Source organism: Segatella bryantii (assembly GCF_022024215.1).
In the GTDB taxonomy this organism is placed as follows: Bacteria; Bacteroidota; Bacteroidia; order Bacteroidales; family Bacteroidaceae; genus Prevotella; species Prevotella bryantii.
The window spans coordinates 1,315,858-1,431,200 of the sequence record NZ_CP091798.1 but is presented as its reverse complement, the minus strand read 5'-3'; the positions used below and the strand labels follow the sequence as shown (position 1 = coordinate 1,431,200).

Annotated in this window: 94 protein-coding genes and 1 pseudogene (2 of these 95 only partly in view); 28 read left to right on the top strand and 67 right to left on the bottom strand. The window is 36.3% G+C overall.

Features of this window, described 5'->3' with window-relative positions:
- The 13 genes from L6471_RS10070 to L6471_RS10010 all read right to left on the bottom strand — a co-directional run.
- Positions 1-358, bottom strand: the 5' portion of a protein-coding gene (locus L6471_RS10070; RefSeq protein WP_006283150.1) for a xylulokinase. Its footprint begins 1,241 nt before the window's first position; 358 of the gene's 1,599 nt are visible here — the first part of the coding sequence; its start codon is at positions 356-358; its stop codon lies off the left edge, out of view.
- A gap of 77 nt (positions 359-435) precedes the next feature.
- A complete protein-coding gene (araA, locus tag L6471_RS10065) occupies positions 436-1,980 on the bottom strand; it encodes an L-arabinose isomerase (protein WP_006283151.1) in 1,545 nt (514 codons plus the stop codon).
- Between the two features lie 32 nt (positions 1,981-2,012).
- A complete protein-coding gene (locus tag L6471_RS10060; RefSeq protein WP_006283152.1) occupies positions 2,013-2,717 on the bottom strand; it encodes an L-ribulose-5-phosphate 4-epimerase in 705 nt (234 codons plus the stop codon).
- A gap of 6 nt (positions 2,718-2,723) precedes the next feature.
- Entirely contained in the window at positions 2,724-3,401 is a 678-nt protein-coding gene (locus tag L6471_RS10055; protein ID WP_006283153.1) for an NUDIX hydrolase, read from the bottom strand.
- 81 nt (positions 3,402-3,482) lie between these two features.
- Positions 3,483-5,447 carry a sodium:solute symporter family transporter gene (locus L6471_RS10050; RefSeq protein WP_006283154.1) on the bottom strand — a complete coding sequence of 655 codons (1,965 nt, stop codon included), beginning with the start codon at positions 5,445-5,447 and terminating at the stop codon, positions 3,483-3,485.
- Positions 5,448-5,464: 17 nt separating this feature from the next.
- Positions 5,465-6,658, bottom strand: a complete 1,194-nt coding sequence (locus L6471_RS10045) for an aldose epimerase family protein (protein WP_006283155.1) — start codon at positions 6,656-6,658, stop codon at positions 5,465-5,467.
- Between the two features lie 178 nt (positions 6,659-6,836).
- Entirely contained in the window at positions 6,837-7,997 is a 1,161-nt protein-coding gene (gene galK, locus L6471_RS10040; protein ID WP_006283156.1) for a galactokinase, read from the bottom strand.
- Positions 7,998-8,042: 45 nt separating this feature from the next.
- Positions 8,043-9,368, bottom strand: coding sequence for an MFS transporter (locus tag L6471_RS10035; RefSeq protein ID WP_006283157.1), 1,326 nt, complete (start codon positions 9,366-9,368; stop codon positions 8,043-8,045).
- Between the two features lie 109 nt (positions 9,369-9,477).
- Positions 9,478-10,566, bottom strand: a complete 1,089-nt coding sequence (locus L6471_RS10030) for an aldose epimerase family protein (protein WP_006283158.1) — start codon at positions 10,564-10,566, stop codon at positions 9,478-9,480.
- Positions 10,567-10,730: 164 nt separating this feature from the next.
- Complete coding sequence (locus L6471_RS10025) at positions 10,731-12,026, bottom strand: bifunctional folylpolyglutamate synthase/dihydrofolate synthase (protein WP_237797284.1); 1,296 nt, start codon at positions 12,024-12,026, stop codon at positions 10,731-10,733.
- Between the two features lie 57 nt (positions 12,027-12,083).
- Positions 12,084-13,232, bottom strand: a complete 1,149-nt coding sequence (gene dnaJ, locus L6471_RS10020) for a molecular chaperone DnaJ (RefSeq protein ID WP_006283160.1) — start codon at positions 13,230-13,232, stop codon at positions 12,084-12,086.
- A 30-nt stretch (positions 13,233-13,262) separates the two neighbouring features.
- Positions 13,263-13,880 (bottom strand): nucleotide exchange factor GrpE, encoded by a 618-nt coding sequence (locus L6471_RS10015; RefSeq protein WP_371262731.1) that lies wholly within the window; start codon positions 13,878-13,880, stop codon positions 13,263-13,265.
- Between the two features lie 43 nt (positions 13,881-13,923).
- Entirely contained in the window at positions 13,924-15,540 is a 1,617-nt protein-coding gene (locus L6471_RS10010; protein ID WP_006283162.1) for an ABC-F family ATP-binding cassette domain-containing protein, read from the bottom strand.
- Between the two features lie 72 nt (positions 15,541-15,612).
- Here L6471_RS10010 and L6471_RS10005 point away from each other — a divergent pair, with 72 nt between their 5' ends.
- Entirely contained in the window at positions 15,613-16,509 is an 897-nt protein-coding gene (locus tag L6471_RS10005) for an RluA family pseudouridine synthase (protein ID WP_006283163.1), read from the top strand.
- A 1,022-nt stretch (positions 16,510-17,531) separates the two neighbouring features.
- Here L6471_RS10005 and L6471_RS10000 read toward each other — a convergent pair.
- From L6471_RS10000 to thrA, 4 genes are all read right to left on the bottom strand, one after another.
- Positions 17,532-20,480: a two-component regulator propeller domain-containing protein gene (locus L6471_RS10000; RefSeq protein WP_039870948.1), complete on the bottom strand. Its 2,949-nt coding sequence runs from the start codon at positions 20,478-20,480 to the stop codon at positions 17,532-17,534.
- 142 nt (positions 20,481-20,622) lie between these two features.
- Positions 20,623-21,939, bottom strand: coding sequence for a threonine synthase (gene thrC, locus L6471_RS09995; protein WP_074613760.1), 1,317 nt, complete (start codon positions 21,937-21,939; stop codon positions 20,623-20,625).
- 4 nt (positions 21,940-21,943) lie between these two features.
- Positions 21,944-23,218: a cofactor-independent phosphoglycerate mutase gene (locus tag L6471_RS09990; protein WP_237797283.1), complete on the bottom strand. Its 1,275-nt coding sequence runs from the start codon at positions 23,216-23,218 to the stop codon at positions 21,944-21,946.
- A gap of 12 nt (positions 23,219-23,230) precedes the next feature.
- Entirely contained in the window at positions 23,231-25,666 is a 2,436-nt protein-coding gene (gene thrA / locus L6471_RS09985) for a bifunctional aspartate kinase/homoserine dehydrogenase I (protein WP_027452871.1), read from the bottom strand.
- A 501-nt stretch (positions 25,667-26,167) separates the two neighbouring features.
- On the opposite strand from thrA, the gene L6471_RS09980 reads away from it, so the two are divergent.
- The 4 genes from L6471_RS09980 to L6471_RS09965 all read left to right on the top strand — a co-directional run bounded on the left by L6471_RS09980 (position 26,168) and on the right by L6471_RS09965 (position 31,927).
- Positions 26,168-27,748 carry an NAD(P)/FAD-dependent oxidoreductase gene (locus L6471_RS09980; RefSeq protein ID WP_006283169.1) on the top strand — a complete coding sequence of 527 codons (1,581 nt, stop codon included), beginning with the start codon at positions 26,168-26,170 and terminating at the stop codon, positions 27,746-27,748.
- Positions 27,749-27,919: 171 nt separating this feature from the next.
- Positions 27,920-28,540 (top strand): cytidylate kinase-like family protein, encoded by a 621-nt coding sequence (locus L6471_RS09975; protein ID WP_027452870.1) that lies wholly within the window; start codon positions 27,920-27,922, stop codon positions 28,538-28,540.
- Positions 28,541-28,683: 143 nt separating this feature from the next.
- Positions 28,684-31,152: a phenylalanine--tRNA ligase subunit beta gene (gene pheT, locus L6471_RS09970; protein WP_237797282.1), complete on the top strand. Its 2,469-nt coding sequence runs from the start codon at positions 28,684-28,686 to the stop codon at positions 31,150-31,152.
- Between the two features lie 37 nt (positions 31,153-31,189).
- Positions 31,190-31,927 carry a YebC/PmpR family DNA-binding transcriptional regulator gene (locus L6471_RS09965; protein ID WP_027452868.1) on the top strand — a complete coding sequence of 246 codons (738 nt, stop codon included), beginning with the start codon at positions 31,190-31,192 and terminating at the stop codon, positions 31,925-31,927.
- A 91-nt stretch (positions 31,928-32,018) separates the two neighbouring features.
- Here the strand turns inward: L6471_RS09965 and L6471_RS09960 are convergent, their stop codons facing one another.
- The gene (locus L6471_RS09960) at positions 32,019-32,621 is read right to left on the bottom strand and encodes a Crp/Fnr family transcriptional regulator (RefSeq protein WP_006283175.1); all 603 of its coding nucleotides are present in this window, start codon (positions 32,619-32,621) and stop codon (positions 32,019-32,021) included.
- Positions 32,622-32,676: 55 nt separating this feature from the next.
- A complete protein-coding gene (gene lepA / locus L6471_RS09955) occupies positions 32,677-34,473 on the bottom strand; it encodes a translation elongation factor 4 (protein WP_006283176.1) in 1,797 nt (598 codons plus the stop codon).
- 100 nt (positions 34,474-34,573) lie between these two features.
- Here lepA and L6471_RS09950 point away from each other — a divergent pair, with 100 nt between their 5' ends.
- Complete coding sequence (locus L6471_RS09950; RefSeq protein WP_050787950.1) at positions 34,574-34,993, top strand: hypothetical protein; 420 nt, start codon at positions 34,574-34,576, stop codon at positions 34,991-34,993.
- 59 nt (positions 34,994-35,052) lie between these two features.
- Here the strand turns inward: L6471_RS09950 and L6471_RS09945 are convergent, their stop codons facing one another.
- The 10 genes from L6471_RS09945 to L6471_RS09900 all read right to left on the bottom strand — a co-directional run bounded on the left by L6471_RS09945 (position 35,053) and on the right by L6471_RS09900 (position 47,088).
- Complete coding sequence (locus tag L6471_RS09945) at positions 35,053-36,723, bottom strand: AMP-binding protein (protein ID WP_027452865.1); 1,671 nt, start codon at positions 36,721-36,723, stop codon at positions 35,053-35,055.
- Positions 36,724-36,769: 46 nt separating this feature from the next.
- Entirely contained in the window at positions 36,770-38,437 is a 1,668-nt protein-coding gene (locus L6471_RS09940; protein WP_094448062.1) for an AMP-binding protein, read from the bottom strand.
- Positions 38,438-38,592: 155 nt separating this feature from the next.
- Positions 38,593-39,846, bottom strand: coding sequence for an ABC transporter permease (locus L6471_RS09935; protein ID WP_027452863.1), 1,254 nt, complete (start codon positions 39,844-39,846; stop codon positions 38,593-38,595).
- Between the two features lie 22 nt (positions 39,847-39,868).
- The gene (locus tag L6471_RS09930) at positions 39,869-41,071 is read right to left on the bottom strand and encodes a pyridoxal phosphate-dependent aminotransferase (protein ID WP_006283181.1); all 1,203 of its coding nucleotides are present in this window, start codon (positions 41,069-41,071) and stop codon (positions 39,869-39,871) included.
- Positions 41,072-41,211: 140 nt separating this feature from the next.
- Positions 41,212-41,886: a YggS family pyridoxal phosphate-dependent enzyme gene (locus tag L6471_RS09925; protein ID WP_027452861.1), complete on the bottom strand. Its 675-nt coding sequence runs from the start codon at positions 41,884-41,886 to the stop codon at positions 41,212-41,214.
- Between the two features lie 8 nt (positions 41,887-41,894).
- Positions 41,895-42,413 carry a DUF4494 domain-containing protein gene (locus tag L6471_RS09920; protein WP_027452860.1) on the bottom strand — a complete coding sequence of 173 codons (519 nt, stop codon included), beginning with the start codon at positions 42,411-42,413 and terminating at the stop codon, positions 41,895-41,897.
- 14 nt (positions 42,414-42,427) lie between these two features.
- Positions 42,428-44,158 carry a M6 family metalloprotease domain-containing protein gene (locus tag L6471_RS09915; RefSeq protein WP_027452859.1) on the bottom strand — a complete coding sequence of 577 codons (1,731 nt, stop codon included), beginning with the start codon at positions 44,156-44,158 and terminating at the stop codon, positions 42,428-42,430.
- 16 nt (positions 44,159-44,174) lie between these two features.
- Positions 44,175-44,987: an EFR1 family ferrodoxin gene (locus L6471_RS09910; RefSeq protein WP_237797281.1), complete on the bottom strand. Its 813-nt coding sequence runs from the start codon at positions 44,985-44,987 to the stop codon at positions 44,175-44,177.
- Between the two features lie 442 nt (positions 44,988-45,429).
- Positions 45,430-45,813 (bottom strand): DUF1573 domain-containing protein, encoded by a 384-nt coding sequence (locus L6471_RS09905; protein ID WP_027452857.1) that lies wholly within the window; start codon positions 45,811-45,813, stop codon positions 45,430-45,432.
- A 147-nt stretch (positions 45,814-45,960) separates the two neighbouring features.
- A complete protein-coding gene (locus tag L6471_RS09900; RefSeq protein WP_237797280.1) occupies positions 45,961-47,088 on the bottom strand; it encodes a glycoside hydrolase family 88/105 protein in 1,128 nt (375 codons plus the stop codon).
- A gap of 238 nt (positions 47,089-47,326) precedes the next feature.
- Between L6471_RS09900 and aspS the strand changes: the two genes are divergently transcribed.
- From aspS to L6471_RS09870, 6 genes are all read left to right on the top strand, one after another.
- Entirely contained in the window at positions 47,327-49,087 is a 1,761-nt protein-coding gene (gene aspS / locus L6471_RS09895) for an aspartate--tRNA ligase (protein WP_006283188.1), read from the top strand.
- A 158-nt stretch (positions 49,088-49,245) separates the two neighbouring features.
- On the top strand, positions 49,246-49,515 hold the full coding sequence (locus tag L6471_RS09890; RefSeq protein WP_006283189.1) for a winged helix-turn-helix domain-containing protein: 270 nt from the start codon (positions 49,246-49,248) through the stop codon (positions 49,513-49,515).
- A 65-nt stretch (positions 49,516-49,580) separates the two neighbouring features.
- Positions 49,581-49,922: a hypothetical protein gene (locus tag L6471_RS09885; protein WP_006283190.1), complete on the top strand. Its 342-nt coding sequence runs from the start codon at positions 49,581-49,583 to the stop codon at positions 49,920-49,922.
- 728 nt (positions 49,923-50,650) lie between these two features.
- Positions 50,651-51,568: a DMT family transporter gene (locus L6471_RS09880; protein ID WP_237797279.1), complete on the top strand. Its 918-nt coding sequence runs from the start codon at positions 50,651-50,653 to the stop codon at positions 51,566-51,568.
- A 19-nt stretch (positions 51,569-51,587) separates the two neighbouring features.
- A complete protein-coding gene (locus tag L6471_RS09875) occupies positions 51,588-53,078 on the top strand; it encodes an ABC transporter substrate-binding protein/permease (protein WP_027452854.1) in 1,491 nt (496 codons plus the stop codon).
- A complete protein-coding gene (locus L6471_RS09870) occupies positions 53,065-53,811 on the top strand; it encodes an amino acid ABC transporter ATP-binding protein (protein WP_006283193.1) in 747 nt (248 codons plus the stop codon). Before L6471_RS09875 ends, L6471_RS09870 begins: the two co-directional genes overlap by 14 nt.
- 184 nt (positions 53,812-53,995) lie before the next feature.
- Here the strand turns inward: L6471_RS09870 and rpsA are convergent, their stop codons facing one another.
- The gene (rpsA, locus tag L6471_RS09865) at positions 53,996-55,777 is read right to left on the bottom strand and encodes a 30S ribosomal protein S1 (protein ID WP_006283194.1); all 1,782 of its coding nucleotides are present in this window, start codon (positions 55,775-55,777) and stop codon (positions 53,996-53,998) included.
- A 155-nt stretch (positions 55,778-55,932) separates the two neighbouring features.
- Here rpsA and L6471_RS09860 point away from each other — a divergent pair, with 155 nt between their 5' ends.
- Positions 55,933-56,304 (top strand): cupin domain-containing protein, encoded by a 372-nt coding sequence (locus tag L6471_RS09860; protein ID WP_143067163.1) that lies wholly within the window; start codon positions 55,933-55,935, stop codon positions 56,302-56,304.
- Between the two features lie 46 nt (positions 56,305-56,350).
- Here the strand turns inward: L6471_RS09860 and L6471_RS09855 are convergent, their stop codons facing one another.
- Genes L6471_RS09855 through dnaN form a run of 6 tightly spaced genes read right to left on the bottom strand, consistent with a single transcriptional unit; the run spans position 56,351 to position 63,814 of the window.
- A complete protein-coding gene (locus tag L6471_RS09855; protein ID WP_094448732.1) occupies positions 56,351-58,024 on the bottom strand; it encodes a tetratricopeptide repeat protein in 1,674 nt (557 codons plus the stop codon).
- Positions 58,025-58,039: 15 nt separating this feature from the next.
- Positions 58,040-59,713, bottom strand: a complete 1,674-nt coding sequence (gene recN / locus L6471_RS09850; protein ID WP_027452851.1) for a DNA repair protein RecN — start codon at positions 59,711-59,713, stop codon at positions 58,040-58,042.
- A 1-nt stretch (position 59,714) separates the two neighbouring features.
- Positions 59,715-60,620, bottom strand: a complete 906-nt coding sequence (gene porD / locus L6471_RS09845; protein ID WP_027452850.1) for a type IX secretion system protein PorD — start codon at positions 60,618-60,620, stop codon at positions 59,715-59,717.
- Positions 60,621-60,624: 4 nt separating this feature from the next.
- Positions 60,625-61,824: a bifunctional phosphopantothenoylcysteine decarboxylase/phosphopantothenate--cysteine ligase CoaBC gene (gene coaBC, locus L6471_RS09840; RefSeq protein ID WP_006283199.1), complete on the bottom strand. Its 1,200-nt coding sequence runs from the start codon at positions 61,822-61,824 to the stop codon at positions 60,625-60,627.
- 5 nt (positions 61,825-61,829) lie between these two features.
- Entirely contained in the window at positions 61,830-62,669 is an 840-nt protein-coding gene (locus L6471_RS09835) for a 3'-5' exonuclease (protein WP_006283200.1), read from the bottom strand.
- A 20-nt stretch (positions 62,670-62,689) separates the two neighbouring features.
- A complete protein-coding gene (gene dnaN / locus L6471_RS09830) occupies positions 62,690-63,814 on the bottom strand; it encodes a DNA polymerase III subunit beta (protein WP_006283201.1) in 1,125 nt (374 codons plus the stop codon).
- A 158-nt stretch (positions 63,815-63,972) separates the two neighbouring features.
- Here dnaN and L6471_RS09825 point away from each other — a divergent pair, with 158 nt between their 5' ends.
- On the top strand, positions 63,973-64,368 hold the full coding sequence (locus L6471_RS09825) for a DUF3127 domain-containing protein (protein ID WP_006283202.1): 396 nt from the start codon (positions 63,973-63,975) through the stop codon (positions 64,366-64,368).
- Between the two features lie 79 nt (positions 64,369-64,447).
- Here the strand turns inward: L6471_RS09825 and hisC are convergent, their stop codons facing one another.
- The 3 genes from hisC to hisG are packed head-to-tail and all read right to left on the bottom strand — an operon-like array spanning position 64,448 to position 67,652.
- Complete coding sequence (hisC, locus tag L6471_RS09820; protein WP_006283203.1) at positions 64,448-65,485, bottom strand: histidinol-phosphate transaminase; 1,038 nt, start codon at positions 65,483-65,485, stop codon at positions 64,448-64,450.
- A 4-nt stretch (positions 65,486-65,489) separates the two neighbouring features.
- On the bottom strand, positions 65,490-66,776 hold the full coding sequence (gene hisD, locus L6471_RS09815; protein ID WP_027452846.1) for a histidinol dehydrogenase: 1,287 nt from the start codon (positions 66,774-66,776) through the stop codon (positions 65,490-65,492).
- A 24-nt stretch (positions 66,777-66,800) separates the two neighbouring features.
- A complete protein-coding gene (hisG, locus tag L6471_RS09810) occupies positions 66,801-67,652 on the bottom strand; it encodes an ATP phosphoribosyltransferase (RefSeq protein WP_006283205.1) in 852 nt (283 codons plus the stop codon).
- Between the two features lie 162 nt (positions 67,653-67,814).
- Between hisG and L6471_RS09805 the strand changes: the two genes are divergently transcribed.
- On the top strand, positions 67,815-68,981 hold the full coding sequence (locus tag L6471_RS09805) for an MltF family protein (protein WP_006283206.1): 1,167 nt from the start codon (positions 67,815-67,817) through the stop codon (positions 68,979-68,981).
- Between the two features lie 22 nt (positions 68,982-69,003).
- Here the strand turns inward: L6471_RS09805 and L6471_RS09800 are convergent, their stop codons facing one another.
- The 5 genes from L6471_RS09800 to L6471_RS09780 form a co-directional block, all read right to left on the bottom strand.
- Entirely contained in the window at positions 69,004-69,630 is a 627-nt protein-coding gene (locus tag L6471_RS09800; RefSeq protein WP_237797278.1) for a hypothetical protein, read from the bottom strand.
- Between the two features lie 79 nt (positions 69,631-69,709).
- Positions 69,710-71,863, bottom strand: coding sequence for a YgiQ family radical SAM protein (locus tag L6471_RS09795; protein ID WP_006283208.1), 2,154 nt, complete (start codon positions 71,861-71,863; stop codon positions 69,710-69,712).
- A gap of 96 nt (positions 71,864-71,959) precedes the next feature.
- Positions 71,960-72,298 carry a hypothetical protein gene (locus tag L6471_RS09790; RefSeq protein WP_237797277.1) on the bottom strand — a complete coding sequence of 113 codons (339 nt, stop codon included), beginning with the start codon at positions 72,296-72,298 and terminating at the stop codon, positions 71,960-71,962.
- A 22-nt stretch (positions 72,299-72,320) separates the two neighbouring features.
- Positions 72,321-75,449, bottom strand: a complete 3,129-nt coding sequence (locus L6471_RS09785) for a golvesin C-terminal-like domain-containing protein (protein WP_237797276.1) — start codon at positions 75,447-75,449, stop codon at positions 72,321-72,323.
- Entirely contained in the window at positions 75,449-75,724 is a 276-nt protein-coding gene (locus L6471_RS09780; RefSeq protein WP_006283211.1) for a hypothetical protein, read from the bottom strand. Before L6471_RS09780 ends, L6471_RS09785 begins: the two co-directional genes overlap by 1 nt.
- 355 nt (positions 75,725-76,079) lie before the next feature.
- Between L6471_RS09780 and L6471_RS09775 the strand changes: the two genes are divergently transcribed.
- Entirely contained in the window at positions 76,080-76,979 is a 900-nt protein-coding gene (locus L6471_RS09775; RefSeq protein ID WP_094448735.1) for a glycoside hydrolase family 25 protein, read from the top strand.
- Here L6471_RS09775 and L6471_RS09770 read toward each other — a convergent pair.
- Genes L6471_RS09770 through L6471_RS09755 form a run of 4 tightly spaced genes read right to left on the bottom strand, consistent with a single transcriptional unit; the run spans position 76,976 to position 82,266 of the window.
- Positions 76,976-77,539, bottom strand: a complete 564-nt coding sequence (locus L6471_RS09770) for a Maf-like protein (RefSeq protein WP_006283213.1) — start codon at positions 77,537-77,539, stop codon at positions 76,976-76,978. The two genes, L6471_RS09775 and L6471_RS09770, sit on opposite strands and share 4 nt — an antisense overlap.
- A gap of 5 nt (positions 77,540-77,544) precedes the next feature.
- Entirely contained in the window at positions 77,545-79,059 is a 1,515-nt protein-coding gene (locus tag L6471_RS09765) for a DUF5687 family protein (RefSeq protein ID WP_074548746.1), read from the bottom strand.
- 9 nt (positions 79,060-79,068) lie between these two features.
- Positions 79,069-79,677, bottom strand: coding sequence for a LolA-like putative outer membrane lipoprotein chaperone (locus L6471_RS09760; RefSeq protein WP_027452841.1), 609 nt, complete (start codon positions 79,675-79,677; stop codon positions 79,069-79,071).
- A 33-nt stretch (positions 79,678-79,710) separates the two neighbouring features.
- Complete coding sequence (locus L6471_RS09755) at positions 79,711-82,266, bottom strand: FtsK/SpoIIIE family DNA translocase (protein ID WP_237797275.1); 2,556 nt, start codon at positions 82,264-82,266, stop codon at positions 79,711-79,713.
- 170 nt (positions 82,267-82,436) lie between these two features.
- On the opposite strand from L6471_RS09755, the gene L6471_RS09750 reads away from it, so the two are divergent.
- The 3 genes from L6471_RS09750 to L6471_RS09740 are packed head-to-tail and all read left to right on the top strand — an operon-like array spanning position 82,437 to position 85,059.
- Positions 82,437-83,126 carry a 3'-5' exonuclease gene (locus tag L6471_RS09750; protein ID WP_006283218.1) on the top strand — a complete coding sequence of 230 codons (690 nt, stop codon included), beginning with the start codon at positions 82,437-82,439 and terminating at the stop codon, positions 83,124-83,126.
- Positions 83,113-84,300 carry a class I SAM-dependent rRNA methyltransferase gene (locus tag L6471_RS09745; RefSeq protein WP_006283219.1) on the top strand — a complete coding sequence of 396 codons (1,188 nt, stop codon included), beginning with the start codon at positions 83,113-83,115 and terminating at the stop codon, positions 84,298-84,300. The genes L6471_RS09750 and L6471_RS09745 overlap by 14 nt, the downstream gene beginning before the upstream one ends.
- 15 nt (positions 84,301-84,315) lie before the next feature.
- A complete protein-coding gene (locus L6471_RS09740; RefSeq protein WP_027452838.1) occupies positions 84,316-85,059 on the top strand; it encodes a peptidylprolyl isomerase in 744 nt (247 codons plus the stop codon).
- Positions 85,060-85,215: 156 nt separating this feature from the next.
- On the opposite strand, the gene tilS is transcribed toward L6471_RS09740, so the two are convergent.
- Complete coding sequence (gene tilS / locus L6471_RS09735; RefSeq protein ID WP_237797274.1) at positions 85,216-86,574, bottom strand: tRNA lysidine(34) synthetase TilS; 1,359 nt, start codon at positions 86,572-86,574, stop codon at positions 85,216-85,218.
- On the bottom strand, positions 86,571-87,314 hold the full coding sequence (gene kdsB / locus L6471_RS09730) for a 3-deoxy-manno-octulosonate cytidylyltransferase (RefSeq protein ID WP_006283222.1): 744 nt from the start codon (positions 87,312-87,314) through the stop codon (positions 86,571-86,573). The genes tilS and kdsB overlap by 4 nt, the downstream gene beginning before the upstream one ends.
- Positions 87,315-87,447: 133 nt before the next feature.
- Between kdsB and L6471_RS09725 the strand changes: the two genes are divergently transcribed.
- From L6471_RS09725 to L6471_RS09705, 5 genes are all read left to right on the top strand, one after another.
- Complete coding sequence (locus L6471_RS09725) at positions 87,448-88,572, top strand: MORN repeat-containing protein (protein ID WP_027452836.1); 1,125 nt, start codon at positions 87,448-87,450, stop codon at positions 88,570-88,572.
- A 42-nt stretch (positions 88,573-88,614) separates the two neighbouring features.
- The gene (locus tag L6471_RS09720; protein WP_006283224.1) at positions 88,615-89,058 is read left to right on the top strand and encodes a YhcH/YjgK/YiaL family protein; all 444 of its coding nucleotides are present in this window, start codon (positions 88,615-88,617) and stop codon (positions 89,056-89,058) included.
- A 56-nt stretch (positions 89,059-89,114) separates the two neighbouring features.
- Positions 89,115-91,166: an alpha amylase C-terminal domain-containing protein gene (locus tag L6471_RS09715; RefSeq protein WP_237797273.1), complete on the top strand. Its 2,052-nt coding sequence runs from the start codon at positions 89,115-89,117 to the stop codon at positions 91,164-91,166.
- Between the two features lie 9 nt (positions 91,167-91,175).
- Entirely contained in the window at positions 91,176-92,318 is a 1,143-nt protein-coding gene (locus tag L6471_RS09710; protein WP_006283226.1) for a DUF6057 family protein, read from the top strand.
- A gap of 281 nt (positions 92,319-92,599) precedes the next feature.
- The gene (locus L6471_RS09705; RefSeq protein WP_006283227.1) at positions 92,600-93,148 is read left to right on the top strand and encodes a porin family protein; all 549 of its coding nucleotides are present in this window, start codon (positions 92,600-92,602) and stop codon (positions 93,146-93,148) included.
- A 487-nt stretch (positions 93,149-93,635) separates the two neighbouring features.
- Here L6471_RS09705 and L6471_RS09700 read toward each other — a convergent pair whose 3' ends face one another.
- The 5 genes and pseudogenes from L6471_RS09700 to L6471_RS09680 form a co-directional block, all read right to left on the bottom strand.
- Positions 93,636-95,120: an ATP-binding cassette domain-containing protein gene (locus L6471_RS09700; protein WP_006283228.1), complete on the bottom strand. Its 1,485-nt coding sequence runs from the start codon at positions 95,118-95,120 to the stop codon at positions 93,636-93,638.
- A 169-nt stretch (positions 95,121-95,289) separates the two neighbouring features.
- Positions 95,290-95,868, bottom strand: a pseudogene (ruvC, locus tag L6471_RS09695) (crossover junction endodeoxyribonuclease RuvC); the annotation flags it as partial.
- Between the two features lie 5 nt (positions 95,869-95,873).
- Complete coding sequence (locus L6471_RS09690) at positions 95,874-96,518, bottom strand: MBL fold metallo-hydrolase (RefSeq protein ID WP_094448741.1); 645 nt, start codon at positions 96,516-96,518, stop codon at positions 95,874-95,876.
- A 12-nt stretch (positions 96,519-96,530) separates the two neighbouring features.
- Entirely contained in the window at positions 96,531-97,157 is a 627-nt protein-coding gene (gene rsmG, locus L6471_RS09685; RefSeq protein ID WP_027452832.1) for a 16S rRNA (guanine(527)-N(7))-methyltransferase RsmG, read from the bottom strand.
- Positions 97,158-97,190: 33 nt separating this feature from the next.
- A complete protein-coding gene (locus L6471_RS09680) occupies positions 97,191-98,009 on the bottom strand; it encodes an RsiV family protein (RefSeq protein ID WP_237797272.1) in 819 nt (272 codons plus the stop codon).
- A 90-nt stretch (positions 98,010-98,099) separates the two neighbouring features.
- Between L6471_RS09680 and L6471_RS09675 the strand changes: the two genes are divergently transcribed.
- The 3 genes from L6471_RS09675 to L6471_RS09665 all read left to right on the top strand — a co-directional run bounded on the left by L6471_RS09675 (position 98,100) and on the right by L6471_RS09665 (position 100,812).
- Complete coding sequence (locus L6471_RS09675; protein ID WP_094448743.1) at positions 98,100-98,753, top strand: HAD family hydrolase; 654 nt, start codon at positions 98,100-98,102, stop codon at positions 98,751-98,753.
- Positions 98,754-98,817: 64 nt separating this feature from the next.
- Positions 98,818-99,636 carry a 3-methyl-2-oxobutanoate hydroxymethyltransferase gene (gene panB / locus L6471_RS09670; protein WP_006281114.1) on the top strand — a complete coding sequence of 273 codons (819 nt, stop codon included), beginning with the start codon at positions 98,818-98,820 and terminating at the stop codon, positions 99,634-99,636.
- A 3-nt stretch (positions 99,637-99,639) separates the two neighbouring features.
- Entirely contained in the window at positions 99,640-100,812 is a 1,173-nt protein-coding gene (locus tag L6471_RS09665; RefSeq protein WP_006281112.1) for an MFS transporter, read from the top strand.
- Positions 100,813-100,856: 44 nt separating this feature from the next.
- Here the strand turns inward: L6471_RS09665 and L6471_RS09660 are convergent, their stop codons facing one another.
- From L6471_RS09660 to uxuA, 4 genes are all read right to left on the bottom strand, one after another.
- The gene (locus L6471_RS09660) at positions 100,857-101,435 is read right to left on the bottom strand and encodes a YhcH/YjgK/YiaL family protein (RefSeq protein WP_223918741.1); all 579 of its coding nucleotides are present in this window, start codon (positions 101,433-101,435) and stop codon (positions 100,857-100,859) included.
- Between the two features lie 241 nt (positions 101,436-101,676).
- Positions 101,677-103,158 carry a tagaturonate reductase gene (locus tag L6471_RS09655; RefSeq protein WP_006281110.1) on the bottom strand — a complete coding sequence of 494 codons (1,482 nt, stop codon included), beginning with the start codon at positions 103,156-103,158 and terminating at the stop codon, positions 101,677-101,679.
- Positions 103,159-103,373: 215 nt separating this feature from the next.
- On the bottom strand, positions 103,374-104,186 hold the full coding sequence (locus L6471_RS09650) for an SDR family oxidoreductase (protein ID WP_006281109.1): 813 nt from the start codon (positions 104,184-104,186) through the stop codon (positions 103,374-103,376).
- A gap of 49 nt (positions 104,187-104,235) precedes the next feature.
- The gene (uxuA, locus tag L6471_RS09645) at positions 104,236-105,501 is read right to left on the bottom strand and encodes a mannonate dehydratase (RefSeq protein WP_237797271.1); all 1,266 of its coding nucleotides are present in this window, start codon (positions 105,499-105,501) and stop codon (positions 104,236-104,238) included.
- Between the two features lie 186 nt (positions 105,502-105,687).
- Between uxuA and L6471_RS09640 the strand changes: the two genes are divergently transcribed.
- Positions 105,688-106,164: a hypothetical protein gene (locus L6471_RS09640; protein WP_094448745.1), complete on the top strand. Its 477-nt coding sequence runs from the start codon at positions 105,688-105,690 to the stop codon at positions 106,162-106,164.
- 124 nt (positions 106,165-106,288) lie between these two features.
- Here the strand turns inward: L6471_RS09640 and L6471_RS09635 are convergent, their stop codons facing one another.
- The 8 genes from L6471_RS09635 to L6471_RS09600 form a co-directional block, all read right to left on the bottom strand.
- Positions 106,289-106,795 (bottom strand): NUDIX hydrolase, encoded by a 507-nt coding sequence (locus tag L6471_RS09635; protein ID WP_237797270.1) that lies wholly within the window; start codon positions 106,793-106,795, stop codon positions 106,289-106,291.
- 34 nt (positions 106,796-106,829) lie between these two features.
- The gene (gene ispE, locus L6471_RS09630) at positions 106,830-107,675 is read right to left on the bottom strand and encodes a 4-(cytidine 5'-diphospho)-2-C-methyl-D-erythritol kinase (RefSeq protein WP_027452824.1); all 846 of its coding nucleotides are present in this window, start codon (positions 107,673-107,675) and stop codon (positions 106,830-106,832) included.
- 213 nt (positions 107,676-107,888) lie between these two features.
- Complete coding sequence (locus L6471_RS09625) at positions 107,889-109,064, bottom strand: FprA family A-type flavoprotein (RefSeq protein ID WP_006281103.1); 1,176 nt, start codon at positions 109,062-109,064, stop codon at positions 107,889-107,891.
- Between the two features lie 137 nt (positions 109,065-109,201).
- Entirely contained in the window at positions 109,202-109,894 is a 693-nt protein-coding gene (locus L6471_RS09620) for a DUF554 domain-containing protein (protein WP_094448746.1), read from the bottom strand.
- Between the two features lie 127 nt (positions 109,895-110,021).
- On the bottom strand, positions 110,022-111,485 hold the full coding sequence (locus L6471_RS09615) for a DUF3843 family protein (protein WP_074548717.1): 1,464 nt from the start codon (positions 111,483-111,485) through the stop codon (positions 110,022-110,024).
- Between the two features lie 233 nt (positions 111,486-111,718).
- Positions 111,719-113,776 (bottom strand): molecular chaperone HtpG, encoded by a 2,058-nt coding sequence (gene htpG / locus L6471_RS09610; RefSeq protein ID WP_006281100.1) that lies wholly within the window; start codon positions 113,774-113,776, stop codon positions 111,719-111,721.
- A gap of 267 nt (positions 113,777-114,043) precedes the next feature.
- On the bottom strand, positions 114,044-114,421 hold the full coding sequence (locus tag L6471_RS09605) for a hypothetical protein (protein ID WP_006281099.1): 378 nt from the start codon (positions 114,419-114,421) through the stop codon (positions 114,044-114,046).
- 87 nt (positions 114,422-114,508) lie between these two features.
- Positions 114,509-115,343, bottom strand: partial view of an aminoacyl-histidine dipeptidase gene (locus L6471_RS09600; protein ID WP_074548715.1) — the 3' portion only. The gene runs 623 nt beyond the window's last position; the window shows 835 of its 1,458 coding nt (coding positions 624-1,458); the start codon falls outside the window, past its right edge — the gene reads right to left on this strand; its stop codon occupies positions 114,509-114,511.

Genomic DNA, 115,343 nt, shown 5'->3' with positions numbered 1-115,343 from the left:
CTTGACTTGTATTTGTATTTCTCCATGTACGGAAAGGTACTAGTATTTCTTCTTTAGCATTAAATGCCATATAGCCGTGCATCATAGCACTGAAACCGATTGCGCCTAATTTCTTGATTTCTACACCATATTTTGTGTTGACATCAGAACGAAGGTTAGCATAGCAATCTTGTAGACCATTCCATATGGTATCAATACTATAGGTCCAAAGGCCATCTACTAGCTGATTTTCCCAGGTATGGCTACCTTGAGCAATTGGGGTATTATCTTCATCGATCAGAATAGCCTTGATGCGAGTAGATCCAAACTCAATACCCAAAATGGCTTTTCCTGATTCGATAGTTGATTTAGCGTCCATATTATATAAGGTATATGAATAGTTTATAATGATTTAATAGATATCTCTCAGTAATGAGAGATATCTATCATATATATTTAACGAAGAGCTTTATTCAGCATGTAATACATCTCGTTCCAACGTAGTTCTTTGCGGAACTGTTCATAGTCGGTATCCTTATTAATGATACATGCTTCCATGTCAGCAATTTCAGCAAAATCACGCCAATATTCATCTGTTAGTGAGAAGCTAAAACATGAGTGATGTGTACCGCCGGCATTCATCCAGCATCCAACACCAACCTCGAAACTTGGTTCTGGAATCCAAAGAGCACTTGCTACAGGAAGTTTTGGAAGTGGCTTACTCTTAATCAAGTTAACATCATTGGCAATGAGTCTAAATCGGTTACCCATATCTACTACAGTCGCAGTAATACCGTGACCCTGTTTTGTTGTAAATACAAGACGAGCTGTTTGTGTATGGCGGTATCCGATAGCTAGATGGTGAACTTCAAGACGTGGCTTCTCCTCAGAAATATCTGGGCAAACTTCAAGCATGTGAGATTCCAAAACAGATGAGTTCTCACCATCAAAATTCAAGGTATAATCTTCTAGGAATGATGTTCCACCTTCGAGTCCTTGGCTCATAAACCATGTTGTGCGATATAAACATGCATCCTTCCAGTCTCCCTCAGCACCAAAACCATAGCCATCATGCATCAAACGCTGTGATGCTAAACCAGGAATTTGATCGAATCCTTTGCCTGTCTCTTCTACATTGTAGTCGCCGAGGTCATCAAAGTTTGTGGTGAAACCTTTGGCTCCGTATGCTTCGAGTACAGCACGGAGAGTAAGTTCTGCTTTGGCAGCATTCCAAATTTTCTTGTAGCCTTCAGAAGCGGTATCTTTAAGTTCGTCAGCAACTACATATTCCTTGAAATATACGTCATGAACTAATGCTGTTACATCTTCATCTTTAATCTTATCAAAGAAAGGCATAACGCTTGAGAACGGACAGTAATCTACATGATATCCCAATACTTGTTCGAAAGCAACTTTATCACCATCTGTAACTGCAACATTGTTCATCTGGTCGCCAAAACGAAGTATTAAACAGTCTTGGGCATCAGCGACACCAGCACAGACACGCTCCCAAACTGCAATGTGGTTCACAGTCTTCTCGTCTTTCCAGTAACCGATGACAGTTTTGCGAGGCTTACGTAGGCGTGATAGAATATGAGCAAATTCACGATCTCCATGTGCACTCTGATTCAAATTCATGAAATCCATGTCCATAGTGTCGTACGGAATGGTCTTATTATATTGTGTATGAAGATGAAGTAGAGGTTTACGAAGAATTTGCATACCTTTAATCCACATCTTAGCAGGAGAGAATGTATGCATCCAACAGATAACACCAACGCATTTTTCATCCACGTTAGCGCGACTCATAATGTCTGCAACTTCTTTTGAACTATTTGCTGTGCCTTTATATACAACTTTGATTGGAAGAATACCAGTGCTGTTAAGTCCTTCTACCATTTCTTTAGAGTGACTGTCGACCTGTACAACAGCATCGCCTCCGTAAAGAAGCTGAGCACCTGTTACAAACCAAACTTCGAAATTCTCAAATGCTTTAATCATTTTTTTTGTTTTAAGTATTGTTGATTGTTTAATTATTTTTGTTTTTTAATTTGACCATAATAGGCATTTGGTCCATGTTTACGGCTGAAATGTTTTTCTACCAATAATGGATTCATTGTTGTTTTTGGGTTCACCATAAATGAAATAGAAGCCATTTTTGCTACCTGTTCTGTAACAACAGCATGATATACAGCTTCATCTGCATCTTTACCCCATGTAAAAGGACCATGATTCTTTACCAAAACCGCTGGAGTATGAACAGGGTTGATATTGTCTTTCTTGAATTTGTTTACTATAACAACACCGGTGTTATATTCATATTCATCCATCATGTCCTTTGTCATATCGTCAGTACAAGGTATGCAATCGTGGAAATAGTCTGCATGAGTTGTACCAATGTTAGGAAGGGCTATACCAGCTTGAGCCCAAGCGGTAGCATACGTAGAATGTGTATGTACAACACCTCCTATCTCTGGGAAGTTGCGATATAAAACCAAGTGGGTAGGCGTATCAGAAGAAGGATTTAAATCACCTTCAACGACATTTCCCGTTTTAAGGTCTACAACGACCATATCAGAAGCTTTCATTTTATCGTAACTTACGCCTGAAGGCTTAATAACAACTAATCCTTTTTCGCGATCAATGCCTGATACATTTCCCCAAGTAAAGATAACTAAGTTATGTTTTACCAGGTCAAGATTGGCTTTAAAAACTTTTTCTTTTAATTCTTCTAGCATGATGATTTATAGTTTAAAGTTAGGGTCGTCCTCATATACTCTTTTATTAAAGCGGTACAAGGCGGCACCTCGCTTTGATGTAATTTTATCTATTAATTCGGTCTTCTCTATGAAGTCGATTTCTTTTATTTTCTTTCTGAAATTGCGCTTATCTATCTCTTTCCCTAAAACGGCTTCATATACATGTTGGAGTTGCGTTAGAGTAAAGAGTTCTGGAAGAAGATTAAAGCTCAAAGGTTCTGTATTGATTCTGCGTCTGCAGAGCTTCAGAGCATCTCTTACCATTTCTTTATGGTCAGAATATAAGGAAGGCATATCTTGTATACTTACCCATTCCAAACCATGTTGTTCTCGCAAGTCATCGTCATAGTCTTTTACATTAATTAGAGCGCAATATGCAATAGAGATAACTCGCTCTCCTGGGTCGCGATCGATTTTGCCGTAGGCCCCGACTTGTTTCATATAGAGTTTTTTTAGTCCTGTAAGTGAAAAGAGCACTCGGTTTGCTGCTTCATCCAAACTTTCATTAGGTCCAACAAAACCTCCATAGAGTGACCATTCTCCTCTTCCTGGGTCCATAAGTCTTTTTCCAATCAGAACTTTAAGCTTGTCTTCTTCAAATCCGAAAACAATACAGTCTACGCTGACTAGGACTTTGGCGTGCTCGCTATAATAGTTTGTCATTTTTTTTGTTTTATGTTTAACATGATTATATAATTCTAGAGCGCCACTGTCGTGTGCGCTCTAGAACAGAATAGATGTAGATTACCAGAGTAAAGCATAAAGTAGGAATGTGATAGCTACAATGCCGATAGTTCCATAAGTATAACTACGTGAAGTAGCAAATAAGCTCAGATTAACATCCAATGCCTTTACATCTTTAACTTTGTCTTTAGCATTACTGTTAAGCCATATTGCACATTGGCCAACTAATACACCAAAGAAGAAGAATGCCTGGAAGCCAATGTCATTGAGATAAGCGAGGAGGTTGTTGTTTGGATCTGCATTAGGATTAAGAGCTCCACCGATTGTTACAATTGCTGCAGCGATAATCATTAATAAACCAATGCCACCGAGAACTTTTGCCCACATTTTCATCTTTGCTTGATCATCTTCGCTTGGAAGTTCTACACTGACATACTTATTATCAAAGTATGATACAAGGAAGAAGAAGGTAACCAAAATCATGAAAACATAACCCGCGCGAAGTTGAAATGCTACTTGAGGAAGGGTAACTTTAAAGAGAACACCCATAGGGATTGTTAACACGGCTGTCCAAATAGCGGCTTTAGATGAAGCACGTTTCCAAAGTAGACCAAGTCCAAATACGGTGATAATACCAGGATAGATGAAACCGGAATATTCCTGAATATATTGGAAGGCTTGATCTAATCCTCCAAGAAGTGGTTTTACAGCAACGGCTGCAATAACGAGTGCACAAATAGAAACTGTACGACCTACGTTTACGAGAGTCTTATCACTTGCTTCTTTATTGATATATTTTTTGTAAATATCCATAGTGAATAGGGTAGATGTCGAGTTAAACATAGAAGCAAGAGAAGATATGATAGCAGCTGCTAATGCGGCAAAGCTAAGACCCTTAATACCTGTTGGAGTAAAGTTTCTAATCAACCATGGGTAAGCGTCATCAGAAACATTAACTTTTCCATGTAGACTCATGGCTGTAAATGCATCAGGGTTACCCTTAAGGATATAGTATGCGCATATACCAGGTATAACTACAATGAATGGAATCAAAATTTTGAGAAATCCTGCAAAAACCAAGCCTTTCTTAGCCTCTTCGATATTCTTAGCAGCAAGTCCTTTCTGAATAATGTACTGATTGAATCCCCAGTAACCTAAGTTAGTCAACCACACACCACCGACTACTGCTGCGATACCAGGTACATTCGCAAATGCTGAGCCGTTATGGCTTTCTTGAATTATAAGATGGAAGTGTGTATCATTGATGTGTGTACCTGTTGTAAGATCATGGTACATTTGTGAGAATGCGCTCAAAGTATCTGTACCAAGAGCAATACCCATTTCCTTTAATGCTATATATGCGGTAATGAGACCACCACCAACGAGGAATGTTACCTGCATAACGTCTGTCCATGCAACGGATGCAAGACCTCCATAGATAGAATAGACTCCAGCGATGATAAAGAGAAATAGAATAATGATCATACGAACGGAAATAGTCATGCCCATGACTTCTACAGAAATTCCCTGAAGACCTAAAATCTGTTCTATTGCTAATGCTCCTAACCATGCAACAGAGGTGAGATTCACGAAAACATAGAGGAATAGCCAAAGAATAGAGAATGCTAAACCTACGCCGTCATTATAACGTTCACGAAGGAATTGAGGAATGGTAAAGATCTTTCGATCTAACATTACTGGTAATAGAAATTTTCCGATTACTACCAATGTTACGGCTGCCATTACCTCGTATGCTGCAATTGCAATACCATCAGCATAGCCAGTTCCAGACATGCCAATAAACTGTTCTGCAGAAATATTTGCGGCAATAAGTGATGCACCAACGGCCCACCAAGTTAAAGTGTTACCTGCAAGAAAGTAATCGTTTGCAGTTTTTTCTTTTCCGTCTTTGTTGCGGCTTAAAAATAATCCTAAGCCTACAAGAAGACATAAGTAGATGACCAAGATTATAAAATCAATCGGTTTAAATCCAGATGAAGCTAATGCTTCTGAAATGTTATTCATTTGTTTTTTCTTTTAGGTTATTTATTGACAGAGAATTTATAAATTAAGTGTGACTCATATTTTTGACCAGGTTTTAAGAATGGATTTGAAATTTCCCATCCTGGTGTTTTGTTAACAATCTTGGTAGGAGAATCAGGATACTTTTGACTTTCAAAGCATACACTTACGTGTTTTGGATATTTAATACCTTTCTTGCAAGTAATTCCTGTTCCTTGGAAGTTGCCGGTGTATACTTGAATACCTGGTTCATTTGTGAATACTTCTAGCTTAATACCAGTAATAGGGGAGTATAAGCTGGCTGCAACTTCTTTTAAGTTGCCTTTGCCATTCTTAAATGTATTCAAACACCAGTTATGATCGTATCCTGTAGCATTTTTTATCTGATCGTAGGTGGTGTCCACTATTGTTTCGCTAATGGCGTGTGCCTTACGGAAATCCATAGGGGTACCTGTTACATCCTTGATTTCACCTGTTGGGATATATAGGCTATCTGAAGGGGTAAATTTATCTGCATTAATGTACATCACTTGGTTTGTGCCTTCTTTAGAAGGATCACCATTAAGATTGAAGTAGTTGTGATTTGTCATATTAATCACAGTTTCTTTGTCGGTAGTTGCTTTAAAAGTGATGTCAAGGGAGTTATTATTTCTGACAATATAAGTGGCTGTTGCTTTTACAGTTCCTGGGAAACCATTATCTCCATCTGGTGATGTAATAGCAAATGTAACTGAAGAGTCAGTTTTCTCAACGATGTCATATACTTTATTGATCCAGCCAGTGTTTCCTCCGCCATGAAGACAATTTCCATTATCATTCGGGCGTAATTTATATTCTTTGCCTGATACAATAATTTTTGCATCTTTGATACGGTTTGCATATCTACCGACCGAACTTCCATAATCTGATGGAGAGTTTAGTGTGTCTGCGAATTGATGTATATTGTCATAACAACAAACAACATCTGTTGGATCACCATTTTTGTCAGGGACGGTGATGCTAACAACTCGTCCACCATAATTGGTAAGACAAACTTCCATGCCGCTGTGATTGGCTAATTGAATAAGTTGTGTACGTTTACCGTTAATGGTTGAATCGAAATCTTCGGGATTAAGGCCAGATGCAGTTATGCTTCCTGGTCTGGTACCAGTACATGACAACAATACTAATGAGGTCATTCCGATACCCATGATTTTTTTATTCAAGTTTTTCATATTCCTTAATGGGTTATTAGGTGTTATTATAAATTATGGGTGTAAAATTAGCACTTTTGTGGCTAAGTTGTATCTGTTCTAGTCTATTATTTTATTTACGAAGTGTCTTTTTAACACTTTTAAGCAAAAAAGCCCGCAATCAAATAGACTGCAGGCTTTGTATGTTTAGATATATGATTTAGCAAACTTTGTGTGAACCTTCGGAGATGATAACATCGATGACAGCTGGCTCGTGTCCATATTTCTCGTTGAATCGTTTCTTCGCATCAGCAATGAAAGTATCATAGATATCATCTTTAACGAGATTGATGGTACAACCACCAAATCCTCCACCCATGATACGGCTTCCTGTTACACCATTTTCTTTTGCAATATCATTTAAGAAGTCTAGTTCTTCACAACTAACTTCATACTCTTTGCTAAGTCCATAATGTGTTTCAAACATTTTTTGTCCTACTGTTTCGTAATCACCCTTTTCAAGAGCATCACATACAGCTAAAACACGGTCTTTTTCGCCTAGAACGAAGTGTGCTCTTGTGTAATCCTCTTCACCTACTTCTTGACGAACTTCCTCAAGTTGTTCCCAAGTACAGTCACGAAGGGTTTCAAATTTAGCTTCAGGATGTTTAGCTGCTATATGTTTTACTACATTTTCGCAACTGTTACGTCGATCATTATATGGAGAACCTTTTAGTTCGTGTTTTACTTTAGAGTCAAGTAAAACAAGTTTATAGCCTTGAGGATTGAAAGGATAATATGCATATTCTCTGCTTCTACAATCCAAGCGGATTAATTTGCCTTCTTGACCAAATACACTTGCAAACTGATCCATGATACCGCAGTTTACACCAATATATTTATGCTCTGTAGCCTGACCGGCAAGTGCTAAGTCCCATTTAGAGATTTTACCGCCAGCGAAAAGGTCACTTAATGCAAAAGCGAAACAACTCTCTAATGCTGCTGACGAACTCATACCAGCTCCGAGAGGTACATCACCATAAAAGGCAGCGTTAAATCCTTTAACATCAACGCCTAACTTCTTCATTTCCTGTACAATACCATAAATATATCGTGCCCATGTAGCTTTTGGACCTTCAGGATCATTTACTTTAAATTCTACTCGATCTTTCAAATCTATAGAATAGAGCATTACTGTATCTGTATCATTTGGTCTGACCTCAGCCATGATACCTTTATCTACTGCGCCAGGAAATACGAAACCACCATTATAATCGGTGTGTTCACCAATAAGGTTGATACGACCTGGACTCATATAAATGTTACCAGTTTTTCCGTCAAAGTGTTTGATGAAACGACTTCTTACAATTTCTATATCCATAGTTTTTAGGTTAAATTTGTATTTTTATTTTCTTATTGACTAGTTTTAATCTACAGGAATATTTTTATTTACATTTTTGCAACCAACAAGTGCATAGTAGAACATATAAGCTACTGCTGCAAGATATACAAAGTAACTTGGCATGTATCCAATTTTATCAGCAAAGAAATTCTGAATTACTGGGATAACACCACCACCAACAACCATCATCATGAAGATGCCAGATGCTTGTGCTGTGTATTTTCCAAGTCCTTCAGTAGCTAGATTAAAAATTGAGGCCCACATAACAGAAGTGCAAAGACCTACCAAGACCAAAAGAAGTGCGCTCATAGGTACCATGACGAAGTTGAGTTCACTTTTCATGATATCGAAGATAGGCATATTTACAGTAATTGATTTTGGAGTAAAAATTGCAGCAAGAATAAGAACCATAGCTGTAGCAGTAGTGCAAAGCATCAATGTGCGAGAAGAAACTTTACCTGCGATGAAACCTGCAATAAAACGTCCAATAAGCATGAGTAGCCAATACATTGCAGCAACAGCTCCTCCAATTGTGGCTGCATTAGTTACTGATTCGGGATTTACCCAAGCACCATTTACAGTTTGATCACTGAGATAAAAGTTAAGGCCACCTGGTATACCAACTTCAACTCCCACGTAAACGAAAATTGCAATAACACCCAAAGTACAGTGACGGAAACTCCATGGTGAGTGTTCGAATTTTGTTTCGGCTGTAACTTTACCCATTTCTGGATCTTGAATAGGTATAAAGAGAAGGATAATGAATGCACATGCAAAAACAGTCATGGCTATATACATTACAAGGTTAACATCTGCCATTTTGGTGGCTGATGTTACAGTTCCAATAAGTGCACCAACAAGCATAGGTGTCATGGTTCCTGATAATGAGTTTAGAGTACCGCCAATCAGGTTCAATTGGTTTCCACGGTTACCGCCACCACCAAGTAAGTTAAGCATTGGATTTACAACTGTATTGAGAATGCATACAGAAAAACCAGATACAAAGGCTCCAAAAAGGTAAATACAAAAGCCTGGAATACCAGAACTAAGTCCTGAGCAGAATTGGATAAGAACACCAATGAATCCTACGGCTATACCAATAAGTGCAGAACGCTTGTAGCCTAGATTTGTAAGCATTTTACCAGCAGGTATACCCATAAAGAGATAAGCAAAAAAGTTCATGAAGTTGCCCATGATACCTAATACGTTGCTACCTCCAATTTCAGGTTGATTTTTCCAAATGACGCCAATAGGAGCACCGAGATTGGTTACAAAGGATATCATTGCATAAAGGAAGAACATTGTTATGATGGCAATGATACTTCCGTTCTTTTGTTGTGAGTTTGACATTATAATTAATTTTATTTTTATTATTGGTAGTAATTAGGTCTTCTACAAGACAATGTTAACCCCTCTCCATTTATATTAATGGTGGGGGGCTATCATGGTTTTAGGATATTTATTCTACAACACCAAATTTATAGATTGTTTTTTGTTTGTATCTTTCACCAGGTTTAAGTACTACAGATGGGAAATATGGTCTATTTGGAGTATCTGGGAAATGTTGAGCTTCAAGGCAAACAGCAGATCGGCGTGGGAAGGTTGCACCATGTTGCCCTTTAATGCCTGCCAAGAAATTACCAGTGTAGAGCTGCAAGCCTGGTTCTGTAGTATATACTTCCATGGTTCTTCCACTTCCTGGATCTGTAATTCTAGCTGCGAAACTTAATTCGCCTTCTTCTTTTTTGTTAAGCACATAGTTGTGGTCGAAACCGCTGCCGTTTTTTATTTGCTCATTATCAGCATTAATGTCTACACCAAAGGCTTTTGGTGTACGGAAATCGAATGGTGTTCCTTCTACTTTTCTAATTTCTCCAGTAGGAATGCTTGTGTTGTCAATTGGAAGATAAAAATCCGCATTAATTTCACAAAGCTGATTATCAATAGTAGGTGTAGGATTAGCGATTCCTTGAAGTGAGAAGAAACCATGATTGGTTAAGTTGATGATGGTCTTCTTGTTAGTTGTTGCTAAATACTCGATAATGAGTTCGTCATTGTCTGTGAATGTGTATTCTACTGTGATTTTAACTTCACCAGTAAAACCTTCTTCTCCATATGCACTTACAAGGTTAAGAGCTACACTTTGTTCACCCATAGGATGTGCATCCCATACACGTACATTATAACCTTTGTTACCTCCATGAAGATGATTAGGGCCATCATTAGTTGCAAGTTGATATTCTTTGCCATTTAATGTGAATTTTCCCTTACATATACGATTACCGAAGCGGCCGATAAGTCTTGAAAGATAACCTTCTGGTGAATTTACGACATCTTGTATGTTGTCGTGACCTTGAATAACATTAGCTAGGTTACCATTTCTATCAGGGACCATAATTGCAACGATGGCACCGCCGAAGTTTGTAACTGCAACAGCATGGCCTTTGCTGTTTTTCAAGATATAAAGATCTGTTTTTTTGCCATGAATAGTGGTCTGGAAGTCTTGGTACTTCAGACCACAGATTGTTTCATTTTCTGTAATGCTCATAATATTTATAAGTTTTTAGTCGCTATAATTAAGTTTGTTAGACTCTATTAAATTGATTGTTTCTTGCAAAGTAACGAAAAAATAGTGGTTCTTCCAAATTTTTAGTGATAAAAAATGAATACCAATTGATTCAAAGTTTTAAAAAGAATCAATTGGTATTCACCTTATTTTTTCTGTTGTAAGTAACAGAGTAAGTCAGCAACTACGTAGCTACTACCGCCTATGAAAATGAAATCTTCGTTATCAGCATCTTCTAGGACTGAGTTATATGCTTGTACTACACTAGAGTAGCATTTACCTGATAAATGGTGAGTTTTAGCTATATCTGCTAGCTTTTCTACAGGAATAGCTCGGTGTGAGCTGCATTGAGTCCAATAGTAAATTGCTTCTTGAGGTAGCATTTCCATGACGGTGTCAACGTCTTTGTCGTCTACCATGCCAAATACAATACGTTTGACTTTGTTTTTTTGGTTCTTAATTTGTGTGCTAAGATATTGCCATCCTCCTGGATTATGTCCAGTGTCACAGATAACTAATGGCTTTTTTTGGAGCTTTTGCCATCTTCCCATAAGTCCTGTATTTTTACAGACTTTAGCAAACCCATTTTTGATCGCCGATTTGTTCTTTATAAGGCCTTGATCTTCTAAAATATGAATTGCGTTGAGAATGGTGTTTGTATTCTTGATCTGGTATGCTCCTGATAGTTCACTATGAATACTCCCGTAGTCCTTGGTGATATAGTCTATCCCCCCATTTATAGGAAAATTATAATCATCAAATTGTATGTTATCTTCTGAAAATATGATAGGTGCATTCTTCTCTTTTGCTATATTTTCGAATACAGTTTTTGTTTCAGGAATGCTTTCTCCGATGACTACAGGTGTGGATTTTTTTATAATTCCAGCTTTTTCTGTAGCGATTTGAGCTAGAGTGTTCCCTAAAAATTGCGTATGGTCTTTGCTGATATTTGTAATAATACTCAATATAGGGGTAATAATATTAGTACAATCTAGTCTGCCGCCTAAGCCTACTTCAATAACAGCTATATCAACTTTTTGATCGGCAAAGTATTTGAATGCCATAGCTGTTGTCAATTCGAAAAAAGAAGGATGTAATGGTTCAAAGAAATTAGAATGTTCTGCAACAAAGTTTATTACATAGTCTTCGGATATACATTGACCATTAATACGAATTCTCTCCCTAAAATCTATAAGATGTGGAGATGTATATAATCCTACTCGATATCCTTGTTCTTGAAGAATTGATGCTAGCGTATGAGAACATGAACCTTTTCCATTTGTTCCTGCTATATGGATTGTCTTAAAGTTTTGATGTGGATGTCCAAAGTGTTCATCTAAAAGATGAGTGTTAGATAATCCTTCTTTATAGGCACCGGCTCCAATTTTTTCGAAGACAGGGGTACTATTAAATAGGTATTCTACGGTTTCAAGATAGTTCATAGTGTTTTTATAATAAACCCACGAACCTTTTATGATTCGTGGGTTCCTATTAATCAATTAATTGAAATAATTTCTGAATTTTTGGAAGATAGTCTGTTTGGTAGAATGATCTCCCTTAAAATTTTCGCTATCGCGAAGATCTTCAATAGCTTTACGTTCTTCTTTTGTTAATGTCTTTGGAACGAATACACTTATATTCACAACTAAATCACCAGTTCCATTCCCGTAGCCTTGTACAGCAGGTAGACCTTTTCCTCTAAGGCGTAGAGTCTTGCCTGGTTGAGTACCAGGTTCTATATTTATGGTAACAGTTTTGTTGTCAATAGTTGGAATTTTAGCTTCGCCTCCTAGTGCTGCAGTTGGAAAATCTAATAACAAATTGTAAATGACATCATTTCCATCACGTACAAATACATCGTTTGGTTCTTCCTCGATGAATACTTGGATATTTCCAGGTACGCCATTATGTTTTCCTGCATTACCTTTACCAGGAACATTGACTACCATGCCTTGTGACACGCCTGCAGGAATCTTGATTTCGACAACTTCTTCACCTTTTACGACTCCTTCTCCGTGACAGGCAGAGCATTTATGAGTAATAACGGTTCCTTCTCCATGACAAGTAGGGCATTCTGCTTGTGTTTGCATCATTCCCAACATTGTACGAACAGTCTTTACAGTAACACCACTACCATGACAAGTTGGACATGTCTCTGGTTGAGATCCTCCTTCAGCACCTGTACCGTGACAATGTTCACAAGTAATATCTTTACGAAGTTTGAATTTTTTGGTTACACCTGTTTGAATCTCACTTAATGATAGTTTTACTTTTAATCTGAGATCAGAACCGCGGAATCGTGCTTGGGTATGACCTTGGCTTCTGCCTCCAAAGCCACCAAAGCCACCACCACCGAAAATATCGCCAAACATAGAGAAGATATCCGACATATCCATGCCAGCACCTCCAAAGCCACCAGCCTGCGGACCATCAAATCCGAACTGATCATATTGACGACGTTTTTCTTCATCTTGAAGTACGCCATAAGCTTCTGCTGCTTCTTTGAATTTTTCTTCAGCTTCAGCATTTCCTGGATTACGATCAGGATGATACTTGATGGCTATTTTTCTATAGGCTTTCTTGATTTCATCTTGCGAAGCATTTCTGTCAACACCTAATACTTCGTAGTAATCTCTTTTCTGTGCCATTTATTCTTTAGAATATTTTTTTCTTGAAAATTACTGACCAACTGCAACTTTGGCATGACGAATCACTTTATCATTCAGAGTATAACCTGCTTCTACACAGTCTATAATCTTACCTTTTTTATCATCACCCATACCTGGTACCATAGCTATTGCTTCGTGGTATTCAGTGTTGAAATCTTGGTCTGTAGTCTCGATTTTCTTAACACCCATACCTTCTAAAGTTTTGTTGAACTTTTTGTATATAAGTTCAAATCCTTCTTTAATAGCTTTGGCATCTTCGTTTTTATCAGCGATAGCACGTTCAAAATCATCAAGAATTGGAAGAATAGCAGAAATAGTCTTTTCGCCACCGTTAAGGATTAATTCAGCCTTTTCTTTCAGTGTGCGTTTACGATAATTATCAAATTCTGCAACAGAGCGCAAATATTTATCTTTGAGTTCAGCTATTTCAGCTTGTGCTACTTCCAGAGGATCCTTTTCTTCAGTATTGTCAGTTGTTTCCTCATTTTTATTAGAGTCTTCTGCCTTTTTGTCAGTATTATCCTCTTTGTCAGTTTCAGGATTCTGCTGCTGGGCTTCATCCTTTATTTCTTCCTCAGGCTTATTGTTGCCGTCTTCGACTTTAATTTTCTTTTCTTTTGCCATAATTATAATTTCTTTTGTATATTATGAAGCAAATAGTATGCCAATATTAATTATTGTACATTTGAGTTTTTAGAGCTTTAATATCCTCATCATAGATATACTCATCGTAACTCATCATTTTGTCGATAGTACCATTTGGAGTTAATTCAATTATACGATTAGCCACAGTCTCAATAAATTCGTGGTCATGAGAACTGAAAAGAACATTACCTTTAAATGATACCAAGTTGTTATTGAAAGCTTGTATACTTTCCAAGTCAAGGTGGTTAGTAGGAGTATCGAGGATAAGACAGTTCGCATTTTGAAGTTGCATACGTGCAATCATACATCTCATCTTTTCACCTCCGGAAAGAACATTTACTTTCTTCTCAACTTCTTCTTGACGGAATAACATTCTTCCTAGGTATGCTTTCATAGCAACTTCGTTTCCTGGGCCATATTGACTGAGCCATTCTACCAAGTTTTTGTCACTATCAAAGAATTTTGTATTGTCGACAGGAAGATAAGCTGTTGTAATAGTTACACCCCATTTGTATTCACCTGCATCTGCTTTTCGATTACCGTTGATAATTTCAAAAAGTGCAGTCATAGCTTTAGGATTATGGCTGAGGAATACTATCTTTTGATCCTTTTCAACAGTAAAGTTTACATGATCAAAGAGAACCGTTCCGTCTTCATCTACTGCTTTCAGATTGTCTACCTGTAGAATTTGGTTACCTGGTTCGCGATCCATTTGGAATATGATTCCTGGATATTTACGGCTTGAAGGCTTGATTTCTTCGATATTAAGTTTAGACAACATTTTTTTACGAGATGTTGTCTGACGACTTTTGGCAACATTGGCAGAGAAACGGCGGATAAACTCTTCTAGCTGCTTTTTCTTTTCTTCAGCTTTCAACTTCTGATTTTGTGCCTGACGTAAGGCTAACTGACTACTTTCATACCAGAAACTGTAGTTACCTGCAAATAATGTAACTTTACCGAAGTCGATGTCGACAGTCTGTGTACTTACAGCATCAAGAAAGTGACGGTCGTGACTTACTACCAATACGGTCTGTTCTATATTTCCAAGATAGTCTTCTAGCCATTCTACTGTATCAAGGTCAAGGTCGTTAGTAGGCTCATCTAGCAAAAGATTCTCAGGGTTACCAAAAAGAGCTTTAGCAAGAATAACACGAACTTTCTGGTTGTTGCTGAGATCAGACATCTGCATGTTATGATATTTTTCTTCGACACCAAGATTTTGGAGCATTTGAGCAGCATCACTTTCTGCTTCCCATCCATTCATCTCTGCAAATTTTTCTTCAAGCTCTGCAGCACGTGTTCCATCTTCTTCTGTCATTTCAGCTTTTGAATAAAGCTCCTCTCTTTCCTTCATGTTCTTCCATAAAGGTTCGTGACCCATCAAAACGGTATCGAGTACGCGATATGCATCATATTTAAAGTGATCCTGTTCCAATACAGACAAGCGTTCTCCAGGTCCGAGCTCTATAGTACCTTTGTTTGGCTCTAATTCTCCACTTATAGCGCGAAGTAAAGTTGATTTTCCGGCACCGTTTGCACCGATTACGCCATAGATGTTGCCATGTGTAAATTTTAGATTTACATCTTTGTAAAGAACTCTTTTTCCAAACTGGATTGCAAGATTTGTAACTGTTATCATTTTATTGTTTTTACCTTATTATATAATAATTGGGTGCAAAGATACTATTTTTTTTTGTAACTTTGCACCGAAATGAAGAATTATACACAATATGGTCGTTCTAACGACTATGCACATTACACGGTTGATAAGCCTGCTTTACTTTTGGAATGGCTTCTTGAGAATGTAAAAGGGGAGAGTAAAAGTAAAATTAAGGCAACACTACAAAATCATGGCATTCGCGTGGGATCAAAGGTAATAACCAAATTTGATTACCCGCTTAAACCTGGTATGAAAATCCATATCAGTAAAAATAAGCGTAATAATGCTTTTAAGAGTAAGTGGATGAAAATTGTCTATGAAGATCAATACTTGGTAGTTATTGAGAAAAATGCTGGTATCTTGTCGATGGCGGCTGGACATTCTTCACTGAATTGTAAGACTGTACTTGACCAGTATTTTAATGAAACTCGTCAGCATTGCCAAGCTCATGTAGTTCATAGGCTCGATCGAGATACAAGTGGCTTGATGATTTATGCGAAAGACAAAAAAACAGAGTTGTCACTTGAGGAAGATTGGCATAATACTGTATATGATCGTCGCTATGTAGCAGTGGTTTCTGGTGAAATGCGAGAGGATGAAGGTACGGTGGCAAATTGGCTGAAAGATAATAGGGCTTATATTACTTTCTCTAGTCCAGTTGATAATGGTGGTAAATATGCTGTCACTCATTTTCGTGTGTTAGATAGAACTCCAAATCATAGTTTAGTTGAATTTAAGTTGGAAACGGGACGAAAAAATCAAATTCGTGTACATACGGCAGATATGGGACATCCTGTTTGTGGTGATATAAAATATGGCAATGGTGACAATCCACTTGGTAGATTGTGCCTTCATGCTTATGTTTTATGTTTTGTGCATCCTGTAACTCATAAACGATTAGAGTTTGAAACCCCAATTCCTGGTAATTTCCGTCATCTGTTCAAATAGTAGCATGATGGACAAAAATGATAATTATCCTTTTTTATTATGAATAATTTTTCTTTTTATATAGTAGCTTTACTTGTCGTTGTTGTTGGCTTTTTGATTGTTAAGAAAGTTACAACATGTCTTTTTAAAACGATAATTGGAATTATAGCTTTTGCTGTTATTCTTGCAATTTATTATTTATATTTTGCTTAAGTTTGTCAGTTGTATTTGAATTTTGATGCATAAGTCGTCTCATGGTTTGATTATTTATGATGGACATGCTATAATATCTCCAAAACGAAAGTTCTATTTTTTGCTATATTTGATTGAAAATCAGTATATTGCTTCGCTGATTTGATAAATGCATGGTAGAAATATAGTGTTTTTGACTTAAAAACATCGTATTTATGCAGTGAAGTCATAGTGTTTATCTGCTCAGCTGTATGTTTTTACTCATCACCAGTTATGTTTTTGCTGGAAGTGAGGGTAGGGGGTTATTACAAAATATCAAATGGATAGGATAAAATTTGAAATTTTCAAGTGATGTGACGATTCCTGTTGGCTACATTTCTTGATAGTTTATTTTACAGATAATCTAACAGACTGTAAAGAAAATCTGCAGTAGTTCGACTATTATTGTTGTGACAAAATTCAGTGCTTTGATAACATTCTTATGCTCTATTATGAAATACTTATATTGCTTGATAATTTAGGTAATGTATATAAAATGAAAAGGATGCTTGCCCATATAGGTCCGCATCCTTTTCAATTTTACTTCCTAAACTTATGTTCAGGAAAAAATTTTCTTAGAGGTAATTTGTGTTAATTAAGAAATTTAAGCGAATTTTGAAACATTCCTAAAATCACTTTCGGGAAATGCTTCAAGTAGAATTATATGTAAAACTTCAATCTATTTTTGTTTTCTATTTCAAAATTAATAAAAATCTTTTTATATTACAAATTTTGTACGCTTTTTTTAAAAAAAAACGGAATTTTTGGATAATTTTTTCGAAAAATAGACAAATAATAATGACCTTTTATTCTTAGTTAGATTCTTTTCCTGTTTCATTTTGATCGGATGATTTCTTTTCTTGTTTTTCATCACGATATTTACTAGGAGTTATTCCGATTTTATTTTTAAAAATTCTAGTAAAATATACAGGATCATTGAATCCGCATCGATATGCGACTTCTGCAATTGTGCAATTATCTCCTTCTAGATACATACATGCTTTTTTTAGTCTAAAATCACTGATAAATTCCTTAGGGCTAAGGCCAGTAAGACTCTTTACCTGGTTATAATAGCTGGTACGGCTAAGATGACTTTGTAGTACCATATCTTCTATTTTAAGACCACTTTCAGAGTAATGCTGTTCAAGCCAGTCAAGTTGAGCTTTGACAAAATCGTAATCTTCTGTATGTTGAAAAGCAATTTCGTCAGGGCCAATTTTGAGTATATGCATTTTTGCTAAATTCTCTTTTACCATTTTCTTACGCCACCAGAAAAAGACGAAGATGGCGGATAGTGTTAGGATAATATATATCCAAATGGCAATAGAAGATGCTAAAAAATAAGGTGGCACTATTACTGTTATAACTTTTTCATCATATTGTTCTTTAGAAGCAAATGGTAATACTGCGCGTACTCGGAATTTATAAGTACCAACTGGAATGTCACTAAAGCTTACCATTCTATCTTCTGGAGCATTATGCCATTCTTTATCATGCCCTTCTAGTTTGTAGAGATAATGTACACGATGTTGTAACTGATAATTTAAAGAAGCAAATCTAAATGAAAAAACGCTTGTTCGAGATGGCAGTTCGACTACACCGCTATCAGGTATATAGTAATCATAGGTATTTGTTAATCGAGGAGATTGGAGCTTATCGTTGATATAGAAATCTGTGATAGCTAATTTCAATTGACTACCAGAAGGGGTACCCAATTTATTACAATCTACCAAATAGTAACCGTTAAGAGTTCCAAATATCATTTTACCATTAGGCAAAGTGATAGCTCCCCCTTCACTACAAGTTACTTCACCAACACCATCTGATATGGAATAAGTGGTCAAGAAGTCTTTTTCAGGATTGTAGCTGCAAATATTTTGATCGCTTGAGAACCAAACATCACCAGAATGGCTAAAGGTAATGCTATGAATCTCATTACTAGGTAGTCCATTTTTTTCGGACAAAACCTCAAAGCGATAAAATGCGGAATCCGGTACATATTTAGCTTTAGCCAAACCTCCACCATTTGTAGCAATCCACATATTATTGTTCTTGTCTCGAGCAATTTCGATAATATCATCAGAGAAGAGCTGGCCATTTATGTCTGGTGTCTCAGGGAGTGGGGCTGCTATATATTTGCCATGTGCTTTATGAAATACGAGAATACCTTCAGAGGTTCCTGCCCATATTTCTCCATTTCCTGCCATACAAACAGTTCTTGCCTTTTCATAGGTATTTGATAGACCCGTTATAGGCAGAAACTTTCCATTTTTATAAGCCTTGATTCCTTGTCCATATGAGGCAATCCAAATTACACCATCTTGATCTTCAACAGTTGTATATGTTTTGTCTGTAAGAATAGGTTTATTATTTCCTAAGATGAAGAGACCTTTGTCTTTATTTGAAATCCAAATTCGTCCCTTACGATCTTGCATCATACCATAAATTCTCCCTCCGAGTGATTGTATGAGTTTTTTAGTACCGTCTGCCATAACCTGGTAGATATTACCTTTTTTGTTGCCAACAAGTAGGCGATTTCCTACTTTGTCCCAAAGTATAGCTCGGGTTTCATTTATTGCATATTCATTATTTCCAGGGAAAAGATAGTAGCGGTGTATACGTCGATGTATGAGTTCAAGTCGTTCTAAACCCCTACGGATGGTACTAATCCATAATACACCTTCAGGTACTACGTTATAGGTAGAAACTGTATTGGAAAGGTCCCAAGAATTTGCTGGGTTATTGTGGAAATAGTTGATTTGATCTAGGTTCCTATCATAATATCCAAAGCCACCGTGATTCATTTTAATCCACATGGTGTTACCAAATTCAAAGATTTTGGCACCTTTAACATCAGTTTCTGGCGCAGGAACATCTTGATTGAAATTTTTGATGATGCCACTTTGAAAATTATAATTCGAAATACCAGGATCAGTAGTGGTAAACCATAGTAATCCATGCTTGTCTACATATAATGAAGTGATATTTAGTTTAGTATGCATATCGTATTCTTTCATAAGCTTTTGTGGTTTATGAATATCGAATTGCAATACTTGTCCTTTCTTTGTGCCAATAAACATATTTCCTTGATGAAATAACATGGTACTGATGTTATTATCCTTGATGTTGTTTGGTCTGGATAAAGTATGTGTTTTTAAATCTAGCAAAAACAAACCTTTATCAGAACTAAACCATAATTTGCCATTGTTATCAGTAACCATGTTGGTAATGTCAAGATGAGCAATTTTGTATAATTCATTACAAAGTTTGCCATCAAGCATAGAAAAACGGTAAATACCTTTTCCTCGGATAAATGCATAGTAAGAGCCATCTTGTCCCATTAGTGTTAGTTCATGAGTACATTTTAAATTGGCTCCATCTTGTTTATTGAGAAATGCAGACTGAATGCAATCTGTTTTTCTGTTCAGAACAAACAATCGATGATCATACATTAGCATCCATATGTTACCTTCTAGGTCTGGAGAAAGTGTTAAAATTCTGTTGTGTAAATGCGGAATGCAACTATTCTTGCCTGTGGTATAGTTAGTGAAATTAAACCCATCATAGCGTGTTAGACCACTCCATGTACCAATCCAAATATATCCATAAGAATCTTGTACAATGTCAGATATGGCATTGCTAGGAAGCCCTTCAGCAGTTGAATAGTGCGTATGTGTTGCTTGATATTCCAGACTGAATGTTTTAAGGCTTATGACTGAGAATATGACGACGGCCCATAGGCGAATACTTAATCTAATCATCTGCTATATATTCTACTTTTCACTTGTTTTTGTTGGTCGAATTTATTTTTGCAAATATACAAAATAAACCCGATAGCGCAAAATGTTATCGGGTTTATCGTTTGTAAGAAAGTTATATTATTTCTAAAATAGTGAGTAGAAATTATGCTTTCATTAAGAATGATTTGAATGCGTTAAAATCATTAGGCATATTAATGCTTTGCTTTTTACCTTTCATGAATTCTGCTAAGCGTGTAGGAATGTCGATGTCTTGATTAATAATATCATCAACTTTTTCTTTAAATTTAGCTGGGTGTGCAGTTTCAAGGAATATACCAACTTCTCCAGGTTCCAAGTTTTCTTTAAGAGCCCTGTAGCCACAAGCCCCATGAGGATCAAGTATATATTTAGTTTCGTTGTAGCATTGGTTCATTGTTTCTTTAATCTGTTCGTCAGTATATGTCGCGCCACTAATCAAGCTTGTAATATCTTTGTGGCTACCATCGAATAAATCATAAATTCGAGCAAAATTTGAAGGGTCACCAACATCCATGGCATTGGCAAGAGTCTGTACAGATGGCTTTGGATTATATTCACCTGTTTTCAAATACTTATAGAAAATATCATTGGCATTATTGGCAGCTATAAATCGTTTAATAGGTAGCCCCATTTTATAACCAAATAGTCCTGCACAAATATTTCCAAAATTGCCGGAAGGAACGCAAACTACTAAGTTTGATTTATTGTTTCTTTCTAAAATATTAGCTTTTTTAAGCTGTGCATAAGCATAAAAATAATAGAAAGCCTGTGGCAAGAATCTAGCTACATTAATGCTGTTAGCAGAAGTCAGTTTCATGTGTTTATTCAATTCTTTATCCATGAAGGCTTTTTTTACCAATGCTTGACAATCATCAAACACACCGTCTACTTCGAGAGCTGTGATATTCTGTCCGAGTGTAGTGAACTGACTTTCTTGAATTTTGCTTACTTTTCCTTTAGGATAAAGTACATATACATGTATACCGTCTACACCAAGAAAGCCATTAGCAACAGCACTTCCTGTATCTCCAGAAGTCGCAACAAGTACGTTGATGTCTTTTGCGCCTTCCTGTTTTACAAAATATTGTAAGAGACGAGCCATAAATCTTGCGCCTACATCTTTAAATGCTAGTGTAGGGCCGTGGAAAAGTTCCAAAGAATAAATATTATCTTCTACTTTTACGGCAGGAACATCAAATGCTAGTGTGTCATAAACGATTTTCTTCAGAGCTTCAGGTTCAACATCTTCACCGAAAAAAGCATTTGCAACCTTATAAGCTATTTCTTGGAATGATAAATCCTCAATGTGGTCGTAAAATTCCTTTGGTAATTTATTAATAATTTCTGGCATATACAGACCTTTGTCTGGTGCCAGTCCTTTTACTACAGCCTCATGGAGGGTAGCAGTTTCTGCATTTTTGTTGGTGCTATAATATTTCATATGTTTAGTATTTCATAAATGTGTCCATAAATTGTTGTAATTCTATTAAGCCATATTCTCCGGTTGTACAGCTAACTTCGTCATACTGTTGTACCATATCGGCTTGTATTCCTTTGTACCAAATAAGAAATGGTACAGGTTCTTTTACATGAGTTCGTATTTCGACGGGTGTAGGATGGTCTGGAAGAACAGCGATGCATACGGGTTCATTCCAGGTCATTATTTCATTATAAATAGGTTCAATAACTCTATGATCAAGATATTGTATGGCATTAATTTTTAATTCGAGATCGCCATCATGCCCAGCTTCGTCCGTAGCTTCAAGGTGAAGATATACAAAATCCTGTTTTTTGAGAGCATCTATTGCAGCTTTTGTTTTACCTTCATAGTTGGTGTCTGCCAAGCCGGTTGCTCCTGGAACTTTAATAATATCTAGTCCAGCATAATGTCCTATTCCACGTATAAGATCGACTGCGCTGATAACGCTACCTGATTTTATGGTAGGGTACATTTGCATTAAAGTCTTCATGCTTGGTCGATATCCGCCACTCCAAGGCCAAATAGAGTTAGCTTGTCGTTTTCCTGATGCTGCCTTATTCTTATTATATGGATGTTCTGACAGTAATTGTTGACTTTTTAATATCAAGTCATTTATAAGATCGGCAGTTTCTTTACCTGATAGACGAACTTCTCCTGTAGGTTTTCCATCTAATCCTATAATAGGCTCATGTACATCCTCCCATCCTGGCTCGCTTTTTACAAGAAGAGGTTTCCATTCTTCATTCGGGTGATCGTGTGGAGGAGCACATACGATGTGCTTACTTGCGTATTTTATAATGAGAAGGTGACGATATTGTATACCTGTGATAAATTTCACATGTTCATTCCCAAGTTTTTCATTTAAGTATTTCATGAGAATGTCTCCATCTTCTGTAGACAAGTTACCTCCATTGTGTGTTATAATTTTCCCGTCTTCCAAATAAATGACGTTACAACGGATAGCCATATCTTCTGGAGCCATTTCATAACCGATAGAAGCAGCTTCCAAAGGACCTCTTCCTTCGTATACCTTATTTAAATCGTAGCCCATGATAGCCGTGTTTGCTACCTCAGAACCTGGCATAAAACCTTCAGGGACAGTAATTAATCTTCCCGTTTTTCCTTCTTTAGCAAGGAGATCCATATATGGAGTTTTTGCATATTGAAGTAAAGTCTTACCACCAAGTTTTTCTACAGGGTGATCAGACATTCCATCACCTAAAATAATAATATGTTTCATTTGGTAATCCTTTTATATATTGGCTATTGACATGATATTTGCGAATACACCAGCAGCAGTTACGCTAGCTCCTGCTCCGTAGCCTTGAATTAGCATAGGGAATTCTTTGTAGCGTTCTGTGGTCAACATTACAATATTGTTTGAACCTTCTAAATCATAGAAAGGATGTCGCATGTCTATTTCTTGTAAACCTACACTGGTTTTGCCTCCTTCAAAAGTAGCGACGAATCTCCAACGCTTCTTTTCAGCCTCAAGTTTCTTTCTTTTGACCTCGAATTCTGCATCTAATTCAGGAAGGCGCTTCCAAAAGTTTTCGACATTTCCCTCAAAATATTCTTTTGGAATAAATAGATTTTTTTCGACATCTTCTTGTTCCACTTTGTATCCAGCTTCGCGACTCAGTATAACGAGTTTGCGAACTACGTCTGTGCCGCTCAGGTCAACTCGTGGATCAGGCTCTGCATATCCTTCTTCTTTGGCTAAGCGAACAGTTTCAGAGAAAGGACAATCAGAAGATATTTTATTGAAAATATAGTTTAATGTTCCGCTTAAAACTGCCTGAATCTTAAGTATTTTGTCACCAGAGTTACGTAAGTCGTTTATAGTGCCAATAATAGGAAGCCCAGCTCCTACATTTGTTTCAAATCTGAATTTCACGCCTCTAGATAGAGCTGTGTTTTTTAATCGAATATAGCTAGTGTAATCACTAGATGCTGCAATTTTATTTGCTGCTACTACAGACACATTGTGATCTAAGAGGCTTTGATAAAGAGCGGCCACGTCTTTAGATGCTGTGCAATCTACAAATACCGAATTGAAAATATTCATGGCGATAATGTGGTCTCGAAGTTTTTCCGGTGAACTCGTTTCACTCTTTTTGAGTTCTGCCTTAAAGTTATCCAAATTTAGACCATCTCTATTGTAAATTGCATTATGTGATGAAGCAATACCTACAACATTCAATTTTAGACGACTTCGCTCTTTTAGTTCCTCGTATTGTTTTTTTATCTGTTCTATTAGTTTTCCTCCTACTGTACCAACGCCACAGATAAATAGGTTGAGTACTTTGTAATCTGAAAGGAAAAAACTATCATGGAGAACGTTCAAGCTTTTGCGTAGAACGTCGGACTTGACAACAAATGAAATATTCGTTTCAGATGCACCTTGGGCACAAGCAATAACACTAATACCACTCCTGCCTAGGGTGCCAAAGAGTTTACCTGCAATACCTGCTGTGTGTTTCATTTTTTCGCCGACAATAGCTACAGTAGCAAGGCCTTTTTCTGCGTGCATAGGGAACATGGCGCCATCTTCTATTTCTGCAGCAAATTCATGGTCAAGAACTGCTACTGCAGCATCAGCATCTTCTTCTTTTACGCCTACAGAAGTAGAATTCTCAGAAGAAGCTTGGCTCACTAGGAATACAGATATTCCTTCTTTGGTGAGAGCTGTAAATATTCGTCTATTGACACCTATGACACCAACCATAGACAAACCGGTAACAGTGATTAATGCTACACCATTTATAGAAGATATACCTTTTATCAGTTTATCATCTTCTTGGATATGATTTAAGATAATGGTTCCTGGATTATCTGGGTTGAATGTGTTCTTTATTCTGATAGGAATATTTTTCACACATACAGGATATATCGTTGGGGGATATACGACTTTAGCTCCAAAGTTGCAAAGCTCCATTGCTTCTATATAACTGAGCTCAGGAATTGTATATGCGTTTTTTATGATGCGTGGGTCAGCTGTCATGAAGCCGTCTACATCTGTCCATATTTCAAGAACTTCAGCATCAAGAGCTGCTGCAATAATAGCTGCAGTGTAGTCACTGCCACCTCTTCCTAAATTGGTGATTTCATCAGTATCTCTGTCTCGTGAAATAAATCCTGGAACGAGTGATATACGTGGAAGATCTTCAAATGTATCTTTTACTAACTTGTTCGTCAGTTCGCTATCTAACATGTTTTTGTGATTCTTCCATTCCGTTTTGATGAAATTACGAGAATCAAACCATTTAGCACCTTTGATTAGACTGGCTACGATGTTACTAGAAAGACGTTCTCCATAGCTGACAATGGCATTCTGTGTTTTAGGGCTTAAATCGTGTATCAGATAAACACCATAATAGATACTCTTCAATTGTTCAAAGAGCTGATCAACTGTGTTAAACAGATTTTCGCGTTTTTTGGTATCAGTAATAATGGTGTCGATCATCTTATGATGACGGTCTACCATGGCATCAAATTGATCTTTCCAACGATCGTTGTGTTTTAGTGCTAATTGTGATGTAGAAAGCAATTGGTCAGTAATTCCACCAAGTGCACTAACAACAACTACTACTGATTGCTTTTTCGCTTCAGCTTCTACAATATTCTTTAAACTCAGAATACTGTCTACGGATCCAACTGAGGTTCCGCCAAATTTTAATACTTTCATACTTTTTTAGATTAACGGCCCCGAAACGGACGGGGGGATAATTTTTGTAAATGAGTGAAATAGAATAAAGAGAACCAACGCTCAAAGACGCCTACCTAACAACAGAGGCGAAATTGATTACTGGGTTTCTCTCTCTTCGAATTTCGATGCAAACAATAGTTTGCTAACTCTGTACGTTTGCAAAAGTACTAATTTTATAAGGTTATACCAAGAAAAATATAAAAAATTGTAAGTAAAACTTTTGAAAAAGCAGATTATTGTAATCATAAAGGTCGAATATATCTTTTTTTAAATAGCTAAAAAAAAGAGTTGCTATCTATCACAGACAACAACCCTTCAGGTGAATAAATAACCTCATATTAATCACTGACCGCAAAGTTATCTATATTTTTTGAGAAGTCCAAACTTCTTTTAAATTTATTTTAAATAGACCGCTTTCTTATGTAGAAAGTGCTGTATTTTGAAAAAAAATGAGTAAGTTTGCGTTTAAAATAAAGTAATATGATTGAAGAATATCAAATTAGAGTGTTGCCTCAGGTTGCAGCTAATGAGGAAAATATTAAGTTATATATCTCTAAAGAGAAGGGATTAGATGTTCGTACTCTGAATCAGGTACGAATTCTTAAAAGAAGTATAGATGCACGTCAGCGTCAAATCTTTGTAAATCTTTCTTTGCGCGTATATATCAATGAGTATCCTCAAGACGATGCTTATGAGCATACAGAATACCCTAATGTTGAGTCGTCGTCACCGGTTATAGTTGTAGGTGAGGGGCCTGGTGGCCTTTTTGCGGCACTTCGTTTGATAGAGTTGGGCTTCCGGCCAATTGTTTTGGAAAGAGGCAAGGATGTACGCAGAAGAAAAGTGGACTTGGCCAAGATAACTAAAACACAGAAAGTTGATGAGGAAAGCAATTATTGTTTTGGAGAAGGCGGAGCCGGCGCTTATTCTGATGGTAAATTGTATACTCGAAGTAAAAAGCGAGGTAATGTAGTAAAAATACTCAATGTCTTTTGTCAGCATGGTGCCTCTACTTCAATATTGTCTGATGCTCATCCTCATATTGGTACAGATAAATTACCTCGTGTAATAGAAAATATGAGAAACACAATCTTGAAGTGTGGTGGTGAAGTTCATTTTGAAACTAAAATGGTGAGACTGATTTTAGAACAGAATGGCGCAGAAAAATCAGTCGTAGGCGTAGAAGCCTTGGATTTAGTTACTCAAGCAGAAAAGATATTTCGTGGCCCTGTTATTTTAGCCACGGGCCATTCTGCTCGAGATGTTTATCGCTATTTGAGTGAAGCAAAAATAGAAATAGAAGCAAAAGGAATTGCTGTTGGTGTAAGGTTAGAACATCCTTCTCTTTTAATCGATCAGATACAATATCATAATAAAAATGGTAGAGGTAAATATCTCCCTGCTGCAGAGTATTCATTTGTAACGCAAGTAGAGGGGCGTGGAGTATATAGCTTTTGTATGTGTCCTGGTGGTTTTGTTATTCCTGCAGCTACTGGACCTCAGCAGTTAGTAACCAATGGTATGAGCCCTGCAAATCGAGGAACTGCATGGTCTAATTCTGGTATGGTGGTTGAAATGCATCCAGAAGATGTAGAGGGAGATGATCCTTTATGTTTAATGCGGTTCCAAGAAAAACTAGAAAAAGACTGTTGGCTACAGGGTAATATGAAGCAGACGGCTCCAGCTCAACGTATGGCAGATTTTGTTAATGGTCGATTGTCATATGATTTGCCAAAATCTAGTTATGCACCAGGGCTTATTTCAAGTCCTCTCCATTTTTGGATGCCTGAATTCGTGGTGAAACGTTTGCAAGAGGGTTTTAAAACTTTCGGAAAACATGCCCATGGATTTCTTACAAATGAGGCCGTAATGATTGCGACAGAAACAAGGACATCTTCTCCTGTCAGAATTTTAAGAGACCGTGAAACTTTAGAACACGTTCGGATTAAAGGACTATTCCCTTGTGGTGAAGGAGCTGGATATGCTGGTGGAATCGTAAGTGCTGGTGTGGATGGAGAACGATGCGCTGAGGCTTGCTCTGCTTATTTAAAAGCGTTATAATCATTAAATATTCTAGTGTAAATGAGGCTCTTTTGTTATAGAAAAACAAAAGAGCCTCATTTTTTGATTTATAAATTATGTACGATTTTGAAGAAAAAATATATATTAGTACTCTAACTTCCAATATTTTTTACTATATTTACAGCAGTTAACCAATAAAGATACAATGTCATGAATAAAAACGAAAAATTTGTTATAACGATTAATAGAGAGTTTGGCTCAGGTGGCCATGCTATAGGTGAAGAGCTTGCCAGGCAATTAGGTGTTAGATTTATAGACAAACAAATCGTTGAAGCTGTTGCTAATAAATTTAATATAACACCGGAAGAGGCTAGTATTATCGAAAACCGACGTCCTTCGTGGTGGGAAGATTTTGCTCAGTTTTATTCAAACTTCATGAGTATGAATGAATATTTTGTAGATGCTCAAAATATAACTTCTCGTCAGCTATTTTTGGCCCAAAAAGCGGCTATTCGTGAAATTGCTTATCAAGAATCGTGTGTAATTGTCGGAAGGTGCGGATTTGATATTTTCAGAGATGAATCAAATAGTCTGAAATTGTTTATTCATGCACCAAAAGATGTAAGAATTAAGCGGATTATGGAGCGATATAACGTAAATGAAATCAAAGCAAAGGAATTGATAGCTGATAATGATTATACGCGTGAACTGTTTACGAAAACGTTTACAGGATGTAATTGGTATGATGCACGAAATTATGACTTGGCTTTAGATGTGAAAAATTTTGGGGTTCAGGGAGCTGTTGAATTCCTCTTGAACTTTATTGGGTAGCTTTTTTAGAAGAAAATTAATAGATAGATTTATTGTAGGCATAGCTTAAAGCTATGCCTACAATTTCTTAGGTATTTTTTGTATATGTCCCAAAAAAATAGTATTTTTGCAAAGTTTTTGAGTATACAATAAAAATCATTATAATGAAAGTTTCTTATAAATGGCTTAAAGATTATGTCGATTTCGACTTAACCCCACAGGAGACTGCGGACGCGCTGACTTCTACAGGCTTGGAAGTTGACTCACTTGAAGAAGTTCAGTCTATTAAGGGTGGTCTTCAGGGCCTCTTTGTTGGTAAAGTTTTAACTTGTGAAAATCATCCTAATTCAGATCATTTGCATATTACAACTGTAGATCTTGGTAAGGGTGAGCCACAGCAGATAGTGTGTGGCGCTCCAAATGTAGCTGCAGGTCAGAAGGTAATTGTTGCTGACCTTGGATGTGTCTTGTATGATGGAGAAGAAAGCTTTACAATCAAAAAGGGACGTCTTCGTGGTGTAGATAGTTTCGGTATGATTTGTGCAGAAGATGAGATCGGTGTAGGTACATCTCATGATGGAATCATCGTTTTGCCAGAAGATGCAGTTGTAGGTACTCCTGCTGCAGAATATTATCACTTAGAGAGTGACTGGATTATAGAAATAGATATTACCGCTAATCGTGCAGATGCGTTATCTCATTATGGTGTTGCCCGTGATCTTTATGCATGGTTGAAACAGAACGGCTATAAAACTTCTTTGCATCGTCCTGATTGTTCTGCATTTCAGGTTGACAATCAAAATATGCCAATAGATGTCGAGATTGAAAATACGGAGGCATGTAAGCGTTATGCATGTTTAAGCATAGCTGATTGTGAAGTAAAAGAAAGTCCAGATTGGTTAAAAAATAAGCTTTCTGTTATTGGACTGCGACCAATCAACAATATAGTTGATATTACTAATTACGTTATGATGGCTTATGGTCAGCCTATGCATTGCTTTGATGCAGATATGGTCAAAGGTCATAAAATTATTGTTCGTACTCAGCCAGAAGGCACAGAATTTGTTACTCTTGATGGTGAAAAACATATCCTTGGTGAAAGAGATTTGAGCATTTGCAATGCCGAAGAGCCTATGTGTATTGCTGGTGTATTTGGTGGCAAGGGTAGTGGTACTTATGAAACAACCAAGAATGTTGTATTAGAGTCAGCATATTTCCACCCAACATGGATTCGTAAGAGTGCCCGTCGTCATGGTTTAAGTACAGATGCTAGTTATCGTTTTGAGCGTGGTATTGATCCTAATGGAGTAATATATGCTTTAAAACAAGCAGCAATTTTGATTAAAGAATTAGCTGGTGGTAAAGTGAGCATGAATATTAAGGATGTATATCCTGAACCGATTGCTGATTTCTCAGTTGATTTGGAATACGATTACGTAGATAAACTTATAGGTAAGGCTATAGGGCATGATACAATTAAGAATATTGTAACTAGCCTGGAAATGAAGATCGTAGAGGAAAGAGATAATGGTCTTAGACTAGATGTCCCTGCTTATCGTGTTGATGTTCAGCGACCATGTGATGTAGTTGAAGATATCTTGCGTATTTATGGTTATAATAATGTTGAAATAGGAACAACATTAAATAGTACATTAACGATTCAGGGGGAAGAAGACCATAAGGCTAAATTAACTAATTTGGTAAGTGAACAGTTAGTTGGATGTGGCTTTAATGAGATTTTAAATAATTCTTTGAGTAAATCTTCTTATTACTCAGATTTAAATATGAATGTCTATACTCAAGATAGCACTGTTAAGGTCATGAATCCATTAAGTTCAGATTTAGGTGTTATGCGTCAGACAATGTTATTCGGAGGTCTGGAGAGTATCGTTCGTAATGTGAATCGTAAACGCGCTAATTTAAAATTTTTTGAGGTAGGAAATACATATATCTATAATAAGGATAAATGGACTGCAGATAGTCCAATTAGCGCTTACGTTCAAGAGAGTCATATAGCTTTGTGGTTGACTGGTAAGCGTGTTCAGGGTAGTTGGGCTCATGCTGATGAAGATTCAACAATCTACGAGATGAAAGCATATGTAGAGAATATTTTCGCTCGTGTTGGTTTGTCTGCAGGTGCTGTCGTTATTAAGGCTAGTGATAATGATATTTTCTCAAAAGGTTTACGTTATGAGAATAGAGGTGGACGTATCCTTGCTGAAGTCGGTGTTTTGAGCTTGAAGATTAAAAAGTTATTTGGCTTACAGAGTGACGTTTATTATGCTGATATTAATTGGGATGCAGTTATGAAGGCTATTCGCAAGAATAAAATTGTGTTCAAGGAAATCAGCAAGTATCCTGCAGTTAGCCGTGACTTGGCTTTGTTAGTAGACAAAAATGTACAATTTTTGGATATAGAAAATATAGCGAAGCAGTGTGAAAAGAAATTATTGAAGTCAGTTGAACTCTTCGATGTGTATGAGGGTAAAAACTTACCTGTGGGTAAGAAGAGCTATGCTGTTAATTTCATACTTCAGGATGATAATAAGACTTTGAATGATAAAGCAATTGATGCTATCATGAAGAAGTTGATTACTCAGTTAACTGGTAAATTGAATGCAGAGTTACGTTAAAATATTGATATACAATAATTTTTAAAATATAATTCCAATGGGAAGAGCATTTGAATATCGTAAAGCGACTAAGTTGAAAAGATGGGGTCATATGGCCCGTACGTTCACGAAATTGGGTAAGGAGATTGCTATTGCTGTTAAGGCTGGTGGTCCAGAACCAGAAAACAATCCTCGTCTCCGTGCTATCATTGCTACTTGTAAGCGTGAAAATATGCCTAAAGACAATATTGTTCGTGCTATCAAAAATGCAATGGGTAAGGATACCAGCGATTACAAGGAAGTTCCATATGAAGGTTATGGTCCTCACGGTATCGCTGTATTTGTTGATACATTGACTGATAATACAACTCGTACAGTTGCTGATGTACGTTCTGTCTTTAATAAGTTTAATGGTAACCTTGGTACACAAGGTTCATTGAGTTTCCTCTTTGATCATAAGTGTGTATTCACTTTTAAGAAGAAGGACGATTTGGATATGGATGAGTTGATTCTTGAGTTGATTGACCTTGGTGTTGATGATGAATTCGATGAGGATGAAGAAGCTCAGGAAATCACGATTTATGGTGAGCCTACAAGTTTTGGTGGCATTCAGAAATATCTCGAAGAGAATGGTTTTGAGATTACTAGTGCTGAATTTACTCGCATTCCTACAGATTTGAAGGATGTTACAGACGAACAGCGTGAGACTATCGATAAGATGGTTGAGAAGCTTGAAGAGTTTGATGATGTACAGAATGTATATACAAATATGAAGCCTGTAGAAGAAGCTGAATAATTAGTTTTCTTTTATAGTAATAAAAAAATGGATGCTAATCAAATGTGATTAGCATCCATTTTTTATTTTGCATTATAGTTACTTTTTTGAATTATTCATCATCTAGTAGTGAAGCTGCTCTAACTCGACTAAGTGTTTCTGGAGTCATTTGTAAATAATTGGCAATATATACTAAAGGGGCACGTAATATTACTTGAGGACTAAGTTTGCACATTTTTTTATATCGATTTTGTGCACTCTCGAATCTTACAAGATCAGCATGTACTTGACTTATGATGAGGCTTTCTTCCAATATTTTTCGATAGAGCATCTGAATATTTGTGTTATGTATAGCCTCTTCTTCTAATCGCTTTTTAGGTAAGCCATACATAAGAGTTGGTTCTAAAGCTTCAACTTGAAGTCGGGTAGGTTCTTCTTTAAAAAGGCTTTCTATACACATAACAATGGTATGATCTTCACCTAAGTGTTCTGTCACTTCTTTTCCATTTTTAAAGTAGAATTGTCGAATGAGTCCTTTTTCTATGTAATATATACTATCACATAAATCACCTTCTTTAAGTATCATATCGCCTTTAGCGAATTTCATAGGAACTAAGATACTTTCTAAGGTATCTAGTTCCTCATGTGTCATTGTACTGTATTTTCTAGCAAGTTCACGAGCGATGTCGCGAGTTGTAGTGGCAATTTCTTTCATTTTTAATCCTCCTTTATGTTAAGGTATATTTTGTCAATCTTGAGTATTAGAAAAACTAGTCGTCAAGTTTCAACACTGCTAGGAATGCCTTCTGTGGAACTTCAACATTTCCAATTTGTTTCATTCTTTTCTTGCCTTTTTTCTGTTTTTCAAGCAATTTACGTTTACGGCTGACGTCACCTCCATAACATTTTGCTGTTACATCTTTACGGACCTGTTTCACAGTTTCACGAGCAACAATTTTGGCACCAATGGCGGCTTGAATAGCAATATCAAACTGCTGTCTTGGTATCAAATCTTTCAATTTTTCACACATTCTTCGACCAAGGGTTGTTGCATTGTCTGTATGTGTAAGTGTAGATAGTGCATCGACAGGTTCTCCATTCAAAAGAATATCCAATTTTGCTAGTTTGGATGGTCTGAAACTATCAATATGATAGTCAAATGAAGCATATCCCTTACTAATGCTTTTTAGTTTGTCGTAAAAATCAATAACGATTTCTCCTAAAGGTATTAGAAACGTCAGTTCTACACGGTTACCTGTTGTATAAGTTTGATTAATCAATTCACCTCGTTTGTCTAGGCATAATTTCATAATCGGTCCAATGAAATCTGCTTTTGTAATGATGCTAGCACGTATATATGGTTCTTCAATATGATCAATCATGGTTGGGTCTGGTAGTCCAGAAGGGTTATGTACTTCTTTTGCATTACCTTGTTTATCATATACCATATATGATACGTTAGGTACTGTTGTTATGACGTCCATATTAAATTCTCTATCCAAACGTTCTTGGATAATTTCCATATGGAGCAACCCCAAAAAGCCACATCTAAATCCAAATCCAAGAGCAACAGAACTTTCAGGTGAGAATGTTAGAGAAGCATCATTGAGTTGAAGTTTTTCCAATGAAGCCCTTAAATTCTCATAATCAGAAGGGTCAATAGGGTATACTCCAGCAAACACCATAGGTTTAACTTCTTGGAATCCTTCGATAGCTTTTTCACATGGATTGGTGACTTGAGTAATGGTATCACCTACTTTTACTTCGCGTGCATTCTTGATACCGCTAATAATATAGCCAACTTCACCACATGATAGCTCTTTACGTGGTATCATGTCCATCTTTAATACACCTATTTCATCTGCATCATAGTCCATGCCTGTATTAAAGAATTTAACATGATCACCAGAATGAAGTGTTCCATTTACTATCTTAAAGTAGGCAATAATACCTCTAAAAGAATTATAGACAGAATCGAATATTAATGCCTGAAGAGGAGCGTTTGGATTTCCAGTTGGGCTAGGTATTCGGGTTACTACAGCTTCAAGAATTTCATCTATTCCTTCTCCAGTCTTTCCTGAACAACGAAGTACATCTTCTGGCGCACAACCTAACAAGTCAACAATTTCGTCTTCTACTTCATCAGGCATAGCTGATGGCATATCTATTTTATTCATGACAGGGATAATTTCTAAGTCATGTTCGATAGCCATATATAGATTTGAAATGGTTTGAGCTTGTACACCTTGTGAAGCATCTACTACGAGAATCGCTCCTTCGCAAGCCGCAATACTACGGGAAACCTCATAAGAAAAGTCTACGTGTCCCGGAGTATCGATAAGATTAAGAATATAGGTTTGTCCATCGTTAGCCTTATATTCCATTTGAATGGCATGACTTTTAATTGTTATGCCTCTTTCTTTCTCCAAGTCCATATCGTCAAGCATTTGACCTTCTGTAATCTGGATAGTCTTCGTCTTCTCTAAAAGACGATCGGCTATGGTTGATTTACCATGGTCAATGTGAGCGATAATGCAAAAGTTTCTTATTTGATTGATATTCTCCATTAATAAATATTGCCTATTTTAATGCAAAGATAGCAAAAAGATTTTACTTAAATAATGAGTCTTACAAATTTTTCTTATTTTTGCAGTATAAAATGAAGCTATGATCAGGAAATATTTATTTTTATTTACAGTTTTAGTAGCTTTTCCATCCTTGTTCTTTCTTTTTGTTGGGTGTAGGAAGAGTATTGAGGATAGGGCAGTGGAAGAGGCTGCTTTATATACTAAGAGATTTTGTCCTACTCCTTATCGAGAAGATTCTCGTATGGATAGTGTAACATTTGATAAAGAAACTCACACTTATACTTATTATTATACTTTTAGAAATAAGTTAGATGATAAGGTTATGCTAGGTAAGAATCATAAAGGCATAAGAGAAGCGTTGCGTAAAAATTTAATGAATGATACTGGAGTTAAAATTTATAAGGATTATGGATTTAAGTTTCGTTATTTAGCTCGCTCACTTCGTAATGGTGATATCATTCTTGATGAGACGTTTACAAAGCGTCAATACGTTATTTGATTCTGCATAGAAAAAGGATATAGTTAAACTTAACTATATCCTTTTTTATGTTTAAATAATTATTTTTGATACAGATAACGTTTTATACTGCGCTTTGGTGTCTTTTCAAATTCTTCATCATGGATGCGAATTTCAGAAACTTTACTGTAATTTGGCATCATTGAATTGAGCTGAATTCTGTCTTCCTCCATAATGTTTTTGATATCTTCAGAGGTAAAGTTCATGGCTTTGGCTTCATCAAAATCGGGGTGAACTAAGCCTACCAATTTTTCTCCTTCCTGAATGACAACACTTTCGTTTACTAGAGCAAGTGAATTGAGTTTATCTTCTATTTCTTCAGGATATATATTTTGGCCGTTAGAACCTAAAAGCATATTTTTGCTACGTCCACGAATAAAGACATTACCATCACCATCCATAGTACCTAAGTCTCCTGTATGATACCACCCATCTTTATCTATAACTTGTGCAGTAGCTTCTTCATTTTTATAGTAGCCAAGCATGACATTTGGGCCTTTTGTTAAAATCTCCCCAGCAATATTTTCAGGATCCTTACTGTCTATTTTAACCTTCATGTGAAGAGCTGCTCGTCCGCAACTACCTTTTACGAAAGTAGAGTAGTCGGCATAACAAATAATAGGTGCGCATTCTGTTGCGCCATATCCTACGGTATAATTAAACTTGATTTGCTTGAGGAAACTTTCTATTTCTTGATTAAAGGCTGCTCCACCAAGAATGATTTCATAAAATCGTCCACCAAAAGCTTTTGTAACCTGTTCGCAAATTTTTTCCTTTACTTTTCCACTAATTACAGGCATGTGGAGCAACATACGCATTTTATTATTCTGTATCTTAGGAAATACCTTTTTGCGGATAATTTTCTCGATAATCATTGGTACTGCAATAATTATCTTAGGCTGGATGCTTCCAAAAGCTTCTGCAATAATTGCAGGACTAGGTATTCGAGTGAGGTAATAAATATGGCAGCCTTTTATGAATTCAAAAATAAATTCGAAAGCCATACCATACATGTGAGCCATAGGTAATATACTAATAACAGGGTCACCTTGCTTGAGTTGTTTACCTAGTACGGATTCTGCAAAATCAGCATTGCTCCAAAGTGCTCTGTAAGGAATCATAACTCCCTTTGAAAATCCGGTAGTACCGCTTGTATAGTTAATTAAAGCTAGCTCATCAGGATTTTGTTCTTTATAATAGCTAATATGCTCTTTGCGGAAATATTTTGGGTATTTATGTCCAAATATCTCGTTCAGGTGTTCACGTGCATATGTTAGTTTATCAGTTCGTGATATCACTAACGAGTAGTCTGGAATATATATGATACCTTCTAGGCCAGGCATTTTGGTTGCATCAATCTGCGTGGCTACAACATCACCAACAAAAAGCAGTTTTGCGTCGCTATGATTGACGATATTGTGAATTTGTTCTGGTGTAAATTCGTGGAGAATTGGTACTGCTATTGCGCCATATGTTAATGTTGCTAAAAATGCTGCTCCCCAACTTGCGCTATTTCGCCCACAGAGAGCTATTTTATCACCCTTTTGCACACCACTATTTTCAAACATGATGTGTAATTTCTCTATTTTTCTCGCTACGTCGTGATATTGTAGTGTTACGCCTTTATAATCTGTTAAAGCATCCATATCCCAATGGTCTATGATACTCTTTTCTATCATGGCGTTAAAACTTGGAATGTTTATATTTTCCATATATTTTTATCTCTTTTGTTCACTATGTTGGTGATACGATAGGGAATTATAGTGTATCTTGATATAAATATCGTTTTATACTCTTTTTAGGAGTCTTCTGAAATTCTTCACCATGAAGGCGTATATTTGATATTTTACAGAAAGGAGGCAACATTTTGTTCAATTGTTGTCTGTTTTCTTCCATAATGTTTATTAGGTCATCATCTGTGAATCCCATAAGTTTTGCTTCTTCCATATCTGGGTGAACTAAACCTACTAGCTGATCATCTTTTTGAAGAATGATACTTTCATTTACCATAGCCATAGAGTTAAGTTTATTTTCTATTTCTTCTGGATAAATATTTTGGCCATTTGAGCCAAGAAGCATATTTTTGATTCTTCCACGAATAAATACATGGCCATCTTCGCTCATAGTGGCTAAATCACCAGAATGATACCATCCATCTTTATCAAGAGCTGCTTTTGTAGCTTCTTGATTTTTATAATAGCCTTGCATCACGTTTAATCCTCTTGTGAGAAGTTCTCCTGGTATGTTTGTTGGGTCTTCACTATTAATTTTAACCTCCATATGGTCTACTGGTCTACCACAGCTACCTGAAACAAAATCATGCCAATCGCTGAATGTAATTAGTGGCGCGGTCTCTGTTGTACCATAACCTACTGTTATTGGGTAGTGGATGCTCTTAAGGAATTGTTCAATTTCAGGATTTAGACTTGCTCCACCTACAATGATTTCATAGGCATTACCTCCAAATTCTTCTTTAACAAGTTCCAGTATTTTTTCGTTAATTTTCTTTTTCACCACAGGCATGTTCATTAGCAGTCGCATGCGATTGGTCTGTATTTTAGGGAAAATCTTTTTTCTGACAATTTTGTCCACTATAAGCGGTACAGAGATGATGATGGCTGGATGGATAGCTTGGAAGGCCTCATGGATGACTGTAGGACTAGGGAGTCGTGTGAGAAAGAATATATGATTTCCTGCTATAAACTCAAATAAAAATTCGAATGCCAAGCCAAACATATGAGCCATTGGAAGTATAGACAAAACATTGCAGTTTTTAGGAAGATGAGTTCCTACATGGTTCATCAAATAATCTATGTTACTCCAAAGGGTGCGATAAGGTAACATTACGCCCTTTGAAAAACCTGTTGTACCACTAGTGTAGTTGATTAATGCTAATTCTTCAGCTTCATCGACATGATAATGCACGTGTTCAGCACGAAAATATTTTGGGTATTTCTCACCAAACATAGCATTTAGATGTTCTCGAGCATAGTTCAGGCTCTCTGAACGTGATTTAATGATAGAAAAATCTGGCAAATAGATAACACCTTGTAGATTAGGCATTTCTTCTGGATCAATTTGCGTAGCTACAACATCGCCAACATAGAGAAGTTTCGCTTCACTATGATTTACTATATTATGAATTTGCTCTGCTTTGAATTCATGTTGAATAGGAACGACAACAGCTCCATAAGTAATTGTAGAAAGATACAATACTGCCCAATTTGCACTATTTCTTCCGCATAACGCAATTTTGTCACCTTTTTGAATACCGATATTCTCAAAAATGATATGCGTCTTTTCTATTTTGCGGGCAACATCGTGAAATTGAAGTGTTTTACCTTTGAAGTCTGTCAAGGCATCTCTGTTCCAATTATCTTTAATGCTTTTTTCAATTAATGAATTAAAGCTAGGTATATGTTCCATTGCACAAAAAAATATTTTGTGTGCAAAGGTAATCCTTCTTTGGCACATTTCCAAAAAATATGTGCAATTTTTTTTCTAAATCGGAAAAAAAGCCGATTTTAGGAGAAAAATCGAAAAGTGTAAATAGTATTCTTATACTGCGAATAGTAAAAAGTCTATTCGTAATGCATACTTTTAGCAGGGTTAATCTTGCTGATTACATAGCTTGGAGCTATAAGGATGAAGGTGCATATTAGCATAGTTGCTATATTGATAAGTACGATATATAGCCAATTAAACTCTACTGGAACAGTACTTACATAGTATGTTTGAGGATCTAATTTGATTAAGTTTGTGTATTGCTGTAGCACAATGAGTCCCAAACCAATGATATTACCTATCAGTAAGCCTCTTCCTATAATAAAAACAGACATCCATAAAAATGTATGGCGAATGGTCTTGTTTCTTGCGCCAAGTGCTTTTAGTATACCTATCATATTGGTACGTTCTAAAATGATGATAAGTAGTCCTGATATCATTGTTATTCCGGCTACAGCTAGCATGAGACCAAGAATAACCCAAACATTTAAATCCATCAATCCCAACCAAGCAAATATTTGAGGATTTATTTCCTTGATAGTGGAGCTAGAATATGTTTCTCCATAATGGTCAACGGTTTTGTTTACTTTACCAATAATACGATTGGCAACAATTGGTAATTGTTCGAAATTCTCAACTTGTAATTCTGCACCGCTAACTTGGTCATCTTCCCAACCATTTAATTTTCTTGCTGTGTATAGGTCACAGAAACACATTATCTGATCGTATTTCTTAAGGTTAGTTTCGTAGATGCCACAGATTGTAAAGCGACGTGCTCTAACACCATTATTATCAATAAAATATGCAAAAATTTTTTGATTGGATTTGAGATTCAGTTTATCTGCCATAGTTTTAGACACTAAAATCTTGTTATGGCTTGCTTTATCGTCAAAGTGGGGGATAGTACCCTCTATCATACTATTAGCAATAAATGTTGAATCCCATTCAGGTCCTACACCTTTAAAGTTTACTCCTAGAAAGTCATTATTAGTTTTGAGTAATCCTTGCTTGTAAGCAAATCTTTGTACATGCTTGATTCCACTGATGTGTTTAAGAACATTCATCATAGAATCATTCATCGCTACAGGATACTGTTCCGTACCCTGGCTTTGCAAACTAAGAAAATTACCAACTTGTATATGACTACCAAATCCTATAACTTTATCGCGTATTGTATGTTTAAATCCGAGGACAACACAAACTGAAATAATCATTACTGCCAAACCAATAGCAACACCTGCTGTTGCAATGTGAATAGCAGGTCGTGATACTTTACGTTTGTCACCTTTATCAAGGAATATTTTTCTCGCTAAAAATAATGATAAGTTCATTTCTATTGTTGTCCTCTATAATTTATTCATTTACTCGGCCAGGATACGCTTCCAAAGCCTTGCCTAAAATAAATAAGGCACGTTGTAAATCTTTCTTTTTGAGTACGTAGGCCATACGAACCTGATTAAAACCAGCGCCAGGTGTAGTGTAAAAACCTGCTGCAGGTGCCATCATAATTGTTTCTCCTTCATAGCTAAATTTCTCTAAACACCAGCGGCAGAATTTTTCAGCATCGTCTACAGGAAGTTTAGCTACTGTATAAAATGCGCCCATAGGAATTGGAGAGTAAACTCCCGGAATTCTGTTTAGACCATCAATCAGGCATTTTCTGCGTTCTACATATTCATCATAGACTTCACGATAGTATTCTTCGGGAGCATTAAGTGATGCTTCTGCTACTATCTGACCTATTAAAGGTGGAGATAAGCGTGCCTGGCAGAATTTCATGACAGCCTGTTTGACTTCTGGATTTTTGGTAATTAAAGCGCCTACTCGAATACCACATTCAGAGTAGCGTTTTGATACAGAGTCAATAAGTATTGCATTATTCTCAATACCTTCTAAATGCATACAAGAAATATATGGCGATCCTGTATAGATATATTCGCGATAAACCTCATCGGAAAATAGATATAAATCATATTTTTTTACCAAATCTCTTATTTGGTTCATTTCGCGTCGGGTATAGAGATAACCTGTAGGATTGTTTGGATTACATATCATGATAGCGCGAGTGCGCTCATTAATCAATTCTTCAAATTTCTCAACTTTTGGTAATGCAAACCCCTCATCAATGCTTGTTGCAATGGTGCGAATTTTAGCTCCTGCAGAAATGGCAAATGCCATATAGTTAGCATAAGCAGGTTCTGGTACAATGATTTCGTCTCCAGGATTAAGACAACTCATGAAGGCAAAAAGCACAGCCTCACTACCCCCTGAAGTGATGATAATATCATCAGGTGCTACATTGATATTGAATTTCTTATAGTAGTTTACCAATTTCTTTCGATAGCTAAGATAGCCTTGAGATGGTGAATACTCTAATACTTTGCGGTCAATGTTCTTAAGAGCATCAAGGCCACATTGTGGAGTAGGCAGGTCTGGCTGTCCGATATTTAAATGATAAACTTTTATACCGCGTTCTTTAGCAGCGTTTGCCAATGGTGCCAATTTTCTGATAGGCGATTCTGGCATTTCTATTCCGCGTACTGATATTTCTGGCATATCTTTTTTCGGTTATTTTTAATTATCAGTTGGCAAAGGTATTAAAAAAAAAAAATACAGTCGAATAAAATCAAGTTTTTCTCATTATAAAAACAAAAAGAGTAGCTCTGAAGCTACTCTTTGATATTAATATGCATATTTTAGTAAATTCTTGGTCCAAATATGAACGTGCCAACACGAACCATGGTGGATTGGTGCTTAATGGCTAGTTGGTAATCATTACTCATACCCCAACTTCGTTCACAGAAATGATTATCATTAGCAAAATACTTTTGCTTTATTTCATCAAAGAATTTAGCTGCGATATCAAATTCATTCTCAATAAGCTGAGTATCATCTGTATTACTTGCCATCATCATGAGTCCACAGATCTGTACGTGTTCCAGTTCTTTCCATGTTCCTTCGGCTAGTAGGTTTCGGCAGTCATCTAGGGTGAGTCCGTATTTGGTTTCTTCTTCTGCTATATGTAGCTCCAAAAGCACGTTGATGATCCTGTCATGTTTGGCAGCTTGCTTGTTGATTTCTTTTAATAATTTAAAAGAATCTACGGCTTCTATCATGGATATATAGGGCGCAATATATTTTACTTTGTTTGTTTGTAAGTGTCCTATAAAGTGCCATTCTATATCTTTTGGAAGGCTTTCTACTTTCTTGGCTAATTCTTGTTCGTGACTTTCACCGAAGATGCGTTGTCCTTCTTGATAGGCTGCTTCGATATATTCATTAGGATGATATTTACTGATAGCAACGAGGCGCACGTCCTGAGGCAGGTTGTCAAGCACCTCGTGCAAATTCTTTGCTACGTCTGTTTGCATATTTTATTTTATTCTGCTACTTGTTCAGTAGTATTGTTTTGTTCATATTCTGGTACATCGTTCACTTCTTCTTTTTTCTTAGGAGCATGATGTTCAAACACATCCATAATCTGTGTTTCCTGAATGCTTGATGTAATGTAGTCAATCATTGTACCCCCCATAACCTCATCAATATTCTTGATGGCTCCATTGACAGAATTAGCCTGAACTAGATAAGTTACAGTTGATTTCTTTTCTTTTTCTGTTTTCTCGTCGATGGTGATAAACTGTAGCTTGGCTTTGTACCATTTATCGTCAGCATCAGCATCGCTAAAAAATATTTCGCCATAAGTTGCATGCTTTATATCTGTGATGTCCATTTCGCCACTGATATATACAGACATCTCATCTATAATGCTGCTTTCTGCTTCGGTAAAGCTCAGAGCGTCAACTACATATTGTTCTGTAACTTTCTTCTGCATACCGTCTTCCATCATTTTCTCATAACGGATCTTGGTTTCAAACCATGTGGATGTTCTTGTTCTCATCTTGTTATTTCTGTTTATTTTATAATAATCTTTTGTCTGTTAAGAATATAAATTCCTGGTTTTAACTTGATATCTCCATATTTACCTAGGTATCTTCCATCAATTGTGTAGATTTTATTGTCTACTACATTATTTTCGATAATATCATAGTTTACTTGATCTATTCCGGTAGAGATATTTTCTTTTAAGTAGTTAAATGTGAGAGTGCCATTAGCGTTCTCTGTTATCTTATACATGGGATTGCTGATAACCACTCCGTCGTTTAGTGCTATACTGCTTATTTGAGTAACTTTATTTGTGCCAGGAAAAGGATCACCAGCCATACTTATATAGTAATTCGTTTGGTCTTTAGCGTAAAATGATATGAGTTCGCCGTCTGCTGGTAATATGGTTAATCTTGGTTTGTATCCTCTATTAGGAAAATCAAAGATATTTACAGTGTCTTCATAATCTACTAAATATACAAGCATACCATGTCCTGGCATATTCGTATATAAACCTGTTTTTTGTATATTTTGGATGATAGCATATTGTTTGGCATTCTCATCTTGTTGTATCTTGTAGGCCTCTGTATTTGGTTGTAGGGTTATGATTGAGGTGTCGTTCTTGAGGTAAGAGATATTTTGCCATCCCATAACTTCTTTTTCCCAGGGTGTGTATGGTGTAGGAGAGTATCCTGTACCATTATGATTGTATTCACCACCATCCATCAGGTCCCAATACTCTAGTCCTGGCTTACTTTCACTTTCTGAATACATATCTGGTAATCCAAGAGCATGTGAAAACTCATGAACGAAAATACCTAGGCCATTTATGCAGTAGGTAGGTACATTTGGAAAATGCTCTCTAAATCCAGGATAAAAATTCAATTCATTGCTTAGGCCATACAATTTGATATTTTTATTATCGCATGTTAGATTACTTGTCGTTGTAATTTTGGGATAGATGTCGTTCTTATTGTTAGAGTTACTTTGAGAATATCCTGCACATATCAAAAAAACAAGATCCACGTCGCCATCATTATTGGAATCATATTGTGAAAAGTCAATTTGATTGTCTACTTGTTGGCAGGCTTCTTTTAGTAGAGTGCTTTCTTCAGAATTGCTATAATAGCTTATGCTATTAGATACTGTAATGGGACCAATAACGTCGAATTCTGGTGAGTATTGCCCGTTACTAACATTTTCGAAATAGCCTTTGACACTAGTACTATTTTTTGTATTCCAGTTGCCAAAGTCTGTTAGTTGATTTGTGCTATTTAAATATTCATCGAAAGCTTCTTGGGGCTGGTTTATACGGAATACTGTATCTTGGAAGTTTACGAGTATGACAAGGGCTTTTGGACATCCTAAATGTGGAAAATATTTGATGTTAGAAATGCCATTTCCTATATTCGATTTAGCCAAAACTGATGATAGATTTGGCTTATTGAAGGATACTTGCTTTTGTTTCGCAATAAGTTCCTTTTCCTTGCTATTTCTGTCTTCAGAATTATGAGCTAACAGAGTTGAGGCAGAAATATTTCCTAGTTCATCTATTTCTGCTATATAGTAACTATCTTTTTGTTGGCATACTATAACTCCATCTAGAGTAGTAGTCCAGTGAAAATGCTCATCTCCATGACCTTGAATAATCAGAATTGTACCATCTTTCTGCATTACTTTCACAGGTGTCGGATTAACTTTAGCTGCAGAGACTTGAATTGTTGTTAGTATGCTTAATAGTAAAAATATAATTTTTCCCATTTTATTGAGATTTAGTCTATTTGAAGAAATATTGTCCTTTGTTCTGTGTCATTTTTCCCCAATCTATTGCGTGTTTAGGACAGTGATGAAAACATGCAAAACAGGTTAGGCATTGTTGATTGTGTTTCCAAGTAGGAGTTTTTCCATGTCCACCTTCGATATTGTGAACTGGACAAACATTAGTGCAAATGCCACATCTGATGCATTTGTTTACATCCACTTTGAAATATTTATCAGTTACCAAAACATGTTTGAAAATGCCTCCAAGTACTTTGGAATATAGCCATGGAGTGGGACCTTTTACTAATGAAAAATGCCCTTTTTGTCGCTTTATGATAGCTTCTGCTATGGATTGAAGCTGTAGTTTGGCATTATTATATTTTTTTTGCTGATTTTCAGTAGTATCAATGTTCATTCCTGGTAATCCTATATATGATTCTGGCATGATGATATTAAAGGCGGCATCAACTTCCTGGATATATAATGCATTGAGGGACGAATTGTGCTTGATATCTTTGTGGAGATAATTAAGCGTTTGACCGATTTCATCCCCAGCAGTCAGTAGAACGAAACAGTAGGGCTTAATTCCTTTTTTGCTATTTCTATCAGAGATATCAATAGTGAGTCGTGCTATGAATTGATCTATGATTTTTGGAGTTCTCCATCCATGAACAGGAAAAATAAAACCAATTGATTCATCTTCGCTTAAGGGATATGTACAGTCGCCCTTAAGAGCATCTGTAATATTAATGAGACGTTCTCTGGTCTTAGCAGCAAGTTGGATAGCTACCCATCGACTATTGCCTGTAGCAGAAAAGTAAAAAATCATATTTGTAGGATGTTTTGTATGCAAAGGTAACTATAAAAAATGAGAAAATGTCATAATAGAATGTGATATATGGTTGTGGTGAACAAAAAAAAATCTAATTATTTTGTTTTATACGAAAATATAATTATCTTTGCGATTGAATAAATTAAAAAAGAAATAATGGATACTTTATTCTACTATTAAGTTGGAATTTAGTAAAATGTGTGTGATTAGCACTTTTCTTGATTTTTTAAGTCTTTGATTTTAGTAGAAATATTCAATTGCTGAATAGGTCTTTAGTGAGATTGAAGACTATGGACTATGAGATACAAACAAATTTTCTTTTTATACTTGAGTTAATTTTATACGAAAGGCATGACGAGCTGTGAAGCTGGCCATGCCTGTTTGTTTATTTATAATCTTTTATGGTATAGTAGAAAATACTTGTTATATAATCTTTTGATTACTTTTTCTCTGTCATATTTCCTTCAATATACAAACGAGTCATTTCTACCTTTCCATTAGTTCTAACGGTAATGGTCTTCTTAAAATGGCCAGGAAATTTCCCTTTACCATTATAAGTTACGCTGATTGTACCTTTTTGTCCTGGCATTATAGGCTGTTTTGTGTAGTTAGGTACAGTACATCCGCAACTAGCTATGGCTTGGTTTATAACTAAAGGTTTGTCACCTATATTTGTGAAAGTGAAAGTCGCCTTTTGTACAGGGTTTGACTCTTCAAAGTTTCCGAAATTATTCGTTAACTTGTCAAATTTGATTTCAGCTTGTGCATATGTTGATAAAATACTTACCATCATCATCAACATTGCTAAAAATGTCTTCTTCATTTTATTCATTGATATAATTAATTTCAAAATTTTGACGCAAAAATACAGAGTAAGTTTAGTATAACGATAAAAATTTGCAATGTTTAACTAATAAATGATTATAAAAAAAGGTCAGATGACAATCTGACCTTTTATAAATAATTATTTTTATTTACTTGATATCAATAACTTGTAATATTCAGTTGCACCAAGTAAAAAGCATCCTGTGCCATAGTCCTCAAAATCAGGTACCTTTGTATAGGATAGAGGTTGACCTGCAGAAGGGTCTTTGCCTGTGCCTTGAACCCATCCTAAAAAGCCATCTGTGTGAACGCAGTCTTTTTCGAGTGCATTCCAAGCTTTATCTGCTGCCGGGCGATAGAGTTTTGCTTTTAGAAAACCTTTTTGGATGCCCCAACTCATGCCATAAAGAAAGAGAGCTGTACCTGTAAGTTCTTTGCCTCCAAAAGTAGTTGGGCTGACAAGACTTACATTCCAAAATCCATCTTCACGTTGACATTTTAAAATTCCAGTGCTCATAGCTATGAAATCTTTTTTTAATTCTTTATAATATGGGTCTTTTGGATCAAGTTCTTTCATTACTCTGACTAATGCTGCATAAACCCATCCGTCACCACGACTCCAGTAACAATCATTACCGTCAGCTTCTTTATAAGGGGGAACATAGTCAGCATCTCGATACCATAGCCCTGTCTTAGTGTTGAAAAGACCATCTCCACATTCGTTTCGACTCCATCTGTATGCTTTCATAGCATAGTCCATGTATTTGCGGTCTCCAGTTACTTTGTACATCTTGGCATATAGAGGCATAGCCATCTGGATAGCGTCAATCCATGTCCAATAATTAAGTCTTCCTGAAGCTATCTGCAAATCCATGTTTTTAATCATATTCTCAATCATGAATTTGTTTTTCTTGCCCGTCTGGACATAGCGATCTATATATGTTTGTCCACAACATTGATCGTCAGCATCCGTAGTTTTTACGCCGTTTCTTGGACCCCATTTGTGAAAATTAGCCCATGTATCGGTATAGTCTATATATTTCTGGTTGCTATCGATGCTGTAGAGGTCCATAAGACCTTCATAATATACCGCACGAGTCCATAAATTACTTGGACGAATTTTTTTAACAAAAGTAGGAGTTGTAGGGTCGGCGTATTTTGCCATAAAGTAAGCGTTTGCTTTCTGAGCTGTAGCAAGAACTTCTTGAGCATTCTGTGCAAAAGAAGAGGTCGCTACTAATGCTAGAAGGCCTAAAATAAATGTCTTTTTCATTATCTTTTTATCAGGTTTTTGAGATATTGTAATTATGGTTATGGCAAACTTACTACTTTTTTCTCAAAATCCAAAGTCTGATGGCAAAAATTATAGAAGTAAGCAGAAATCAAAGAATATTGCAGAGTAGTCAATAGTATAAGCTCTATATTTCTATGATTTTAATCATTATATTTTTTGTGTTTCAATATTTTTGCTGTAACTTTGCATTTCAAAGAATATTATAATAATACTAAATATGTATAGATCAAATACGTGTGGAGAGTTGCGACTCTCTGATGCCGGTAAAAATGTAACTTTAGCTGGCTGGGTACAACGTTCACGTAAGATGGGTGGTATGACATTTATCGACCTGCGTGATCGCTATGGTATTACACAACTTGTATTTAATGAAGCTGACGACAAAGCTCTTTGTGAGGAGGCTAATAAATTGGGTCGTGAGTTTTGTATCCAAGTCAAGGGTATCGTTAGTGAGCGTCAGAGTAAAAATAACAAGATTTCTACAGGTGATATTGAGATTATCGCCAAGGAACTTCAAGTATTGTCACCATCTCTCACTCCTCCTTTTACTATTGAAGATGAAACTGATGGCGGCGATGACCTTCGAATGAAATATCGTTATCTTGATATACGTCGTAATGCCGTTCGTAAGAATTTGGAACTTCGTCATCGTATGACTATCCTTATTCGTAATTTCCTTGATAGTAAGCAGTTCATGGAGATTGAGACACCTGTTCTTATCGGTTCTACTCCAGAGGGTGCACGCGACTTTGTCGTTCCATCTCGTATGAATCCAGGACAGTTCTATGCATTACCACAGAGTCCGCAGACTTTGAAGCAGTTGCTGATGGTAGCTGGTATCGATCGCTATTTCCAGATTGCGAAGTGCTTCCGTGATGAGGACCTTCGTGCTGATCGTCAGCCTGAGTTTACTCAGATAGACTGTGAGATGAGTTTTGTAGATCAGGATGATGTTATTAACCTCTTTGAAGATATGGCTCGTCATCTTTTCAAAGAAATTCGTGGCGTCGATATACCAAAGATGCAGCAGATGACTTGGCAAGAGGCTATGAAGAAATATGGTAGTGATAAACCTGATCTTCGTTTTGGTATGGAGTTCGTAGAACTCATGGATGTACTGAAGCTTGGTAAATTTGGTGTATTTGATGAGGCTGCTTATATTGGTGGTATATGTGTACCTGGTTGTGCTAATTATACTCGCAAGCAACTTGATCAGCTTACAGACTTTGTAAAAAGTCAGCAGGTAGGTGCTAAAGGGCTTGTGTATATTAAGTATAATGAAGACGGTTCTGTAAAGAGTTCTATTGATAAGTTCTATACGACAGATGATCTTGCTAAGGTAAAAGAAGCGATGGGCGCTAATAATGGTGACCTTGTTTTGATTTTGTCTGGTGATAAACCAAATAAAACTCGTACACAGCTTTGCTCACTTCGTCTAGAAATGGGTAATCGTTTAGGCTTAATGGATAAGAATGTTTTCAAGTGTTTGTGGATTGTTGACTTCCCTCTCTTTGAGTGGAGTGATGAGGAACAACGCCTGATGGCAACACATCATCCTTTTACAATGCCTAATCCTGATGATATTCCATTGCTTGATGAGCATCCTGAACAGGTGAGAGCTAAGGCATATGATTTTGTATGTAATGGTATTGAAGTCGGTGGTGGTAGTTTGCGAATCCATGATACTAAGTTGCAAGAAAAAATGTTTGAGGTACTTGGTTTTACACCAGAACGTGCTGAAGCTCAATTTGGTTTCTTGATGAATGCTTTCAAGTATGGAGCTCCACCACATGCAGGCCTTGCCTTCGGACTTGATCGTTTTGTAAGTATTCTTGCAGGTCTTGATAGCATCCGTGATTGCATCGCATTCCCTAAAAATAATTCAGGACGTGATGTAATGCTTGATGCTCCATCTGCATTGGATATGAAACAACTTGATGAATTGCAGATTAAGGTTGACTTACATCAAGAAAAGTAACATATAACTTGACAAAATGCCCTTTTTAGGCTAATTCTTGTTGCAGATTGCTTTTTATTTGTTATTTTTGCGGTAGATTTTTTTTATTAGTGAGATATCCTTGATGCTTATGCATCAGTATGAAGGAATACTCTAAAATTTAAATTATTTACTAAAATATGGCAGAAAAGAAATCAACTAAGACAGCTGTAACCAAAGCAGCTCCAAAGAAAACAGCAAAGAAAACAACATTGATTCTCAATGCAGAAAATGTAGGTTTTAAAGCTGGTGATGTTTATCAGGCACTTGCTGCAGCTGAGAATCCATTGGCAGTAGCAGATATCGCTAAGGCAGCTAATATTAGCAAAGAAGAGGCTTTACTAGGTATTGGTTGGCTTTTTAAAGAAGGAAAAATTAAAGACGAAGATAATAAGATAGTTCTCGCCTAAATTTTAAAGAACGATAAGAAAGCCGTGAGCATAATGTAGCTTGCGGCTTTTTTAATTATTTATATATGCACGAATACGATAGAGAAATATTTAAGGTACTTTCTGAGGCAGGAGAGCAGGGATTAAAGACAGAGAAAATAGCACACCATGTTTTTAATGCTTGTAATTCTATTTTCAATCCAGTTGATTATTCTTCACTTCATGTGTATGTGACGCATTTTTTGATTTCTCACTCACGTAGTGTTGATTCTATTATCGAAAAAACTGATAGGGGAGTCTATCGTATTAATAATATGGTGAAAGAAAGTCAGCAACTTATGTTCGATTTCACTGATGAAACACCTCCTAAGACAGATGTACAAGACGAAAAAAATGATGAAGCAGATTTTTCTTTAAGTTTGTTTTAGTTCTTACTTTTTCTGATTTCTACTTTTTGTAGTATATATATCATTAAGCTGCTATTTGTATATGAGTTCATCTAGGAAAAATAATGTAGTTTTTTCGGAATGAGATTTTCTAAATAGTACTTATTTGTAGATGAATTTTATAAATGGAATGTTTGTGGGACTTAAAGACTAAGTTCATGAAGAGAATACATCATATCTTTTATGGTTTAATTTGGTAATTTTATAGAATTATAGGCATTATATTGCTTATTATGTAATGTTGATAAAATATAACTACTTGATTTCTAGTCTTTTATATATGTTCTGAAACTTTCATATTCTTTACCCATTTGGTTTGTATTTAGTAAAACGTAAATCTAATGGATGCTTTTGTAAAAAAATATTATTATTTTTCAGTAGACTATTTATAATATTCCTTTTTGATTAACTCAATTGGAATTTTGTGAACTTTAATTTAATTCTACTCTTGTAAATGATAATTTATTGTCTAGTTTGGAGTGCCCTTTTATGAATATATATTCATAAAAGACGCTATTTAAGATTATTATTAAGTAGGCAGAAATAGAAAAATTGTAAAATTTGGCTTATATATATTTATAAATCACGTTTTTAAGATATTTATGCATCGAAAAAGTGTATAAATTTGTATCTTTGCAAAAAAATATAGTATTATTGTTCTCAAAAAGTGCAAAAATATTATTTTTGGATGTTTTTATAATTTATTAAGTATGAGTATTTTTCAAAAGCCTATATGGGCAGCTGTTTTTGCCTTCATTGCTGCTTTTTTATGGGGATGGGCCTATCCACTTATAAAGTTGGGTTTTGCTGAATTTGGTATTACCTCAGATATGACAGGAAGTAAGATGCTTTTTGCAGGTATACGATTTTGTCTATCTGGTATTATCATTTTAAGTATAGCAAAGTTGACTCATCGCCCGTTTTCATGGAAAATAAAAGCCAGCCGATTTGGCGCTTTTCTTTTTCTGATGTTCTTTGCTTTGCTTAATACCACGCTTCATTATGCTGCTTTTTATATTGGCTTGTCGCATAGTCAGGGAGCTCGTGCTGCAATTCTTAATTCGTTGAGTGTATTTACGGTCGTTATATTGGCTTGCGTATTCTTCAAGAGCGATAAGATGTCTTTTCGTAAAATATTGGGTTGTATTATTGGATTTTTAGGTATTTTAGCTCTGAATCTAGGGGGAAAAGAAAGTGGAAATTTTACGTGGTTAGGTGATGGTATGATTATTATGAACGCACTATGTGGAGCTTTTGCTGGATTGATGACGCGTGGCGTAAATAAAATTGTAGATGTATTCATCGGCACTGGTTATAGTTTAGGTATAGGAGGTGCTTTACTTATTATCCCGGGGCTGCTAATGGGAGGTGGTTTACCTCAAATAACAGCTTGGGGAGTAATTATTCTTTTGTTGTTGATAAGTATATCTACAATTGGGTTTACTTTATATAATAAATTGCTTACCTGTAATCCTGTAGGTAAAATAGCTATTTGGAATTCCCTTATACCTATTGTTGGAGCTGTGACCTCATGCTTATGTTTGGGTGAGACTTTCCATTGGAAATATGCTGTAGCTGCTAGTCTCGCTACGGCTGGTATCTATATTATTAATAAAGGTAAGAAGTAATTATTTAGATAAATATCGTATGAGAAAGTATATTAGTGTTTTATATGTACTCTTAGTGGTTTTACTACTTTGTGCTTGTGGTAACTCACAGCAAAAGAATATAAAGTCGCCTTCAGATTTGTCTGGAGCACATATTGGAGTACAATTGGGTACTACCAGTGATGTTAGACTTTCTAAGTTGGAGAAGAATAATCAGCAAACAAAGGTAGAACGCTATACAAAGTGTGCAGATGCAATACAAGCGTTGCTTCAGGGAAAGATAGATTGTGTGGTAGATGATGAACAGCCTGCTCGTGCTTTTGTCCGAAAGAATGAAAATCTTGAAGTCCTTCCTCAGTCTTTTTCACATGATGCTTATGCCTTCTGTGTATCCAAAAATAGAGTGGTTTTGAAACAAAGAATAGATGAAGCTTTGGTTAAGTTGAAGAATAGCGGACTGCTTGATACAATTATTCATCGACATATTTATGATAATATACCTGTGGCCTATCAGAAGAGAGAAATAGGTCGCCCAAATGGTCATTTAGTTGTATCAACAAATGCGACTTTTCCTCCATATGAATATTATGATGATGGGGTTATTGTTGGTATTGACATCGATGTGATGCAAGCAATTGCCGATATCTTGGGAATGAGTATTGAGTTTGAAGATGTCAATTTCGATGCCGTTATAACAAGTGTGCAGACTGGAAAGGCAGATGTAGGAGCGGCTGGCTTAACAGTTACGCCTGACCGACTTAAGAATGTACTTTTCAGTTCGCCTTATACTTCTTGTAGGCAGGTTATCGTTGTAAAAAATAATGAAACAACTGTTGGCTCGATGTCTTTTATGGATAAATTTAATATGGATTTCTTAGTAGAGCATCGATACTTATATCTATTACATGGCTTAGGCAATACGATATTAATTACTGTCTTTGCGATTATTATATCTTTGATATTAGGGTCTTTAATAGCGATTGTACGTACTTCTCATGATAGAAATGGTAATATGAAATTTCTAAATACGTTATGCCGTGTCTATCTTACCATAGTGAGAGGTACTCCGACAATGGTACAGCTTTTGATTATTTATTATGTAATTTTTGCTTCTGCAGATGTAAGTAAAGTGGTCGTTGCTATTGTTGCATTTGGTCTAAATTCTGCTGCTTATTTAGCAGAGGTTATTCGATCAGGAATTATGTCAATAGATCGAGGTCAGATGGAGGCGGGTAGATCTTTGGGTATGTCTTATGCACAAACCATGCGCTTTGTTATTTTACCGCAGGCTTATAAGAATGTTTTACCTGCCATAGGTAATGAATTGATAACCTTGTTAAAGGAGACTTCTATCAGTGGTTATATAGGGTTGGTAGATTTGACCAAGGGATCAGATATAATACGAAGTATTACTTATGATGCAATGTTGCCGCTAGGTGTGGTAGCTTTGATTTATCTCGTATTGGTAATGTCATTAGAGGCTGGTGTAAGTAGAATTGAAAAAAAATTACGCAAAAATGAAAGAAGCTAATAATATATTGCTCGAAACAGAGCACATTAAAAAGGTTTTTGGTGAGCATGAAGTCCTTAAAGATATTAATTTATCTATTAGTAAAGGGAATGTCATTGCTATAATTGGTCCTTCTGGATGTGGAAAAAGTACATTCCTTCGTATGCTTAATCTGTTAGAACGTCCTTCTTCTGGTAGAGTTCTCTTGGAGGGAGTAGATATTACGTCACCTGAAATAGATATCAATAAGATGAGAGAACGAATTGGTATGGTTTTTCAGCAATTTAATCTATTTCCTAATATGACCATACGACAAAATATTATGTTGGCTCCTGTACAGTTAAAAAAAATGTCTATAGAGGAAGCTTCTCAAAAAGCTGACGAATTGCTTCTGCGTATTGGTTTAGCTGACAAAGCGGATGCTTATCCGGATGTTCTTAGTGGTGGACAGAAACAGCGTATAGCTATTGTTAGAGCTTTGGCTATGAATCCGGATATCATGCTTTTTGATGAACCAACATCTGCGCTTGATCCTGAAATGGTAGGAGAGGTTTTAGCTTTGATGAGACAATTAGCAGAATCGGGTATGACAATGGTTGTTGTAACTCATGAAATGTCGTTTGCTAAAAATATTGCTAATCGAATCTTGTTTTTTAGTGATGGATATATTACAGAGGAAGGATCTCCTACAGAGATCTTTGAAAATCCTAAGTCAGCTCGACTTCAGGATTTTCTGAATAAAGTAAATTTATAAGATGGATTAACTTGTTTTTCTTAATTAGTGTTATGAATAAGGCTGTCTCTTTATTTTTCTGAGATTGCCTTATTTTTGTTTTTGGGGATATTATTTAATCCGAGGGAAGAAAAAATAGATATAAAAAAGGTTGAGTTCAAAATGAACTCAACCTTTATTGTGTTATTTTGGAATAGCAATCAAATTACTTATTGTTCTTTTCCATTTCAGCTTTCAACTTAGCCAATGCATCGATATCACCGAGTGAAGTACCTGCAGCAACATTGTTGATAGCAGCAGCATCATTCTTGTGAGAAGGAGCATTGTTACGACGAGCTGGCTTAGCGAATTCTTCCTTACCCTCTTCGAAAGTACGGCTGTGTGAAAGGATGATACGCTTTGTCTCTTTAACAAACTCGATTACCTTGAATTCGAGCTCTTCACCGAGCTGAGCCTGTGAACCATCCTGCTTCTGAAGATGCTTTGGAGTAGCGAAGCCTTCACCACCTTCGTTCAAAGTGATAACAGCACCCTTATCCATCATCTCAGAAATCTTACCTGTGTGTACAGAACCTGGAGTATAGATTGCTTCATAAGCATCCCAAGGATTATCCTCAAGCTGCTTGTGACCGAGGCTCAAACGACGATTCTCTTTGTCGATGTCAAGAACAATTACATCGATTTCTGCACCTACCTGTGTGAACTCTGAAGGATGCTTAACTTTCTTAGTCCAAGAGAGGTCACTGATGTGGATCAAACCATCTACACCTTCTTCGAGCTCTACGAAGATACCAAAGTTAGTGAAGTTACGTACCTTAGCATTGTGCTTGCTACCTACAGGATATTTAGCTTCGATAGCCTCCCATGGATCTTCCTTAAGCTGCTTAATACCAAGGCTCATCTTACGCTCGTCACGGTCAAGTGTCAAGATAACAGCTTCTACTTCGTCACCTACCTTCATGAATTCCTGAGCTGAACGCAAGTGCTGGCTCCAAGACATTTCAGATACGTGGATAAGACCCTCAACTCCTGGCTGAATTTCAACGAATGCACCGTAGTCTGCCATAACAACAACCTTACCTTTAACGTGATCACCAACCTTAAGATTAGCATCAAGAGCATCCCATGGATGTGGGGTAAGCTGCTTGAGACCAAGAGCAATACGCTTCTTTTCTTCATCGAAGTCAAGGATAACAACCTTAATCTTCTGGTCGAGAGCTACAACCTCATGTGGATCGCTTACGCGGCCCCAAGAGAGGTCTGTGATATGGATAAGTCCGTCAACACCACCAAGGTCAACGAATACACCATAAGATGTGATATTCTTAACGGTACCTTCAAGGATTTGACCCTTTTCGAGCTTACCAATAATTTCCTTACGCTGTGCTTCCAACTCAGCTTCGATAAGAGCCTTGTGAGAAACAACTACATTACGGAACTCCTGGTTGATCTTAACAACCTTGAACTCCATAGTCTTACCTACAAATACATCGTAGTCACGGATTGGATGAACGTCGATTTGTGAACCTGGCAAGAATGCTTCGATACCAAATACATCAACAATCATACCACCCTTAGTGCGGCATTTGATGTAACCCTGGATAATCTCTTCATTCTCAAGAGCTTCATTAATCTTGTCCCAGCTCTTAGCAAGACGTGCCTTCTTATGAGAAAGTACGAGCTGACCTTTCTTGTCTTCTTGATCTTCAACGTAAACTTCTACTTTGTCGCCAATCTTGAGCTCAGGATTGTAACGGAACTCAGAAGCTGGAATGATACCATCGCTCTTGTAACCGATATTTACAATTACTTCTTTCTTGTCCAAAGCGATTACTGTACCCTCAACTACTTCATGCTCCTGAATCTTGTTAAGAGTTTCATCATAAGCCTTTTCGAGATCGGCTTTGCTTACGTTTGCTACAGATCCATTTTCAAACTCGTCCCAATTGAAATCTGCTAATGGCTGTACGTTCTTTAAATCTGACATAAAAATAAAAATTAATAATTAATAAAGTTAGACTTTATGTTTAGTCGGAGTCACTCATCGACTCCTACAGTTCAAAATCGGGTGCAAAATTACTATTTTTTTCTTGTTTTACCTAATTTTAGCGATAATTTTTTGATTTTCAGTCGAATAAATGTTTGAAATCACTTATTTTTGTAAGTGATATGAATAGGGAAATTTTATTTAGAAGCCTTTATGCCGTGGAGGGAACTATAACTTCTCATGGTTGTGGAATGAAACGTGTTTTGTTGTCAAATGAGGAAAGTGAGTCTGATTTAACGCAAATAGCCTTTACCACATTGAAGAAAGGGGAATTTGTCGAAACGCATGTTCATGCTACAATGGAAGAGTGTTTTCTTATACGTTCTGGTAGAATTAAATTGGTTGTAGGCAGTGATATAATCGTTTGTTTTCCAGGTGATTTTATACGTATACCTAGAGAAAAAAGTCATAGTTTGGAAGCCTTGGAAGAAAGCGCTTTCTTAACGATAGGGTGTGCGGTAGAATAATTAATTAAGGTCAGCAGAATAATTTGCTGACCTTAATTAATACTTATTATTTAAATTTCTTGATGTAACCATCTGCTCTTTTGTCACCTAACTGTTTTGCTTTCTCTAGGTTTGTAATACCTTCTGTCGTATTATTTGTTTGGCATAAAGCCAAACCGAGCAATAAATAGCCATCAGCATATTCCGGTGCTAATTCAATACAACGACGTGCAGATTTTATAGCTTCTTCTTCGCGGTGAACTCGTATGTCTAAACTAGCGAGTTCTGCGAAATAAGTTGGTTCGTTTGGGTTAAGGATAATTGCATGGCTAATATCTTGTAATGCCTGTTGCCATTGTCTAATCTGCATTTCACATTTGTATCTTGTATAGTAGAATTCATGGTTTGCGCGAAATAGCATTAAAGTGTCGTATTCATTGTAATCTTTAAGAGCTTCGCGATATTTACCCATTTCATCAAGTGCTTTTCCGCGTGCATATATATAAGGTGCAACCATCTGAGCATTCTGTACCGTATATGGGCGAGTGTATACATTAACAGCACTGTCTAATAAAGCAAATATTTCATTTTTCGGAGCATTTAGCATTCGTTTACTTTGAGCAGCTTCATAAAAAAGTTCACCACTCCTCATGTCACTTTTAGTTAATGCAATAAAAGATTCATATGCCTTTTGATATTTTTGTTGGCTAAAGATGATTTGCGCCATTAGGTGCTGGTATACAGGAAGGGCTTGAATCTTATAAGCTGTTTCCGCCTCTTCGTAGGCTTTATCAAGAGTCCACAGCTGATACTTTTCCGGAGAGTATATCGCTGTTTTGTAGATCATGGAAGAATAATTATAATGGGCTTCATCTTTTTTGCTTGATTTTTGTATCCCTGTTTGTAGAATCTTATCTGCTTCTGCATATTTGTTTTTAAGCATTAGATATTCAGCTTGTTCTTTATAGCCTTCTGATGATGTAGGAAATTTAGATATATATTCCTCTATATATTTTACAACATTATTTTCATTTCCCTTGTTTTTTGCCATGATAAGAGTGAACATGGCATCATCTTCAGTGTCTGGTAATTTTGTACGGATTTCTGTTTGTTTTAAGGCTGGGTCTAGACTAGAAATGCCATTTACTTTTAGGCTGTTTGTAAAACGTGCATCGATAGCATGTACATCGCTGTCGGTGTTGCTGTGGACTAAAAGACCTAATACTTTACCATCTGCAGTTACAAACGGACAAGAAATAGCATTTTCAGGAGCATTACTATTCATAATGTAGTAGTTGAACGTAGAATTAAATTTTTCTACTTTATCAACTTTTACTTCCTGGCATGCTGGTGTGTTAACTGCATATGGAACGAGCCATGCTTTTGTTCCAGCTTTGATATCAGCAGCTAGTGGGGCAGAAGATGTAAGTCCTTTAACTTTAATCTTGGCAACATTATATAATTCGTTAGCGCCAATGATATAGTCGACTTCAAGTTCTTTTCCGCGTGCATCATGTATTTTTGCGCTCGTAGCTCCAATGAATGGAGAAAAACTTGTGATGCCGGTACCTTCTCCATCAATGAATACTCCATGGTCATTAGCAAGGATGCTGCCATCAGATTTGAAGGTAGTAATTGTAAAAACGGCATTTGCAACCTTTTTGACAGGTCCAGGCTGAGCTTTGACTTCTGTCGAAGCCAATAGTAATAGGGATATAAAGGTTATTAAAACTTTCTTCATGTTTTATAATTGATTTTATTTTTTATTCAAAACAGGGCGTAATAACTCTTGAGCATTATTTATAGCAGCCTGAGAAATGTCGCTACCACTAAGCATCTGAGCTATTTCACGTACTCGTTCATCATTGTTTAATAATTGCATATGACTTACAGTTCCTTCTGGGGTTTCCTCTTTAGATACTTTATAGTGTGTACTACCCATAGCTGCAATTTGAGGTAAGTGTGTAATGCTAATAACCTGTCGATTATTATTGCCCATTTCCTGCATGATGACAGCCATTTTTTCTGCAATCTTTCCACTGACACCTGTGTCTATTTCATCGAAAATAATGGTAGGGAGTTTAACAGTGCCACTTATCATGGCTTTAAGTGATAACATGACACGAGCTATTTCACCACCACTTGCTACTTGGGTGACAGGCTGCATTGGTGTACTCTTGTTGGCACTGAAGAGAAAATTAATTTTATCAACACCATCAATGCTAAGATCTTTTTTTAATATTTCAACTTGAAATCTTACATTAGGAATACCTAGAGGTATTAATCTATTGCTCATTTCTTGTTCGACCTTTTTGGCTGCAATTAAACGCTTTTTGGTAAGGACAGCTGCTTTATTACGGCAAATCTGTTCTTGTTTATAGGTCTTTTCTTCAAGTTCTTTGAGCACGTCATCACTATTATCTATATTCTCAATTTGCTCTTTAAGCCGTTCTTGTATTTCAAGTAATTCGTCTATACTATTAACATGAAATTTTTGTTGTAGGGTATAGATACTGTCGAGTTTCGTATTTATTTCAACTTGATGTTGCGGGTCAAACTCGAAATTATCCATTTTGCTACTTATTTCTTGAGCAATATCCTTTAGTTCGATATAGCTACTATCTAGGCGTTGTACTAACTCTATGCCCTCTTCGTAAACATTTTCGATGTTATGAAGGTGTTGTGCCGCTAGTTTAAGATTCTCTATGATACCTCCCTCATCGCCCATAAGTAATTGGTCTGAAGAATATAAAGCACTTTTAATATCCTCTGCATGAGCTAATTGCTCACTTTCCTTTTCTAATTTTTCTTGATCGCCGGATTGCATCTTAACTTCACTTATTTCTTTCAGTTGAAAACGCAAAAAATCCTCGTTTCGTTTATTTTCTTCAATTTGTGCTCTAGTATCTTCTGTTTCTTTAACTAGTTCATGATATTTGTTAAATTCTTTTTTATATTCGTTTAATTCCTGTTCTGTCATACCGATAATATCGATGACATTCAACTGGAAATCTTCTTTTTGAAGAAGTAAGTTCTGGTGCTGGGAGTGTATATCAACTAGTGTTTCACCTAACTCACGCATCAATGTAAGTTGGACGGGGGTATCATTGATAAATGCGCGGCTTTTACCAGAAATAGTAAGTTCGCGACGGATAATCGTATCTTCCATATCCATCTCTATTTCATGGTTGGTAAAGAAACTTTCCATGTTGTATCTTGATAAGTCAAAATGAGCTTCGATAATACATTTGTCTCGTCCTTGTTTAATCGATTTACTGTCAGCTCGGTTGCCTAATAATAGACCGATAGCGCCAAGAATGATACTTTTACCTGCACCAGTTTCACCTGTGATGACAGAAAAGCCAGAGTTAAACTGAATATTAAGTTCATCTATAAGAGTGAAATTACGGATGTATAATTGTTTTAACATATTATTCTTTGATTTTTTGCCATGCGTTATTTTGAGAGGGATTGATATTGAAGAGAATATCGTACACCGATTCTTTTTCTTTCTGAGTAGCTTTACCTTTGTACATGCTTGCGATTTCATCTCTTTTGTAATCAGTCCATATTTGTGGAAGCATGCTCATAGGTTTATTATCTTTAGCTTGTTTTAATTCAGTTTCTATTCCATTAGTAATCTCCTTAAGTGCTTTTTCTGGACTATCTGCCATTTGATCTAAGCCTTTTCTATAGTAGGTATATTGAAATTTTCGGAATGGTGAAAAGCCATTGTCGAGATAATCATTGATGATTGCAAATCTATTACGATCATCTTTAAAAGATTCCCACCCAGCCCATGTAAAGGTTTGGCAATTATTGGCCAAGTTCATGCATTTTTGTAAAATGTCTTCACCTCCGTTAGGGGCAAAAGTGTCTAAATTAAGTCCTATTATAAGATAAGCATAGTATGCACATAAAGCTACTAGTTGGTTGTCTCTATTTTCTTCATTATATTCAAGCTGATCAAATTGCGCAAATTCGAAATCGAAATTCGGATCAGTGTTGTTGTAAATGGTAGTAGTATAAGTACTATTAAAAACAGGTCGGTTTGCCTGAATAATTGCTTTACATTTGAATGTATTACTCGTTTTGTCGTATTGTGTAATAGTAATGTTGAGATTACAATTTATACGCTCATTCTCGCGAAACTGCAGATTGGTCCATTGCCGATCGTTAATAAATCGGGTTAGAGTTTCCTGAAGATTATCAAAAACGGATGCATCTGTTCCTTCTATTTGAGCATGGTTAATGGTAATCTTCATGTTAAGTTCTTGTGCTTGAATCGAAAAAATGCCACAGAGTAGGGCAATTATTAGGGTACCGATCTTTTTCATATTATTACATGATTTTTTCAAGATAATCAACGATATCCTTAGCAACTTCTGTTTTCGGCTTTTTAGGATATTCTTTGATTTCCTCTCTTGAAATAATCGTTATCTGATTGTCATCCGTACGGAATGTTGTTCCTGCATTGCGTAATGAGTTGAGAACGATAAAATCTGCATTCTTTTTTTCTAGCTTTTTCTTGGCATTTATTTGTTCATTGTTAGTTTCAAGAGCAAAAGCAACAATTTTTTGATTTTTTTTAGCCTTTCCTAAAGCTGATGCAATATCATGGGTTGGTTTGAGAGATAGTGTCAGATTATCTTTTTCTCTCTTGATTTTTTTATCAGCAATTGTCTCAGGTCGGAAATCTGCTACAGCAGCGCAAAGGATAGCAACATCGCTCGTTGGAAATGCTCGAAGTGATTGTTCATGCATTTCGTCACAACTCTCTATATCAATGCGGTTTATAGAATCACTGCATAATCTGTTTACTGGGCCTGTAATCAGTGTAACATGAGCACCTCTTTTGGCACATTCTTCTGCTAGAGCAAATCCCATTTTACCGCTACTGTAATTACCAATGAATCGTACAGGGTCTATCTTTTCGTACGTAGGACCTGCTGTTATCATGATGTTACGTCCGTTAAGGGGTGAATTGGCATAGTACTGTTTGTCGAAATAATTATCTATAATTTCAACAATCTTATCTGGTTCTTCCATACGCCCTTTTCCCTCAAGGCCACTTGCTAAGAAACCACTTTCTGGCTGTATGATATGATTGCCATATCGTTCAAGTGTTGTTAGGTTTTCTTGTGTTGAAGGATGTTTAAACATATCTAGATCCATAGCTGGTGCTATAAAAACAGGCGCTTTCATGGATAAATATGTCGTAATTAGCATATTGTCTGCTATACCATTAGCCATTTTCCCAAGTGAGCTTGCGGTACAAGGTGCAATAATCATGGCATCAGCCCAAAGGCCTAAATCGACATGACTATTCCAAGTTCCATCGCGTTGTGAGAAAAATTCACTGATAACAGGTTTATGAGTAAGGGCAGAAAGAGTAATTGGAGTAATAAACTCCTTTCCTGAGGGGGTGATGACAACTTGAACTTCAGCACCCTTTTTGATAAGACCACGGATAATATAGCAGGCTTTGTATGCTGCTATACTACCCGTGATACCTAGGACTATATGTTTTCCTTTTAACATTCTGATTAAAAACTTTTTCCTTTGTTAAATTCTTGTAATCGGATTCTAGTTAATACTTGCTTGGTGTTGAGTGTGAAATCACTGCTTAACATCCAGCTATAATATCCAGGATCTCTATGAAGAACTTCTGCTACAGGTATGTCTTTATATTTACCAAAATTGAAGGTTTCTACTCGAAGCGTTTTGCCATTAGCATCAACAACATCTTTCCAAATTATTTTTCCAGCAAAATCTACATTATCGTTTTGTTTTGAGAATTCATGGAGTACATCCATATTGTTTGGAAGTTTCCTTTCTTCTTCCTCTTGCTTGTCAGGATCATACATATCGAGTTCCCCCTGCAATACGCGATAGGTTGCTTCTGTATCCTGATCTGCACGATGTGCCTCAAAGTCGTCTTCCATTTTATGGCCTGTATAGAACTTATAAGCTGCGGCTAGATTTCTTTTTTCCATTTTGTGGAAAATAGTTTGGGCGTCAATAAGTCTACATTTTGAAAAGTCAAAGTCTATTCCTGCTCTAAGAAACTCTTCACATAATAGCGGTATATCAAAACGATTAGAATTGAATCCAGCAAAATCGCATCCTTTGAAAATATCGGCAAGCTTTGTCCCTATTTCCTTAAAGGTCGGAGCATTTTTAACTTGCTCGTTTGTGATACCTGTTAAATCTGATACAAAAGCGGGTATAGGTTTTTCTGGATTTACAAGTTCATCACCACGTTTCTCTTCGCCATTAGGCATGACCTTTATATATGAGATTTGGATGATTCGATCATTGACCATGTCAAGACCCGTTGTTTCCAAATCAAAAATAATTAAAGGCTTTGTGAGATTTAATTTCATGTTTACTTATAGATTCTATATTAATCGTTAAGAAGCATTGGCATAATCAGCATGAGAACATCTTCGTTTTCTGGCTGAGTTGCTGGTACGATAATGCCAGCGCGGCTTGGATCAGCTAATTGAAGTACGACCTCTTCACTATCGATATTATTAAGTATTTCTAATAAAGAACTTCCTTTGAAGCCAATGCTCATAGGCTTATTGGTGTATTCGCAAGTAAGGTGTTCCTTAGCAGCTGTAGCGAAGTCTAAATCTTGTGAACTAACTTCTAACTTGCCCATTTCAAGGTGGAAGCGAACCAATTGACTACTTTCACTGGCAAAAGGAAGAACTCGGCGAATAGCGCTTAATAAACTTTTACGATCTATGGTAACATGATTAGGATTATCCTTTGGAATTACACTGTTATAGTTAGGGTAGCGTCCTTCAATAAGTCTACAGTTCAATGTCCCGTCAGTAAAGATAATTTCTGCATTTCTATCGTTAAATTTGATAGTTACATCACCATCATCTTTTGAGAGTACATTTTTAAGTAATGTAGCTGGCTTCTTAGGGAGGACAAATGAAGCAGGGATATCATTTTTGATAGTGAAGTTTTGGTTGCGAACCAATTTATGTCCATCGCTAGCTACAATAGATAGTGAATCTGGAGTTAAGTCAAAATAGATACCATTCATTACAGGGCGTAGCTCGTCGTTGGCTGTTGCAAATAAACTACGGTTAATATTATCAACTAGAATACTTGCTTCTGCTGTTATTTCAGTTGCGCCATCCTCTATATGCTGAACAGGTGGAAATTCTTCTGCGTTCTGTGCTGTAAAATTATACAAACCATTCTGATACAAAATCTTAATTGCAAAAGACTCTAGGTCTATATCAAAATTAAGAGGTTGTTCAGGAAGTTCTCTTACTGCGTCAAGTATAACATGATTAGGTATGCAAAAATCGCCAGTTCCTTCAACGTTTTCGATGGCTATAGTGGTTTGCATAACATTTTCACGATCACTAGCAGTGATAGTAAGCTGGTTGTCAGTAATGTGGAAGAGAAAGCTATCAAGAATAGCTAGCGAATTTTTGCTATTAATTACTTTTGATAGCGTGTTGAGTCGACTGCTTAAAGCAGTGCTAGATACTGTAAATTTCATATATTTCTTATTTTATTATTATTTTCCGTGTAGTTTTTTCATTTTACAAAAATACAAAAATTATTGTAAGCGAGGAAAAAACATCGCTAAATGTTTTTGTTTTTAATTCTATTTTAGTAATTTCGCAAATTGAAAAGAAATTATAAATCAAATTATAAATGGAATTACAAGGAAAAGTTATCGCCGTGCTTCCTGAGCGCAGTGGAGTTTCTGCCCGTGGAGAATGGAAATCACAGTCATTTGTCATTGAAACACATGAGCAGTACCCTAAGAAATTGGTCTTTGATGTTTTTGGTGCTGAACGTTTAGCTCAGTTCAATATTCAGAGTGGTGAAGAAATTTCGGTTAGTTTTGATATTGATGCTCATGAGTATAATGGAAGATGGTTTAATAACGTACGTGCTTGGAATGTAGTTCATATTGATCCAGCTGCAGCTCAAGCTGCTTCAATGGGTGCTCAGCCACAAGCAGCACCAGTAGGTGGTGCTCAAGCTCCATTTCCACCGGCTCCAGCTTCTTCAGAGAGTGGAAGTGCTGATGATCTCCCATTTTAAATAGTGGTGAAAAAAATAAAATCCAGTAAAATTAAATATTTTACTGGATTTATTTTGTAAAAGGAGCTCAATGCGAGTTTTACTTTAAATCTCTTAAAGCTGCGAGTAGCTCCTGATTTTCTGATTTGGATCCAATTGTAATTCGTAAGCAATTGCCACAAAGTTGAACTCTTGTTCTATTTCTAACAATAATACCTTTTTCTACTAAATAGTCGTAAATGGCTTGAGCATCTGTAACCTTGACCAAAAAGAAGTTAGAATCTGTTGGATAGATCTTTTCTGTAATAGTCAAATCTTTAAATGCATTCATTACACGTGAACGCTCAAGAAGTAATATCTTAACCCATTTTTCTACAGCAACAGGATCCTTGAGAGATTCGATGGCTTGCTTTTGTGTTAAAAGATTTATGTTATATGGGTATTTCACCTTATTAAATAAACTGATAATTTCTTGAGAAGCGAAAGCCATGCCTAGTCGAATAGCAGCACATCCCCAAGCTTTACTCATCGTGTTGAGTACAATCATGTTAGGGTGTTTGGCTAATTCTTCACGAAGTGGTTTTTCGGATGAAAAATCACTATAGGCCTCATCAATGATGACAATACCTTCGAACTTATTGAGCACTTCTTCAATAGCATTGCGATTAATTAAATTACCTGTAGGGTTATTTGGACTACATATCCAAATAATTTTTGTATTCTGATCGCATGCTGATAAAAGCTTTTCAGAGGTAATCTGAAAATTCTCATCTAAAAGTACAGGACGGTATTCTATATCGTTGACATCGGCACATACTTTATACATGCCATATGTTGGTTCAATAGCGACAACGTTGTCTATTCCTGGTCTGCAAAATATACGATAGGGGAGGTCTATAGCTTCGTCAGATCCGTTTCCGAGAAAAATATTTGCAATAGGTACACGCTTTATTTTGCTTAGTAGCGTTTTAACCTCTTCTTGAAGAGGATCTGGATATCTGTTAAAAGGTGCATTATATGGATTTTCGTTAGCATCAAGAAAAACATGCGCTACATGACCATTATACTCATTTCTTGCTGATGAGTATGGTGCTAGATTCCATATGTTTTCTCTGCAGAGTTCTTGTAATTTTTTCATGATTCTACTTCTTGAGTGATTGAATACGTACACGCATTGCATTTGCGTGAGCTTCTAATTGTTCGCCTTCAGCCATACATACTACGGCTTTACCAATACTTCTGATTCCATCTTCTGTAAGATGTTGGAAAGTAACCTTGCGGTTGTAGGTGTCTAAATTTACACCACTATAGGCAAGTGCATACTGGTGAGTAGGCAACGTGTGGTTAGTACCACTTGCATAGTCTCCTGCACTTTCGCATGCATATTTTCCCATGAACACGCTGCCGGCATTGATGACCTTATTAGCTAACTCTTCGTAATTATCTGTTGCCAAAATTAAGTGCTCTGGTGCATATGTATTACTCAAGTCGATTGCTTCTTGTGAATCGTGAACTAATACTAATTGTGAGTTTTCCAGCGTTTTGGCAGCAATTTCACATCGAGGCAATTGGGCTAATTGTACATTAACCTCATCTTTTACCTTATTCAGCATGTCTTCAGAAGTTGTAATTAGGATGACTTGTGAATCAATGCCATGTTCTGCTTGTGAAAGCAAGTCTGCTGCAACAAAAGTAGGATTGCTATTTTCGTCAGCTATGACGCATACTTCAGATGGGCCCGCAGGCATATCAATAGCAACTTCGTGCAATGAAACTTGTTGCTTCGCTGCCATAACATATTGATTGCCAGGTCCAAAAATTTTGTATACTTTAGGAATACTTTCGGTACCATATGCCATGGCTCCAATAGCTTGTACGCCACCACATTTGAAAATTTTATTAACTCCAGCGATTTTAGCGGCAACTAATATTGCAGGATTTAACTTGCCTTCGCTGTTAGGAGGCGAGCATAGAACAATATCTTTGCATCCTGCAATTTTTGCAGGAGTGGCTAGCATCAAAACAGTTGAGAATAAAGGTGCAGTACCTCCCGGGATATAAAGACCTACCTTTTCGATAGGAACACTTTTTTGCCAGCAGGTGACCCCTTTTACTGTTTCAATCTTGCTTCCGGTAAATTTTTGGGCTTCATGAAATGCTGCGATGTTATGATGGGCAAGCTCTATAGAATGTCGAAGTTCTGATGATACGAGCTGTTCAGCCTCCTTGATCTCTTCTTCTGTAACAGCAAGATGGTCAAGATGGGCATGGTCGAACTTCTCTTCGTAACGCTTTACGGCTGCATCGCCATGGTTTTTTACATCGCCAAGCACTGCCTCTACAGTTGTATTTAACTGAGAAAGGTCTAAGTGAGGGCGTTTCACGATTTCCTTCCAATCTTCCTTTGCAGGATACTTAATAATGTTCATTTTTTCTTTTTTATATTGCTAGTGTTACAATATCATCTTTTCAATAGGGCTTACTAATATGCCCTGAGCACCGAGTTCTTTGAGTCGGTTAATGATTTCCCAAAAACGTTTTTCATCTAAAACGGTATGGATTGAGCACCAGTTGGTGTCAGCTAATGGGATAATAGTTGGACTTTTGATACCCGGTAGTACTTCTGTGATGGCTTCAATTTTGTCTTTAGGTGCATTCATCATGACATACTTCTTGTCGAGTGCAGAGCGTACAGCTTCGAAACGGAATAACATTTCGTTAAGAATTTGATGTTTCTCATCATCCATTTTCCAATTGCCAATGAGAACGGCTTCGCTTTTCATGACGGTTTCAACCTCAGCAAGGTTGTTGCTGACAAGAGTACTGCCACTACTTACAATATCGAAGATACCATCAGCTAAGCCAATTCCTGGGCTAATTTCTACGCTGCCTGTGATGACATGAATGTCGGCATTAATGCCGTTTTTATTCATGTAATTCTTGAGAATGTTAGGATAAGAAGTTGCAATTTTTTTGCCATTGAACCATTCTACACCGTTATATTTTATTTCTTTAGGGATGGCTAGTGACAAGCGACATTTGCTAAACCCTAGACGTTCAATAACTTGAGCATTTTCATGTCGCTCAACAAACTCATTCTCGCCAACAATACCGATATCAGCTACACCACTAGCTACACTCTGAGGTATATCATCATCACGAAGGTAAAGTACCTCTAGAGGGAAATTAGATGATTGTACGAGAAGTGTACGCTTAGAGGCGCTCACTTTAATGTCTGCTTCTTTAAGCAGATTCATGGTGTCTTCAAAAAGACGACCTTTTGACTGAACAGCTATTCGTAACATAAGTATTATTTAAAAAAACACTGCAAAAGTACACTTTTTGACTCGAATTACCAAGAAAAGTACTACTTTTGTAGTCGAAATCAAATAATCAAGGAAATTTAAAGTACTAAAAAATTGGAATTTGTTCGAATTTGCATTTTATTTCTTTTAATTGCTTTCTTTTTGACAGGATGTAGCCCAAAGAAACAACAAGTTGAAACTCCTTGGGGTACAACACTCAATGAGGATTCTATTTCTGAAGACACAGGCTATAATCTAGATGATATCGTTTCAAATGGAGAAATGATTATGTTGACGGTTTCGGGACCTGAAACTTATTATGATTATCACGGCCATGGCATGGGGCTTCATTATATGCTTTGTGAAAAATTTGCACAAAGCTTAGGGGTATCATTACGAGTAGAGCAGTGTAGGGATGTAAAGGATATGATTCAGAAACTAAAGCAGGGGAAGGGGGATATTATCGCTTATCCTCTTTCTCTTCAAGAGCAAAAAGGTTTGCTGGCTTGTGGTATGCAAGTAGATTCTGCTAAGACATCATGGGTAGTTGCTCCGGATAATAAGCAACTAGCTGATACTTTAAATCACTGGTTTAAACCTCAGATGATTGATGAGATGCGTAAAGAGGAAAATTATCTTCTTAGTGTTAAAAGTATAAAGCGTCATGTGTATTCTCCATTTCTTAATAGTAGTAAAGGTATTATTTCGAAATACGACCGTTATTTTCAGACTTTCGCCCCAATGGCTAGAATGGATTGGAAACTAATGGCAGCTCAGTGTTATCAAGAGAGTTGTTTTGATCCTCAAGCTAGATCTTGGGCAGGGGCATGTGGATTAATGCAGATTATGCCTGCAACGGCAGAACATTTAGGATTGCCAAAAGATCGTATATTTGATCCAGAAATGAATATAGCGGGTGCTGCAAGATATATTAATGAACTTTTGTTACACTTTAAAGACGTAGATCCAAGTCAAAGAATTTGGTTTGCTATTGCTAGCTATAATGGTGGTAGTAGACATATTCGAGATGCAATGGCATTAACTCGCAAATATGGCAGAAATCCTAATAATTTTGTTGAGGTTGCAGAGTATATTCTGAAATTACAATCACCAGCATTTTATCACGATCCTGTAGTTAAATATGGCTATATGCGTGGAAGTGAAACCTATGATTATGTAAATAGAATTCGTCAGCGATGGATGCTGTATCGTGGCGGAAAAACTGATATGGGATTTTCTGGAGGAGGAAGTGGTATTAATGGTATGACTATTAGTCCAGTTCCTAGTGTACCTCAGAGAGCTAAACATAAATATCGTTTTCATGTGTAATCATGAAAACGATATTTATGTTTTATATAAAAAATCTTATATAACTACGATCATCAAAACTTTTGTTTCCTGGCATTAACCCTTTTGTTGCAATAAATGTTCTGATATTTTGTGGATCATTTTTTAATTGCTGCTCCAATAGGCTTTCACTTTCTTTTAGCGTGTTCTTTAAAAATGGATAGCCGTCGCTAGCAAGTACGATTTGATGTGAATTTACAGTTGATACTATTTTAATGTTATTCTCACAAATAGGAAAGCCATCAATAACGGAATAGTGCTTGTTTTGTCCTTCTAACATTGCTTGGATAAGATCTGGTTCAATAACTTCCCTTGCTTTTTGTGGTGTTAATCCACTTTTTATCAATTGAACACGTTTTTGGGCAATCCGATTTTCGTAAGGCTTATCGTTGTTGTATAATTGATTGTCCACTAGACATTGGCAATCACCAATCATCCAAATCTCTTTGCGATAGTTATTATAAATAATAGCGCTGGCTGTAGCTCTTTCTTCGGGATGTAAAGTCAATTTTTTGATATCCAATTGATTGTGAAAATATTGGCTTGCTATAAAGTCAGTAATTTCCTTACAGAATTCTGGGCATGAAATATTGGCTGGTATTTTTTGAAGACATTGACTAATCAATATCATACAATACCGGCCATTTTTCATATTTGGGTTCAATCTATTGGGAGTCTTGCTAGTGCTACCGTCTATGACAGCAACGAAATCATCGGTTACGACGATTCCGTCCTCGCACGTTTCCTGATTCTGTTTTCCTATGATCGCCTTTTCTATAATCTGAATGGCCATTGTTCTCGCGTTTATGGTTAGAAGAATCAAAATTAGGATTAAAACTCTTCTTTTGTTTATTCTTGAAATATCCAGAAACTCCTGGATTGTCATAGGTGCTTCCTATAGGACGGTCATCATAAATCGTTTTCTTGCTTCTACGCTCATTAAATCGTGCTTCAGCTTTCTGCATACGTGCATTCTGTTGGTTTGCTTTTCTTCCTTTTTTATCGTATTCCTTTGATTTCCCATTTTTATAGTTTGGTTTATCATACAGTTTGTCTATTAAGTCTGCTCTTCCAATACGATGTAATTCACGCTCTATATTGCGACGTTCTTCGGGTTTATACCAGAAGAAAAACATGCGTTGGGCTAATTTCTCCTTAGGAGTTTTAGCACTGAATACTGGCTCAAGTGTATATGGATCATATCCTGTATACCACATCTCTGTACTGATAGACATAGGGGTAGGGGTAAAGTCTTGAACCTGTTCTAGATGAAAATCTAGATTTTTGGTAGTTACGGCTAGTTCCGCCATTGTTTCTTCTGTACAACCAGGGTGGCTAGAGATAAAATAAGGAATAATCTGCTGTTTGAGTCCTTCTTCTTTATTTATCTTGTCGAAAATACGTTTAAATTGATAAAACTGGTTGAATGAAGGCTTTCGCATTAACTTTAATACATTATCATCAGTATTTTCTGGTGCTACTTTAAGTCGCCCACTGACGTGATGTGTGATAAGTTCTCTTGTATACTGTTCTGCAGCTTTATTGCTCTTTTCGTCTTTACCTCTGTGGAGCAGTAAGTCGTATCTTACACCACTACCAATGAAACTCTTCTTAATTTCAGGTAGACTGTCTACGGCATGATATATTTCTAGAAGTTTACTATGGTCTGTTATCAAGTTTGGACATACTTGTGGGTTAATGCATGAAGGGCGTTTGCAATGTTCGCAGGCCTTTCTGTTTTTTCCATGCATGCCATACATATTGGCAGATGGTCCACCGAGATCAGATAGATATCCTTTAAAATCTGGATATTGAACCACTTTTTTAACTTCTTTAAGAATGCTTTCCTTGCTTCTACATACTACAAATTTTCCCTGATGGGCAGAAATGGTACAGAAAGCGCAACCGCCAAAACATCCTTGATGCATATTAACTGAGAATTTAATCATCTCAAAAGCAGGTATCGTTTTGCCCTTATATTTTGGATGTGGAAGTCTTGTGTATGGTAAGTCGAATGTAGCATCAAGTTCTTCTGTTGTTAAAGTCGGATAGGGTGGATTAACCACAACATATTTATTATCAACAGCTTGAAGAAGTCTTTGCGCATGGATTTTATTGGATTCTTCTTCTATATGTCGGTAATTTTCTGCTTCAGCTTTTTTGTTTTTAAGGCATTCTTCGTGTGAGTGTAAAACGATATCTTTTTCTGTTATACCTCCAGGAACCTCATCCTGCCGACAAGTAAAAACAGTTTGAGGAATATTATTGATCTCTTTCATTGGCATATTAGCCTCGCGATCTTGAGCAAATTGAATGATTGATTTTGCTCCCATTCCATATAGAATAAGATCTGCTCCACTATCAACAAGAATACTTTTTCTTAAGCGATCTTGCCAGTAGTCATAGTGTGTCAATCTTCTCATGCTAGCTTCAATGCCTCCGAGTACTACTGGTACATCTGGATATAGTTTTTTTAAGATTTGTGTATATACAATTGTCGGATATTCTGGACGCATATCGTGACGACCATCTGGACTATATTCATCTTGTGAACGTAGTCTGCGGTTAGCTGTATATTTATTGACCATAGAGTCCATAACACCTGGTGAAACGGCAAAGAATAGACGTGGCTTGCCTAATTTCTTAAAGTCTCTAAAATCGCCATGCCAATCAGGCTGTGGGACGATAGCTACTTTATAGCCGGCAGCTTCGAGAGAACGACCAATTACGGCATTACCAAATGAAGGATGATCAACATAAGCATCACCTGAAAAGATAATGATGTCTAGTTCTTCCCATCCTCTTAGTTGGCATTCCTTTTTGGTAGTTGGTAGAAAATCCGTCAGTTGATATGATTTTATCATAATGTTGTGAACAATCTATTTTTTTTCTTAAAAATCCTATTGAACGACAAAGGTACACAAATCTTTTTAATTTGTGTACCTTTTACTATTGGTTTTTTAATCATTTATGGTTTCGGAGATTTCGGCCTGTGATTCCTTCTGATGATCTTTCCAGTTTACATATAACAGAACTAAGTTGTGTAGGCCTATTGCTTTCATATTATTGTTGTAAATTACATCAAGGCATAAATCAAGTAAATCTTTATCTCCTTGTCCTACTTCACTTTCAAGCAGTGAACGAATATTGAATTTCAATTTATCTAGAACATCTTCGTCGATGACCCCGTTACTGTCTACAAGATTGCGTAGTAATTGATATCTGTCGATTGTCTTTAAATGTAGGTCGCTGACTTCCAAAAAACGTGTTCCTGATTGGTTGGCCTGAATTTTATACATAGTTATTGATTTTAAAGTTATTTTATTTAATAATATAATTTAATATACCCCGCATGATTGCATTCCGAGTTTTTTCGTTTGAAATGCATTCAAAAGGAAATCCCATGGTAAATGATCGATAGTCACTTCCTTGATAACCAACGGCAGCTCCGAGCCCATTGCCGTACTGCATCGCAAGAATGGCATTCTCTAGAGGTTGGATAACATCTGGATGTGTGGCTGCGTAATGATCTTCATTGAGATAATGATAATAGGATGCTGTAAGTCCAAGACCTTGAATATTTCCATCTGGTTGTATACTATCTTGTGGTGTATAAGCAACTTTTAGTACATCTTGTAGGAATTTACGTTCATCCTTTGCTTGCATATCACTTGCAATGTAACTTCCACTTACTAAGATTCCACCTCCTGTCTGAGTATAAGCAGACAAGGCTTTCTGTATGGATGGGGTAAAAGTCTTGTAATATTCAGGTGTATATCCATCATTACGTTCCAATCCTAAGATCAGGTCAATGGCTTGATATTTATTAAGTTGAACTTTTCCACTTGTAATAGCTTTACTAGAACAACTTGCTATATTGTAAAGTCCAGAAGAGGCAATAGCTTGAGCATGTTCTACGGTATAGTTAAAAGTGTTACCAGCTATGAATTTCCCTGCAAGCTCGTTTCCACAATAACCTAAACCTGTATTGTCTTCACAGCCCATCTTAGCACGATTGAAAATTAATTGTTTGCCGCTCCATCCAGCTGTAAGTCCATAGCTAACGCCTGGGTCTTTATCCATATCAAATCCTTGAGTACTGTCATTATCAATAACTTGTGGTGAGGCTAAGCGGTTGAAACCGTTAACAATGAGTACCGTTTTCTTAGAATTAGGTACGTACATGGCTGATAGTGTTTCTGATGGAAAACTTTCACCACCAGCATTACAAGCTGTTACTTTAAAATTATAAACTATATTGGGTTGTAACTGAATTTTGTATGAAGGATTATTCACATTTTTACCGTTATCAAAACCGAGTTTGCCGATAGCTGTGTAGACGTTATAAGATTTTGCTAATGCCGTCTTTTCTTGGGTATCGTTTTGTGGAATCCAACTTAATGTTGCGATTCCTTTTGAGTCGATGTCTACACTGAAATGAGTAGGGCTTAGAGGGGTTACTATATAGTTCTTACCATGGTTCGTGGATATGTAACGTAAGATGGTCTTGTAAATGGATCGAGCTAGCGTGAAGCGAACCATAGGATCTTGAGCCAATCTCATATCGGGAAAATTTTGGTGTGAAACAGTTTCTATTATAGCAGAAGGTATTTCTGGTAATCTAGTCTCACTATAGTTACGGTCCCATACATATCTTTTTGCCCAATTATGATATTTTGCACTCATATCTGTATAGACATTATCACGCAAGGCTGTTGCAAAATCTTTTGCTGTCATTCTACTGATGCCACTGTTATATGTTTGGTCGTTAAAATCAGTTGTACAAATTGCTAATGTACCGATAAGTCCTTTTCCGTCTTTAGCATAACCTGCATCACTATGTACAGCAAGAGATAGTTCTATAGGAACATGAAGTCCCTCCTTAGATGGCATATATACGCTACCTCCGCCGAGCCAGTTACTCATCAAGGAACGAACATTAATGTCGTCTCCATAATCGTTTAGTCCATTCTTTGTACTATAATATTTATAGGGAACACCAGCCCATTGAGCATAGTAGCGGGCACCTTCAAGAGAGCGTGGAAGACCACTCGTTTGGCCTCCTCTCGCAATATTTCCCATACCTCCTCCAAATCTGACTGCATCACTTGTGATGAAACCTTTTTTTGAAGCATGGTTAGTTGCAACAACTCTATTGTCAGCATTGCATCCTTGGTCAAAATAAAATGTTCCAAGGTAAACCCATGTACCGCCTCCCATGCGTTGATTAACGGTAAATTCTGTAGCTTGCCCTTGGTGATATACTATATATTTTGCATCTGGAACGCTTTTGGGCAAAGATTTGTAACTAACGTAAACTGCATAGTTTCCACTTTTAGGAATATTAGGTTGGTATGTTATAGAACTATATTTTTTCCTTTTAGTAGCTTTTATTTGCCTTAAACTACCAGCAGTAAATGGATTTTCACCATCAATATATGTGCCTGCATGCATTCTAAAACCGATGCTATCACATTGTTTCCAACTTTTGCTACTATTGTTTTCTACATAAAATGGGGCTTTTGCATCATCATTGTCAATGATGATTTCATGTGTTTGCCAGTCCCGTTCTCTAGGTGTAAAAACAGTTGCACCTGCATTCTCAAGCATTGGAATGAGGTATGGTACAACAATCGTTTGTGTGAAAAGATCTTCTGTGGTACAAAAGAGGTTTGGCCTTTGCCAAACCCATTTTTGCTTATCAACATCATAATATCTACCATGACTAGCCCATAAAGCAATATGTCGATTTAAAAGACCTTGAGTAATACTATTGGGTCTAGAAGAATTGAATACCCATGGATCATCAGTATATTCAATATCTCCCCATGCACGTGTGTTGCCGTCAAGATATTGGGCTTGAGTTGAAAGTGGAAATAATAAAAAAGCGAATAAAGACATTAAACCAATAGTAAAATTTTTAGGATTTTTTCCTTTTATGTCTTTATAGTACAATTTGATTTCTTTCATTTGTTCATCTACGTTGCCATTAGGTTGAATAGCTTTTGTACATTTTATTTGTTTCTTCTCATAATCACATCCATATAGAAGGATGGGAATATTGGCTCCTTGGGCAATATAATAGAAACCCTTTTTCCAATCAGGATTTAACGAGCGGGTACCTTCTGGAGTAATACACAGAATAAAATTATCAGCTTGTTTCGCCGTTTCAGCCATGGCATCAGTCATACGCATATGTTTACTGCGAAAAACAGGAATACCTCCCATTTTTCTGAAAACAGAGCCAAGTGGCCAGAAAAACCACTCTTTTTTCATAAGAAAATTCGTTTTCCACCCCTCTGCTTTGGCATATAATTGTCCTATTATAAAGTCCCAATTGCTTGTATGGGGGGCTAAACATACAATAAATTTCTTGGGATGGTCTATCGTAACATCTTTAGTCCATCCCAATACTCGGTATAATATCCATCTACAGATTTTCTGTAACATTAGCCAACACTTGTGAATTGATCAATAAGTTCTCCAACCTGTTTGTTAAAGTCTTCAATTAATTGTTTGAAATAGTCTTTCTGTTTCATCCCAGGTTCTGGATGAGATATTCTGCTAATATAATCAGCATGGAAAAGTAAAATGGAAGAAAGAAAAGTGTCTATTTCTTTATCTGTTCTTTTCTGCTCTCCATATAAAGATTCTGCTACACAATCTGCAAAAAGTACAGTGCAGATATTGTTAATGCTTTTTTTTAAGTTTCTTTTATTTGACATAACGTTGGTATTTATGGTTATTGATGATTCAAAGATAAAAAAAAATATTTAAAGTTCAAGTAAGATTCAAAAAAAAAAGCTTGATTTTTCTAATTTAATTTTTTTTGTCTGTTTTTTAAAATAAAAACTGTAAATTTGCAAGAAAAGAATAATTGGTAGTCCTCTAAATGTAATTATCATGTTATTATGTTTGCGGATGCTAACGATAAAATAAGATAAGTGAGATACAACACTTTTGGCCGAAATTGTGGCTTCTTCAATAGTCAATACTAACGGATTTCACGTTAAGTGATTGATAACAAATAGTTAATATGCATAAATATTTTCCAGTTATTTGGAAAGCAGAAAAGAAGTTATGACGAATAAGAAGACATCGTATAGGAAATCGATTAAAAAGGCTTCTAGTACAAGAAGAGAACCTCGTCATGGTGCTTCTAAAAAGCATCATTCTTATTTGCCTTCTTTTTTCTTAAAGTACCCTCGTTGGGCATGGTGGTTTGGAGGCTTCTTGGTACTTGTTGTTTATGTATGGGTATTTTATTATTTTTTTGTAGGTCCTACTGGATTCAGATGGCGTGCTCTATATGGGGATGTTGCTTATCCAGAAGGGTATGAAATAAGGGGCATTGATATTTCACACTATCAAGGAATTATTGATTGGGATCATCTTAGAAATGCGATGATTGAAGGAACACCACTTCGCTTCATTATTATTAAAAGTACTGAGGGAAGTACCCGTCTTGATCCTAATTTCGGCCAGAATTTTTATAATGCACGTGATTATGGTTTCATACGAGGTGCGTATCATTTTTGGAGTAACAAGAGTAGTGCTCGTTCGCAAGCTTACTTTTTTTTGGATAAAGTACATTTAACTGCTGGTGATTTACCTCCTGTTTTGGATGTAGAGCACAGGCCAAAAGATAAAAGTGTAGAAGAGTTCCAAACGGATATTTTAACTTGGTTGCACATTGTAGAAGACAAATACCATGTTAAGCCTATTATATATACAAATTATAAGTTCAAAGAACAATATCTTAGTGCACCTGTTTTTGATGATTATCCTTATTGGATAGCTCATTATTATGTAGATAAAGTAGAGTATAAGGGAGAGTGGAAGTTTTGGCAACATACCGATGCCGGTAAGTTGCCAGGTATAAAAGGCTATGTTGATTTCAATATATACAATGGGAGTTTTTATGATCTTCGTCAGCTATGTATACAAAATAAGTCTGATGGAGACGATTATGAATATTAGAAATTTTGTAATTCCTTGTATACTTTGTATATTGGTAATCCCATGACGTTATAATAGTCTCCTTCTAATTTTGTACACCCTATATAGCCAATCCATTCTTGAATACCATAAGCTCCAGCTTTATCGAATGGTTTGTATTTGTCTATATAATAATTAATTTCTCTGTCTGTCAGTTCCTTGAAAGTTACGAATGTGTTGACATGAAAATGTACTTGTTTTTCTTTTGATGTTATACATACTCCTGTCGTAACTTGATGTGTTTTTCCACTTATTTTGTGTAGCATTGCGGCAGCTTCTTTAGCATCAGAAGGTTTTCCTAGAATACTTCCATCGCATATTACAACAGTATCTGCTGTAATTACGATTTCGTTTGATTGTAAATCTTCTAAATATGCTGATGCTTTTACCCTTGAAAGATATTCTGGTACTACTTCAGCTTCGATGTCTGAAGGAAAGTTCTCTTGAATCTCTTGTTTGAGTCTGACTTCAAAATTAAAATCCAATCCTTCTAATAATTCTTTTCTACGTGGAGAGCCGCTTGCTAAAATAATTTTTCTCATTTTTATTATATTTGTTCTCTTGATTTTCTGAATCCTTCTATGTTTTCGTATTTTCTCTTCATCATTCTATTATAAATATTGTTGAGCCATAGGCGATGGGTTGTAATAAACAATAATCCGATAATGGTTATAACAATCCATGCTATTTTTTCGCCAAACAGGAAAATAGTTACTCCTAAAATTGTTGCAGGAGTAAGTATTGTAAATAGCTCTACTAATATTTGGTAGTAATTGGTCTCTAGACTATGATTACTTGTTAATTTGCAGTTTAAGGGTATGGTATTCTTGTTATAAACTGCTAACTGAAATGTAATAAAATACTGGAAGCCAATTGTAAAGATGTAACAGCTTATTAGCATTTCAATTGACCATTTTCCCATAAATACGGGTACGAGCATGAAAACTGTTGGTATTAATAATAGTGTAGAGTAAAAGTAATATTTTGCTCGAAGAAGAGTTAATATGCTTTCTTTCCTAATTAATAAAGTGTCAATATAATTACCTTCATAACACATCATTTTTGTTAGAATAATGCTACCTATTATAATATAATTGTATAGACACCAGTATATTGCTGCATAAATACTAGAATAGATATCTGTAAAAGTGCATATAAGGCTCATCATAAAAGCTGCAAGCATTGCGAAAATACAACCTTTACGGATATTTTTATTGCGTTGAATGCTAATAATTTCCATATTCAAAAATACACCTACAGAATCTTGGGGTATGATTTTATTTAACGATTTCCCATGGAAGTTGTATTCTTTTTTCTTACGTGAAATTTCTTTCATAACGTAAAATAGTTGTAGCTTCCGATTTATTTGTATGAGTAGGATAAGTAGAGTTGTGGGAAATAGCCAGTAAAACCACTTATCTTCAAAAAGTCCAATTCCAAACGAGGAGTAAAAAAGGAAAAGGTTATTTAAATCAATTACCCCCGTATAGTAAGCTGGCATTGTAAATACCAGGAATATACTAATAGGCAAAAACCACCAAATTATAGAATCATTAACAAGGGTACGGACAATTAAATAAAATTGGCTATTGATTAGGATGCCCAGTAGGTATAATAATAGCACTAATCCTCCATTGATAAGTTGACCGCTAAAAAACATGGTCATTATTACAAATGGTAATACTAAAATAAACCAAATGAAATTTCCTGCATTATATAGACTTCTAAAGACGAATGTATCTATACAAATGCTTTTTTTAATAGGTAATAGTAAGTATGGCTTAATTATCTGTGATGGAGTTTGCTGCATTATAAACCTAAAAGAAAAGTCTATTACCATTATTATAGGAAATATAGTGCAGATAAGGGTTAGCGCTTTAATTCCTTCTGTTATTACGGCAAATGCTAGCATGATAGAAGCAGCCAAAAGGTAGATTATAAAAAAAATAGATAAAGCATATACGATAATTTTAGAAGCCTTATTGCGTCCGTGCATAAGGCTTCTTTTTTCTGATAATATTCTATGCTTTCTAAGTTCTTTTAATAATTCGATAGTGGTCATATTATATGTTTATCTTAGGTCTATGACCTCAGCAGAAGGAAAATCTTTACTATTAAAAGAGAATATTTGATCTGGCTGATTCTTTGGCTGAAAATTTGTAATTGAAATAGTTGTCCAGTCTTTATTCTGACGCATCTTTATCGCACTTGGTGAATAGCTAGATTTATTCACTGTAATATACATTTCTGAAATCGAATTTTTAGAGGTATTTGATATTAAGTGAAGAATGTAATTCTGTCCTTTTGTTGTTACTCCCAATTTGAATCCCGATTTCCAAATATTAATAAAAGTATATGGATTCATTGACATTCGCTGAGCCTGTGTTGGAGTTGTTACATTGACCTCGTTTGTACTTTTTAAATAACTCCATTGAGTTTTTCCATTATACCATACTATTGCCTTATTTGTTTTGGCATTAAATTTGGTTCCTTTAATTGCAATTGTTCCTGAAATTGTGCCAATTTTTTTTGAAAAAACTGTAAAGTTGGCTTTTGCGCCTCCAGGACGACCAATAACCTGACTAGTTTTTTCTATTACTTTTTTAGCTAAAGCTGCGTTTTGTGCATTACATCCTAAAGAGAGTAGGGCTGTTACTATTATCAAAAAGATTTTTTTCATAGTCTTCTTTTTTATAATTAGTTTTGTTATATCTTAAATACCTCGCATTGCTGCTAATATATTATTTAATTGGTTCTCGTCAGCAACAAGAACCTCTCTAGGTTTAGAGCCTTGAGCAGGACCAACAATTCCTGCAGCTTCCATCTGATCCATGAGTCTTCCCGCACGATTGTATCCGATGCTAAATCGGCGTTGGATCATACTTGTAGATCCTTGTTGACTTAATAATATGGCATGAGCTGCTTCTTCAAAATAAGGATCTAAACTCTTTGCGTCTACGCTACCAGCGGTTGCTCCATTTCCTTCGGGTTGATCCGGTTCTGGAAGTATCATTGGTTCTATAGGACCAGGTTGATTGTTAATGAACTGATTTATTTGTTCAACCTCAGGAGTATCAACAAATGCACATTGTACTCGTACCGGTTCGTTACCGTTCAGATATAACATATCACCTCGACCTATCAGTTGCTGTGCACCAGGTTTATCCAAAATAGTTTTACTATCTATAGCAGCACTTACCTTAAAGGAGATACGTCCAGGGAAGTTAGCCTTAATATTACCCGTGATTATTGTTGTAGTAGGACGCTGTGTTGCAATTACCATATGAATACCTACAGCACGTGCAAGTTGGGCTATTCTTGCGATAGGCAACTCAATTTCTTTTCCTGCTGTCATAATCAAATCTCCAAACTCGTCTATAATCACAACAATATAAGGCATGAAGTCATGTCCTTTGCGTGGATCAAGTTTGTGATTAACGTATTTGCTATTGTATTCTTTTATATTACGAGCACCTGCAAGTTTGAGCATGTCATATCTCTGGTCCATCAGTTTGCACAGACTGTTAAGCGTTCGTACAACTTTGGTCACGTCTGTGATGATAGGTTCGTCATTTTCATCTACCACAGCCATGAAATGATTGGCAATTGGTGTATATATACTGAACTCAACTTTTTTAGGGTCTATAAGAACAAATTTGAGCTCGTTTGGATGTTTCTTGTAGAGTAGGGAAGTAATGATTGCATTTAAGCCAACTGATTTACCTTGACCAGTAGCTCCTGCGACAAGAAGATGAGGAACTTTGGCCAAATCAAACATAAACACTTCATTGGTAATAGTTTTGCCCAGTGCAACAGGAAGTTCCATCTTGGTCTCTTGGAATTTTCTAGAATTCAAAATACTTTCCATACTAACAATGTTAGCCTTTGCATTTGGAACTTCTATACCGATAGTACCTTTTCCTGGAATAGGGGCAATAATTCGTATACCTAAAGCAGCTAGACTTAAGGCGATATCGTTTTCCAAATTTTTAATTTTTGAAATTCGAACACCTTCTGCTGGCTGTATTTCATAAAGTGTAATAGTAGGACCTACTGTTGCTCTAATTGTTCTAATTTGCACACCGAAGCTATTTAAAACTTCGATGATTCTGTTTTTGTTTGCTATTTGTTCTTGTTCGTCAATGTATGGTTTCCCATCATTCTCGTATTTTTTCAATAGGTTGAGTGTTGGGAACTTATATCTTTTACCATTTTCTCTTTCTCTTGGATTGATAGGGGTGTTAATAGCAGTGTCATTAACAGTATTTCCTGAAGCCTTTTCATCGCCTTGAGCAATCTGAATTTCCATTCCTGCTTTTGCTGCAAGTGCTGCAGCTTCAGCATCAGCTATTGCAGCTTGAGCTCTAGCTTTTCGTTGTTCATCTATTATAGATATAGATTGCTCCTTTGCTTCATCGATATTCTGCTTGTTACTAGTCTCGTTTTCGTCGAGAACTGTATTTGCTTCGTTTTGAGGAGTTAAATCCAAAATTTGTGAAGGATTAGAATCTGTATCAGTATATTCTTGGTTTTCAACTATGTTCGAGTCTTCATTTTCGTCTTTTGCGACTTCTTCATAGTGCAAGTCAATATCATCCTGCTCATTACTTCCATGATTTGTAATGGTGAATTTTACTTTATTGGTTATGTAACCCACAGGATTTAACATTTTCCTTACAAAAATAATAGTCTCTGATGTGAAATAAGTAAGGAATGCAAATGCAGAAACAAATAATATTCCTGTTAATCCAGGAGGACCAACTAAATTTTCTAGTTGCTGAACGCAGAAAAGGCCATGATTACCACCAGGGTTATAAAAAGAGTCACCCATGATAGGTGAAAGGATTTTGGAAAATGTAATGCTACTCCAAATCATGACGATGATAATGCTAAAGAACCATTTCCATAAATTTGGCTTATAGATATCCATTAAATACAAAGCCACGACAATCATTAATATAGGTATACAAAAAGCGGGTAAGCCAAAATTAAGAGAAATAAGAATATATGAGAGAATAGCTCCCATACTACCACAATAATTAGAAAATATTTTATTATTATTAGCCCATTCTCCTGGATGCATATTTTCCAAGATACTCTGATCTGCTTGTCCTGTGCTAAGATAGTTAACCATTGCAGTTATCATATATAATGCAATGACAATTAATAGTATTCCTAAAAAGAAATTGATTTTTTCGTTATGTGGTATACCAACAGCTTCTGTTAGAGTCTTAGGTTTACTGCTGGACTTTTTTTTTGAATTTGCCATGTCTATTATAAATCTTTTTCTGTATGTGTATTTTTATATGTCCATTTCATTAGCATGCTATAGTAGATGTTTCATGAAAAAGGCTATGCAAGTAATGTTTTGCAAAATTAGAGAAAATATGGGAAAATGGCGCAAGAATTCCTTATTTTTTGCTAAATTTGCAAATTGTAATGAAGAAAAAGATATTTAACAAGTTTGATAAGCATGCCATAAATGAACTGCCAAGGGTACTTTTCCCTGGCCGTATCGTCACGATTCTGACTCCAGGTGAGACAGAAAAAGCGGTTAATTATCTGCTTGATAGTGATATTTTGGGATTTGATACCGAAACTCGTCCTGTTTTTCGTAGGGGAAAGCAAAATAAGGTTTCACTATTACAAGTTTGTAATCGTGAAATCTGTTTTCTGTTTCGTTTGAATCGAACGGGGCTGACTCCTGCAATCATTAGGTTGTTGGAAGATACTCGTGTTACTAAAATAGGTCTGTCTTGGCATGATGATTTGTTGGGATTACATAAACTTGGAGATTTTGAAGCCGGTAGTTTTGTTGAATTGCAAAATTTAGCCCCTAAAATTGGTATAGAGGACAAAAGCCTTCAAAAAATATATGCAAACTTATTTCATCAAAAAATTAGTAAGAGTCAACGGTTAACTAATTGGGAAGCTGACGTTTTGAAGGATAGTCAAAAATTATACGCAGCGACAGATGCTTGGACGTGTATTCAAATTTATGATGAATTGCAACGTCTCATCTCTACTAGAGAATATGAATTAGAAAAAGTTACAGAATTGGTTCCAGAGGAAAAAACGATAGTAACAGAAACTCATACAGAAGAATATATACAGAATGGCAAATTATAAAAAAGTTTATTTGAAAAAAGGCAAGGAGGATTCTTTAAAACGTTTTCACCCTTGGATTTTTAGTGGTGCGATTCATCATATGGATGATGGTATTGAAGAAGGTGATATCGTAAAGGTTATTACTGCGCAAGGAGATTTTATAGCTGTTGGCCATTATCAGATAGGAAGTATCTCTGTGCGAGTTTTAAGTTTTGAGGATATTATAATTAATGAAGCTTTCTGGAAAGAACGTCTTGAGATTGCATTAAAAATGCGTATATCTCTTGGTATTGCAGATAATCCGGATAACAATACATATCGCTTAGTTCATGGTGAAGGTGATAATTTGCCAGGATTGGTTATTGACTGTTATGGCAAAACAGCAGTTATGCAGGCTCATAGCGTAGGTATGCATGTTAATAGATTGGATATTTGCAATGCTTTAGTTGCTGCAATGGGAAATCGTATTCAGAATGTTTACTATAAAAGTGAAACAACTTTGCCTTTTAAAGCGGACCTTGGTCAAGAAAACGATTTTATTTATGGAGGTGATGCGTCAAATGTTGCGGTAGAAAATGGCTTGAAATTTCATATAGATTGGCTGAAAGGACAGAAAACAGGTTTCTTTGTGGATCAACGTGAAAACCGTTCTTTACTTGAGCAGTATTCAAAAGGTAAAAGTGTTCTGAATATGTTCTGTTATACGGGTGGCTTTTCTGTATATTCTATGCGTGGCGGAGCTAAATTAGTTCATAGTGTGGATAGTAGTGCCAAAGCAATCGATCTCACTAATGCCAATATTGCTTTGAATTTTCCAAATGATAGTCGTCATGCAGCATTTTGTGAAGATGCTTTTAAATATTTGGATGAAAATGATGACAAATATGATTTGATTGTATTGGATCCTCCTGCATTTGCTAAGCATCGTAGTGCGCTTAGAAATGCATTGAAGGGATATACTCGTCTTAATTATAAAGGCTTGCAGCGTATTAAGCATGGAGGCATTCTTTTTACTTTCAGTTGTAGTCAAGCGGTAAATAAGGATCAGTTCCGTGCTGCAGTCTTTACGGCAGCAGCTCAGGCTAAACGACGTGTTCGAATTTTGCATCAGTTGCATCAGCCGGCCGATCATCCAATCAATATCTATCATCCGGAAGGTGAATATCTGAAGGGACTTGTTTTATATGTTGAATAAGCTAATGTCGTTTTTATGGCAACCAAAGTAAAAATTAAAACAACTAAAGGTGAAATTATAGTTCGCCTATACGATGAAACACCTAAGCATCGTGATAATTTTATCAAACTTGTTAATGAGGGCTACTTCGATGGAACGTTGTTTCATCGTGTAATTAAGGATTTTATGATTCAGGGTGGTGATCCGGAAAGTAAAAATGCACCATTAAATAAAATGCTTGGAACGGGTGGCCCAGGCTATACTATTCCTGCTGAATTTGTTTATCCGAAATTCTTTCATAAGCGGGGTGCCCTTAGTGCAGCTCGTTTAGGAGATGAGGTTAATCCTGAAAAAGCAAGTAGTGGTAGTCAATTCTATATAGTTTGGGGAAAAGTATACAAGGCTTCAGAACTTAAGCAGCTTCAAAAACAGATGGAGATGCAACAGGAGCAGAATATCTTTGATCAATTAGCTCGAGAACATCGTGAAGAAATTCTGGAATTTAGACGTAATCGTGATCGTGTAGGTTTGCAAAATCTTCAGAATCAGCTTATTGATGAAACAAAACAGAAAAGTCGTGAGAAGGGTAAACCTGTGTTTACACAAGAGCAAATAGATGCTTATACGACTTTAGGTGGTACTCCTTTCTTAGATAATCAATATACTGTATTTGGAGAGGTAGAAGAAGGTCTTGATATTGTGGAAGAAATTCAAAGTTGCGAAACGCTTAGAGGAGACCGTCCTAAAGAGGATATTAGTATGACCGTAGAAGTTATTTAAGATAATTTTATAGTGTAAGCTATCACTAAACTCCGTATTGCAAGATACTTCTAAAATGTTGGAGACATTTTCAAAATTTCAGGAAGACAATATGGGGGGTGATAGCTTATATTTTAGTACTCGCTAGAGATGGCTTACACTGCTCTTCTTGTTTTTTTATATTATTTCTACTTTTAGAATATTCGTTGTTTTACTATCTATTTTGAATCTATCGTCGGTTCTAATTCCTACTACCCAGATAATATTACCTTTTGCGTCTTCAATAACCAATTGTTGTTGTTTTTCAAATAAATTTTTTTTGAGATCTGTTAATAGGTCACTAATGAGTTTGGTTCCTTTCATGCCAAAAGGTTGAAATCTGTCACCTAATTTAGCTAGACGTATGGTAATAGGCATTTTGACCTTATCGGCATCTAATGTTGCAATCTGAGCGGTTTTGCTAGGTTGAAATCCTTTATAGATAGGTATATTATTAATGATAACTTTTGACGTTTCATCAAAAACATATGTACCTGGTTCTGGTATTTTTATTGTTTTATCTAATATTTCGGTTCTCCTTTTTATAATAAGGTTTTCTCTATCAATTAATAATTCATATGAATTGCTTTTCCAGACTTTACCACTTTTTCCGTGTAAATTCTTATATATTTGCTCAATTTGTGAGCCAGAAAAGTCATAGTTCGATAGTATGTAATAAAGAAGATATTCAGGACTACTAAAATTTTCTATACTTTCCGTTCTTATTTTTTTGTATCCAGAATGAAGTTCAAAATCTTCATTTTCACTAAAAATAGAATGTTGGGTCAAATATTTTTTTATCGCATCATTTATGATACAATTTGCTTCTGTTAAATGTTGTGCTGTTGAGTATATATTATCGACTACACCTGCATTAAGTTGTTTCAACATAGGCATGATATCTAGCCGTATTTTGTTTCTTTGGACATCATTGATAAGGTTTGTACTATCTGTTACGTAGTTTTGTTTATTTTCTTGCAGATAATATTCGATATCCTTTCTTTTAATGCTTAAAAGAGGTCTGATAATATGTCCATTTTGGGGAAGAATACCACGCATACCTTGGATGCCTGTTCCACGAATCAAGTTGATCAAAATGGTTTCTACACAATCTTCTTGGTGATGAGCTATGCATATACCTTCTGCTTGAATATCTTTTCTAAGATTTTCGAAATATGAATAACGTAAATCTCGAGCAGCCATCTCTATACTAATTTTATGAAGATGGGCATATTCTTTAGTCTCAAAATGAATACGATGAAGTGGAATTTGGAGTGCGTGACATAAGTTTACGCAAAATTCTTCATCTCTGTAACTCTCATCTCCTCGTAGGCGAAAATTACAATGAGCTGCTTCTATTTGGTAATGTAATTTTTTTAACAGAAGTAATAAACATACAGAATCAGCACCTCCCGATAAGGCTACAATATATTTTTTATCCTTATCGAGTAGGTGATGTTCGTTGATAAAATATTTTACTTTTTCTTCTATTTTCATTTTTGTAATTTAAGGAACTCTTCTGCTCGTACTAAATCGTCCGGAGTATCGATTCCTACCGTTTCAATTTCTGTTATTCCTACTTTAATTTTATAGCCATTTTGTAGCCATCTTAGCTGTTCCAAACTCTCTGCAATCTCTAAACTGCTTTGAGGTAATTTGGTGATTTCTTGAAGTATATCTTTTCTGTAAGCATATATACCTAAATGCTTGATATAGTTGTAACTATTAATCCATTCATTTGTTTGTTTACCGCGGATATATGGAATGATACTTCTAGAGAAATACATTGCAAAATTTTGGTTATCCAAAACAATTTTTGGGCTGTTAGGATTAGTTACCGCATCCATGGTGGTAAAAGGTTTTCCAAGTGTGGCTATTTGAGTGTTGGGGTCTTTAAAACATTCACATAATGATAAAATTTGTTCTTTCTGAATGAATGGCTCGTCGCCCTGAATATTTACAACAACATCCCAGTCTCCGCCGATTTTCTCGATTGCTTCTTCGATGCGATCAGTTCCACTTTTATGATTATTTTTAGTCATGACAACTTTTCCGCCAAAATTCTTGACGCAATCGTAAATTCTTTGGTCATCAGTGGCTACGTAAACATTGTCTAATAGCTTGTTCACTTGTTCGTAAACGCGTTGTATTACAGGTTTTCCACCTAAGATGGCAAGAGGTTTGCCAGGAAATCTACTACTTGCATAACGTGCTGGAATAATTCCTATAAATTTCATAAAGTCTTTTATTTTATTTTATAACTGTTGCAAAAGTAAGAAAATATTTTCGGTATTAATTAAAATATCTAAATGTATTTTGTTTTTACAAGGAAATTATATACCTTTGAACGTCAAATCTAATTTTTTTTGAATGAATTTATATAGACATACAATATTTTCTGTTTTAATATCACTTGGCTTTCCTTCATTTATGCATGCTCAGAAGATTACGTTAGGGTCGTGCACCACACATGATGGTGGTCAATATAAAGGTGAGATGGTAAGCGGTAAGCCAAATGGGAAAGGAAATACTCTATTTAAGAATGGTGATACCTTTGAAGGAGAGTATTTTAAGGGTAAACGTCAGGGCTATGGTGTTTACACTTTTGCTGATGGAGAAAAATATGAAGGACAATGGTTTCAAGATCAACAGCATGGCAAAGGTACTTATTATTTTAGTAACAATAATAAATATGTAGGGTTGTGGTTCCGTGATTATCAGCAAGGGCATGGCGTTATGTATTATTATAATGGTGATAAGTACGATGGAGAGTGGTACCAAGATCAGCGTCAAGGAGAAGGTGTTTATACATTTGCTACCGGTGCATATTATAAGGGACATTGGAAAAATGATATGAAAAACGGTAAAGGGTTCTTTGATTGGGGAGATGGTACGACATACAATGGAGATTGGTCTAATAATCAGCGCTCTGGCAAAGGTACAAACCGTTATAGTGATGGTGATGTTTATACAGGACAATGGTTAGATGATATTCAAAATGGTCGTGGAATTTATAAATTTAAAAATGGTGACCGTTATGAAGGAGATTATTGTCAAGGCGAGCGTACTGGAGAAGGTATATTTACTTATGCAAATGGTGATAAGTACACCGGCCATTTTCATGAAGGACAAAAGCAAGGGCAAGGTACTTTTATTTGGGAAAATGGGGATATTTATATCGGTGAATGGAAAAATGATTTACAAAATGGTCATGGTAAGCTAACTAAGAAAAGTGGTGATATTTTCGAAGGAAGTTTTAAAAATGGGCATGTAGAAGGTGAAGTTATTATCCATTATTCCGATGGCTCAAAATTTAAGGGAGCTTATCGTCAGGGTAAACGTCATGGTGCAGCTATTGAAGAGACTAAAAACGGTTTACGTTGGGAAGGATCATATAAAAATGATGTTCGTGATGGTAAATTTGTTGAAAAAGATCGTAATGGACAAATTACGGGAAGTGGTGTTTATGAAGACGGAAAGCGAATTGATGATTGAAACATTTTTATTACATAACAATTTAAAAACAAACTAAAGAAAATGGTAGTAGATACTTTAGACAATTTGGAAAAATACGTATCTTTGAATCCACTATTCAAGGATGTTGTAAAGTTTATCAAAGAAAATGACTTGAACAAGCTTGAAGATGGCAAGCATTACATTCAGGACAAAGATCTCTTTGTTAATATTACTACTGCTCATGGTAAAACAGAGGAAGATGCTACATTTGAGACACATAAGAATATGTTGGATATCCAGATTCCTCTTGATAATAATGAAACCTATGGTTATCTACCATTAGCTGATCTTCCTGAAGCTGAATATAATGCAGAAAAAGATGTTACTAAATATCCTGGTGTAAAAAGTGAAACTTTAGTAAATTGTAAACCAGGTGAATTTGCAATTTTTTGGCCTCAGGATGGTCATAAACCTTGTATTGGTACTGGTGACATTCATAAGGCTATATTCAAAGTAAGAGTTTAATATATTAGAGAGGGCACAGAAAATTGTGCCTTCTCTTTTCTAATAATAATCGTATCATGGTAGCTAAAAAAACAACTGGGGCAAAAGAAAAAGTTCAAAAGGTTCAGCATATAGGACTTGTGAAAAATGATTCTTATTTGGAACCGTATGAGGATGCTATTCGTGGTCGACATGACCATGCGCTATGGAAAATCGCTCAACTTACTCAGAATGGTAAGATGAAGTTGAGCGATTTTGCCAATGGATATACTTATTATGGTTTACATAAGACGGCTAATGGTTGGGTATTTCGTGAATGGGCACCTCATGCTACCAAATTATATCTAGTAGGTGATTTTAATAATTGGCAGGAAACAGATCAATATGAAGCTAAATGCATAGATGAATCAGGTAATTGGGAATTAATCCTGCCAGAAGAAAGCATGCACAATGGTGATTTTTATAAGATGCATGTCTATTGGGATGGTGGGTTCGGAGAACGAATACCTGCGTGGGCAAATCGCGTCGTTCAGGATGCACAATCTAAAATATTTTCAGCACAGGTTTGGTGTGCAAAACCTTATGAATGGAAAAAGAAAGCGTTCCGCCCAAAGAAAGATCCGTTGTTGATTTATGAATGCCATATCGGCATGTCACAGGATGCAGAAAAAGTTGGGTCTTATACTGAATTTAAAGAGAATGTATTGCCTCGTGTCATTAAGGATGGATATAATTGTATACAGATTATGGCTATACAAGAGCATCCTTATTATGGTAGCTTTGGTTATCATGTTAGTAGTTTTTTTGCAGCTTCCAGCCGTTTTGGTACACCTGAAGAATTAAAAGATTTAATAGATACAGCACATCAGCATGGTATTGCTGTGATTATGGATATAGTTCATTCACATGCTGTAAAAAATGAAGTTGAAGGTCTTGGAAATCTGGCTGGTGATCCTAATCAGTATTTCTATCCAGGCGATCGACATGAACACCCGGCATGGGATAGTCTTTGTTTTGATTATGGTAAAGATGATGTAATTCATTTCTTGTTAAGTAATTGCAAATATTGGCTAGAAGAATTTCATTTTGATGGGTTCCGTTTTGATGGTGTTACTTCCATGATATATTATAGTCATGGGTTAGGTGAAGATTTTAATAATTATGGAGACTATTTTAATGGTCATCAGGATGATAATGCTATTTGTTACCTTACATTAGCTAATGTATTAATCCATGAAATAAATCCTTATGCCATCACCATTGCAGAAGAGGTAAGTGGTATGCCAGGTTTGGCTGCGAAATTTTCAGATGGGGGATATGGGTTTGATTATCGTATGGCAATGAATATTCCTGATTTTTGGATTAAGACAATCAAAGAACAGAAAGATGAGAATTGGAAACCAAGTACGATATTTTATGAATTGAAGAATAGACGTTCTGATGAGCGTACAATATCATATTGTGAAAGCCATGATCAAGCCCTGGTTGGTGATAAAACGATAATTTTCAGACTTGTTGATGCTGATATGTATTGGCATTTTAAGAAAGGAGATGAAAATGTTGTTTCAAGTCGTGGTATAGCTCTTCATAAGATGATTCGTTTGATAACGTTGGCTGAGCTGAATGGAGGCTATCTTAATTTTATGGGTAATGAATTTGGACATCCAGAATGGATAGATTTTCCGAGAGAAGGAAACGGATGGAGTCATAAATATGCTCGCCGCCAATGGAATTTGGTTGATAATCATGACTTGTGCTATCATTATTTAGGAGATTTTGATCATGATATGCTACAAGTTATTAAGTCTGAGAAAAAGTTTAAGGATACTAAAATACAAGAAATCTGGCATAATGATGGAGATCAGGTGTTAGCATTTACAAGAGGAGAATTACTTTTTGTATTTAATTTTTCACCAACAAAGAGCTTTACTGATTATGGTCTACTTGTATCGCAAGGATCTTATAGTATTATACTCGATACTGACGCTAAAGTATATGGAGGTAATGGATTAAATGATGATACGATGTTACATCAAACGATATATGACGGTGTATATGTAGAACAGCATAAAGAATGGTTAAAACTCTATTTGCCAGCACGTACAGCATTGGTTTTGAAAAAGAATTAATAAAATAATATGAATACTAATATGAAAAGCACACTCACCGTTAGGGTGATGTGTGCTTTGTTCTTTATCGTTTTTACTTTTTGCTATCTGTTTTTCTATCAAGATAGTGTATTAGCTATGGCTCAACATGTTTTGAGTAATGGGCAGACAGTTTATAATCGTACGATAGGTGCACTCATTATAACATTTGTGCTTTATTTACTTCATTTAGGAGTATATGCTATAACGGGCTTAGCCAAACGTACATTTGCTCTTAATTTTTTCCCTTCTTTATTGATATTGACGGTTTTAACAGATGTTAGTCCGCATATTGATGAAGGGTTTTCGTTTGGTGGCTGGTGGATAGCTATTCCTCTACTTCTTCTCCTGTTTTTAGGTTTAGTATATGTAGCACGACAGTTTTTGCCTTGGGAACCTGAAATCCAGTATAATGGATTTTGGAGTAAGATGATGTGGATGAATTTGATGGAACTTGTCGTCATGTTTTTCTTGGTTTGTTCTTTTAGCAATACTAACGATGTGTTTCATTATCGTATGGATATGGAACAGTATATGATTCAAGGTCAATATCGTGATGCTCTTCAAGTTGGCAGGAAATCCGCAGCAACTGATAGTAGTCTTACGATGCTGCGTATTACATCTTTATCTCGTACGGGGCAATTAGGCAATCGCCTCTTTGAATACCCATTGGTAGGAGGGAGTAGTGCTCTTTTCCCTGATAGTGTAACCACTAAAGCTATGGTATATCCAGAGGATAGCATAAGATATTTCATGGGTATAAAATTTAAGCAGAAAATGTCTCCTATGCATTATTTGAAATTTTTGGAGAAGCATCATTTAATGAAAGAACCTGCGCGTGATTACTTGCTATGTGGATATTTGCTTGACAAAAAATTAGATTTATTTGTTTCTTCGCTTCTTAAATATTATAGGGTGGATAGTGTCCTTCCTAAGCATTATAAGGAAGCATTAATACTTTATACTCATCGCCGTGCTAATCCTAAAATTGTATATCATAGTAGTGTCATGGATGCTGATTATCAGGATTATCAAACAATGGAGCATCAATATCAAGATTTGACCGTAAGACAAAATATGCTTCGAGATACGTATGGCAATACGTATTGGTATTATTATCAATATCATAAATAGTTAGTTTATTTTATCATAGTTATGTAAAGCCTTATAAAAGAGTGAAAACTGTTTTATGAGGCTTTATACGTTGATGCTATAAGTTGCATTGTTGCTGACAGTTGTATAGATTTTCTGCGAAATTCCGAACAATTATGGAGAAAAATGTAACAATAAAAAACACTCAAAATATTTGTAGATATTGAAAAAGCCTATACCTTTGCAACTCATTAGAGTTATAAAAAAAGACTAGGCCCTTAAATGGGTAAAATAAAATTAACTGTATAAACAAGAAAACAATTATGAAAAAGAAATTTATGGTAGCAGCACTTATGTGCTCTTCTGTTGTAGCTTTTGCACAGCATGCTGTTGGTTCTTTTAACCTTCAGCCTAAGGTCGGTATCAATGTTTCTACTATTACTAATGGTGGTAGCTTGACAGAAAATAAAGTTGGTTTCGTAGGAGGTTTAGAAGGAGAATATCAAGTAAATAACTTGCTTTCTTTGTCAGCTGCTGCTATCTATTCTCAGCAGGGTTACAAATTTGATCATAAGATAGATTTCGTAGATGATAAGGTTGGTATTAATTATATTAATGTACCTATTATGGCGAATTTCTATGTAGTTGAGGGCTTAGCTTTGAAAGCTGGTGTTCAACCTGGTTTTGTTGTTAGTGATGATACAGAGATTGCAGAATCGTTTGATTTCTCAGTACCAGTAGGTATTTCTTACGAATATGCAAACTTTCAGCTTGATGCTCGTTATAATATTGGCTGTACAAAGGTTTTTAAAGGAACAGATGAAAAAAATAGTGTGTTTCAAGTAACATTGGGTTATAAGTTTGATCTTTAAACTTAGAGAGTTGATTTATATAACTATGCGTCTTTTCCATATGGAAAAGACGCTTTTTTGATTTTGCGGTTTTGAACGTTCTTGTGGTATTGATTAAATATGTTAGTACTTTTTGTGCTTATTGTAGATTTGGGTTCATTACCTTTTATACTTTTTGTAAGTAAATAGTTATATCTGTATGAAAAAACTTTTCAAATTCTTGTAAGATATAAAAATATTTTTTATCTTTGTGCATTGATAATGAGATAATTGCATATTTAGCAATCTCTGCTAAATAATTATATATATTAAGACTTCATGTAAATTTAAAATTATAATGTTTCATTATGGGAAAGTTCTGTGAAAGTGATTTTATAGACTTTCATTCTAAGGCGATAATGCCTTTGCATTTATCGACTTAATGTTATCGAATAAAAAAAATGGAGAGTCTGGGAAAGTGATTTTCCAGACTCTTACTTTTTAGTATCTGTTGTTGCAGATGTGTCTATTAAATATGTCTTTTCAAGAATATGCTATGATCGATGCAGTTAGGTAATTCTTCTTTATAGTGAGTTACCATAATCATGGTTTTATTTTTGCGTTTACAAAATGTTTCAATAACATCCTTTACCAGACGTCGGTTTATATTGTCAAGTCCATGTAGAGGTTCATCAAGAATTAATAATTCTGGGTCTTTGACGAATGCACGAGCTAATAGAACTAGTCTTTGTTCTCCACTTGATAGTTTTAAGAAAGATGTGTCTTCTAGTCCTTCCAATCCAAAAACATTCAGCCAAAATTTACATATTTCATACTGATTTTCTCGCGGCTTTACGTATAGTCCTACAGAATCCATAAGTCCACTAGCAACAATTCTAATGGCGGGCATATCACGTTGATATGCCCGATGAAGCTCTGGACTCACATAGCCAATATGTTTCTTGATATCCCATATGGTTTCACCACTTCCTCTTGGGTTTCCGAACAATGCGATGTCGCAAGCATAACTCTGTGGATTGTCTGCACATACTAATGATAGTAGTGTTGATTTTCCAGCACCGTTTTGTCCACTAAGTGCCCAGTTCTCACCATTCTTTACAGTCCAATCAAGATCTTTTAAAATGGTTCGTTTTCCATAGCGAATACAAACCTTGTTCATTTTAACCACTTCTTCACTATGATATTCTTTTTCCTTATATGGTAGTTGAAGTATTGCTTGGATTTTCTCTTGAGATAAGACTTGTGTAGGGAAAGGAGGCCTGCTGTCCATGTATTCTTCACGAGTCTTCTTGGGTAAAACAATTTTATCTTTTACTTCTATGATATGGGTGATGAATTCTGGTATATCATCGCTTTTGCTAAGCACTAATATAATTTGTATTTTTTTATGAGAAGTAATTGTCTTTAGCAGTTCTTTTAACTGTTCACGAGTATCCGAATCAAGGCCAATAAAAGGGTTGTCAAGAATTAGTACGCGAGGTTCTGCAAAAAGAGTAGTAGCTAGTTTGAATTTACGTAATTCTCCAGATGACAATAAAATAATATATTTATCAAGTAAGTGCTCCATATGGAAAAGTTCGTAAATATCCCGCTGTAGTTTTCTTCTTTCTGGTGTGTCTTCGCCAGCTTGGAGAAAAGCCTTTTCCAGTTCCTTTCCTACTATAGGTGTACTTTCATCGATTTCCATCTGATTCCAGCGTTGCTGAAGATAGTAACTACGGTCATTGTCACAACCGTAGCTATCTTTAAAAGCCACATATTTGATGTTTTCGCTTATAAGCTTTTTCTTGCTAGGTGAGAAATCGTATATTGGTTCTTGTTTCAGTAAAGGGTGAACCCCCGTAATGATACTAACAAGCATCGTTTTTCCACTACCATTTTTTCCAACAATGGCTATTTGCTCACCGTCAAGTGTTTCAATGTTTACAGGGGTATCGAGGCGCCAAGCGGGCATTCGGGTTACTCCGTTTTCAATCTTAATAATCTTTTGCATCTCTTTTAATTTTCTTATATCTCTCTTATTACTTATAATACAACTCTTTTTACTTGATGCTGGAACGTCTATTTAGTGCTAGAAGTGTCATCTGCTTATTGTTCGTATTTGTGGACTTTCTTGGTATGTTAAGTGAAGTCGATTTAGGTGTGTCGCTTATTTTCGTTTTTTTGATGCGTGAACTGTTTTTTAATGCAAAATCTTTCCAACTTCCATAGTGTTTTGCATTACTTTCAGGAGTACTCGACTGTAAAAAGTGGCAATAAGCAGCACCTAAAGCATCTGTAGCATCCATAAATTTAGGCATGTCATCTTGACTGATATGGAGTAGGCGTTGGAGCATGGAAGCTACTTGTTCTTTTGAAGCTTGCCCCTGCCCAGTGATAGCTTGCTTAATTTTCAGAGGAGCATATTCGTGAATTGGAACGTCATGGTGTATGGCTGCTGCAATTGCAACCCCTTGAGCTCTTCCTAATTTCAGCATAGACTGAATATTTTTCTCAAAGAAGGGAGCTTCAATAGCCATTTCGTCAGGGAGATACTCATCTATAATGCCTGTTACTCGGTCAAAAATTTTACCTAGCCGTAAGTACGGGTCACTTTCTCTACGCATGTCAATGACTCCCATTACCATCATAGAGGCATGATTGCCAACTACTTTGATAAGGCCATAACCCATTACGTTGGTACCTGGATCGATACCTAAAATAATTTTTTCTGTATTTGTTTTTTTTCGATTTACTACCATATTGTTTATCTGTCCATATATGGATTGCCGCCAACCTCATTACCGATAGTCGTCTCTGTACCATGGCCAGGCAGAATTCTAGTATTATCTGGCAGTTGAGCTAATAGTCTCAAACTGTTGATCATAGCAAACATACTTCCACCTTTAAAATCAGTTCTACCAATGCTATGATTAAATAGCGTGTCGCCAGTAAAAGCTACATGTTCTTCGTCATCAATAAAAGTGACGCTACCACGGCTATGGCCAGGAGTTGCAATAATTCTTAGGTGATGAGTACCAAAGTTGATGGTTTCATTTTCTTCAAAAAAATGGTCAACAGGTGGAAATTGATTATTCAACTCTATGCCAAACATCTCTATACCTTGTTTCTTTAAATCAACAATGTATTCCTCATCGCCTGCAGAACATTCTGGTTTCAGGCCATATTGTTCGAAAATGGTATCATTCCCCATATTGTGGTCTAAGTGTCCATGGGTACAAATGAGATGTTTGGGTATAAGTTGATTATTATTGATATAATCAACAATAGCCTGTCGTTCTTCCGGATAATATGCACCACAGTCAACGATGATGCATTCCTTAGTTTCATCACTTGCTACATAGCAATTTTCATTAAGCATATTGCAAGCAAATCTTTGTATTTTTAGCATAGCTTTTCTTTTTTAGGCAGGAACGTAAATAAGTTTTTTGTCTTCCTTAAACCATTCTTCTTCGAACAGACTGTCTAAAGATGTAACGTCTGCAGACTTACAGTATGGTTTTAGTTCTTCTGTAAGATCGCCACCTTTTAATACAATGACACCATTAGGTAGAGCATTATGCTGTTCTTTGGCAAAATTCTTTTTAATAATCTTCATCAAGTCGGGTAGAGGCATAACAGCTCTACTTACAACAAAGTCGTATTTTCCTTTTTCCTCTTCTCCTCTCAGGTGTACTGCATCTACATTTTTAAGCCCTATTGCATTTGCAACTTCTGTTGCTACTCGAATTTTCTTTCCTGTACCATCTATAAGACGGAATTTTACTTCAGGGAAGAGTATTGCTAAAGGAATACCCGGAAATCCACCTCCTGTACCAAAGTCTAGTACTTTCGTGCCAGATTTGAAATTAATGTATTTGGCTATTGCTAAACTATGTAGCACATGATGCTCATAAAGGTTGTCGATATCTTTACGTGATATCACATTGATTTTACTATTCCAGTCACGATAAAGTTCATCCAACTGTTCCAACTGACTCTTCTGAGTGTCAGTTAGTTTTGGAAAATATTTTGTTATAATTTCTATCATTGTTCTATATGTATTTGTTATTTTATTCTTGTTCTATTTTCTTGTTATGCTTTTAAGATCATCCTGATCTATTTTTATCCGAATTTGTCCCATTTCTTGTGGAGCTATTTCACCTGTCTGATATATAAATTCGATTTGTTTTTCGCCTATAATATAATTGTCTGGTGCATATACATCTCCATTTGCAAATATCATTTTTTGATGAAGCTCATTAATATCTTTTACTTTAATATATTTGCATAAGGACTTGGTAATCAAATCTTTTAATCTGTTGTTATAGCCGGGCACAAAGAGGTCGGATAGATGGTACATATTACCATTACGGCTATCAAAGTTTCTTATAAGAGTTAGGTGCGTAACTTCATTACTTCCCAGTTGAACTTCAATGTCGGCTATATAGTTTAGTACATATTTGGCTTTGCTTTGTACCTGTGTTATGATATGATATTTTGCCTGATACATATTCGCATGCTTCATATCATGTCTATACATTGTAGAGAAATTTGAGCGATAATCTTGAAGGTATCTGTCTACAAATATTCTCAATTTTTGTATAGGGGATAGTTGAAGAGACGTTTCTCTTAAATAATCGGGAGATAGAATACCACATCGCATCAGTTTGTTATTAATTTTGTTAGCATACCCCCCCTTTGCCATCAACATGTCTATATGGATATTGCAACAGGGTGTTTGTTTCTGTTGTTCTGGTAACAGGGCTAAAGTAGTATCTACGATAACATTTTCAAAAGAGATGTCGGTAGCATCGTGAATATTTCTTTTGCTCTTACATGCTCCTAAAATAAGCCATGCAATAGTCCAAATTAACCAAGATGTGCAAATCTTCCGCTTCATTTATACTAAATTTAGTGCAAAGATACAACTTTTTTCAGTAACTTTGCAATCGATTTATAAATAATAAGGTAAAAGTAAACTTAGGATAAGATGAATAAATATCAAGCCGCATTATTTGATTTGGATGGGGTAGTATTTGACACAGAACCTCAATATACTATATTTTGGCGTAGTATGTGTGAAAAATATCGTCCGGATATACCTGAATTGTGGAATAAATTTAAGGGACAAACTCTTGTTCAAATTTTTGATCAGTACTTTGGGGGCATGTCTCAAATTCAGGCTGAGATTGTAGAAGCACTTAATGCGTATGAGAAAGGTATGAAGTACCAATATGTAACCGGCTTCGAAGAGTTTATAACTGATTTAAGAGCAAATGGTCTGAAAACAGCTGTTGTAACAAGTAGCAATCAAGAGAAAATGAGAAATGTATATCGTTCTCATCCTGAATTTCAACAACTGTTTGATCGTATTCTTACCAGTGAAGATTTTTCTGCGAGTAAACCAGATCCTGATTGTTATTTAAAAGGTGCGGCTGTATTTGGCCTTCGTCCTGATCAGTGTATTGGTTTTGAAGATAGCTTCAATGGACTAAAAGCTGTACGTGCTGCACATATGCCAGTTATAGGTTTGGCAACCACTAATTCCCAAGAGGCAATTCAGTCATACTGTGATGCTGTTTTTGATGATTACCAAGGTGTTAACTTGCAAAAAATAATTGCAAGCATTACTCCAATTCAATAATTTAGCGTACCTTTGCATGAGGTTTCGTAAAAATGGAACGAGTAAAATTTTATAAACATTAAAAATGGGATATTTAACAACTGATAAAAAGAAAATCACCGCAAAGACTTTCTTGGAGATGAAAGAGGCCGGTGAGAAAATTACGATGTTAACCGCCTATGACTATACTACGGCTGGAATCATTGATGCTGCAGGTATAGACAGTATTTTAATTGGAGATTCAGCCTCTAACGTGATGGCTGGTAATGCGGATACTATTCCTATAACCGTGGATCAGATGATATATCATGCACGCTCGGTAGCTCGCGCTTGTAACCATTGTTTAGTATTATGCGATATGCCTTTCGGCAGTTATCAGATAAGTCGTGAAGATGGTGTACGCAATGCTATTCGCATGATGAAAGAAAGTGGAGTAGATGCTCTTAAAATGGAAGGTGGTATAGAAATAGCTGATACAGTTAAAGCTATTGTTGATGCTGGAATTCCAGTGATGGGTCATCTAGGATTAACTCCACAGAGTATACATAAATTTGGTGGTTATGGCCTTCGTGCTAAGGAAGAAGCTGAGGCTGCTAAATTGTTGGCAGATGCTAAAGCTCTAGACGAGGCTGGTGTTTTTGGCATCACTCTTGAAAAAGTTCCAGCGAAATTGGCTGCAGAGGTAACTCGTAGTGTTAAGGCTGCAACAATTGGTATAGGTGCAGGAAATGGCACGGATGGTCAGGTACTTGTGTATGCCGATGCACTTGGAATGACTCAAGGCTTCAAACCAAAATTCCTTCGTCATTTTGCAAATGTAAATCAGGAAATGACAAAAGGTGTACAAGATTATATTAAGTGTGTTAAGGATGTTTCCTTCCCTAACGAGAACGAAAGTTATTAATATATGGATACACAGAATACGCCGATTCATATTAACCTTTGGCACAACGATTTCTGGAAGCTTACTCTAGCAAATCTTTTACTTTCTGTAAGTGTTTATATGCTTATGGTGGGTATTCCTTTTAACATGATTGCAAATGATTATTCTCGTTGGCAGGTCGGTATGGTCATGGGTGTTTTTGGAATCGGCATATTCCTTTTCGGTGGGTTCATGTCTCGATGGGTTCAGGTGCATCGCCGAAATAGAGTTTGTCAGCTGGCCATTTTAGGAGTTATTATATCTATTGCAGGATTGTATTACCAAGACACGACACCAGCTAATCGATTGGATTATTATATATATTTGGGATTGCGTCTATTTATGGGCGCTTGTTATGGACTTGCCACAATGGTTATGACTAGTACACTGATTATAGATATTTGTGAGTCTTTTCAGCGTACAGAGGCTAATCATGCTACGGCTTGGTTCTCTCGTATGGCAATGTCTATAGGTCCTGTAGTTGGGTTTGCGATACTTCATAAGTTAGATTATAATACTCTGCTTGTTGTGGCTATTGGGTGTGCAGTAGCTTCTTTATTTCTTATGAGTCTGGTTAAGTTCCCATTCAAAGCACCTGGTGAGAATCTGAGTATATTCTCTTTGGACCGTTTCTTTCTGCCTAATGCAATACCTTTGTTTTTAGTTACTATGCTGGTTACTGCAACAATGGGGCTCATGTTTTCTACAATAACGACTACTTCTTTTTATGGTATGCTTATGGTAGGATTTCTTTTGGCTTTATTGGCAGAGCGATTTGTTTTTGTTAATGCAGAGCTTAAAAGTGAAGCTATTAGTGGATTGATAGCCATTTCATCAGCGTTTTTATTGCTCTTATTTCATCCGGATTCTATGGCATATCGCATAGCTCCTGTTTTGACGGGCTTTGGCCTTGGTATTATTGGTTCTCGCTTTTTGTTGTTCTTTATAAAATTAAGCAAACATTGTCAAAGGGGAAGTAGTCAAAGTATGTTTTTTCTAGCTTGGGAGTTTGGAATTGCTTTAGGTCTTTTTGGAGGATATTCCATATTGTCTTCAACGAGACTTATTTTGTCAGTGGGTGTAAGTTTTGCTGTAATAACACTGATAATATATAATTTCATATTGCATCCTTGGTATATGAAAAATAAAAATCGCTAATGTTTTTCCCATTAGCGATTTTTATTTTTTTTCTTTGAAAGAACCTATTCTTTGTAATCCACTTTAATAACGATTACACGAATGTTTTGATCTTGCGTGTCATTCATGACTTTGGCAATGTGCCAGTCTCCTGGGAAGAATATGAAAAATTTGTCAGGGGTACTGTCAAAGAATAATGCTTTTTCCTTATCGTATTTATAGTGTATTACATCTTTTTTCTCATCGTATGGCTTGATGGGTGAACTTGATTGGTGTTCGATGATACCAAATCGTTCAGTTCCTTTGACAGCAAACTGGAAATCGATACGTTTACGATGACTTTCACTCTGTCTTTTTTCTAGTGCTCCATTCTCACTGTCTTCCACACTTGCAACAAGTGATGTTCCCTCGATAGGATGTTTTCCTTTACTGATAGCATAAAGGTTTGTATTTTTTAGCCAATTGAAGAGAGCTTTCCATTGATCCGGATTCTTCTTATATTGCTGATAAAATTCTACAGCATTTACGCTCATGTGTGGATCGGCTCTGAAATAGCCATTGCGCCAAGCACCTGATTTCATCCATGTTTCGGCTTCTTTTAGGAGTTTAGCATTATGTTGAGCTGTATATATACCATTTTGCATTTTTTTGATCATGCAGCAAGGTTTTGTTTCATCCTTACCTGTATGATTGTTCATTTTACAATTTTGTGCATGAATGCTCATACAAATGCCGAGAAAGAGTGTGAACAAAAAATTCTTTTTCATATGTATTTTATAAAAGGTGATACATCTAAAGATAATTGTAATAGTGTAAAAAAAGGAGCGAACATTTATAGATGTCCGCTCCTGTATATAAGTATATGAAATTAGTCGAAATATTCGATTAGAGGATAGTCTTAACAGCCTCAAGCATACCCTTTTCCTGAATCAAGTCAAGGTCTTTCTTTACGAGTTCTGTCAAGCCAGGAACGGTCTTATTCAAATCTTCCTTCCAAACATAGTCGAATGCAAGAACACCCTCAGCTACCTTCTGTGTATCGCCTGTAGCCCAAAGTTCAGTTAACTTATCCATAATCTTTTGATCATCGTTAGGTACGATAGGAGCACCATCAGCACGCTTGCCACCCTTATAGTAGGTGATGATAGCAGCGAGACCGAATACCAAGCCCTGTGGAAGCTCACCCTTACGTTCCAAGTAAATCTTAACACCTGGAAGGTCACGAGTTTCAAACTTAGGGAAAGAGTTAAGCATGATAGAAGTTACCTGGTGATCAACGAATGGGTTTTCGAAACGCTCCAATACATCAGAAGCGAACTTCTGAAGTTCTTCCATTGGAAGGTCAAGAGTTTGCATCAATTCGTCAAACTGTACCTTGTGGATGTACTTACCAAGTACTTCGTGCTCGCAAGCGTCGCGTACGATATCTACACCGCTCAAGTATGATACAGGAGAAAGAACAGTGTGAGGACCATTCAACAAAGTAACCTTACGCTCATGGTATGGTTTCTCGTTATCTGTGATGAGAACGTGCAAGCCAGCTTTGTCTGCAGGGAATTCTTCCTTCAACTGCTCTACTGTCATATTCTCAGCCTTCTCGATTACCCAAAGGTGGAAACTTTCAGCCTTAACAACCAAGTTATCTTTGTAACCGATCTTTTCCTGGATTTCTTTGATGGTATCACGTGGGAAACCTGGAACGATACGGTCTACCAATGTTGCGCAAACGTAGCAGTAGTTAGTAAACCATGCTTTGAAGCCTTCGTAATCTGCACCCATATCGCCCTTCCAAAGCTCGATATACTTGTTAATGCAATCCTTCAAGTGGTGACCATTCAAGAAAATCAACTCACATGGCATGATAATCATACCCTTAGTTGCATCGCCATTGAATGTCTTATAACGGTGGAAAAGAAGCTGAACCAATTTACCTGGGTAGCTAGAAGCTGGAGCGTCAGTGAATTTACAAGAATCATCGAAAGCAATACCTGCTTCAGTTGTGTTACTGATGATGAAACGCATCTCTGGCTGCTCAGCAAGTGCCAAGAAAGCCTGATTCTGTGTATATGGATTAAGACAGCGGCTGATAACATCAATACGAGTCAGAGTGTTAACTGGTTGACCGTTCTCTTTACCCTGAAGGTTTACGTGATACAAACCATCCTGGCCGTTAACCCAATCTACCATACCTCTTTCGATAGGCTGTACGACTACTACTGAAGAGTTAAAATTAGTTTTTTGGTTCATGTTGTAGATAATCCAATCTACAAATGCACGCAAGAAATTACCTTCACCAAACTGGATAATTCTCTCAGGCATTACGCTCTTAGGAGCAGTACGCTTGTTCAAAGATTTTAATTCTGACATAGTTTGTTTTTTATCAATTATATGATTTAGATTTCTGTCTACAAAGATATATATAATCCACGAATTAAATCAAAAAAAAGACGTAAAACTATCCGTAAACCTTTGCGTAAACTCTATAGAAGTGATATAAAAATCCCTGATGATTTATTCAAATTCATCAGGGATAATTTGGAAAAGGCCGGTCTAGGTCTTTTTATATCTTGTTTGTATTAGAATTACATAGCAAAACTATTGAATCCGCCATCAACAACAGCTACTGTACCTGTTACGAATGCAGCTGCATCGCTCATCAAATACTGAATTGTTCCACAGAGTTCTTCAGGCTTACCCATACGACCAAATGGAGTCTGACGAATTACATCTTGGCCACGCTGTGTGTAGGTTCCGTCTGGATTAGTAAGAAGAGCACGGTTTTGTTCTGTTATGAAGAAACCTGGAGCAATGGCATTAACGCGAATCTTTTCGCCAAATTTCTGTGCACACTCATGTGCCATATAAGCTGTAAAGTTGCTGATACCAGCTTTTGCAGCGGCATAGCCACAAACGCGAGTCATAGGGCGGAATGCTGCCATGCTAGAGAAGTTGATAATGCTTCCTTTTCCTTGCTTAACCATAGGTTTTAGGAATACCTGAGTTGGGATAACTGTACCGGTAAGGTTAAGGTTGAGTACTTGCTGAAATTGGTCTGTGTCAAGGTCAAAGAAGGTTTGGTCAGGACTGATAACAGCTCCAGCCATATTGCCACCTGCTGCGTTAAGTAGAGTGTCAACCTTACCAAAGTCGTTTATGATATCTTCGCAGTTCTTTTCCACTGTAGCCAGGTTCATGACATCTGTCTTATAAAATTTGGCTACGCCGCCATTTTTCAGAATATCATTTACAATTTCATTACCCACTTCTTCTTTGCGTCCAAGAATAGCAATTTTAGCACCCTGTTCAGCCAAGTATTTAGCAATAGTACGGCCTAAAACGCCAGTACCACCGGTAATGACTACTACATAATCTTTAATGTCAAATAAGTTTTTCATTTTGTTATTTTCTTATGATTGTTTTTTAATTCGCATGTTAAATAAGGTATCAGTCGAAGAAGCCTGGCTGCTGGTATTTTATTCCTAGTTCGCGGTCAACTGTGGCTATGATACCTTGTACTTGACCCATGGCAAACATACGGCCCAAGAAAGAGTAGCCTGCATTGTAGCCTTTGGTCGCATCGCCCAACATAGTCATACCATGGTCAACACGCATTGGTAAACGAGCAATGTTTGGGTTATCTTTGCGTTTTTGTTCTTCTTGTTCAAAAATACGAGTTAGCTCAATAATATCAGCTCTACCGCCTAAGTGACTTGCTTCTGTAAAATCACCGTTTTCAAAAACATGGCAACTGCGAAGATGTACAAACCAACTTCTGTCAGCATATTTTTTTGCTAATTCTACTACGTTGTTGTGTGCACCTGCTGAAAGACTTCCTGCACAGAATGTCAAGCCATTGTGTTTGTTTGGTACAGCGTCGAGGAACCACTTAATGTCTTCGTCACAGGTTACGATGCGTGGCAAACCTAAAATTTGGAATGGAGGATCATCAGGATGAACGCACATGTATATATCACACTCTTCGCAAACAGGCATGATGGCATTTAAGAAATACTTCATGTTTTCACGCAATTGTGCCTGATCTATACCATGATAGAGTGCTAATAGCTCACGGAATAATTCTACAGGGTGTTCATCGCCTTCTTTGAAATTTCCGCTTACGAATCCCTGAGTCTTTATTACAATATTTTCTACAAGAGCATGGTCTTTTTCTGGGTTCATGGTCGCTTTTAGTTCTTCGACTTCAGCAAGTATATCACGACCATTAGGTTTTCCATCAGGGCCAATTACTTTAAAGTTTGCCCAGTCTTCCTTTGCTCCTTCACGTTTTAAGATATAGATATCAAAGTAAGCAAACTGAGGAATGCTGAAAAAAAGATTGCTTGAGCCATTAGGGTTCTCGTGGAGTAGGTCTGTACGAGCCCAGTCTAGTACTGGCATAAAGTTGTAACAAATAGTATGAATACCTTCTGCTGCAAGATTTCGCATACTTTCTTTATATACCTCAATCTGTTGGTCTCGGTCTTTACCTGCATATTTGATAGTTTCAGTTACAGGTAACGATTCAACCACACTCCATCTCATGCCGTAAGACTCAATATATGACTTTAGATCGTGAATTTTTTCACGAGTCCAAACCTCACCAAGAGGTACATCGTGTAAGGCAGTGACAATACCTTCTACACCAATTTCTTTGAGCATGGCAAGAGTAATTTTATCATTCTTGCCAAACCATCTCCAAGTTCTTTCCATAATTTGTTTTTAGACTGTTTTATTATTTTCTGCAAAGGTACATATTTTTAGTGTACTTTCACCCTATAAAATGTAACATATTCTTTTGATTTTGTTCAAAAATCCTTTTTAAATGAAAAAAAATATGTATCTTTGCCTTTAGGATGAATAATATATATATATAAACTTTTTATCGACCACATAAAAATGGAAATTATTAAAATTTGCAAAAATGACTGTCAGAAATTATTAAAGGCTGCCAGAATGGGTAATTTTGATGGGGTAACTCTTTCTCGTACTGAAATGTTTGTAGGAGCTGTTTGTATGCTTATTTTTGCTTTTGCTTATTTGGCAATTACGCAGTTACTGATAGCATATTTTAGAGAGGCTGTTACACTTTGGCTATTTTTAGCTGTTATTTTGGTAGTTTTATCTATAATAGGCTTTTTTAGTTTGTTTGCTATGCGTCTGAGTACGTTAGGCTATAAGAGTCGAAGTATTTTTTGGCTGTTGGCATTCAATGCCTTTTTGATTTATTATGGTTGTATAGAAGACAGATTAATACCTCATATCTTATTTGCTATAGGTATTTTCAGTTTTGTTACTTCTCTATTGTATCTCTTTGCTGTATGTATGCTTAGTTGGCCTAATGTAATGAATAAGGGGATGAGGCATATTGATTAATATCATTTAGTGATAGATATTTATTCGTTATATTCCCTCTTATCATTTTATTTATATATGTGATAAGAGGGAATTTTGTTTTGTTTATACATCAATAGGAATTATCAACTTTCTTGGCTGATCTTTATTTCTCGGTGAAAAATTTTTTGTATTCACTTTCAAAGTTAGGGGTGAAAACATTTTTACCGATATTTTCAAGTATTTCCTGTTTGCTCCAGAAACGTCCACTATCCAGTTCAGAAGAACTTGGATTTATCATACCATCGTATATGCATTTGTGTACATATACTAATTCTTTTTCTTGTGAACTCTCAAATACATAGTGCCCCAAGTCTTGTGGTTCAAAATCTGTGATCCCCAATTCTTCCTTCACTTCACGATGTAAAGCCTGTTCTACATTTTCTCCGAGATCGATATGGCCACCGCAAGCTGTATCCCATTTTCCTGGTTGAATGTCTTTCCATTCTGGACGTTTTTGCAAGAACAATTCACCGTTCTTATTAAAAAGGTGTAAATGAACCACGGGGTGTAATATTTTACTGCCATCATGAGCCTTACCTCGAGATATGGCACCTAATATATTTCCTTGTTCGTCAACTTCCGGAAAGAGTTCTTCGTTATTATCTCTCATTTATATTTTTTTATCAGTAGATTATTTGTAAGTATTAAAGTTGTAGTAGTTGGTGATATACAGCTCCAAATTCGCGTTTAATATTTTTTTCGCCTGGATTTTCTTTGAAGATACCAAATATTGTACTACCGCTGCCACTCATCTGTGCATAGATAGCCCCCATTTCGTATAGTTTCTCCTTGATGGCTTTAAGTTCAGGATACTGTAAGAAAGCGGGTTTTTCAAAATCATTACTTAGTTCAGCTTTCCAAGTTTCGATAGGCTGTTTGACTATCTCTTTACAGCATTTAGCTGGAATATGGGGTGTAATGGCGCGATAAGCATCACGAGTGCTCACATTAACATCAGGCTTTACCAGTACCAAATAGTACCCATTCAAATTATCCTGAGGTCGACCTACGGGTTCAAGTATTTCCCCCTTTCCTGTAGCATAAGCTGTTTCTGCTGTTATAAAGAAAGCACAATCAGCTCCTAGTTGTGCAGCATATCGTTCCATTTCGCTGTTGCCGATATTCAGACGAAATCGTTCATCGAGTAGTCTGATCATGTAAGCACAATCGCTGCTGCCACCTCCTAAACCAGCCTGTGATGGTATATTCTTATAAAGGTGGGCATGTACACGAGGCATTTGGAAATCTTGAGCTAGAAGGTTGTAGGCTTTTACCACCAGATTGTCTTCTTCATTACATGCTATAGCATTTCCTGTAATTTTCAGATCACAGTCTAGTTGTGATGGGAATTTTTCATCCATTGTTTTTATTTCGAGTGCGTCGTATACAGGGATAGGGTAGAAAACGGTTTGCAGGTCGTGGTAACCATCAGCGCGCTCACTAACTATATTTAGTCCAAGATTAATCTTGGCGCAAGGAAATTTGATCATTTTCTTTCAGTTTTAAGTTCTTGTACAAAGGTACTAAATGCTTTCGATATATAAACAATAAATTCTTGTTTTTTTATCTTATAGTGTATTAAGGTAAGTTTCTTATATTTTTGTAACCTAGAGTGTTACCAGTTATAACCTAAAGTTTTAAATGAATAATCCCCGAGTCGTATTCATTTCACTCGGGGATTATTTTTTATTATTTTATATTTTTTATTCTGCTAAGATAGCATCTGCTAGTTTCTCCATATTTTCTATATCAGTCTGATGCATACGGCTCTTGATTGTAACCACTGGTTCTAGAAGTGTGATATTCTTCATAGGAGCAATGAGTGCTTTCATAGCCTTGCCGGCGCTAGGTGCCCATGTTCCGTTTTCGAGAAGAGCAATGCGTCGATTTTGATAAGCCTTCATTGCCAGTTTATGTAAGAAGAAATGCATAGGAGGAAATACGTCAGCATCGTACGATGATGCACAACAAAGTAATGTGCCATAGCGGAAAGCATCCTCGATAGCCTCAGCCATATCTTCGCGGGCAAGGTCAGCGATAGAAACTTTTGGGCATCCTTTTTCTAATAGGATATCGCGCATTTTTTCTGCAGCTTTCTTGGTTCCTCCATGGATTGATGCGTAAGCGATGAAAACGCCTGGTGTTTCAACTTCGTAATGTGCCCAAATATGGTATAAGCGTAATGCTTCTTTCATTTTTTCTCCTTCAAGAACAGGACCATGGAGTGGTGCTATGGCTTTCACACCAGGCAGATTTGCAACTTTATCGAGTACTTTACTGACTTGTACACCATATTTTCCACAAATATTAAAATAATAACGACGTGCTTCACATGCCCAATCGTCAGCATCGGCATCATATACACCGAATTTACCAAAACCATCAGCCGAGAAGAGTATTTGTTCCTCTTGAACATAAGTCATAATGACTTCAGGCCAGTGAATGAAAGGAGCTGCGATAAACTGTAAAGTATGGTTGCCCAAAGAAAGTGTATCATTTTCTTTAACAATGATAGTGCGGTTCGTAAAATCTATATCCTCATTATATTGTCCAAGAAATTTTGATGCAGCTAATGAGCACACTATTTTGATCTCTGGGTATTTTTCGATTAAAGCCTTAATACCAGCAGAGTGGTCAGGCTCCATGTGGTGTACGATAAGATACTCTGGTTTTTGTCCATCAAGAGCAGATTCTACTTTCTGAAGCCACTCTTCCTCACATCTGTGATCAATTGTGTCTAGGATGGTTGGGTGCTTATCTATTATAACGTATGAGTTATAGCACATGCCTTCAGGTAAAGAATATTGGCTCTCGAAGAGATCGAGTTCTGGGTCATCACACCCTACGTATTTAATATTTTCAGTGATTTTTGTTATCATTTTATGATGTTGTTTGATACTTTTATATACTATATTATATGTTTGCAAAGATAATTATTTTTATGGATATCACAAGAGATAGCCACATGTTTTATTTTCTATTTTCTTTTTTCATTGATGTGTTTTCTGTTTGGTTTTCAAAACTTTAGCACGAGTTTGATAAGAAACCATATAATCGGTACGAGCAGGGCTGGAAGCAGATTCAGTGTCTTGCAGTCTTTTAGATGCAGAAGTGATAAACCGCTTCCTGTAATGAGAAGACCTCCTATGATGAGTAGCTCTGCCATTAAGGCTTCACTAATAGCTTGGCTTGAAATCATGGCGATTAAGTAAAACATACCTTGCCAGCAGAATAGTACTGGAGCTGCCAGTATCATGCCAAAACCGTAGGTTGAAGCAAAAACGGTAGATGAAACCAAATCTAATGTTGAATTGGTAAAAAGAAAGGTATTGTCGCCCTTTAAGGCGCTGATAATCGGGCCAAGCATGGAGAGTGGTCCGATGCAATATAGCAGAATGGCTAATGATAATCCTTCTCCTAAATTCTTGTCATCTTTTTGGGAGTATTTATTTACGGCTCGTTTAAATCGTCCGTCTATGTCAAAATGTGTGCCGAATAGACCACCAACAGCGAGCGATACGATAAAAAGAACGGGATATTGACTTTTGGGGAAATTGGTTATTGTGGCATTGAGTCCAATAGCCAAACTTGCCAATCCTAAACCGTCATAAAGCACGGTTTTGTACTTATCTTTGATACCACGGTGGAGTAGAGATCCGATGATGCTACCTACGATAATGCAAACTGTGTTGGTAATTGTTCCTATCATATCATTTCGTGTCTCGTTTATTTGTTTTTTATAAAAATATCTGTAAGATGTACCTTGTTATAAATGATGAAGGTATAGTCTTACAGATATATTTTTTATATGATGAAGAGTTATGTCTTCCTTTTATTTAATAAGCATTACCTCGAAGAGCCCTCATGACAAAGTCAAAATTCTCCTGTAACAGTTGGGTATGGTCTATACCGTCGGCTTGATTCGTGCCAAAAGCGGCATCTGGTAACATGTTATGTTTTACCAGATATTTAACCATCGTGTCTGGCATATTAAAAGTATCAACCAATGCATTTGCTTTAGCATATTCCTCGTCATACATTGTATTACGATTATCCTTAATGCTTTTTGCTACACCAAGCGCGATACCTTGAGGCTCTTTTTCATCACCAACAAATACAGTGATGTTTTCCTTGGTCTTCATTTGTGGTGCATTAAACATATCGTTAGCCATCTTCTCATCTAAGCCCAATTCCTTGATAGTGAATTCTTTGTGGGCATCTTTATTCTCAAAATAAAATAAACCAGTATCCTCGGAAATTTCTTTTAAGTGTTTATAGTTTGGCACACGATCGTTTTTCTTTTTCTCTTCCACCTTCTTCATTTCCTCAAAAGCCTCATCACCAGTTTCTGAGGTCGTAAAGAATCCGTTCAAGAACCAGTCGCCCTTATAGTTGACCAAAGAACAAAGTGCATAACCTTTCAGCTTATCTGGATCAGGATCGTTCAGATTGTGACGAGTTACGATAAGCTTCTCACCAGTAGCAGCTTCTAATTCTACATCTTTGTCAGTAACATTGAGAATCTTATAATAGGTGAGAGGGCGATATTCCTGTTCTTCGATATCTTTAGCTTCCTGTTCTTTGCCGTTTGCACGTAATACTAAGCCCAAAAATTCTTGAGGTGATAAAGCCAATGGTGAAACTTTATTTTCATAAGTTAGTGCGCACTCTGCAACATATACAGACATCGGTCCAAGTTGTTGCTTGAAAGCGTTAACACATTGACCCATAGCAGCTTCGTTCTCTGCAGTATGTGTAAGATAACTATTAAAGAAGAGCCATTTTAGTATATCGCGCTGCATGAAGAAATCGTTAGCATACTCTGCGTTAGCAATGAGATTCTTTAAATCCTCATTGACAGGTACTTTTTCGAACTCTTCGTTGAGAATGTCCCAAGCTGCTTGAGCAAGCCCCACAATATTCAAGTCCATTGGATAAGGTATTGCGTTAGGTCGCATATTATGGACGGTAAGCCAGATAATAAGCATACAGTCTTGTATATGTGGCTCATCCTGGTAATATTTATCTTCTTCATAATGATAGAATGGGATAAACTTGCCATAATTTTCCTTGTGCCAATTGGTAAAACTTCGCCACAATCCAAAGTCTGATACTACATCTTCGAAATATTGTGTGATATTGATAGCACATTCTTTTAGTTCAAGAGGAGAAAACTCACGTAAACGTAGTTTCTCATATCTGTGTAAAATTTTATTTCCCACTGTCGCATAATACGAATCCGAAGAGCATTTCATACCTCTAGGGTGTCCGGCAGCAATTTCATTGTATGTGATTATCATAGTGTATAATTTTTTTAACGTGACACAAAAGTAGTAAATAAATTTGAAACGACCTAAATTCTTATCGTAAAAAATATGTGAAAAGATTAAATATAGATTACGTTTGATGTGTAGTGGTAGTGTAAATAAAAAAGCTGACCTCCATATTGGGGCCAGCCTCATTTTTACTTATATGATTTTGCTCTCTAATTAACTAAAAGGTTTAGATTTTATATTAGAATAATACAATACTATTACTTAATTAAATCTACAGAACGTTTCAAGAAGGCATCGAGAGATGCGCCTTTAAGCATACCATTTTGCAACAGCGCCAGGTCAATAAGCTGATGTACGATATTATTGTCCTTGGCATAAGAAGCGATGATATCCTTACGTTTAGCACGCTCGTCGCTAATAGCTTTCTCTGTATTCTTTACATCTTCTTTCTCTGAATCAGTGATCTCTTCTGGCTTTTTGCCATTCTGAGCCTGGTGCAATGCTGCAAGACGAGCTTCCTGTCCCTTAATCTCACTTAAGATAGGTTTCAGTGCTTCAGCAGTATTGGTATTCGTATCTGAAAGTACCTTCTTAATAAGTGAGTGATCAGCATTCAGTACCAAAGTGTAAGAATCAGGCATCTGACCATAGAAGTTCATTCCTGGTTGGAACTGACTCATAGCCTTCATACGGCGCATGTATTCACTCTCGGTAATGAGTACTGGCTGAGCATCCTCACCTAAAGCCTGAACCTCAACATTAAACATAGTTTGATCTATCTGAGGCATTTGTGTACTGAAGACATCTGATAGATTATCGCTCTCATCTTTGCTCAAATCTACTTTCTTTACTTCATCTTTTACAATAAGACGATCAATGATGTCTGCGTCTACACGAGTGAAATGGCTCTTCTCAAACTTCTGTTCGAGCATATTGATCATAGGGGTATCAAGCTGTCCGTCAAGTAGTAATACGCTGTATCCCTTCTTCTTTGCAGCTTCAATATAGCTATACTGCTCATCCTTATTGTTTGCATAAAGATATACCAGGTCGCCATTTTTATCAGTCTGGTTGTCTTTGATAAGAGTCTTATATTCCTCAAAGGTAAAGTATTTACCTTCTACATCTTTCAGAAGAGCAAAGTCTTTAGCGCGATTGTAGAAATCCTCTTGTGAGAGCATACCATAATTGATGAAAATCTTCAGGTTATCCCATTTTTCTTCGTAATCCTTACGATCGTTTTTGAAGATTTCATTCAGACGGTCGGCTACCTTCTTGGTGATATAAGTACTGATCTTCTTTACGTTACCATCGCTCTGTAGGTAACTACGGCTTACATTCAAAGGAATGTCAGGGCTGTCGATTACACCATGAAGAAGAGTAAGGAATTCTGGTACGATACCTTCTACCTGATCTGTTACGAATACCTGATTGCAGTACAACTGAATCTTGTTGCGTTGCATATCGATACCATTTTTGATGGTAGGGAAGTAGAGAATACCCGTCAGTTCAAATGGATAGTCTACGTTCAGATGAATCCAGAAAAGAGGTTCATCCTGCATAGGGAAGAGATCACGATAGAACTTCTTGTAGTCTTCATCTTTCAGAGTAGATGGAGCCTTTGTCCAGAGAGGTTCGATATTATTGATGATGTTATCTTCTTCAGTTTCTACCTGCTTACCATCTTTCCATTCTGTCTTTTTGCCCAAAGCTACAGGTACTGCCATAAATTTACAGTACTTGTTAAGCAACTGCTCAATTTTATTTTTGTCAAGATATTCTTTGCAGTCGTCGCTGACGTGAAGTACGATTTCGCTACCACGATCTGTTTTGTCAGCATCGCTGATTTCGAATTCAGGATTACCATCGCAAGTCCATTTTACAGCCTTGCTGCCTTCCTTATAACTCTTGGTAATGATGTCTACACGAGAGCTTACCATGAATGAGCTGTAGAAACCTAGACCAAAGTGGCCGATGATAGCATTGGCATTATCTTTATATTTATCGAGGAAATCTGTAACACCAGAAAAAGCAATCTGATTAATGTATTTGTCGATTTCTTCTTCTGTCATACCGATACCACGGTCTTTGATTGTGATAGTACCTGCTTTCTCGTCTACCTCAACGTGTACAGTAAGGTCACCTAACTCACCTTTGAAGTCACCTGTTTGAGCCAGTGTCTTCAACTTCTGTGTTGCATCGACAGCATTACTTACCATCTCACGAAGGAAAATCTCGTGATCAGAATAAAGAAATTTTTTAATGACAGGGAAGATATTCTCTGTTGTTACACCAATATTACCTTTTTGTGCCATATTATTTTTGACTATTTAGTATTCTTAATTATCTATTTCTTTTCGCTCAGATATGATATTCATGTCTGATTCACGCCCTTTGTATTGCAAATAGCGTGCCATAACGGGATAATGAAGAAAAATACTGCCAAAAATAAAGCGTAAGACTGACATGATACTGACAAAACACTGACAGAAATGTCAAAAAGTATACAGCAGGTTTGTTTGCTCGAATAAGCGAAAAACCTACTGATTTTGTATTTTAAAGTTGTTGTTGGGGAGTGGGTATTAGTTTTGTTTTACAGCAAGTAGATGTTCTAATGTTTTATCAAAATAGAAGGTATTTTGATAATGTATCGTATCGCCCTTTTCTGTAGTGTAGTCGTATTTGGCCCTTATATATAATAAGGTAGAAGTAGCTTTGGCATTGGTATCATATTTGATTTCTTTTTTAAAAAGATCTATTGGCGTTTTTCGTAATACCTGAATGAGTGAATCTGATACATATCTAGTAGAGTCGATATTGGTAAATCGTAAATTACGATAGTCATCAGTCGTCATATTTTCGCTCATGAAATCTTTAGCCATAGATTTAGCCTTATAGCTATCGCCACAAGAGGATAGGGTGAGGAGCGTTGTCACGGCAAATAAAAGCACTTTTCTCATGATGTATTATTCGTATTTATTTATGTTATTATATAAATATATCCTCCTTGTAAAGGATGCAAACAAGGAGGATATCAAGTGTGTATATTACGCTGGAATATTTTTCAATACATCAAGCAGATGATCCCATACCATTTGTACAGTTGGAATGAGCAATTTTTCGTCTGGTGTATGAACAAATCGAAGGGTAGGACCGAAACTTACCATATCCATGCCAGGATATTTTTCAGAGAAGAGACCGCATTCCAAACCTGCGTGTATACCTACAACCTTAGGTTCCTTACCGAAACGCTTTTTATAGCATTCTACAGTAATCTTAGTCAGTTTGCTGTCTGCATTCATCTTCCATGCAGGATATCCATCGCTTTGTTTAACCTCAGCACCAGCTAATTCGAAACATGCTTTCACACTGTTGCTCATATTTTTGAGGTTACTCATTACATTACTGCGTTGAGAGCTTACGATTTCTATTTTATTTTCTTCGCTTTGTACACTGGCAATGTTACTAGATGTTTCTACCATCCAAGCTAACGCTTCGTCCTGACACATAGCGAGAACGCCATTGTCTACAGCTTGTAGAGCGCGTACAAAGTTAACAGACACCTGCTCAGGAATAACCTGCTGTACATCAGCAGAGCCCATATACCACTCCATATTTCCGTCGGTTACGTGGAACTCATCTTCTACCTCAGTGCAGAATACATTCCAGTCTGCACGTACAGTTTCTTTTTCAGTAGCAGGTACAGCAAAGATAATTTTACCATCACGTGGAATAGCGTTGTGCATTTTTCCACTATTAAACTGAGCTAAGCGTACAGGCATCTTGTCGTGTTCCAAATAGAGGAATCGAGCCAAAATCTTGATAGCGTTAGCACGTTTTTTATTGATATCATCACCAGAGTGACCACCAATAAGTCCCTTG

Coding starts and splice junctions, on each gene's coding strand:
- araA (WP_006283151.1), bottom strand. CDS start 1,980: ATGATTAAAGCATTTGAGAATTTCGAAGTTTGGTTTGTAACAGGTGCT.
- L6471_RS10060 (WP_006283152.1), bottom strand. CDS start 2,717: ATGCTAGAAGAATTAAAAGAAAAAGTTTTTAAAGCCAATCTTGACCTG.
- L6471_RS10055 (WP_006283153.1), bottom strand. CDS start 3,401: ATGACAAACTATTATAGCGAGCACGCCAAAGTCCTAGTCAGCGTAGAC.
- L6471_RS10050 (WP_006283154.1), bottom strand. CDS start 5,447: ATGAATAACATTTCAGAAGCATTAGCTTCATCTGGATTTAAACCGATT.
- L6471_RS10045 (WP_006283155.1), bottom strand. CDS start 6,658: ATGAAAAACTTGAATAAAAAAATCATGGGTATCGGAATGACCTCATTA.
- galK (WP_006283156.1), bottom strand. CDS start 7,997: ATGGATATAGAAATTGTAAGAAGTCGTTTCATCAAACACTTTGACGGA.
- L6471_RS10035 (WP_006283157.1), bottom strand. CDS start 9,368: ATGTCAAACTCACAACAAAAGAACGGAAGTATCATTGCCATCATAACA.
- L6471_RS10030 (WP_006283158.1), bottom strand. CDS start 10,566: ATGAGCATTACAGAAAATGAAACAATCTGTGGTCTGAAGTACCAAGAC.
- L6471_RS10025 (WP_237797284.1), bottom strand. CDS start 12,026: ATGAACTATCTTGAAACCGTAGAATACCTATTTAATAGTACCCCTGTC.
- dnaJ (WP_006283160.1), bottom strand. CDS start 13,232: ATGGCACAGAAAAGAGATTACTACGAAGTATTAGGTGTTGACAGAAAT.
- L6471_RS10010 (WP_006283162.1), bottom strand. CDS start 15,540: ATGATAACAGTTACAAATCTTGCAATCCAGTTTGGAAAAAGAGTTCTT.
- L6471_RS10005 (WP_006283163.1), top strand. CDS start 15,613: ATGAAGAATTATACACAATATGGTCGTTCTAACGACTATGCACATTAC.
- L6471_RS10000 (WP_039870948.1), bottom strand. CDS start 20,480: ATGATTAGATTAAGTATTCGCCTATGGGCCGTCGTCATATTCTCAGTC.
- thrC (WP_074613760.1), bottom strand. CDS start 21,939: ATGAAATATTATAGCACCAACAAAAATGCAGAAACTGCTACCCTCCAT.
- L6471_RS09990 (WP_237797283.1), bottom strand. CDS start 23,218: ATGAAACATATTATTATTTTAGGTGATGGAATGTCTGATCACCCTGTA.
- thrA (WP_027452871.1), bottom strand. CDS start 25,666: ATGAAAGTATTAAAATTTGGCGGAACCTCAGTTGGATCCGTAGACAGT.
- L6471_RS09980 (WP_006283169.1), top strand. CDS start 26,168: ATGATTGAAGAATATCAAATTAGAGTGTTGCCTCAGGTTGCAGCTAAT.
- L6471_RS09975 (WP_027452870.1), top strand. CDS start 27,920: ATGAATAAAAACGAAAAATTTGTTATAACGATTAATAGAGAGTTTGGC.
- pheT (WP_237797282.1), top strand. CDS start 28,684: ATGAAAGTTTCTTATAAATGGCTTAAAGATTATGTCGATTTCGACTTA.
- L6471_RS09965 (WP_027452868.1), top strand. CDS start 31,190: ATGGGAAGAGCATTTGAATATCGTAAAGCGACTAAGTTGAAAAGATGG.
- L6471_RS09960 (WP_006283175.1), bottom strand. CDS start 32,621: ATGAAAGAAATTGCCACTACAACTCGCGACATCGCTCGTGAACTTGCT.
- lepA (WP_006283176.1), bottom strand. CDS start 34,473: ATGGAGAATATCAATCAAATAAGAAACTTTTGCATTATCGCTCACATT.
- L6471_RS09950 (WP_050787950.1), top strand. CDS start 34,574: ATGATCAGGAAATATTTATTTTTATTTACAGTTTTAGTAGCTTTTCCA.
- L6471_RS09945 (WP_027452865.1), bottom strand. CDS start 36,723: ATGGAAAATATAAACATTCCAAGTTTTAACGCCATGATAGAAAAGAGT.
- L6471_RS09940 (WP_094448062.1), bottom strand. CDS start 38,437: ATGGAACATATACCTAGCTTTAATTCATTAATTGAAAAAAGCATTAAA.
- L6471_RS09935 (WP_027452863.1), bottom strand. CDS start 39,846: ATGAACTTATCATTATTTTTAGCGAGAAAAATATTCCTTGATAAAGGT.
- L6471_RS09930 (WP_006283181.1), bottom strand. CDS start 41,071: ATGCCAGAAATATCAGTACGCGGAATAGAAATGCCAGAATCGCCTATC.
- L6471_RS09925 (WP_027452861.1), bottom strand. CDS start 41,886: ATGCAAACAGACGTAGCAAAGAATTTGCACGAGGTGCTTGACAACCTG.
- L6471_RS09920 (WP_027452860.1), bottom strand. CDS start 42,413: ATGAGAACAAGAACATCCACATGGTTTGAAACCAAGATCCGTTATGAG.
- L6471_RS09915 (WP_027452859.1), bottom strand. CDS start 44,158: ATGGGAAAAATTATATTTTTACTATTAAGCATACTAACAACAATTCAA.
- L6471_RS09910 (WP_237797281.1), bottom strand. CDS start 44,987: ATGATTTTTTACTTTTCTGCTACAGGCAATAGTCGATGGGTAGCTATC.
- L6471_RS09905 (WP_027452857.1), bottom strand. CDS start 45,813: ATGAAGAAGACATTTTTAGCAATGTTGATGATGATGGTAAGTATTTTA.
- L6471_RS09900 (WP_237797280.1), bottom strand. CDS start 47,088: ATGAAAAAGACATTTATTTTAGGCCTTCTAGCATTAGTAGCGACCTCT.
- aspS (WP_006283188.1), top strand. CDS start 47,327: ATGTATAGATCAAATACGTGTGGAGAGTTGCGACTCTCTGATGCCGGT.
- L6471_RS09890 (WP_006283189.1), top strand. CDS start 49,246: ATGGCAGAAAAGAAATCAACTAAGACAGCTGTAACCAAAGCAGCTCCA.
- L6471_RS09885 (WP_006283190.1), top strand. CDS start 49,581: ATGCACGAATACGATAGAGAAATATTTAAGGTACTTTCTGAGGCAGGA.
- L6471_RS09880 (WP_237797279.1), top strand. CDS start 50,651: ATGAGTATTTTTCAAAAGCCTATATGGGCAGCTGTTTTTGCCTTCATT.
- L6471_RS09875 (WP_027452854.1), top strand. CDS start 51,588: ATGAGAAAGTATATTAGTGTTTTATATGTACTCTTAGTGGTTTTACTA.
- L6471_RS09870 (WP_006283193.1), top strand. CDS start 53,065: ATGAAAGAAGCTAATAATATATTGCTCGAAACAGAGCACATTAAAAAG.
- rpsA (WP_006283194.1), bottom strand. CDS start 55,777: ATGTCAGATTTAAAGAACGTACAGCCATTAGCAGATTTCAATTGGGAC.
- L6471_RS09855 (WP_094448732.1), bottom strand. CDS start 58,024: ATGAAGAAAGTTTTAATAACCTTTATATCCCTATTACTATTGGCTTCG.
- recN (WP_027452851.1), bottom strand. CDS start 59,713: ATGTTAAAACAATTATACATCCGTAATTTCACTCTTATAGATGAACTT.
- porD (WP_027452850.1), bottom strand. CDS start 60,620: ATGAAAAAGATCGGTACCCTAATAATTGCCCTACTCTGTGGCATTTTT.
- coaBC (WP_006283199.1), bottom strand. CDS start 61,824: ATGTTAAAAGGAAAACATATAGTCCTAGGTATCACGGGTAGTATAGCA.
- L6471_RS09835 (WP_006283200.1), bottom strand. CDS start 62,669: ATGAAATTAAATCTCACAAAGCCTTTAATTATTTTTGATTTGGAAACA.
- dnaN (WP_006283201.1), bottom strand. CDS start 63,814: ATGAAATTTACAGTATCTAGCACTGCTTTAAGCAGTCGACTCAACACG.
- L6471_RS09825 (WP_006283202.1), top strand. CDS start 63,973: ATGGAATTACAAGGAAAAGTTATCGCCGTGCTTCCTGAGCGCAGTGGA.
- hisC (WP_006283203.1), bottom strand. CDS start 65,485: ATGAAAAAATTACAAGAACTCTGCAGAGAAAACATATGGAATCTAGCA.
- hisD (WP_027452846.1), bottom strand. CDS start 66,776: ATGAACATTATTAAGTATCCTGCAAAGGAAGATTGGAAGGAAATCGTG.
- hisG (WP_006283205.1), bottom strand. CDS start 67,652: ATGTTACGAATAGCTGTTCAGTCAAAAGGTCGTCTTTTTGAAGACACC.
- L6471_RS09800 (WP_237797278.1), bottom strand. CDS start 69,630: ATGATATTGATTAGTCAATGTCTTCAAAAAATACCAGCCAATATTTCA.
- L6471_RS09795 (WP_006283208.1), bottom strand. CDS start 71,863: ATGATAAAATCATATCAACTGACGGATTTTCTACCAACTACCAAAAAG.
- L6471_RS09790 (WP_237797277.1), bottom strand. CDS start 72,298: ATGTATAAAATTCAGGCCAACCAATCAGGAACACGTTTTTTGGAAGTC.
- L6471_RS09785 (WP_237797276.1), bottom strand. CDS start 75,449: ATGTTACAGAAAATCTGTAGATGGATATTATACCGAGTATTGGGATGG.
- L6471_RS09780 (WP_006283211.1), bottom strand. CDS start 75,724: ATGTCAAATAAAAGAAACTTAAAAAAAAGCATTAACAATATCTGCACT.
- L6471_RS09775 (WP_094448735.1), top strand. CDS start 76,080: ATGACGAATAAGAAGACATCGTATAGGAAATCGATTAAAAAGGCTTCT.
- L6471_RS09770 (WP_006283213.1), bottom strand. CDS start 77,539: ATGAGAAAAATTATTTTAGCAAGCGGCTCTCCACGTAGAAAAGAATTA.
- L6471_RS09765 (WP_074548746.1), bottom strand. CDS start 79,059: ATGACCACTATCGAATTATTAAAAGAACTTAGAAAGCATAGAATATTA.
- L6471_RS09760 (WP_027452841.1), bottom strand. CDS start 79,677: ATGAAAAAAATCTTTTTGATAATAGTAACAGCCCTACTCTCTTTAGGA.
- L6471_RS09755 (WP_237797275.1), bottom strand. CDS start 82,266: ATGGCAAATTCAAAAAAAAAGTCCAGCAGTAAACCTAAGACTCTAACA.
- L6471_RS09750 (WP_006283218.1), top strand. CDS start 82,437: ATGAAGAAAAAGATATTTAACAAGTTTGATAAGCATGCCATAAATGAA.
- L6471_RS09745 (WP_006283219.1), top strand. CDS start 83,113: ATGGCAAATTATAAAAAAGTTTATTTGAAAAAAGGCAAGGAGGATTCT.
- L6471_RS09740 (WP_027452838.1), top strand. CDS start 84,316: ATGGCAACCAAAGTAAAAATTAAAACAACTAAAGGTGAAATTATAGTT.
- tilS (WP_237797274.1), bottom strand. CDS start 86,574: ATGAAAATAGAAGAAAAAGTAAAATATTTTATCAACGAACATCACCTA.
- kdsB (WP_006283222.1), bottom strand. CDS start 87,314: ATGAAATTTATAGGAATTATTCCAGCACGTTATGCAAGTAGTAGATTT.
- L6471_RS09725 (WP_027452836.1), top strand. CDS start 87,448: ATGAATTTATATAGACATACAATATTTTCTGTTTTAATATCACTTGGC.
- L6471_RS09720 (WP_006283224.1), top strand. CDS start 88,615: ATGGTAGTAGATACTTTAGACAATTTGGAAAAATACGTATCTTTGAAT.
- L6471_RS09715 (WP_237797273.1), top strand. CDS start 89,115: ATGGTAGCTAAAAAAACAACTGGGGCAAAAGAAAAAGTTCAAAAGGTT.
- L6471_RS09710 (WP_006283226.1), top strand. CDS start 91,176: ATGAATACTAATATGAAAAGCACACTCACCGTTAGGGTGATGTGTGCT.
- L6471_RS09705 (WP_006283227.1), top strand. CDS start 92,600: ATGAAAAAGAAATTTATGGTAGCAGCACTTATGTGCTCTTCTGTTGTA.
- L6471_RS09700 (WP_006283228.1), bottom strand. CDS start 95,120: ATGCAAAAGATTATTAAGATTGAAAACGGAGTAACCCGAATGCCCGCT.
- L6471_RS09690 (WP_094448741.1), bottom strand. CDS start 96,518: ATGCTAAAAATACAAAGATTTGCTTGCAATATGCTTAATGAAAATTGC.
- rsmG (WP_027452832.1), bottom strand. CDS start 97,157: ATGATAGAAATTATAACAAAATATTTTCCAAAACTAACTGACACTCAG.
- L6471_RS09680 (WP_237797272.1), bottom strand. CDS start 98,009: ATGAAGCGGAAGATTTGCACATCTTGGTTAATTTGGACTATTGCATGG.
- L6471_RS09675 (WP_094448743.1), top strand. CDS start 98,100: ATGAATAAATATCAAGCCGCATTATTTGATTTGGATGGGGTAGTATTT.
- panB (WP_006281114.1), top strand. CDS start 98,818: ATGGGATATTTAACAACTGATAAAAAGAAAATCACCGCAAAGACTTTC.
- L6471_RS09665 (WP_006281112.1), top strand. CDS start 99,640: ATGGATACACAGAATACGCCGATTCATATTAACCTTTGGCACAACGAT.
- L6471_RS09660 (WP_223918741.1), bottom strand. CDS start 101,435: ATGCAAAATGGTATATATACAGCTCAACATAATGCTAAACTCCTAAAA.
- L6471_RS09655 (WP_006281110.1), bottom strand. CDS start 103,158: ATGTCAGAATTAAAATCTTTGAACAAGCGTACTGCTCCTAAGAGCGTA.
- L6471_RS09650 (WP_006281109.1), bottom strand. CDS start 104,186: ATGAAAAACTTATTTGACATTAAAGATTATGTAGTAGTCATTACCGGT.
- uxuA (WP_237797271.1), bottom strand. CDS start 105,501: ATGGAAAGAACTTGGAGATGGTTTGGCAAGAATGATAAAATTACTCTT.
- L6471_RS09640 (WP_094448745.1), top strand. CDS start 105,688: ATGGAAATTATTAAAATTTGCAAAAATGACTGTCAGAAATTATTAAAG.
- L6471_RS09635 (WP_237797270.1), bottom strand. CDS start 106,795: ATGAGAGATAATAACGAAGAACTCTTTCCGGAAGTTGACGAACAAGGA.
- ispE (WP_027452824.1), bottom strand. CDS start 107,675: ATGATCAAATTTCCTTGCGCCAAGATTAATCTTGGACTAAATATAGTT.
- L6471_RS09625 (WP_006281103.1), bottom strand. CDS start 109,064: ATGATAACAAAAATCACTGAAAATATTAAATACGTAGGGTGTGATGAC.
- L6471_RS09620 (WP_094448746.1), bottom strand. CDS start 109,894: ATGATAGGAACAATTACCAACACAGTTTGCATTATCGTAGGTAGCATC.
- L6471_RS09615 (WP_074548717.1), bottom strand. CDS start 111,485: ATGATAATCACATACAATGAAATTGCTGCCGGACACCCTAGAGGTATG.
- htpG (WP_006281100.1), bottom strand. CDS start 113,776: ATGGCACAAAAAGGTAATATTGGTGTAACAACAGAGAATATCTTCCCT.
- L6471_RS09605 (WP_006281099.1), bottom strand. CDS start 114,421: ATGAGAAAAGTGCTTTTATTTGCCGTGACAACGCTCCTCACCCTATCC.